We start from the raw sequence: 111,796 nt of genomic DNA, 5'->3' as shown, positions 1-111,796 counted from the left end.
TACTGGTTTAAATTTAATTCACTATAACTGCATTAGACCTCTTGCGAAAATATTCATCCCATCGCATTAACCAGTCCTGCAATCAGATTTGCCCTTAACCCGAACCGTTTCCGCCTGTTGCGGTAAGGCAGCGACAATATTTTGAATATCTTCAGTTTCCTGTTGATGTGCTCGATGACGGTTCTGAGTTTGCCTAACCGCCTGTTCGCCTCTTTATCCTGTTTGTCCGGCGGATGACGTTTGGATTTCTTTTTCGGGGTCTGTAATCCGGTTTTGGCCAATCCTTGATAACCCTTATCCGCAATGACTATTTTGTAGGGATAAAGCTCTGCAAGGTGCCTCTTGGCTAAACGCATGTCATGCCGGGCACCCATCCCCGTCCGGATGCTGATGATTTTTTCCGTTTCCCTGCCGTATATGACCCGGATTTTAACCGTGTGCCGCCTTTTCTTGCCGCTGTAATACTGCCGCTGTTTTTTTGGGACGTTCAATCGGGCTTTCGGTAACGTCAATGATGACCGTTTGGTCGCCCGGATTCTTGTGCTTTGGCAGGGAGAAGCGTTTGCAACGGATGAGGGCGTCCTCGGTTTTACGGATGGTGCGGCAGACATTGCTTTCGGAAAGGCCGTAGATGGCGGCCAATTCGAGTTGGGTATGGTAATGACGCAGATAGCTTAGGGTAAGCAGCAGTTGGTCTGCCAAACCGAGCGTATGCGGCCTGCCTGACTTGACCTTCCGGCTTTCTGCTTCTGTGGTGACTTGCAGCATTTCGTGAAAAAGGACGGGCGTTACACCTGTGAGCCGTTTGAATTCGCTATCGCTTCTTTGGATGAGGTTTTCGTATTTCATTTGGGAATTGTAAATCTTCAGGATACTTTCGCAAGAGGTCTATTGAAGCTTTGCTTTCAGGTAGCCTTTTGGTTTTCTGCAATGGAGGGGCAATACCGTCGCACTCTTTTTAGCGCATATAGTGGATTAACAAAAATCAGGACAAGGCGGCGAGCCGCAGACAGTACACACGTTACGGCAAGGCGAGACAACGCCGTACTGGTTTTTGTTAATTCACTCATAGTAGGCCGGCTGAAAGCCGCGCGGCTTAAACTTTCCCAACAGTATTTCGGGTTATAATCCGCCTTATGCAAAATTCCCTCTCTCTCTTTTTCAACGGCGAAGCCGCCACCGAAGCCTTCGGCCAGCGCATCGCGCCCGATTTGGCCGCACCGCTGGTGGTGTGGCTGGAAGGCGATTTGGGTGCGGGCAAAACCACGCTGGTGCGCGCTATTTTGCGTCGGCTGGGGCATACGGGTGCAGTGAAAAGCCCCACTTATGCCATTGTGGAAAGCTACCGGCCAAACGGCCTGGCGGTAAACCATTTTGATTTATACCGTTTCGCCGCGCCGGAAGAGTGGGAAGATGCCGGGCTGGGCGAATTGTTTGCCGAGCCCGCCCTCCATTTCATTGAATGGCCGCAACGCGCTGCAGGCTTTGTGCCCGCAGCCGATTTGCACATCGCGCTGCAAAACAGCGGCAGCGGCCGTGTCTGTACTCTTTCCGCCGATTCTGAAAACGGCAAGCAACTCATCGAATTATGGCAAAACTTACCCGCCGAATTTTCCTAAGCAGTGGCGCCGGCCTGCTGCTTCTGAGCATTGTGCCCACGGGCGAAGCGCACGGTACGCCGCAGTTTGTGGCCGTGCGCATTTGGCCGGCCTCTTCCTACACCCGCGCCACGCTCGAATCCACCCGCTCCCTTCATCATAAATATTTCCTGCTGGACAACCCGCGCCGCCTGGTGGTGGACATTCAGGGCGCGAGCCTCGACAGCGTGGTGCAGAGCCTGCCGCAGAAGCTCAGCCGCAGCGATCCGTATGTGGCCGGCATCCGCGTGGGGCAGTTCAACCCCGACACCATCCGCGTGGTGATGGATTTGAAAACCGCCGTGAACCCGCAAGTGTTCTCGCTCGCGCCGGTGGCCAATTTCAAACACCGCCTGGTAATCGACCTCTATCCTACTCAGGCCGTGGCGCTGGCGCAGGAAGCCAACGACCCGCTGATGGCGCTCCTGCAAGACTACACCAATGGCCGCATCCGCCAAGACGGCACCGCCACCGAGCAGGCGCAAACCACCAGCGTGCCGCCGGTGCAAAACCATGCCGGCGGCAACCGGCGCGGCAACCGGCGCGGCAACCGCAAGCTGGTGGTGATGCTCGACCCCGGCCACGGCGGCGAAGATTCCGGTGCAATCGGCCCCAGCGGCCTGCGCGAAAAAGACGTGGTACTCTCGATTGCGCGCGAAACCAAACGCGAAATGGAGCGGCTCGGCTATCAGGTGTACATGACGCGCAACGAAGACGTGTTCATCCCGCTGGGTGTGCGTGTGGCCAAGGCGCGCAGCCGCAAAGCCGATATTTTCATTTCGATTCATGCCGATGCCTTCACCACGCCGCAGCCGCGCGGCACCGGCGTGTATGCCTTAAGCCGCGGCAGAGCCACCAGCGCCGCCGCCCGTTGGCTGGCACAATCGCAAAATGCCTCCGACCAAATCGGCGGTATCCGCGTGAGCGGCAACCGGCAGGTGGACCACACGCTGTTTGACCTAGTGCAAACCGCCACCATCAACGACAGCCTGCGCCTGGGCAAATCGGTGCTCGACGAAATGGGCAAAATCAACCGCCTGCACAAAGGCCATGTGGATCAGGCCGGCTTTGCCGTGCTCAAAGCGCCGGATATTCCGTCGATTTTGGTGGAAACCGCCTTCATCTCCAATCCGGATGAAGAGCGGATGCTGTCCAGCAGCCAGTTCCGCCAAAAAGCCGCCCGCGCCATTACCGCTGGGGCGCAGCAATATTTGGCCACGGCCGTGGTGGCAAGACGTTAGCTGCTTGACCGGCAAGCATTAAAGGCTACCTGAAAGTTTTCAGGTAGCCTTTGCATTCGCGTCGGGTTGGCTGCCTGTGCTACACTTTATGCATTGTTTGTTTGCTTGGAAACCATGATGAAATTGAAATTTGCCCCCGCTTTAGCCGTTTTGTTTGTGTTGGCCGCATGCAGCAGCGAGCAGCCGATTGCGCCTGTGTCGGAGGCGCAGAAGGCGGTGCCGGAAGCATCGGCCTTGCCGGTGTCGGAAACCGGGTTCAGCCAAAATGCCGAAGTGCAGCGTTTTATCCGGCAGCAGGCCGGGTTGGGCGTGATGGGCGAAGGCCAGTTGCAGCAGTTTTTCGCGCAATCGGTGTATAAGGACAATATTATCAACATCATGAACCGCCCCGGCACGTCGCGCCCGTGGTATGAGTTCCGCAGCGGCAATGCCGGTGCGGGCAAAATCAACGGCGGCCGCCGCTTCTACCAGCAATACCGCCAAGTGCTCGACCAAGTGGCGAGCGAGTACGGCGTGCCGGCGGAAGTGTTGGTGGCGATTGTGGGCATCGAAACGAACTACGGCAGCAATATGGGCAGCTTCCGCCTGGCCGATTCGCTGCCCACGCTGGCGTTCGGCTACCCGCGCCGTGGCGAGTTTTTCCAGCAGGAGCTGCATGAATTCCTGCTGATGGCCAAAGAAGAAGGACGCGATCCGTTCAGCTTCACCGGCAGCTATGCCGGGGCGATGGGGATGCCGCAGTTTATGCCGTCGAGCTACCGCAAATGGGCGGTGGATTACGATGGCGACGGCCAACGCAACATCTGGGGCAGCGTGCCGGATGTGGCGGCGTCGGTGGCCAACTATCTGAAGGCGCACGGCTGGCGGCGCGGTGGCAAGGTGATGGTGCCGGTGTCGATGGTGCCCACGCCGGAATTGCTGGCGCTGATTGATGAAAAAACCGCGCTGAATAAAACCGTGGGCGAGCTGCGGCAGATGGGGGTAACGCCGCTGGAGGAAGTGGCCGACCACGAAAAAGCCGTGCTGTTCCGCCTGGAAACCGCGCCCGGCCAGTATGACTACTATATCGGCCTCAACAATTTCTTCGCCGTTTGGCAATACAACCACAGCCGCCTGTATGTGAGCGCGGTGCGCGAAATCGCCAACGGCGTGGGCGGCGGCAAGCTGTAAGCCCCGTTGCAATAGAGGCTACCTGAAAAGCAATCAACTGTTTTCAGGTAGCCTTTTCCGTTACAATACGCCACTCAAAAATTCAGCTAAGAAAGCACACACCATGCCTAAAGTAACCGTCTTGCCGCACAGCGAATTGTGTCCCGAAGGCAAAATCATCGAAAACGCCCCCGAAGGCGAAAGCATTTGCAGCCTGTTGCTCGACAACGGCATCGAAATCGAGCACGCCTGTGAGCAATCCTGCGCCTGCACCACCTGCCACGTGATCGTGCGCCAAGGCTTTGACAGCCTGGAAGAACCGAGCGAAATCGAAGAAGACCTGCTCGACCAAGCCTGGGGCTTGGAAGCCGAATCGCGCCTGAGCTGCCAGGCCAAAGTAGGCAGCGAAGACCTCGTGGTGGAAATTCCCAAATACACCATCAACCACGCCCGCGAACACTGATTTCAGGTAGCCTCATCATGAAATGGACCGACACCCAACGCATCGCCGAAGAACTCTTCGACCGTCATCCCGACATCGACCCGAAAACCGTCCGCTTCACCCAGCTGCGTCAGCTCATCCTCGATTTGCCCGAGTTTGACGACGACCCGCAGCGTTGCGGCGAGCGCATCCTCGAAGCCGTGCAGCAGGCTTGGATAGACGAAGCCGAATAAGCAGATTTCAATTTTGTTGCAACACATACTTTCAGGTAGCCTCACTATCGGTGCAGGCTACCTGAAAAATTCATTCCGAAAGCAAACGCCATGAAAATCGCCACTTGGAACGTAAACTCCCTCAAAGTGCGCCTGCCGCACGTGAGCGACTGGCTGATTCAGCACCAGCCCGACGTGCTCTGCCTGCAAGAGCTCAAGCTGGATCAAGACCAGTTTCCGCTTTCCGCCTTCGAAATGCTCGGCTACCGCGCCGTGTGGAGCGGGCAGAAAACCTACAACGGCGTGGCCATCCTGAGCAAAGAAGAAGCGCAAAATGTGCACACCGGCCTGCCCGCCCTGCCCAACGACCCGCAACGGCGCGTGATTGCCGCCACCATCGGCGGCGTGCGCGTGGTGGACGTATATTGCGTGAACGGCGAAGCCGTGGGCAGCGAAAAATTTGCCTATAAACAGCAATGGTTTGCCGCGCTGGCCGAATTTATCCGCAGCGAATTGGCGCAGCATCCGGAATTGGTGCTGCTTGGCGATTTCAACATCGCCCCCGCCGATTTGGATGTGTACGACCCGGAAAAATGGCAGGGCAAAATCCTCTGCTCCGCTGAAGAACGCGCCTGGTTTCAAACCCTGCTCGACCTCGGCCTCACCGACAGCCTGCGCCGCCTGCACCCCGACGAACCGCTCTACACCTGGTGGGACTACCGCATGAATATGTTCCGCCGCAAACTCGGCCTGCGCATCGACCACATCCTCGCCAGCCAAGCCCTGCTGCCGCGCCTTGCCGCCGCCGGCGTAGACACCGCCCCGCGCGCGCTGGAACGCCCCAGCGACCACGCGCCGGTGTGGGCGGAGTTTGAATAGCACATCGTTGCCGCAATGAAAAGGCTACCTGAAAAATTTCAGGTAGCCTTTTTGTATCGTAATCAGAGTGGGCAGGGCTTACGATTGCATCGTCCAAGCCACGCTGCCGCCGGCGCGCATGGGGACGAGTTGCCCGCCGTTGCCGATGGGGAAGCTGTTCGGCACGGTTTGCGCTTGTTTCAACAGGGTGATGGTGTCGGTGTTTTCGGGCAGGCCGTAGAAGCGGGCGCCGTTTTTCGAGGCGAAGGCTTCGAGTTTATCGAGCGCGCCGATTTGCTCGAAGGCTTCGGCGTAGAGCTCGATGGCGGTGGCGGCGCTGAACATGCCGGCGCAGCCGCAGGCGTTTTCTTTGGCGTGTTGCGGGTGCGGCGCGGAGTCGGTGCCGAGGAAGAATTTGTGCGATTGCGCGCCGGATACGGCTTCGAGCAGGGCTTGGCGGTGGCTTTCGCGTTTGAGCACGGGCAGGCAGTAGTGGTGCGGGTGCACGCCGCCGACCAAAAGGTCGTTGCGGTTGAGCAGCAGGTGCTGCGGGGTAACGCTGGCGGCGAGATTTTCGCCGCTTTGGCACACGAGGCGGGCGGCTTCGGCGGTGGTGATGTGTTCGAATACGGTTTTGAGGCCGGGCACTTTATTCAGCACGGGCAGGAGGATACGCTCGATGAATGCGGCTTCGCGGTCGAAGATGTCGATGGCGGGGGCGGTTACTTCGCCGTGCACCAGAAAGCGCAGATCTTGGGCGGCAATTTCTTCGAGCACGGGCAGAAGTTTGAACAGGTCGGTTACGCCGCTGTCTGAGTTGGTGGTGGCGCCGGCGGGGTAGAGTTTGAAGGCGACGATGCCGGCAGCTTTGGCTTCCCGCACCAGGGCGGGGGTGGCGTGGTCGGTGAGATAGAGCGTCATCAACGGTTGGAAGCGGCTGCCGGCGGGCAGGGCGGCGAGGATGCGTTCGCGGTAGGCCAAGGCATCGGCCACGCTAATCACCGGTGGCTTGAGGTTGGGCATGATCACGGCACGACCCATCTGGCGGGCGGTGTGCGGCAAAACGTGGCGCAGGGTGTCGCCGTCGCGCAGGTGCAGGTGCATATCGTCGGGGCGGAGGAGGGTGAGGGTTTGCATGGCGGACTTTCTTGGTTGGATAGATAGTGTTTTCAGGTAGCCTTGGGATGCTGGGTGGATAAGGCTACCTGAAACTGTGTTCCAAGGTTGGTTAAAACGATATTGCGGTAAAGCCGGGCTATTTGTGTTGGATCACCAAAACGAACACGCCGTTATCCGTGCCGGAAGCGAGCAGTTGGTGGCCGGTTTGGCGGCAGAAGGCGGCAAAGTCGTCGGGGGCGCCGGGGTCGGTGGCGCGCACGGAAAGTATCTGCCCTGCTTCCAAAGTGGCCAGTGCTTTTTTGGCGCGGAGAATGGGCAGGGGGCATTTGAGGCCGGTGAGGTCGAGCTCTAGGGTAGGGGGCATGGCGGTGGTTTCTGTGTGATTGGTGGGAGTGGATTATAACGCGGGTTGGGCTTGGGGTGAGCATGAGAACTACCTGGAGTTTCAGTGCTGCAGAAACTCTCAGAACTTGTTTTAACTTCGTTGAAGCTGATACTTTCAGGTAGCCTTTTGTTTAGCCGGGCTGCCTTATTCTGCTTCCCGGCTGGTGAGGCCGTAGAGCAGGAGTTGCAATATATCCTGCGGCAGTCGTTGCAGGGCGGGGGTGTAGAGTTCGGCGAGGCTGGGATGGCGCATGAGGCTGTCCATTTGGCGGATGAAGAGGTCGATGAGTTCGGGCGGCAGGCTGTGGTGGATGAGTTTGCGCTGTTGCAGGGTGTGAAAAAAGCTGCGCATAAACTGATATTTCTCTTCTTCCATGCTGCGGAAAAAGCGTTCCAACTCCAAATCGGCCACATTGGCGATGTCGTCGAGCACGGGCACGGAATAGAGTTCGGCCATGGATTCGCGTTGGATGGAGAATAGGGCAGCAGCGGCCTCTTCCAGGCTGCATTGCTGCGCCAACAGGCCTTCGAGTCGGCTGCGCACCTGTTCTTTCTGTTCGGCAAACAGTTCCTGCACCAGCGCGTTTTTGCCGGAGTAGTATTTGTAGAAGGTTACGCGGCTGGTGTGGGCGGCGGTGCAAATGGCTTCTACGGAAACGGCAGCAAAGCCTTGGGTGTAAAACAGATTTTTCGCTGTTTCGCGCAGTGCCTGCCGTTTTTTGCTGTGGGGCATGTGGGAATACCTTTCTTTTGGCAAGCATTCGATAATCGCTTGCATTATCTTTTGTTGCTTTCTATAATTTACAGTATATGTATGTTTAATGTAAATCTGTAAATTTTTATTGTACTCGCCGAGCCGAACCAACAAAGGAGAAACCGCAGTGAAACTCAATGCCTGCCTGCTTGCCCTGCTGGCCGCCGCCCCGTATTTCGCCCACGCCGAAGAAACCGATGCCGCCGCGCAACTGCCCGATATTGTGGTTACCGGCGAGCGCGGCAGCCGCACCGTATTCCAAACCGGCACGTCGCACAATGTGTTCACCGCGCCGGATATCGACCGCAGCGGCCACAAACTTTCTGCCACCGACCTGCTCAAGCAAACCGTCAACACCGTGGATTTGGGCAGCGGCAACGATTTGCCCACCGTGCGCGGCGTGGACGGCTCCGGCCCGGCGGTGGGCGCGGTGGCCTTCTTCGCCGGTACGCGGCCGCGTTTGAATTTGTCGATAGACGGCCGCTCCGCCACTTACAACGAATACGCCTTCGGCACGCAATCGCTGTGGGATATGCGGCAGGTGGAAGTCTTGCGCGGGCCGCAGAGCCTGGTGCGCGGGCAGAACGCTGTGGCCGGCGCCATCGTGATGCGCTCCAACGACCCGACTCAGGAATGGGAAGGCGCGGTGCGCTTGGGTGCGGGCAACCAGAAAACCCGCAACGGTGCGCTGATGGTATCCGGCCCGATTGTGAAAAACAACCTCGCCTTCCGCCTGAGCGCCGAGCGCCAGCAGCGCGAAAGCTACGAGCCCTTCGTGCATTACGACCCCGCCGGCAACCCGCGCCGCGTGGAAAACACCAATATCCGCTTCAAGCTGCTCTTCACGCCCGAGGCCTATCCCAACTTCCTCAGCCGCTTCACCTTCAACTACATCAAATCGCGCGCCCCGCAAAACGAAATCATGGGCAACACCGCCAGCGCCCGTTTCCTGCCGCAGAAGCCCGTATTTGAAACCGGCTCCCGCTCCGGCATTTGGGACGTTTCCTGGCAGGTTAGCGACAGCTTCAAGCTCGAAAACAAGCTGGTGTACGCACGTTACGACAACGACCGCATCCACCTGCCCATGTCCGTGCACCCGCAAGGCGTGCCCGCCACCCTGCGCGGCCACGAAGTGCAGTGGGAGCCCGTATTGCACTACCGTCCCGAAGGCGGCAGCGTGAAAGGCCTGGCCGGGCTGTATTTCTTCCGCAGCAGCCAAGACGAAACCGTAGACATCCGCAGCGTGGGCGGGCGCAACAAGTTCAACGACGCCAACCGCGTATATGCCGCCTTTGCCGAAGCCGATTGGCAGTTCGCCCCGCAATGGAACCTCACGCTTGCCGGCCGCCTTGAGCGCGAAGAACACCAACGCCACGGCGGCGGTGCCAGCCTGCGCCTGGATTTGGACAAAGGCCAAACCGTATTCCTGCCCAAAATCGACCTTTCCTACCACCCGGGCGAACACTTCACCGCCGGCCTCAAACTCGCGCGCGGCTACAACCCCGGCGGCGCAGGCATCACCTTCGGCCGCCCCGTGCTCACCTACACCTACCAGCCCGAATACATCAACAACATCGAGCTCTACACCCGCTGGCGCACGCCCGACCGGCGGATCGAGCTGAGCGGCAACCTTTTTGCCAACCGCTATAAAGACATGCAGCTCCCCTTCTACCTCGGGCCCAACTCCGTGGTGATCCGCAACGCCAACAGCGTGCAAACCTACGGCGCGGAAATGCAGGTCGGCTGGCAGGCGCTTGACAGCCTGCGCCTTACCGCCGGGCTCGGCCTTCTGCACACCGACATCCGCCACTATCCCGGCAGCGGCATCGAAGGCAACCGCTTAGGCCGCGCCCCGCGCTACACCGCCACCTTGGGCGTGGCCTGGAAGCACCCCTCCGGCTGGGAGGCCGGCGGCGATGCCCGCTTCAGCGGCGGCTACTACTCCGCCGCCAACAACGCCGAAGTCGGGCGCATCAAACGCTACGGCCAGCTCAACCTCTACGCCGCCTACAACTTCAAATACGGCCGCGTATCGATGTATGCCGACAACGTGTTCAACAGCCGCCGCCCGATCTTCGTGTCCACCAACGACCGCCACGACTCACTCTACCAACGCCCCCGCGCCATCGGCGTGAGTACCGAATGGCGGTTTTAGGCAAAACGGAGGCTACCTGAAAACACAGCTTCAACGAAGTTAAAACGCAGCCCACGAATGAGGCCGTTTCTGCGGAACTAAAGCGCGAACCTCAACGGAGCGAACGCGGTCGAATAATTTTCAGGTAGCCTATTCGCGGCACGATCAGGCTACCTGAAAAACCGTAAGGGCAGGTTTTATCCCTGCACGCCGCCCTGCTTCCTTTCCAGGTAGCCCGCCTGCAGCACGCTGGCGCCGCTCGCCTTTCCCGTGTGATAGGGCGGATAGGCAGGCCGCAGGAGGGCACTTTGCCGCGCTTCCCTTTTCAGGTAGCCCATGCGGCATAAGGCGGTAAAGGCTACCTGAAAAAGCAGAGTTGGTTGTAACTCCGCGAAAGTTTACGTTTTCAGGTAGCCTTACCCCAACACGGCTGCAAAGGCATCGAGGCTACCTGAAACCGCCAAATCCACACCAAAAAGGAATCCACCATGTTTACCCCCGTCAAAACCCTGCCCCAAGGCACCATTTTCTACACCGACCTGGTCGGCGTTTCCCTGTTTGCCGCCTGGCTCGATGCATTCGAAGTGCTGCTGCAAAGCCACCCGCGCCTGGCCACCGTGTGCGCCACGATGCGCCTGCAAAAGGAAGAAGCCCAGATTGTGGCCGACCGCAAGCTCTATCTTGATTGGATACGCGCCCACCGCCCGCTGCTGGACGAACGCTGCGCCGCCATGCTGCTGATCGAGCCCGATGCCGAACAGCTGGATGTGATGCGGCAGCAGTCGGGCAAAATGGCGCCCACGCTCGGCGTGAACTATATTGTGGAAGCCGACTACGCCACCGCCATCCGCAGCGCCGAAGCCGCGCTGGCCGCCTTTAGGCCGGAAAAAGCCTGAGGAGGCCGCCCGTGGCACACGATTCATCCCGCCCGAACCGGCGCGACTGGCTGCTGCTCGCCACCGCCGGCACCTACAAATTCACCCTCATCGGCTTTTACCTGGTGGCGCTGATGACCATCCTTAAAAGCGGCGGCTTCAACCTGAAGCAGCTGGGTTGGATTTACCTGATCGGCAGCGTGGAGAGCGGCAAAATCCTGTTTTCCACCCTGATCGAACGCTACCGCATCGGCCGCTGCGGGCGCTTTCGCGGCTGGATGCTGGTGTCGCTCGGCGGCATCGGCCTTGCCCTGCTGGTGTTGCTCGCCATCAACCCGCTGCACAGCTTCCCGCCGCTGGCCGCCGCCTGCCTGCTGTTGTGCGCCTGCGGCACGCTCTACGGCTGCGCCGTGCTCGGCTTGAGCTGCGTTTTGCTGCCCTACCGCGAGCGCGGCTTCGGCGGCGTGATTCAAACCGTTGCCGCCCGCGCCGGAAAGATGGTTGGCGGCGCGCTGGTGCTGCTGGTGTTCCGCCGCTTGGGCTGGCAGGCCGCCGTGGGGCTGGTGCTGCTGTTCAACGTTTTGCTGCTGCTGCAAGTGTGGTTTTACCGCGAGCCGGAGGCAGATGCGCCGCCCGCCGCCGGGTTCGGCACGCTGTTTGCCCGCATGCTCGGCTTCTGGCGGCTGCCCGGACGCGGCCTGCGTTGGCTGCTGCTTTTGGCCGCCGCCGCCACGCCCTATGCCTGGATTGCCGCCACCTTCGTGCCCAAACTGGGCGATTTGGGCTTCAGCCCCGCGCAAACCGGCACGATTCTGGCCGTGGCCATCCCGCTCGCCTGCATGACGGTTACGCCGCTGGCGGGCTATCTGGCGCGCAAGCAGTCGCGGCGGCGCATCGTAACCGCGCTGTGCGCGCTGCAACTGCCGCTGGTGGCTTCGTTTGCCTGGATAGACCGTGCCGCCGCGCTGCACCATTGGCTGCCGCCGCTGCAAATCGTGGCGCTGAGCCTGAGCTATACCCTGCTGCTGCCCGTGATGCTGGCGCTGATGATGGACAAATCCGAGCCCGCCACCGCCGCGCTGGATAGCAGCCTGCAATTCTCCGTGCTGCTGGCCGGCACCTACGCCGCGGGCTTCGCCGGCCTGCGCCTGGCCGAACGGTGGGGCTATCCTGCTTCTTATAGCGTGGCGGCAGTCTTGGCGCTGCTGGTGTGCATCGCCTTCGCCTTCAGTGGGCAGCTGTTTGAATACGGTTCGGAAAGATATAGCGGATTAAAATCGCAATGATACGGCGTTGCCAACGCCATTATGTACTACCCGTACACGGCGGGCGTTGCCGCCTTGTCTCATTTTTATTTTAATCCGCTATAGTTCGGCGGCTGATTGGCAGGAAAGAGGCTACCTGAAAATTTCAGGTAGCCTTTTTAATACTGGAACGGCTTAGCGCAAAGCCTGCCACACTTTCAGCGCGTCGGCGGTAGCTTTCACGTCGTGCACGCGCAGGATGGCGGCGCCGCGTTCGGCGGCATAGAGGGCGGCAGCCACGCTGCCGTGGATGCGTTGGGCGGGTTCGGCCTCGCCGGTGATTTCGCCGATCATGCGTTTGCGCGATACGCCGATGAGCAGGGGAAGGCCGGTTTGTGCCTGCAGATCGGGCAGGTGGCGCATGAGTTGGATGTTGTGCTGGAGGTTTTTGCCGAAGCCGATGCCGGGGTCGAGCACGATGCGCTCGGCGCGGATACCGGCGGCTTGGCAGGCTTGGGCTCGGGCTTTCAGGTAGCCTGCCACTTCGCTTACCACATCTTGGTATTGCGGGTTGTTTTGCATGGTTTCGGGCAGCCCCTGCATGTGCATCAGGCAGATGCCGGTGTCGGGGTGGGCGGCGAGCAATTCGACGGCACCGCCGTCTGCCAGGGCGGATACGTCGTTGATGATGTCGGAGAGGCCGTCGCCGAGCAGGCGTTGCATGATGGCGCTGCGGCGGGTGTCCACGCTGAGGGGAACGTTCCATTTGGCGATTTCGCTCACGATGGGTTGCAGCCGCGCCCATTCTTCTTCGGGGGAAACGTGGGCGGCGCCGGGGCGGGTGGATTCGCCGCCGATGTCGAGAATGTGCGCGCCTTCGGCCAGCAGGCGTTCGGCATGGCCAAGGGCGGCGTGGGCGCTGCGGGAATAAGTGCCGCCGTCGGAGAAGGAATCTGGGGTGAGGTTGACGATGCCCATGATTTTGGGCACGGATAAGTCGATGCGGAAACGCCCGGCTTGCCAGATGGGTTGTGTCATGCGAGGCTACCTTAAAAAGAGGGAAAATGGGATTATAAGCCTGCGTGGTGCAAAGGTCTTCTTTGCTGCGCTAGGGCAGGGATAGGAGGAGTGGCGGATGGGGAGTGGAAAGAGCCGGGAAAACGGTTATGTCGTGTAAAAGATAGGCTGTCTGGGCAGTGTTTGACGGTGGCAAACGTATGGGCATTTCTGGCTTTATAGGATAAAAAACAAGCATATTATGATGCCGAGGTGGCTATGCCCGAAATTGTCATGCATCAAATACATACAATTATGTCGGTGTTAATATTTACTTTGAAAAGCAAAAGGCATATACTGCGATTCAGCGTTGGGCAAGGTGGAAAAGCTTTTTCAGCCAGCTGCCTAGTTCAACTCACTAATAGAAGCAGGCGATATTGCTTGGATAATAAAGTCTGCCAAACCTTCCTGAGTTACAAAGTAGAGAGTATGAATTGGTTTCGGGAAGCTTAAATTATTTGTTTTTATTTTGTTTTTGTGGAGATCTTGTCGAAAATGAATTACGATAAAACCGTAGCGGAAATGTTGAACGTGGATGGCGCTCTGGCTGCCGCAGTAGTGGATTATTCTAGCGGCATGTTGTTGGCCGGCGGCGGTAGCCCCTCAATCGATTTGGAAATTGCTGCCGCAGGTAACACCGAGGTGATGCGTGCCAAAAACAAAACCATGCAGATGCTTGGTTTGAAAGACGAAATTGAAGATATCTTGATGACTTTGGGCACCCAATACCACCTGCTGCGCCCGCTGCCCCGTCATGACGGCCTGTTCCTGTACTCTGTGCTGGACAGAAGCAAAGCCAACTTGGCTCTGGCTCGCCGTTCTCTGATTAACGCCGAACGCAACTTGGGCTAATTGCTATATTCGAAACCGGCTGTCTGATAGATTAGACAGCCGGTTTTTATTGTTTGCTACACCTGGTATGGTGCGGGAAAAATACAACAATCCTCCTGCCTTTTCTGCCGTGCACTTGCCGCAGTAGGTATCCGGCCGCTACTATGCGCGGGTTTTCATTACTTATAGTGGATTAACAAAAATCAGGACAAGGCGGCGAGCCGCAGACAGTACACACGTTACGGCAAGGCGAGCCAACGCTGTACTGGTTTTTGTTAATTCACTATATTCACCACTGCAAAGAAAGGAGCTGGCTATGCCGTACACTTCAATCCTCCGTTCAACTCTTTGCAGCTCAGAAGCCTAAGGCCATTCCCTTTTTCTGTGCCGCCCGCTTCGGGCTGCTTTCTCACTATTTTGCAAACTGCATTTGATGCGCTGCTTTGCTGCGCCTGCCGTTTGCATTCTGTGGATAAATTTATTTGCCGTTTCAAGCTATTGCTGCCGTGTTTACGCGGGTAGGGCAGGGCTGTGCGCAAACGAAATTATCCGCCGCAAGAAAGTACATTATGGGCACACAAAATCCCCAAATCATTTCTGAAAACATTGTTTTAATAGCTGATTCAAACACCTGGATTGAGGGCAACGCCATCCAACAACTCCAAACCACTGCCCGCCTGCCGCAGATGCGCCGGGTGGCCGGTATGCCCGATTTGCACGCCGGGCGCGGTTATCCCGTCGGCGCGGCATTTTTCAGCTTCGGCCGTTTTTATCCTGCGCTCATCGGCAATGATATCGGCTGTGGCATGGCGCTGTGGCAAACCGATTTGGCCGCATACAAAGCCAAACCCGCCAGGCTGGCCAAACAGCTTGGCAGCATCGATGCGCCGCTGGATGAAAGCTGGCAGGCACGGATTAACGAAGTCTTGCCGCGGCATCCTTTTCAGGCAGCCTTAGGCAGTATTGGCGGCGGCAACCATTTTGCCGAACTGCAAACTGTGGATACCGTTTACCGCCCCGAGAGGCTACCTGAAAACTTCGATACCGATTGCCTACAGCTGCTCGTGCACAGCGGCTCGCGTGGGCTTGGCCAGCAGGTTTTGCGCCGCCATGTGGACGCGCACGGCCACCAAGGGCTACATGAAAACAGCCCCGAAGCCGCCGCCTACCTGGCCGAACACAACGACGCGCTGGCTTTTGCCCGCGCCAACCGGCTGCTGATTGCCGAGCGCATGCTGGAGCGTTGGCACGCCGAAGGCCGCTGCCTGCTCGATGTGCACCACAACTTCCTGCAACAGGCCGAAATCGGCGGCGAAACCGGCTGGCTGCACCGCAAAGGTGCCACTCCGTCCGACTGCGGTTTGGTGCTGATTCCCGGCTCGCGCGGCGATTATAGCTATCTGGTCGAACCGGCTGCCGATTGCAGCATCGCCCTCAATTCGCTCGCCCACGGCGCCGGCCGCAAATGGCAGCGCGGCGAATGCAAAGGCCGCCTGTCGCACAAATACAGTGCCGATAGCCTGCGCCGCACCGCCTTCGGCAGCATCGTGGTGTGTGCCGACAAAGCCTTGATTTTTGAAGAAGCCCCGCAGGCCTACAAAAATATCGACAGCATCATCGAAGTCATGCGGCAGGCCGGCCTGATCGAGCCGATAGCCCGCCTCAAGCCGGTGCTCACTTATAAAACCAGCGGCGGCTGTGGGGAGTGATGCTATGAAAATCATCAGTAAATTTAAAGACTTTTATGATCATAAAGTGGCCAAATACGGTATCGACCCCGTGCTGGTGTTCGATCGCCGCCAGAGCCCCGAAGCCGAAATCCTGCGCAGCCTGCCTAAGCCGCCGACCGAGTGGAAGAAGGAGTACGGTGCCTGCGCTGTGGTGTCCGAGCTGTATATCGGCAACCTGCGCGTGTTTCTGTTTGCTGCTGAGAAGCAGGTGTACAGCTCATACGACATCGATACCGTGTATCTGCAACACCGCCGCCACCGCTTTTCCCTGAGTATGGTGCGCTTTCTCGACGGCAGCGAATACTGCCTGCCGCAATGCCATAACTACTATTGGCCGGGGTATCGCCACTTCCAAACGCCCGACTTCAGCCCCCGCCGCTGCAGCCGCCGCCATCCTATAATCGCAAATACCGCCATACGCCGCTGCTACTCACCTATTACGCCGACCCAAACCGGCCCACCCGGCTCGACAGCCGCCAAGATTTTGCCGAAAACCCGCAGCTCTCCGGCCTCGGCGTGTATATCGACCCCGATATCGTGTGGCAGTATCTTTGCGAATACCTCTCACAGCTCAAAAGCGAGGCCGAAACCAGCCCGGCCGTGCCAGACCAAGACAAAATCGGCAACAAAGGCTTCGATGCCAAGCATTCGTTCCGACCGAAAATGAAAAGGAAATGATGTCGTGAAAATAATCAGCAAATTTAAAGACTTTTACGATCACAAAGTAGCCAAATACGGCATCGACCCCGTGCTGGTGTTCGACCGCCGCCAGAGCCCGGATGCCGAAATCCCGTACGGCCTGCCCAAGCCGCCTGCCGAGTGGGAGCAGGAATACGGCGCATGCGCGGCCATGTCGGCGCTGTATGTGGGCAGGTTGCGCGTGTATTTGTTCAACACGGGCGAGTGTGTTTACACTTCGTTCGATGTGGCCGAAGTGATTCGCCGCCCGCCGCATCCCGGCCGGGATATTTACCCTAAAATCCGTTTTCACGACGGCGGCGAATATTGCCTGCCGCAATACGGAGACTACTTATTGAGTGCAAACCAGAAATTCCAAGCCGAAACCGTAGCCTCACGGGAGGAACTGCCCGCCGCGCCGCTGCTGCTGGAGTGCGAAACCGGATTGCGCAGCTGGCGGGAAGGCAGGTTTGCCTATTACGCCAACCCCCAGCTCTCCGTACTCGGCATCTACATCGACCCCGATATCGTGTGGCAGCACCTGTGCGAATACCTCTCGCAGCTCAAAAACGAGACCGAAACCAGCCCGGCTGTGCCCGATCAAGACAAAATCGGCAATAAAGGCTTCGATGCCAAGCATTCGTTCCGGCCGAAAATGAAAAGGAAATAACCCATGATTTATCTGCAAATTTCCACTGCCCAAGGCCCGGCCGAATGCCAGATGTTTGCCCGTTTCGCCCTGCAAAAAATCCTGCGCGAGGCTGAAACGGCAGGTGTGGAGGCCGAAATATTGGAAGAAACCCCGAGCAAACACGGCATTCTCTCCGCCGTGCTCAAGCTCTCCGGCAGCCGCGCCGAAAGCCTGGCCGCAAGCTGGCAGGGCACGCTGCAATGGGCCTGCCCCAGCCCGCTGCGGCCGCAGCACCCGCGCAAAAACTGGTATATCGGCGTGTTCAGGCTACCTGAAATTCCGGCGCTGCCGGAAAGCGAAGGCATCGAATTCCAAACCTGCCGCGCCGGCGGCAAAGGCGGGCAGCATGTGAACAAAACCGAATCCGCCGTGCGCGCCGTCCACCTCGCCAGCGGCATCGCCGTGCGCGTTGAGGGCGAGCGCAGCCAGCACGCCAACAAAAAACGCGCGCTGGAGCTGCTCGCGCTCAAGCTGGCCGAACACCACCAAACCGCCCTGCGCCGGCATGCCGCCGATGCGCACAAATTACTTTATCGAGTGGAGCGCGGCAACCCGAGGCGGGTGTTTAAAGGGGAAGGTTTCCGCGAACAGGCTTGATGGCGCGGGCAATGGGAAAGGCTACCTGAAATTTCAGGTAGCCTTTGGTGTGGAAATCAACAGCGTTGTTTACACTTTCGGCTTTTGCTTGAAGACCTGTTTGAGCAGCTATCCGGCATTGTCAAGAATGTCGATAGATACGGGAAACCTGCTCTGTTCCTGATAATGACGGATAGCTACCTAAGAATAATTCAAGCAAAAACAAAAGCTATCCGCCGTAGAGAAAGTGTAAACAACACGACGATTTCCTATATAATAATGCAACTAGAAGTAAAATCGTTCAAGAGTGGATTGCTAGAAAAAGGATTAGAGATCCAAATTTAATTGATAGAATTATGAGCGATACTAGTAAATTACAAGTATTTCCACCCGGCAGCTCGATGCCAAATTACACTATAAAAGCACCTGATAAACTGATTATTTATGAGAATTCTACAACAGTTGAATCAGCAACTAGTTTAAGCGATTTAATTAAACCAAAATCTGGATGTATAGCTCTAGCAACATGTACATCATATTATAAATAGGTATTAAATAATGTTTTATCCTGATTTAGAACCAGTTAGAAGTGAATTTTCAATTTATCCTAAAGTACTTAATATAGGTTGGCTAGATAATGGATATACTTACTATAAAGGTTTGATGAACACGTCTTTAGTCACTAAGTTAAAAGAAATAATACTTCTTGACTTGGATCAGATGCCGGATGATGAGTTTTGTGGAATTCAGCATCACCCTAAAAATATTATTGTGCATAGAATGCATATGATGGGGGAACCATTTAGATGCCCTTTTTGTAAATCTAAAGTTAGTTTACATGATGATAGCGGCAGGGAAATGATTCTTGGTAAAAATGAGGTAATTATTCCAAGTGTTAATAGAGATTATGTATTTTGCTTTCCTACTCTAGTGTATCATTATGTTACTAAACATAATTATCTTCCACCAGAGGTATTTTTAAAGGCCTTAGCTTATTTTAGTTTAGATAAACCTTATAATTATCTAGAAGATCCTAGTATATTTGATGTTAAAAAATTGATTTCTATGTAGAAAATCATAAAAGATAGTTCTTGTTATTTACTCGAGAAATTCTCTATATTTTCCTATCTTATTTTTAAAAAAAATACCCCTATTCGGCCATAATAGCATCGGGAAAGGCTATTTATAAATTTCAGTCGGTAGGTTGGGTTGGTAAACCCAACATTCCACTTTATTTGTTGGGTTACGCCTGCGGCTAACCCAACCTACTCTTGCTGATGCAGGTTTTAAGCCAGGAACTATTACAAATCGCCAAATTTACTTAGATAAGGATGGAAGAGTGTTAAGATATGAAGCAGGGGGATGGAAGCATGATTGATCTTAGTTATAAAGTAATCCCAGATTTATATGCAGAAATAGAGCCTAATATTGGTGCTGCTAATATTAGGCTAGGATTAAATTTTAGTTATTTTATAAAGAACATAGATTATATTAATGTAACAGATAATGATGTAACGGTGTGTAATATTGCACTAGATATTCCATATGAAAATTATGATACAAGCATGAAGGAAAATAAAATAATAAAAACTAAAAATATATGGTGTATATATCATAAGGACCCTTGGGAGTGGAATGGAGATTTAATTGACAATATATATGCGTACTGGAACAATTCAGTAATTTTAGAGTTTAATAAAAAGAAAATTGGTGACTATATATTGTCAAATATATGTTTACAAAATGAATACAAGGGTAAATATATGAATACACTAGCTGTTGGTGATAAAATGTCATTGCTTTTAGATGCCTATGATATTTTATTTTATGGAGATTTACATTATTTGGCAAAAAAAATAACTACAGATAAATTTGATGACTTGTATTGCTCTAATAATTTTGAATTAGATAGTATCAATAATTTATTATGGGAGAATAGAGAATTAATAATAGGTATAAATATACAAACAAATTATCGAGAAGCAGTTGATAGGAATAATTTTACAAGACAAATCGCTGAAAGTATAGAAGTATTCATAGATACTTAAATAGGTGAAAAATTAGGATAAAAATCTATTTCTATATGGATAACTAATTCTTTTCTATATCGCAGTGTACTTTTCAGGTGGCCTCCATGCTGAAGGAGACTGCCTGAAAATCACTCCCCTCTTAATCAGTCGGCCACTTCCTACGCTCTTTAACAACCCAAGCACAACAAGAGATTCAGAGGCTACCTGAAAAAATTTCAGGTAGCCTCTCCATTAAGCGAAGGCGACATCCGCATCGGCGGAGAACGCACCACCGCCCAGGCACTCGGCCCCTGCACCCGGTTAACCCAACCTACTCTTGCTGTGTTTACCTTTTTGTCCGGTTGATGTTTTTTTTAGGTAGCCTTTTTGCTTTACGGTTGCATGGTATTGTTTGGGGCGGCTTCGTCTAAATATTTGAGGCGTGTAGGGTGCGTGCCTGTGGCACGCACGCCGTTGCCAATTATTCCCAAACCGCGGTGCGCGTTTCGCACGCACCCTACGCCCGCAAATGAGCAGGCTACCTGAAATTCATTTTTCAGGTAGCCTTTTGCAAGCGTAGGTTGGGCTAGCCTCAGGCTAGCCCAACCTAATTTACTCATTAACTATACAGCTGATCGATTTTCCTATTACAAATGTATTTGAGGACATAGCTTCTTCAAAAGATTGCGGGGGATCTGCAAAATTGCCAAACTCTAAGCAAATTAATTCATCAAAAAAAAATTATATGTATTCCATTAGATATTACTTGTGCGGTTGTTTGAAGTGGCTCATGTACTCTGTATGTAACAACATCTTTAACAATAATTTCAACTTCTTTCCATACATTATTATATTTTCCCCACATATATTGCGAATAAACTAAAATAGAAAAATTCTTGCTTCCATCTTCTGTGTATTCAATTTTTATATTTCTAATTATAGAGTCCTCAAAATTACTAAAATCATTAAAAACAAAATTAATGTCCATATTAATATTCCTATCTATGTCCTATGGGGGTATGAGGGATTGCATTAGAGGGAAGCTTTTTCCATTCAGCTGGAACGTTATTAGTAAGTAGGTTGGGTTAGCTGCAAGCGTAACCCAACAAATTTAGCAACGGAAAGGCTACCTGAAAATTGTTTTAGCCCAGTAGGAATAAATCGCGGCCATGCTGTTTGAGCCAAGCAGTGGCAGTGGATCGGTGCGGGGTGTGTTGTTCGACTGCTGCCCAAAAGGCTGGGCTGTGGTTGAGATGGCCCAGGTGGCAGAGTTCGTGCACGCAAACGTAGTCGGCCACGTATTCGGGTGCGCCGATAAGCCGCCAGTTGAGGCGGATGTTGCGGCGGCGGCATACGCCCCAGAAGGTTTTGGCGCGGCTGAGGGCGGTGTGTTCGGGAATGAGCTGCAGGCGTTGGGCGTGTGCGGCGAGGCGGGGAAGGAGGTAGGCTTCGGCCAGAGGCTGGAGGTGTTGGCGCAGGCGGGCTTGCTGCTGCGGCCATTCGGCTGCGGGCAGATAGATGCGGCCGGGCTGGATTCGGATGGCGGCTTGGGCGTGGGATTGCAGTTGGTGCGGCTGGCCGTAGAGCCAGATATGGCCGGGGGCGGCAGCCGGGGCGGGGCTGCGCCGGAGCATTTGCTGCAGGGTAGTTTCGTTGTGTTGCAGCCAGCGGCGCAACTCGGGCAGGCTTAGCTGCGGCGGGATGCTGATCCGCAGGCTGTGTTCGCCGTGTGCCCGCAGGATGATGTTTTTCTTGGCACGGCGGCTGAGGTGGAGCTGGATGGTGTGGCCGTTGGCGAGGGTGTGGGTGAGGAGCGGCATGGCGGGTTTCAGGTAGGATTTGGGGGTTAGTGTAAGCGAATATGGTTTCAGGTAGCCTTAGGCTACCTGAAAATATTTATGCTGGTGCAACCACATCAGCCGACAGCTGGCAGGCCTATTTCCGATATTTGTGCCTAAAACTGCTGTTTAGTATGAATGCCAGCCCTGCGGTTTTAGTTTCAGGTAGCCTTTGAACACGCCAAAGGCTACCTGAAAGTTTAATTGGATTGGCCGGCGGCTTCCGGCTGGGCGGATACGGCTTCGGCGGCAACAGCTTGGTGCAAGGTGGTGAGCTTGCGGGTGAGGATGTTGAGGATGAGGCCGTAGGCAGGCAGGAAGAAGAGTGTGCCGATCACGAGTTTGAACAGGTAATCGACAAAGGCGATGTGCGGCCAGTTGGCGGCCATAAAGGCGTCGCTGCTGCCGGCGAAGGCGATGGAGAAGAAAAGCACGGTATCTACGGCGTTGCCGGCGAAGGTGGAGGCGGCGGGGGCGATCCACCAGGATTTCAGCCGGCGCAGGCGGTTGAACACGACAATATCGAGAATCTGGCCGACGGCATAGGCGGCAAAGCTGGCCAGGGCGATGCGGAACACGGGCATCACGAACACGGCAAGCGCGCTCCAGCCTGCCCACGCGCCTTCTTGAAACAGTACGGAAAAGGCATAAGAAACGAGCAAGGCGGGGAACATGACGAAGAAGATAATGCGCCGGGCGAGGCTTTGGCCGAAGATGCGCACGGTTAAATCAGTGGCGAGGAAGATAAAGGGGAAGCTGAGCGCGCCCCAGGTGGAATGTACTTCAAAGCCGTTGGGCAGGGTAACGCTGAAGGGAAACTGCACGAGATAGTTGCTGGCGGCAATCACGAAAATGTGGAAGAAAACGAGCCAGCGGAGGGCTTGCTGCTGTTGGGCGGGGGTGAAGCAGTAGTTTTGCATGAATGGTCCTTAGTTTTGGTTTAGATAAAAATCTGCGCGGGAGGGTTGCGAACCGCGCGGGGTTGGAAACTGGGTTTCAGGTAGCCTGTGGTGGGCTGGTATTGATTTCATCGTCTCTCTATTCGTCCTCTTCATAGTCTTCGTATTCATCGGGGGTAAGTGTGAGGAATACCCATATCATTCCTGTAATCAGCAGGTAGCCGGCCACGAAAGATAAGGCTAACGAGGCTAGCGAAATGCTTACAGAAATTTTCGACACAGGTATGGAGGTAAACATCAGCCAGGAAAATGCAACTGACAATATACTCAGTGCTGCTCCGATGGCCGCGATATAAAAGCCCCTATTGTCGGCTAGCCTTTCGTTCATCCGAGTTTTATCTATCACAACTGCTGCCACCACCAACATGATGATAGGATAAGCCCAACCGAAAAGCCCGCCGGCTGGCAGACCGGCCCAGATACCGATACCACCAAGCAGATTAATTGCCGGTGATGGGTTAGGTATCACCGTTTTGCCAAAAAACATGGCTAAACAAACTGTAAGCATGGATTTGTGCCACGTAGCGGTGGGTAGTCGGTCTGGATCGTTGTTGTCTTCCGACAGTGCAAACAGCAAACGGTTCAGACTAACGCCAAGCAGGGCAAATATTGCCAGTAGCATGGGGATGATAAGAATACCTATCCCTAAGACAATCTCACCAGCAGCTTCGGTATGTAGCCCGAATATCGTTAATCCGAAAAAAACGATGCAGCCAATCGGCAGCAAAGTGGACAGCGACAAACCCAACATTCCGCGCTTGCCTTCAGCACGCTGGGTGAGGTCGGTATACCATACCAATATCATTGCTATTAGCACCGACACCAATATAACTGCCAAAGTTTCGATAATCGGATTTATTCCGATAGCGACCATTATTGGGCTTAGCGACGCTAAGGGTTGCATAAACACATAGGCGAAGGCTAAGGTTAAAACGGTAGCACGGCAAAATGATAACAGGGTGTTCATTTCAGTACTCTACAAGTATGCTGTTGCAGGTAGCCTTTTGGTTAATGCAGCTGAGCTTAATCTTCGCCGCCTACTTCAAAGGAAAAGCTGAGGCCGGCAAACCATTGGCTGAAGTGGTCGGCAATTTTTTGGTAGAACAAATCGCTGTAAATCAGCCAAACGGATTGGTCGGGCAGGAGGAACAGGCGGCCTTCGTTATAGCTGCCGATGGTAAAGCCCTGCTGTATTTCTTCCGGCGATAATTGCGGCCCATCGCTGCGGGTTTCGATGGCTTTGAAGTAGAACTCGGGGTCGGAAAGGCGGGCGTAGTATGGCTGGCTGTTGCGCTCGGTTTCGCACAGCCGGGCAGGAGGGTAGAAATCTACGTCTTCGCCATCGGCAGTTTCGTATACTCGGATGCCACGTGCCTGGCCAATCATGGCGAGGTATTCGGCAGGCAGGGGCTGGCCGGCGTAGTGGGTGGGAAGGGTATGAGACATGATGTTTTCTATAAATTTTAGGAGGTAGCCCGCAGCTCACTGCATATCGTGCTTAAACAGCCGCTCGCGCGCCATTTGCTCGAACGGTGTGCCGGGGCGGCCATAGTTGGCAAACGGATGGATGGCGATGCCGCCGCGCGGGGTGAATTCGCCGAACACTTCAATATATTTCGGGTTCATCAGTTTGATGAGGTCTTTCATGATGATGTTGATGCAATCTTCGTGAAAGTCGCCGTGATTGCGGAAGCTGAAGAGGTAGAGCTTGAGCGATTTGCTTTCCACCATTTTGATGTCGGGGATATAGCGGATCAGGATGGTGGCGAAATCGGGCTGGCCGGTGAGCGGGCACAGGCTGGTGAATTCCGGGCAAACGAATTTGACGAAGTAGTCGTTGCCAGGGTGTTTGTTGTCGAACGCTTCGAGGATTTCGGGGGCGTAGGTTGTGGGATATTGCGTGCCGGTGTTGCCCAGCAGGGAGAGGCCGCTGAGCTCTTCTTTGTTGCGCATGGGAGTCCTTAGTTTTGGTAACGCGGGAGGGTTGCGAACCGCGGTTTGGAAAAAAGGAACGGATTATAAAGGATTTTTAGGCTACCTGAAAGCGCGGCTTCAACGAAGTTTCTGCAGAAAGTGAAGTGTCTGCCAAGCTAATTTCAGGTAGCCTTTGGCAGGTTCGTGCTAAATTTCTCCCGCGCGCAGGGCGGCGAGTACGGGGGCGGTTTTGGGGGAAAAGCCACGCCAGAGGCGGTAGGATTCAGCGGCTTGTTCCACCAGCATGCCCAAGCCGTCGGCGCTGCGCCCCGCGCCTGCTTCGGCAGCGAAGCGCATAAAGGCGGTGGGCTCTCGGCCATAGGCCATGTCGTAGGCGAGTTCGCATTGGGCAAACACGGCAGGGGCAATGGCGGGCACTTGGCCGCTCAGGCTGCCGGAGGTGGCGTTGATAATAATATCTAAACCGGCAGCAGGCAGTTGGCCCAACTCGGCTGCACAGATGCCGAAAATCGCAGCCAGCTCTTGCGCTTTGGCCGCGGTGCGGTTGGCAATGGTGAGGCTGGCGGGGCGGCATTCGAGCAGGGGCAGTATCACGCCGCGCGCTGCGCCGCCCGCGCCGATGATGAGGATGCGTTTGCCCGATAGGGCTACCTGAAAGTTGCGGCTGATATCGGCCACCAAGCCGAGGCCGTCGGTATTGTCGGCATGGATTTTGCCGTTAGTCTGGTTGATTAAGGTGTTGGCTGCGCCGGCGGCACGGGCGCGTTCGGAAAGGCTGTCTGCCCAGGCGCAGGCATCGGTTTTGAACGGCACGGTTACGTTTGCGCCCGCGCCGCCCGCAGCGAAAAAGGCAGCGGCGGCCTGGGCGAAGCAGCCCGGCTCGGCCAGCAATCGTTCATATTCGATAGTTATGCCCTCTTGGGTGGCAAACATTTGGTGGATGGCGGGCGAGCGGCTGTGGGCCACGGGGTTGCCGAAAACGGCGTAGCGGGGAGCAGGCATGGTGTGCGGCAGGGAATAGAAAGTGCTGAATTATAGCCAAATATATGCTGCAACGCTTGCAAACCTGCCCTGCCGCCCCATCTTGCCGTTTAACGGCCGAAGCAGGCAGCAGCAGCGGCGGCCGGCTGAATTTTTTGCAAACGGCGTATTTGCTGCTACAATCCGCATTCGTTTCTTTTAATTGATATTTAATAGGAGTTTTTCCACATGCAACCGCGCAATGTTTACGATTACACCGACGTGGGCGGCAGCGTTTCCGCGCAAAGCACCATTTTGCGTAAAACCTACGGCCTGCTCGGGCTCTCGTTCCTTCCGGCGGCTGCCGGCGCGTTTGTCGCCATGGCCACCGGCCTGAGCCTGTTCAGCTTCACAGGCAGCTATTGGGTTGGCGTGGGTATTTTCCTCGCCTTTTTCTACGGCATGTGCTTCCTGATCGAGAAAAACCGCTACAGCAATGTGGGCGCTGCCCTGCTGATGGTGCTCACTTTCGGCCTCGGCTTCTCGCTCGGCCCGATTCTGAACTACAGCCTGGCGCTTTCCAACGGCATTCAGCTCATCGGCATTGCCGCCGTGATGACTGCCGCCGTGTTCCTGAGCATGGCAGCCATGGCCAAATCGTCCACCTTCCAAACCAACAGCATCGCCCGCTTTGTTACCGTGGGTTTTGTGGTGGCCTTTATCGCTATGATAGCCAACCTTTTCCTGCATATTCCCGCGCTCTCGCTCACCGTATCCGCCCTGTTTGTGATCGTGAGCTCCGTGCTGATTATGTGGCAGGTGCGCGTGATCATCGAAGGCGGTGAAGACAGCCACATCAGCGCCGCGCTGACGCTGTTTGTTGCCATCTACAACATCTTCACCGGCCTCCTGCGCCTGCTGTTGGCATTTGCCGGCGAAGACTAAACCGCTTTAATTCATGTTTGAACAAAAGGCTACCTGAAAAATTTCAGGTAGCCTTTCTTTATGGCAAAACGATAGGGGCTTATGCCCGGCCTTCATCCAAGGGCTTGAGCATGATGCAGCGGCGCACGCTGTAATAGGCTTCCTGGCGCGGCCAAGGGAGAGCGGCCAGCTGTTGTTCTTCTTCGGCGGCATCGTCTTGATTGTCGATCATAAATTCCACGTTCATCGTTTCGTTGTCCGATTGGGCGTAGAAGAAGCGGATTAGATGATATTGCGCTTTAAGTTCTTGATTGCAGATGAGGGATTGCAGCGTGCTTTCCAACGCTTCAGGGATGATGCCGCCGATGGTTTCCGCATTGCCGCCGTCGGTATTTTCGCCCAGTTTTTTCGTTGTCCAGTCGCCCAAAATGGCTTGGAAACGGTTGCCGTTGCGGGCTGTCCAGATTTCGTGCGGGCAATGGTTTTCGCCGGGGTTGAATGCATCCAGCAAAACGTGCAGGCTGTTGGTGCAGAAGCTTTGCAGGTTGCGCGAGACGGCTTCTTCCAAATTCTCGCCGATGTCGCCGCAGCATTCGTAGAGTTCGCGCCCGTCGGGCAGGGTGATGCCGACATCGAAACGGCTCACCACCGCACCGTTGGCGTGTTCGCGCGGAAATGCCCAGGTTTCGAGCTGCACGGGCACAACGAAATCGGGCAGGATTTTGTCGCCCTGCGTTTGGCAGGCATAGCCGTGGGCTTGCAGGATTTCGGCAAGGGCTTCGTTGAGGTCTAGGGTGTCGAGTTCTTGAGGTTCCATGGGTTTGCTCCTGAGGCTACCTGAAAAAGCAGTAATCGTAGTTTTGTCGGATACTTGTATCCGACAAAACCTTTTATAAGTTAATTTGCTATAAAGTTTTCAGGTGGCCTTTATTTTATTCAAAATCAAAAATTTCTCGATGTTTCCGTAAAAATGGGATATGCCGTTTATCTAATTTTCGAAGTTTACTATCGGAAGGAATAGCCATTTGTTTTAATAATTCGCTATATTCTGGCTTATAAAGAAGCTTGCCATGATCATCAAAACTAATATAGCCCGCATCAAATAGGCGATCTAGGTGCGGAGATAATAATAGCCCGTTAAATTGCTGTACCTTGTCGTTTTCATTAGCAATTGACCAAGGAATAATATGAGAAGCAATTAAAAATTTTCCGCCGATAGGGTTTTTAAGTCCAAGAACAGCGCATTTATCTTCCCAATAATCTGTCAGCCCTTTCTTAAATTTAGCATGGCCGAGTCGAACTTTTGCAGTACGTAGAACATCCCAGCCTTTGGCAGAGTTACTATCGGTGATTTCATCTCCGATTTTTGGACTTCCCGATAAATCTAACGCAGTAAAAATAACGGAAATGGTTGACTCTCTCTCCCACTCGGTTTCGATAATTTGGCTAAGATGTGATGGCAGGTAAATTTCGCATCCGCTTGAAATGGAAAGATAATCATGAAAAGAAAATCCATTAAATTCAATCAGAAACTCTCTTTTTTCCCCATCTGTATAGTTGCTTTTAATTGGATTGGGAATTGTCCAAGTTTTAAAAGTTTCTTTGTTGCATTTATCCAGCCATGAATAATCCGATAAAGGAATCTGATTTTTTATTGCCATTTTTTTCTCCATCAATATCAAAAAAGTTAGGAAATACAGTTTTCAGGTAGCCTTATCATACATTAAAGCTATTTGAAAACTCAATGCCTGAAATGCCGCACACCCGTTACCACCATGGCAATGCCGTGTTCGTCGGCCGCATCAAAAACCTCCTGATCGCGCATCGAGCCTGCGGGGTGAATGATGGCTTTGATGCCTTGTTCGGCGATGACGTCCACGCCGTCGCGGAAGGGGAAGAAGGCGTCCGAAGCGGCGCATGCGCCGTGTAAGTCTAGGCCTGCGTCCTGCGCTTTGCGGGCGGCGATGCGGGTGCTGTCCACGCGGCTCATTTGGCCTGCGCCGATGCCGTAGGTTTGACCGCCTTTGCCGAACACGATAGCGTTGGATTTGACGTATTTGGCGACGTTCCAGACAAATAGCAAATCGTTCCATTCCTGCTCGGTCGGTTGGCGTTTGGAGACGACTTTCAGGCTGCCCCTGTCGATGCGGTGGATGTCGGGCGTTTGCACCAACAGTCCGCCGCCGACGCGTTTGAGTTCGAAGCGGTTCGCGCCTGCTTCCAGAGGCACTTCCAATACGCGCACGTTTTTCTTGGCAGCGGCGATTTCGAGGGCTTCGGCAGTGAACTTCGGCGCCATCAGGACTTCCATAAACTGGTTGTCGGTAATTTGTTTCACGGTTGCGCCGTCCACTTCGCGGTTGAAGGCGATGATGCCGCCGAACGCGCTGGTGGTGTCGGTGGCGTAGGCCAGTTTGTAGGCAGTCAATGTATCGGCTGCGACGGCGACGCCGCACGGATTGGCGTGTTTCACAATCACGCAGGCGGGTGTGTCGAAGGATTTGACGGCTTCCCATGCGGCATCGGCATCGGCGATGTTGTTATACGACAATTCTTTGCCTTGCAGTTGTTGGTAGGCGGCGAGGCTGCCTGCGGCGGGGTACACATCGCAGTAGAACGCGGCGCGTTGGTGCGGGTTTTCGCCGTAGCGCATGTCTTGCACTTTAATCCAGCTTTGGTTGAATTGTTGCGGGAATTCGCCGATTTCAGGCTGCCCGCTCAACGCGTCGTCTGAAAGCGAAGTCAGGTAGTTGGAAATCATGCCGTCGTATTGGGCGGTGTGGCTGAACGCTTTGCGCGACAGGTTGAAGCGGGTTTTGTCGCTCAACGCGCCGCCGTTGGCTTCCATTTCGGCGACGACGGCGGGGAAGTCGGCGGTGTCGGTAACGATGGCGACGTGTTTCCAGTTTTTCGCGGCGGAGCGCACCATGGTCGGGCCGCCGATGTCGATGTTTTCAATCGCGTCTTCCAGCGTGCAGCCGGGCTTGGCGATGGTGGCGGCGAAGGGGTAGAGGTTCACGCACACCAGGTCGATATTGCCGATGTCGTGCTCTTCCATGGTGGCAACGTGATCAAGCAAATCGCGCCGGCCGAGGATGCCGCCGTGGATTTTCGGATGCAGCGTTTTCACGCGGCCGTCGAGCATTTCGGGGAAGCCGGTGTAGTCGGACACTTCGATGACGGGAATGCCCGCATCGGCCAAGAGCTTCGCCGTGCCGCCGGTGGAGAGGATGGCCACGCCGAGCTTGTCGAGCGTGCGGGCAAATTCGACCGCGCCGGTTTTGTCGGAAAGGCTGATCAGGGCGCGTTTGATTTTGGGGAGCATGGGGATTCCTTGAGAGATGATGGGAAGGGAAGGGGCTACCTGAAAAACTTCGGCCTTCATTATAAAGGCATTGCAAAGGCTACCTGAAATTATAGTGAATTAACAAAAACCAGCACAGCGTTGGCCTGCCTTGCCGCAACGTGTGTACTGTCTGCGGCTCGCCGCCTTGCTCTGATTTTTGTTAATCCGCTATATCTTTGCCGCCGCGCACCACCGCCTGTGCCCCTGCCGCGAGCCAGCGCTCGGCATAGCGCGCCGCTATATCGGCATTGGCGCTCAGCAGCACCAGCGGCAGCGGCACGCCTGCGGCCAGTGCGGCACAGGCTTGTTCCGCCGCTGTTTCGTTATCTGCCGGCCACACGGCGGCTTCGGCTTGGGCGGTGGCAATGTCGTCGGCAGAGCGCACCAGCGGCCAGCGGCGCACATCGCCCGGCGTATCGGCGGCCAAATCGGCTAAGTTCACCAGCAGGCGGCTGCCCGGCGGCGGGTTGGCGGCATGAAGCGGCAGCACGAGGAAACCGTCTGCCGCGTGCAAACCCTCATTCAGGCTACCTGAAAACTGCGTGGGCAAAGCCAGCGCTGCCAGCAGCGCGGCATTGGCCGGCAGCATGGGCGACACATCATAACGCCCCGGCTGCTGCCAGCGCCATTGTTGGCCCTCGCGCGCCTGCAATTTGCCGCGCCAGCCGTCGGCCGGCACGCGGAAAAAACGCAGCCGCACATGGGCGTGTTCGTAACTGTGGGTTTTGGTGAGCCACGGCACGGCGCTGTGGATTTGGATGCCCAGTTCTTCGGCAAATTCGCGGCGCAATGCCGCCAACTCGCTCTCGCCCGCCTCCACCTTGCCGCCGGCAAATTCCCAATAGCCAGCATAAGCCTTGCCTTCGGGGCGCGAACTGAGCAGCACCTCGCCGCGATCGTTATACACAATGCCGGCCACCACTTGCAGCAGCGGGCGGGGGTCGGCCTCGGCCGGGGCGATGCGGGTGTGCCAGAGCCAGTCGATGCACTCCTGCAACAGGGCGGGCAGGCGGCTGATTTCGCAGGTGTATTCCTTGCGCAGCGGATGTTCCCAATCTTGGTTTTCCACCAGCATCACACCAAACTGCCCGCGCGGGCCGAAGCCATACCAGCCCGCATCGAGCAGGTATTGCCCGCCGCAAAAGCTGATTTGCAGCAGGTCTTCGCCTAAAAGCAGGTCGGCCGGGTTTTTATCGGCGTGTTCCAGCAGCCAGAAGAAATTGTCGTAGGTGATGGTTCCGTTACGGAGGTTGAGGGTTTGGGGCATGGTGTGGCGGATGGAGGGATAAACGCGGGCAGTTTACTGGAGCGGGCGGGCTGGGGCAACGGCGGTTTGGCGGTCGGCAGCCTCCGGGGCGGATAGGGCAGGGGCTGTTTGCCCTTAAAGGCTACCTGAAAATCGGAAGCAGCAGAGAAAGCAAGCATACGGTTCGCGCATATTGGTTTTCAGGTAGCCTTTGCCGTTGCGGAAGGAGGGCGAACCAGTGCTTAAGGGTTTCAGGCAGCCTGCGTTCAGCCGCCGATGCGCTCCAGCAGCAGCCGTTCGAGTTTGAGCTGGAAGGCGGTGTCGGCCAGCTGGGGGTGGCGGATTAGGAAGCTGTCTTCCACGCGTTCGTCGAAGGTGGCGATGGCGGCGTAGCTGAGGCTGATGTTGAGCCGGGCGAACACGTCGGCAATGTCGGCCAGCAGGAAGGCTCGGTTGGCGGCGATGATTTCCAGGGTGTAGGCGCCGGCGGTTTCTTCGGCGGAGAGGGTGATGCGCGGCGCAATGGGCAGATGGCGCAGGCGGCGGCTCAGCCGGTGGGGGGAGGGGCCGGGTTCGACGGCGCTTGGCGGGTGGTGCACGAATTGGTCTAAGGCTTGCTGCAAGCGGGTGCTGATACGCTCGATGTCGTCGGGCAGGCAGTTGGCGGGCAGTTGCAGCACGAAGGTGTCGAGGATGTATTGGTGGTCGGTAACGTAGGCGTGGGCGGCGAGGATGCCGAGCTGGTGGCGGCCGAACAGGCGGCACAGGCCGGCAAACAGGCGGTCGCGGTTGGGCATGAACACCATCACTTGCAGGCCGCCGGTGGCGCTCAGGGGGCGGATATGGGCTTGGGGCATTTCGGCGTTGGCGGCCAGCAGGGGCAGGTGCCACAGGATGATGTCGGCGCTGTGGCGCACGAAATAGGCCTGCCCGAGCTGCTGCCACAGCGCCCGGCTTTGCGCTTCGCCCACGCCCGCTTCGGCCAAGGCCTGGCGGGCTTTTTGCTGGCGGCGGCTCACGGCCATGTCGCGGCTGGTGGTTTGGCCGCCGAAGTATTGCAGGGCGGAGCGGAACAGGGTTTCGAGCAGGCTGGCTTTCCAGGCGTTCCAGATTTTTGGGTTGGTGCCGCGCATATCGGCCACAGTGAGCAAATAAAGCGCGGTGAGCCGCTCGGGCGTTTGCACGCGGCGGCAGAAGGCGGCCACCACGGCCGGGTCTTGGATGTCTTCTTTCTGCGCGGTGAGCGACATCAAAAGATGGTTGCCCACCAGCCACACGAGCAGGTCGGTTTCGTATTGGCTCAGGAAATGGTCGGCGGCGAAGCGGCGGGCGTCTTCCATGCCCAGCTCGGCATGGTCGCCGCCGCGCCCTTTGGCGATGTCGTGAAACAGGGCGGCCAAATACAGCACGGGTTTGCGCTCGAAAGCGTGCATCAGGGCGCTGGCAAAAGGCAGCTCGTGGCTGTGCGCTTCCAGAGCCAATCGGCGCATATTGCGCACCACCATCAGGATGTGGTCGTCCACGGGGTAAACGTGGAACAGGTCGTGCTGCAACAGGCCGACGATTTTGTTCCACTCGGGCAGGTAATGCGAAAGCGCGCCGTAGAGGTTGAGGAAGCGCAGCAGGTGGGTGAGCCCGCCGCCGTGGCGGAAGAAGCCCACGAAGCGGCGGCGGTTGGACGGATCGGCATAAAAGCGGGCATCGGTTTTCTGCACCGCCTGCCACCAGGCGCGCAGGGTTTCGGGGGCGAGGCCGGCGAGGTGGCTGTGTTGCTGCCACAGTTCCAGCACCTTGAAAATATGCTGCGGCTCGCGGCGGAATAAGGCTTTATCGCGCACGGCGATGAGGTTGTTTACTTGGAAATAGTGCTCATCCAAATCCAGCGCCACGCGCGGCAGCGGCGAGGAAATGCGCCCGCGCAGCATCGGCAGCAGGATGCCGCCCAGCTGCTTCACGGTTTTCACCGCGCGGTAGAGCGTGTGCATCAGCCGCTCGCTGCGCACTTGTTTGCTTTCATCGGTGTAGCCCAGCGCGTAGGCCACCTGCGGCTGCAAGTCGAAACGCAGCTGCTCCTGCGGCTTGCCAGCGGCCAGGTGCAGCTCGATGCGGATACGCGCCAGGCTGCGGTGGCTGCGGCGCAGCATGGCCGCTTCGGTGCGGGTGAGGATGCCTTGGCGGGCCAGGCGGTGCAGCTGCGGTGAAATGCCCTGCACCCGTGCCAGCCAAAGCATGGTGTGGATGTCGCGCAGGCCGCCGGGGCAGGTTTTCAGATTTGGCTCCAGGCTGCTGCCTGCTTGCGCTTTCAGGTGCCGCTGCTGCAATTCCAGCAGTTTGCCTTCGGCAAAGGCCGTTAGGTCGCGCTGCACGTCCAAATCACGGCGCAGGCGGGCAAACAATTCCTGGCTGCCGTGGAGCAGGCGGGCTTCCAAAAGCGAGGTGTCGCCGGTTAAGTCTTCCGCCGCCCCGGCGCACAGTTCGGCCACGCTGCCGGTTTTCAGCGAGGGGTTTAGCCCCATGTCCCACAGGGTTTGCAGCCAAGTTTCAATTTGCTGCTGTTGCGTTTCATTCAGGGCATCGGCTGCCACAATGCCCAAATCCACATCGGAATGCGGATACATCTCGCCGCGCCCGAAGCCGCCCAGCGCCAGCAGCGCCAGCTCCCCTGCCGGCTGCATCTGCCGCCACAGCGCGGTAACGGTGCGGGAGAGCAGGGCGGTGTGGTCGGCAAAAAAACGCTGCGGGCTGCGGTGGCGGCGGTAGTCGGCAACAATTTGCCGTTTGTGCTCGGCCAGCTCTTGCGCCAAAAGCTGCGGGGATTGCGGCATAGTGGGATTCCTCGGACGGGGTGGGGCGATGGTGGCCTTGGGGTGGAAAGGCTGCCCGAAGCGGGTTTCAGGTAGCCTGTATGGCGGTAGGGGCTGCTTGAAAACGGTATGACAGGCTGACAGGGGTTTAAGGCTTTTTCAGGTAGCCTCTTTGCCGCCTGATGCCTTGCTATGCGTATCCGCCCATTCAATCAATGCCCGGCGCAAGTCTTCTAAGCCCAGGCTTTGGGTAACGGAGAGGCGCACGGCGGCGATTCGGCCGCTTTTGCTGCGCAGGATGCCGGGCTGTTGCTGCTCGGCGGGCAGGAGGTCGATTTTGTTATACAGCAAGAGCTGCGGCACATCGGCCGCGCCGATTTCGGCCAGCACGCGATTAACATCTTCCATACGCTGCTCATAGTCGGGCTGGGAAACGTCGGCCACATGGAGCAATACGTCGGCTTGGGCGGTTTCCTCCAGCGTGGCGGAGAAGGCGGCCACCAGGCGGTGCGGCAGATCGCGCACGAAGCCGACGGTGTCGGTGAGGATGATGCTGTGCTCGCGGTCGAGATACAGGCGGCGGGCGGTGGTGTCGAGCGTGGCGAAAAGCTGGTCTTTGGCCAACACATCGGCTTTGGTGAGGCGGTTGAACAAACTGGATTTGCCGGTGTTGGTGTAGCCCACCAGGGCGAAAGTGGGCAGGCTGCCCTGCTGGCTGGCTTTGCGGCGGGTGGCGCGCTGACGGCGCACGTCGGCAAGGCGTTTTTTCAGGGTGGTGATTTTTTGGGCGATCAGGCGGCGGTCGGTTTCAAGCTGGGTTTCGCCCGGGCCTTTGAGGCCGATGCCGCCTTTTTGGCTTTGCAGGTGGCCGTAGCCGCGCACCAGGCGGCCGGAAAGGTGGGTGAGCTGCGCCAGCTCCACTTGCAGGCGGCCTTCCTGGCTTTGCGCGCGCTGGGCGAAAATGGCAAGGATGAGCCCCACGCGGTCGAGCACGCGGCATTGCAGCCTGGCTTCGAGGTTGCGCTCCTGCGTGGGCGTGAGCTCGTGGTTGAACACGGCCAATTCGATATTGTGCGCCCGCACTTCGGCCGCCAGCTCCTCGGCTTTGCCTGTACCCACAAACAAGGCGCCGCTGGGGCGGTCGCGGCGGGCGGTGGAAACGTGCACCAACTCCCCGCCGCCGGCACGCACCAGCTCGGCGGCTTCGTCCAACACGTTTTGAAAAGCGCGGGCGCGCTGCTCGTTGCTGCCGGAGAAACTGTCGGCCAGCATCACGCCCACCAGCAATACGCGCTCGGGGCGGCTGAGGGATTTGTCGGGCTGGAAAGGAGGGCGGCGCGGCATGGCATCAGGCGGAATGGATTGAAGATGCGGCATTATAGCGCATGGGCAGGCGGCTGCCCGAAAGCATAGTGAATTAACAAAAACCAGTACGGCGTTGCCTCGCCTTGCCGTACTATCTGTACTGTCTGCGGCTCGTCGCCTTGTCCTGGTTTTTGTTAATTCACTACAATTTTCAGGTAGCCTTTCGTTGATGAGGCTACCTGAAAATCTTGGCTTCGCAGAAACTGGGCTGCCTTCGGCAGTTTCGTTTCAGGTAGCCTTATTATTTGCTACAGCCCGGGCTTACTTACCCTTGCCCAGTTTCGGCAACACCGAGCCTTCACCCAGCGAGAGCAGGCCGCTGTCGGCGTAGATGCCGAGTTTGGCGCGGGTGTCGGTGATGTCGAGGTTGCGCATGGTGAGCTGGCCGATGCGGTCGAGCGGGGTGAACGCGGCGTTTTCCACTTTTTCCATGCTCAGGCGTTCCGGATGGTAGGTCAGGTTGGGCGACTCGGTATTCAGAATCGAATAGTCGTTGCCGCGACGCAGTTCCAGCGTGACTTCGCCGGTGATGGCTTTGGTCACCCAGCGTTGGGCGGTTTCGCGCAGCATCAGTGCTTGGCTGTCGAACCAGCGGCCTTGATACAGCAAACGGCCGAGGCGCAGGCCGTTGATGCGGTATTGCTCGATGGTGTCTTCGTTGTGGATGCCGGTGACCAAACGTTCGTAGGCGATGTGCAGCAGCGCCATACCCGGGGCTTCGTAGATGCCGCGCGATTTGGCTTCGATGATGCGGTTTTCGATTTGGTCGCTCATGCCCAAGCCGTGGCGGCCGCCGATGCGGTTGGCTTCGAGGAAGAGTTCCACTGCGTCGGCAAAGGTTTGGCCGTTTAATGCCACCGGCACGCCTTCTTCAAAGCGCACGCTGACTTCTTCGGGTTTGACTTCGACGCTTTCGTCCCAGAAGGCAACGCCCATAATGGGTTTGACGATTTTGATGCCGCTGTTCAGAAATTCCAAATCTTTGGCTTCGTGCGTTGCGCCGAGCATATTGGAATCGGTGGAATAGGCTTTTTCTACCGACATTTTGTATTGGAAGCCGTTGGCGATGAGGAATTGGCTCATTTCGTGGCGGCCGCCGAGTTCGTCGATAAATTGCTGGTCGAGCCAGGGTTTGTAGATTTTCAGCGCGGGATTGGTTAAGAGGCCGTAGCGGTAGAAACGCTCGATGTCGTTGCCTTTGTAGGTGCTGCCGTCGCCCCAGATGTTCACGTCGTCTTCCTTCATGGCGGAAACGAGCATGGTGCCGGTTACGGCGCGGCCGAGCGGGGTGGTGTTGAAATAGGGCACGCCGCCGGTAGACACATGGAACGCACCGCATTGGATGGCGGCGATGCCTTCGTGCGCCAACTGGGCGCGGCAGTCAATCAGGCGGGCGTTTTGCGCGCCGTATTCCATCGCTTTTTTGGGAATGGCGTTGTAGTCGTCTTCGTCGGGCTGGCCAAGGTTGGCGGTGTAGGCGTAAGGCAGTGCGCCTTTGAGCTTCATCCACAGGAGGGCGGCGGAGGTGTCGAGCCCGCCGGAAAAGGCAATGCCGACTTTTTGGCCGACGGGCAGGGTTTGCAGGATGGTGGCGTTGTTCTGGCTCATGATGCTCCTTTGTTTGGCAAGATGGTTGAAGGCTGGGATTGTGTGCCTAAACGCATGAACTTGTCCAGCCGGATACGGGCTACCTGAAAGCGTGGATTCAACGAAGTTATAGTGGATTAAAATCGCAATGATACGGCGTTGGCTCGCCTTGACGTACTACCTGTACGCCTTGCGGCTCGCCGCCTTGTCCTGATTTAAATTTAATCCACTATATTTTAATCCACTATAAAGCCAGCCCGGTTTACGCGCACGGCGCTTTCAGGTAGCCTGTGCGCCTTTTGTGTTATCTAAGGAGCGGGCAAATGAGCCGACAAAATCCGCCGCTGCGGAAAATGATGGTTTGGTATGTGCTGTGTTCGGGGTTTTTCTGCGGGCTGCTCTACGGCGTGCTGGCGCTGCTGTGGAAGGCTGGCTGGCAGTCGCCGCAGGCCATGCTGCTGCGCCTGGTGGGGCTTAAAGGGCTGAGTATCGTGCTGATCTCGGCTGTCCACGGCCTGTGGCTGCTCGCACTGCCTGCCCTGCTCACCGGCGCGCTGGCACAGCGGCTGGGCTGGCAAAACAATCTGCAAGGGTGGGCGGTGTCGGCTTTGGTGTGGACGCTGCTGACGGCGGTTTTGTATGCCCTGCCGCAGCTGGCGGGCGTGAATGTGCTGCCGGAATTCAACCGGTTGGTTGCCGCCATTTTGGGCGAGGCAATGCCTTTCCCCGCCGAGGCCATCAATCAGCTGATGGCCGCGCCGCCGTGGTATGTGCTGCCCGCACTGTTTGCGGTTGGCGGCTGGCTCACGGCCATGCTGGTGCTGCCCTACGAACCGGACGAAACTTGGGGCGACCGCACGGGCGAACGCAGCGAACAGTGGTGAGGGAAACCGAGGCTACCTGAAAATGCAGGCCAAGCTGTTTTAACTTCGTTGAGGCTCCTGCTTTCAGGTAGCCTCATCGATTTGACGCAAGCCGCTTTCCCTCTACCCCGTATCTTGTATAATCCCGCCCCATTCCAACTCAATTCAAAAAGGATATGCCGTGAACCGTTTCTACCCCCACCCGCTGATTGCGCGGGAAGGCTGGCCGTTTATTTTGGGAGGGCTGCTGCTGAGCGTGCTGGTGAGCCTCTGCTGCGGCTGGTGGTCGCTGCCGTTTTGGGTGTTCACCGTGTTTGCGGTGCAGTTTTTCCGCGATCCGGCGCGCGATATCCCGGCCGATCCGGAAGCCGTGCTCTGCCCGGCCGACGGGCGCATTGTGGTGGTGGAGCGTGCCGAAGACCCGTTTCGCAAAGTGCCCGCGCTGAAAATCAGCGTGTTTATGAACGTGTTCAACGTGCATTCGCAGCGCGCGCCGGTTGACGGCACGGTAACGCAGGTGGACTACTTCCCCGGCCAATTCGTCAATGCCGCGCTGGATAAGGCCAGCACGGAAAACGAACGCAATGCGGTGTTCGCCACCACCAAAAGCGGGCGCGAGCTGACCTTTGTGCAAGTGGCCGGTTTGGTGGCGCGGCGTATTTTGTGCTACGTGCGGCCGGGCGAGAAAATCACGCGCGGCCAACGCTACGGCTTTATCCGTTTCGGCTCGCGGGTGGATGTGTATCTGCCCACCGATGCCGTGCCGCTGGTGGCCATCGGCGAAAAAGTGCGTGCCAGCGAAACTGTTTTGGCTCGTTTGCCGCTGGAAGCCAATGGCGAACAAGCCGTTATCGAAGCAGCTTCGGCCTTGGTGCGGGAAGCAGCGGAAGAGGTGCTGCCGGAGTAAGCGGGCCCGGCCTTTCAAGATAAGGCTACCTGAAAATATAGTGGATTCAATTTAAACCAGTACGGCGTTGGCCCGCCTTGCCGTACTATCTGCGGCTCGTTGCCTTGTCCTGATTTTTGTTAATCCACTATAGGCATACCGGCCTTCCGGCATCCGTATCCGGCCAGCAAAAAAGGCTACCTGAATTTTCAGGTAGCCTTTTGCCTGTTTGGGCAAACCGTTGGAGATTAATTTGCCAGTTTCACCACGCCGTTCATCACGCCGGCATGGCCGGGGAAGGAGCAGAAGAATTTGTAGTTGGTACCGGCAGCCAGTTTGGCCACGGGGAAGGTAACGGAGGCTTCTTCGCCGCCGCCGATGAGTTTGGTGTGGGCAATCACGCGCTCATCGCCGGGTTTCACATAATCGTTGTCCGGGCCTGCGCCTACGCCGTCGTTGTTCACGCCGTTCACGTCGCCTTCGGCGGTGATCACGATGTTATGCCCCATCGCGGTTTTGGGCATGCTGCCGGTGTGTTTGAGGGTAACGGTGAAGTCGGTGCAGCCTTTGGGCACGCTGATTTCGGCGGTGTTGTACTGCATGCTGTCGCCGGTTTCCACCAGCTGTGAGCAGCCTTCGGCAGCTGCGGCGGGAGCAGAGGCGGCTTCAGAGGCCGGTGCGGCTTGGGAAGCGGCAGAGGCGGCCGAAGCAGCGTGGTCGTGATGGGCTTCGGAAGCGGGTGCGCTGGGGGCGGGTTCGCCGCCGCAGGCGGCCAGCGCCAGAGCAGCGGCGGCAATCAGGGGGAGATACAGTTTCATAACTTGGTCCTTATCAAAACACGGGGAAATACTGCGTGGGCGATTATAGCGAACTGCCCTGTCTTTTGATACTGCCGATACGGTGCTGTTTTATCCGGCGGCAGAAAATGCTGCTGGATCAAAAACTATCCGGCTTTCAGGTAGCCTGAAAGCCGGATATGGGTATGGCGGTTTTTAACCGGCCTGCGGCGCCGTATGCTCTTCTGTTACCGCGCCGCTGTTTTGATACAGGGTAAACAGGGGCACGCCTTCGTTGCGAACGCGCTCGCCGCCGGGCAGGTCGGTGAACTCAAGAATAGCGGCGGCTTCCACCACGTTCCCGCCAAGCTTGCGGATGAGCTTGATGCCGGCGTGCATGGTGCCGCCGGTGGCCACAAGGTCGTCCACCAGCAACACGCGGGCGTTGTCTTTAATGGCGTCGGTATGGATTTCCACGGTGGCTTCGCCGTATTCTAGCGCGTAGCTTTCGGAAAGGGTGGTGAAGGGCAGCTTGCCTTTTTTGCGGATGGGCACAAAGCCCACATTAAGCTGATAGGCCAGCGCGGCGCCGATGATGAAGCCGCGCGCGTCCAGCCCGGCCACCACATCGATGTCTTGCGTCATATAGCGGTAGGTGAGCAAATCCACCAACAGGCGGAAGTATTCCGGGCTTTGCAGCACGGGGGTGATGTCGTGAAACAGCACGCCTTCCTGCGGCCAGTTGGGGATTTTGCGGATTTTCTGCGCCAGCATTTCAACGGTCATGACTTCGGGATGGAACAGCATAGCGGGTATCTTTCAGGTAGCCTGTGCGAAACGCGAATCTTACCATTTCTCCAAATAAAATTGCACCTGCATCAAACTCCCTGCATTAACCAGACCCTTCTTGTCGGATTTTTGGTTACAATCAAGTTTCATACCGCAAAAAAGAGGAAACCATGGAGACCGGCTATTCAGACACGCATATAACCGGCCAGCAAGAATGTTTGGCCTGGTTGAAAGACTATGCCGCACAGCAAAACGAAGCCGACCGCGCACTCTTGCAGCAGGCGCTCGCGCTGGCCGAGGCGTACTACCCCGCCGACGCGCAAACCTACGCCGGCGAGCCGCTGCTGCCGCACACCGTGGGCGCGGCGCAAATGGTGGCGCAGCTCGATTTGCTGCCCGAAGCCGTGGCCGCCACCATATTGTCGGGCATGTCCAAGCAGGGCGGGGATTGGCAGCTTCAGGTAGCCGGGCAATGCGGCCAAACCGTATGCAGCCTGGTGCAGGGTATCGACCAAGTGCAGAAGCTCACCCACTTTGCCCGCGTGGACGGCTTGGCCACGCCTGAAGAGCGTGCCGCGCAGGCCGAAACCATGCGCAAAATGCTGTTGGCTATGGTGTCCGATATCCGCGTGGTGCTGATCAAGCTCGCCCTGCGCACCCGCACCATGCAATACCTCGGCGGCTGCCCCGACAGCCCGGAAAAACGCAGCATTGCCAAAGAAACGCTGGATATTTTCGCCCCGCTGGCCAACCGCTTGGGCGTGTGGCAGCTCAAATGGCAGCTCGAAGACCTCGGCTTCCGCCACCAAAACCCCGAAGAATACCGCCGCATCGCCCACCTGCTCGACGAAAAACGCCCCGAGCGGCAGCACTATATCGACCACTTCCTCGGCATCCTCAAAGCCGAGCTGACCAAATACGGCATCCGTGATTACGACGTGGCCGGCCGCCCCAAACACATCTACTCCATCTACCGCAAGATGGTGAAGAAAAAGCTCGATTTCGAAGGGCTCTACGATATCCGTGCCGTGCGCGTGCTGGTGAACAGCGTGCCCGAGTGCTACACCGTGCTGGGCATCGTGCACAGCCTGTGGCAGCCCATCCCCGGTGAATTCGACGACTACATCGCCAACCCTAAAGGCAACGGCTACAAAAGCCTGCACACCGTGATTGTCGGCCCGGAAGACAAAGGCATCGAGGTGCAAATCCGCACCAAAGAAATGCACCAATTCAACGAATTCGGCGTGGCCGCGCACTGGCGTTATAAAGAAGGCGGCAAAGGCGATTCCGCGTATGAGCAGAAAATCGCCTGGCTGCGCCAGCTCTTGGATTGGCGCGAAAACATGGCCGAAAGCGGCAAAGCCGACCTCGCCGCCGCCTTCCAAACCGAGCTGTTTAACGATACGATTTATGTGCTCACCCCGCACGGCAAAGTGCTCTCCCTGCCCGTGGGCGCCACCCCCATCGACTTCGCCTACGCCCTGCACAGCAGCCTGGGCGACCGCTGCCGCGGCGCGAAGGTAGACGGCCAAATCGTGCCGCTTTCCACCCCGCTGGAGAACGGCCAGCGCGTGGAAATCATCGCCGCCAAAGAGGGCGAACCATCGGTAAACTGGCTGTATGAAGGCTGGGTGAAAAGCAGCAAGGCCGCCGCCAAAATCCGCGCCCACATCCGCCGCCAAAACGCCGAAAGCGTGCGCGAACAAGGCCGGCTGCAGCTGGAAAAAACCCTGCTCAAAGTCCAGCCCAAGCCCAATATGCAGGCTTTGGCCGAAAAACTCGGCTTCAAAAAACCGGACGAGCTCTACACCGCCGTGGCACACGGCGAAATCATGCCCCGCGCCGTGCAGAAAGCCTGCGGCCTGCTGGCCGAACCGCCTGCCGCGCCGGTGAGCACCGAGAGCATCGTCAAACAGTCGCGCATCAAAGAAACCGGCGGCAAAGGCGGCATTTTGGTGGATGGCGAATCCGGCCTGCTCACCACTTTGGCCAAATGCTGCAAACCCGCCCCGCCCGACGAAATCGCCGGCTTCGTAACGCGCGGGCGCGGCATTTCCATCCACCGCATCGGCTGCGCCTCTTTCCAGAAGCTCGCTGCCGACGCGGCTGAAAAAGTTGTGCCGGCCTGCTGGGCGGGCGTGCCTGCCGGGCAGGTGTTTGCCGTGGATATCGAAGTATCCGCCCAAGACCGCAACGGCCTGCTGCGCGATATTTCCGAAGCGCTGGCGCGGCACAAACTCAACGTTACCGCCGTGCAAACCCAATCGCGCAACCTGCAGGCCAGCCTGCGCTTCACGCTGGAAGTGCAGCAGGTGGACGACCTGCCGCACGTGCTCGCCAGCCTCGCCAACGTGAAAGGCGTAATCGGCGTGAGCAGGCTGTAGGCAGGCGGTTTGATAAGGATAAGGCTACCTGAAAACGCAATCGAGTGTTTTCAGGTAGCCTTTTATAGTAGATGAACAAAAATCAGGACAAGGCGGCGAGCCGCAGACAGTACACACGTTACGGCAAGGCGAGGCAACGCCGTACTGGTTTTTGTTAATTCACTATATTGCCGTTTCTGCCCGTATGGAGAGTTTGGCGCAGGAGGGCGGGCTGTTGCCAAAAGAGGTGTTGCTTTAAGGCATATAGGCAAGCTAACTGAATTTTTATACGAAGCGGTGAACCGCAGGCGGCAGGCCGGGCGATAACCGGCACGGGCAGCTTGTAGGCGCAAGCCCGGTGCGGGCAAAAGGCTACCTGAAAATAACCAAGCGTTTTCAGGTAGCCTCTGCTATCGTGTTTTTATAGTGGATGAACAAAAATCAGGGCAAAGCGAGCCAACACCGTACTGGTTTTTGTTAGTTCACTATATGGTGCGGCTAGTACGGCGAGCTGTATGAAGGGAAGCATTCAGCGAAGGGTTTCTTCCCGCCCTTTGCCCGTTAAAACCGTACCGGCAAGGTAGTCGTAGAGGAATTGGCGGGAAGGATGGATGAGGGCGAAGCCGATGGGCAGTATCCACCACGCCAGTGCCATGCCGGCTACGGTTTGGGGCGGCAGGGGGGTGAGTTGGCGCAGGATGCCGAAGGAGGCGAGCGGCAGCAGCAGAAGCAGCACGGTGGCCCAGATGAAGCGTAGGCGCAGTTGGCGCAGGCTGGGGCGGCTGCCGGCGGGGGTTTGCAGCTGCAGCCGCCACACTTTCATCGGCAGGGTTTGCCCGCGCGGGCTGTGCCAGCAGAGGCGGAAATAGCCCCACCACACGGCGAGGATAATCAGCGCCACGGCGGTTTCGGCCAGCAGCGGCACAGTATGCAGCGCCATATTGGCGGCGGCGGCGGGGATAAAGGCCACGCAGGTGACGGCGGCCAGCAGCAGGGCTTCGTAGCACAGGGCGGCGAAACGGCGGCGGAAAGAGGCGGGGGCGGGCGTGCTCATGCGAAGTGTTGTTGGCAAAAAGAATGAAGGGTTTGGCTGTGTTGCCGGAGGCTACCTGAAAACGGGTCGATTACCAAATCGGCGGGCAGTTTGCGCAGCCAGGTGAGCTGGCGCTTGGCAAGCTGGCGGGTGGCGGCAATACCCTGGGCAATGAAAGTATTACGGTCGGTTTCGCCTTGCAGGTGCGCCCAGGCTTGGCGGTAACCCACGCAGCGCACGGCGGGGTAGTCGGGATTGAGCTCGGGATATTGTGCTTGCAGTCGGCGCACTTCTTCGAGGAAGCCTTGCTCCAGCATGGCGTGGAAGCGTTGTTCGATATTGCGGTGCAACCGTTCGCGTTGCGCCGGAATCAGGGCGATGCTGCGCAGGGAGAGCGTCGGCGCGGCGTTGGGCTGTTCGGCAAAGTGTTGGCTGAGCGGCCGGCCGGTGAGCAGCCACACTTCCAATGCACGTTCGATGCGCTGGCTGTCGCCTGGCTTGAGCCGGGCGGCGGTGGCGGGGTCGGCCTGTTGCAGCTGGGTATAGAGATGAGGCAGGCCGTGCTGCTGTTTTTGCTCTTGCAGTTGGCGGCGGATTTCAGGATTGGCGGCGGGCAGGCTGTTGAGGCCGTTAACGAGGGCGTGGTAATACATCATGGTGCCGCCCACAATCAGCGGCAGGCGGCCGCGCGCATGGATTTCACGGCACAGGCGCAGGCAATCATCCAAAAAGTCGGCCACGCTGTAGCTTTGCGGCGGGTTGATGATGTCGATGAGGTGGTGCGGCACGGCGGCACGTTCGGCCGGAGTGGGCTTGGCGGTGCCGATGTCCATACCGCGGTAAATCAGCGCGGAATCGAGGCTGACGATTTCCAGCGGCAGCTTTTCGGCCAAGGCAAGCGCGAGCACGGTTTTGCCGGCGGCGGTGGGGCCGAGCAGGGCGAGTGCCGGCGGTGGAGTGGATTGCGGCATGGGGCTACCCGAAAAAGAAATCAATATTCCGGCTTTATGTTTCAGGTAGCCTGTGGCCACACAAAAGGCTACCTGAAACATAAAGCCACACGGCGCGGCATTCTATCAGCCGCATGATAAAAAACAAAATATGGATGCCCGCACACCGCTGCGGCGTCGGCTTATCCGCTTCCGCCTTTCAGGCTACCTGAAAATCAGGTAGAGTTCGGCCTACCACCAATTCCCCCATCTTCCCCATGAAACACAGCCAATTTCACCGCATCGGCATCGTCACCCGCCCCAATACCCCGCAATTGGGCGAAACCCTGGGCAAACTGGTGGCCTTCTTTTTAGAAAACAGCATCGAAGTGCTGTTAGACGAAGAATGCGGCAACGATTTGTCTGCCAACCCGCTGGCCGAAAACTGCCGACGGGTAGCCAAAGAAGACATGGGCGCTTGCTGCGATTTGGTGCTGGTGCTCGGCGGAGACGGCACATTTTTATCCGTAGCCCGCCGGCTTGCCCCTTACCGCATCCCCATCATGGGCGTGCATTTGGGGCATTTAGGCTTCCTCACCCAAGTGCCGCGCCAAAACATGATTGCCGACATTTCGCGCATGCTCGCCGGCCAATACCTGCCCGAAGAGCGCATCATGCTCGAATGCACCGTGCAGCGTCACGACGAATCCGACTGCACCGAGCTGGCCCTCAACGAAGTCGTCATCAGCCGCGGCGGCTTGGGGCAGATGATTGAATTCGAAGTATTTATCAACCAAGAATTCGTCTATACCCAACGTTCCGACGGGCTGATTGTATCCACCCCCACCGGTTCCACCGCCTACGCCCTGGCTGCCGGCGGGCCGATTCTGCAATCCACCCTGCGTGCCCTCACCCTCGTGCCGATCTGCCCGCAATCCATGACCAACCGCCCCATCGTGGTGCCCGACAGCTGCGAAATCGAAATCCTCATCACCAAAGCCGACAATGCCCGCGTGCATTGCGACGGCCAATCCCATATTGACCTGCACAGCATGAACCGGCTCACCATCCGCCGCTACCGCAACACCCTGCGCGTGCTGCACCCCACCGATTACCAATACTACAAAACCCTGCGCCAGAAACTGCATTGGGGCGAACAGCTGGTTTAGCGGACAGAGGCTACCTGAAACCGGTTTTATAGTGAATTAACAAAAACCAGTACAGCGTTGTCTCGCCTTGCCGTAACGTGTGTACTGTCTGCGGCTCGCCGCCTTGTCCTGATTTTTGTTAATCCACTATAATCGCCGTGTGGCTAGCACAAACAAAACCAGCCGGGCATGAGCCCGGCTTTTGGTTTTTCAGGTAGCCATACAAGCAGCTAGGCTACCTGAAAACTGCATAACAAGATTTAGGTAGGGATTATACAGCTTTCCCCTCTTTCGCTTCCGATAAAGCAACAGCAAAGGTAGCGTAGAATTTTTCTGTACCTTCCACCAGTTTTTGCCCTAACTCCTCACACAACGATTGGAAGGCAGCAGTTTCTGCCGCGTGGACGGGTTCGACGAACGGGCGGGCGTAGGCGCGGCCTTGTTCGGTCAGGGTCAGGATTTTGCGGCAGCGGTTGCCGTCGTCCTGCACGATGCTGAGTATGCCCTTGTCCATCAGTTCGTTGCACTGGGTGGAGACGGTTTGTTTGGCAAAGCCCCAAAAGGCGCAGATGTCGCTTTGGGTGCAGTGTTCGCGGTAGTACACGAAATACAGGATGGCGAATACGGTGTAGTTGAGGCCTTTGCTTTTTGCCCAGTTTTCATACTGATCATAAATGCCGGTCAGCAAGCTGCCGCGTTGGTCGATGCCTTGGGACGGGTCGAATCGGCTGTTTGCGTTTTCCATGATGTTCCTTGTTTTTGGGATATGTCGTCATTGTAGCACTGGGTTTATTGTCCTGTTGATTAACAGTCCTAAATGGGACTAAATTGGATTTCTTGCTTTTTAGACGACCTATACGCTTTTTTGGGAGACTCTATGAAACATATCGTTCGAACCGGAGTGTTATTTTCTTTATCCATGTGCCTACTGCACGCGCCATCCGCGTATGCGGAGGATTTTCGGCAGGAGCCGCAGAAAACGGAATTTTCGGTCGGTGTGGCGGGTGGTTATGCCGACAGCGGCTATCGGGGCAAATCCGCCGACTGGACGGTTGCACCGCTGGTTCAGCTTGAAACGAAGCGGTTTTACATACGCGGACTGTCGGCCGGCGTGAAACTCTACACTTCCGCCGACCAGTCGCAGAAAGTGCTGCTGGGGGGCGACCTACCTGCGCGATTACGGCTTGAAACCGGGCGATTCGGACGATGCGCGCCTGAAGCGGCTCGACCGCCGCAAAAACGCGGTGATGGCGGATATTTCCTACAACCTGTACAGCCCCTACGGCAATCTGGAAACGCATGTGTCGCATGATGTTTCGGGTACGAACAAGGGAATGCAGGCGCAGGTGCAATACAGCTATTTCTAGCAACCCACGCCTAAATTACTCGTCAAACCCGCCGTCGGCGTGTCTTATTCGAACAAAAAATTCAACCGCTACTACTACGGCATCAACGCCGACGAAGCCCGCCGCAGCGGCTTGAACGCCTATCAGCCCAAGTCTTCCGTCAATCCTTATATCGGTTTGGAAACGCAATACAGCTTCACGCCGAAATTCAGCGCGTTTACCGGCGTACTGGCCGAAGCGCTGCCTTCTACCGTGAAAAACAGCCAGATGAACGACGGCAAATACCGCGTCGAAGGCACGGCGGGGTTGATGTGTCGCTTCTGAATATTTCCGCATAGGTCGTCTGAAAGGCATAAATTCCCGACCTACGGCCTTGTTGCCGTTGTTCCCGACCAAATGGGGATAGCGGTGGTTGAAAGGTCCTATTTTATAGTTAGAATCAACCATAAGCAGATCCGCCCATGATGTCCGTTACCCTTTTCCGTTAGTCTCATCTATTCAATTTCCAGCAACACCAAATACAGCATATTGAACGCGAATGGTTGGGTTACGGTCATTCTCTGCTGGCTCAGCCGAACGGAGCGCGGTTTTTCGGGGAACAAGGGCTTGCATGCTCGAAGTGACGAAGCCACAAGTTGCGGGCTCGCCCGAAAAACCGCGCGGAGTGAGGGAAGTTTGGCGGAGCCAAACCTATGCCCGCAGTCGCCTTTCTTTGCTTCCTTTCTTTGGCGAAGCAAAGAAAGGAAGTGCCCCGCGCCGGCATAAGGCGCAAAGGCGAACAGGATATCAGTATAGATGGTGCCTGACCTTTTATAAGCTACTAAAAATTTAACCTGAGCAGATGAGTAAAATTATGAGGCTACCTGAAAATATAGTGAATTAACAAAAACCAGTACAGAGTTGGCTCGCCTTGCCGTAACGTGTGTACTGTCTGCGGCTCGCTGCCTTGTCCTGATTTTTGTTAATCCACTATAGAACCGACATAAGGTGGCCTCACGGCATTTTGCTCAAAACAGTTTAAAACTGGTCAAAAAATAGGCAGTTTTGGGCAGATTTTGGGTAATTTTGGATAAAGAAGCGGGAGAAAATGGGCAGTCGTCGGCTGGCTGGCATGGTGGGGCCAAGGCCGGACAAAGAAAAACACCAGCACGGGGGCTGGTGTCGTGGGTAGTGGTTTTCAGGTAGCCTCAAACGGATTAAGCAGCCTTACCCCGCTGCCTTGGAAATCAGCGGTATTACGCGTTACCAACACCAGCCCGTATTGTTTGGCGGTAGCGGCTATCCACGCATCATTTTCCGGGGCGGGGTCTGGAGTATGCAGGGCGGCACAAACAGCGGCGGTGCGCTCGTCTATCGGCAGAATGCGGCCGGCAAATAGCCCGTCATGATGGCGCTATACCACGCCCGCAATACCTGCCCTTGTGCAGGGTCTTTGCGCTCCATGCGCAATATGCCACGCTCAAGTTCCATTACAACAATAGCGCTGGTGTAGAAGGCGCCGCTATCGGTGGCGGCAAGCCAAGCGGTAAAACCCTTGTTTGCCGTACCGTGTCGGATTTTCCGCATTTCGCTAATGGCATTGGTATCCAGCAGATACACGGCTAATCCTCCGTGAAATTCACTGGTTGGCGTTGCGCTTTGCTGCGCGGGGGAATTTCCAGCTCTATATCGGCGGCGGTATCGGGATAATTCAGGCTTTGCAGTGCCTCTAGTGCGCTCCGACGGCCTCCGGTTAGTTTCTGATAGTCGGCATAGCTCAACAGCACATGTGCCGGCCTGCCCCTGTTGGTAATCACAGCAGGGCTTTTTTCTGCCTCTTGCTGGGCGCGGTAGGTATGCTGATTAAACTCCCGGCTGGTCATAATGGCGGGCATGATATTTCCCTCCTGTAGCTTTTCTTGCTGTGATGTTACTACTATAGACCTCTTGCGAAAGTATCCTGAAGATTTACAATTCCCAAATGAAATACGAAAACCTCATCCAAAGAAGCGACAGGGAATTCAAACGGCTCACAGGTGTAACGCCCGTCCTTTTTCACGAAATGCTGCAAGTCACCACAGAAGCAGAAAGCCGGAAGGTCAAGTCGGGCAGGCCGCATACGCTCGGTTTGGCAGACCAACTGCTGCTTACCCTAAGCTATCTGCGTCATTACCATACCCAACTCGAATTGGCCGCCATCTACGGCCTTTCCGAAAGTAATGTCTGCCGCACCATCCGTAAAACCGAGGACGCCCTCATCCGTTGCAAACGCTTCTCCCTGCCAAAGCACAAGAATCCGGGCGACCAAACGGTCATCATTGACGTTACCGAAAGCCCGATTGAACGTCCCAAAAAAACAGCGGCAGTATTACAGCGGCAAGAAAAGGCGGCACACGGTTAAAATCCGGGTCATATACGGCAGGGAAACGGAAAAAATCATCAGCATCCGGACGGGGATGGGTGCCCGGCATGACATGCGTTTAGCCAAGAGGCACCTTGCAGAGCTTTATCCCTACAAAATAGTCATTGCGGATAAGGGTTATCAAGGATTGGCCAAAACCGGATTACAGACCCCGAAAAAGAAATCCAAACGTCATCCGCCGGACAAACAGGATAAAGAGGCGAACAGGCGGTTAGGCAAACTCAGAACCGTCATCGAGCACATCAACAGGAAACTGAAGATATTCAAAATATTGTCGCTGCCTTACCGCAACAGGCGGAAACGGTTCGGGTTAAGGGCAAATCTGATTGCAGGACTGGTTAATGCGATGGGATGAATATTTTCGCAAGAGGTCTAATATAAATGGGGAGTCTATTAAATAATTAAAAATGTTTCATTCCTGTATAGAAAATCGGGCTAAATAGCAGAAATGGCTTGGCATAAATAGGAAATAAACGATATGATACCTAGGTTTAGAGATTTTAATCCGTTGCACGACAGCAGCTGTACAGGCTGGAATTTTGCTTGCCTGGCTCTGTATTTTTCTATTTATTCAGAAGGTTAGTTGTGCATTACTTTAGGTTGTAAGGGGGATTTGATGTTTTGTAAGCAGTATAAAATGAAGCTGATTGCGGCTTCACTGGGTTTGGCAGCCTCTGTTGGCGCCCATGCCGCTTTGGGCGGCCTGCAGGTTCAGTCGCGCTTGAACGAGCCGTTTTCTGCCACAGTGGTGGTAACGGGCGACGAGGCGCGTGCTTTGGCTTCGGCCAAGCCAACCATCAACGGTGCCGACCTGCAAGCCACGGTGTCGCGCCGCAGCGGCGACCGTGCCGTTATTCGCCTGCACTCCAGAACACCGATTAAAGAACCGGTGATGACTTTCTGGCTGGGTGTAGGGAATCAAAACCACCAATATACTGCCATGCTGGATCCCCGTGATTACCATGCTTCCGGCAGCGCCCGTTCACGCCACGAACGCCGTGCTGAAGCTGAGCCTGGCCGTCGCCATTCTGCTGAATCTAGACGGCACCGCCGCGCTGCCGACCGACGCGAAGCACCGGTACAGATTAGTGGGGAAAGCTATCAAATTAAAGATGGCGAATTGCTGGTGGATATTGCGCAACGCGTTAAACCGGTCGGTATGACTTTGCGTCAAACCATCAACGCCTTGGTGGCTGCCAACCCGCGTGCTTTCCGCAATGGCAACCCCGATTTGATGTATCGAGGCGCTACTCTTACCATCCCTGACGGCGATACCCTGCGCCGTTTGGCACACAATCCGCCGCGCCGCTTAAGCACCCGTGCACAGGAAGAACGCCCGGCAGCAGATACTGCTCCGACACGCCAACAGCCGCAGGTAGAAGCCCAACCGACTCCGCCGGTTACGCCGCCTGCGCCCCCCGCACCGCCTGTTGAGCCGACGCAACCACAGCCACAACAACCTCAACAACAAGCACAACCGCAGCAGCCCGCCCAGCCACCGGTTCAGCAGCCGCCCCAAGGACAACAACCTGCTGTTCCGCCTATGGCTAGCGACGCGGTTCCCGAAACGCCGGCTTCTGCCGCCCTGCCCGATATGGGTGTCAGCCAGCCTGAGCAGGCTTCCGATATGATGGCGTCCGAGCCGGTTGTGGAAACACCTCCGGTTGAGGTTGCCCCGCCGGTGGTGGAAACTCCTCCGATGGAAGAAGAGGGCATGGACATCACCCAGATGGTACTCTATGGTGGTGGCGGCCTGTTGGCATTGGGTGGCTTGGCTTATCTCTTGATGAACCGCCGCCGTAAAGGTGCCGCTCCTGCCCGTGGTGACGACCATGAGGATGATGACGACGGCCTCTATTTTGAAAATGTGACCGATCATTCCGATAGCCTCTCCGCCACTCCAGCTGCTCCCGCTGCCGCAGCACCGGTTAGCCAGTCGGCTGCCCCTGCCGCAGCACAACCTGCAACGGTGAGCGAGCAGGATTTGGGCTTGGATTTGAGCTACTTGGACGAACAGCAGCAACTGGGTAGCACACCCAGTACTGAAGCAGCCGCCCGGCAGGCCGAAGCCGATGACTGGAGCTGGTTGGAAGAATCCGAACAACCTGCTGCTGCCTCGGATGACGACTGGCTGAACTTTGCTGCTGAAGAGCCTGCCCCGGCTCAAGCTCCCGTACAGCCGGTGCCTGAGCCGCAGGCTGCGCCGGTTGCCCCCGAGGAGCTGGATTGGGTATTGGACGAGACTCCGGCCACCCAAACCTTCCAAGCGGAAGCCCCAGCTGCCGTTGAAGTGGCAGAACCTGCCAAACCGGCCGCACCGGAAATGGACAACACCATTGCCTTCGATGTATCGAGCTTGGATACTGAAAGCGTAAGCAGCGTGGCCAAAGAAGCCGCCGCTCCTGCCGCCGCATCGAATGTGATGGATTTTAATTTGGACTTTGACAGCACCCCGGCTGCCCCGGCACAAGCCGCTCCGGCGGAAGTCAGCCAGCCGGCTCCGGCAGCGCGTACCGAACCGGTTAGTGCCGCCCCGCTGCCGAAAGAGGCGCTGGAAGCCAAATTGGAATTGGCTAAAATGTATCTGGAAATCGACGATGCCAACACCGCCCGCCAGACTCTGATGGAACTGATTAACGAATCAGAAGGCAGCAGCATTCAGGCTGAGGCGCAGCAGTTGTTGAACGACATCGGCCGGTAATCCGGCCAGCCACAGCAACCCGGGCAGTTCCGCCCGGGTTTTTCTATACGGTGCAGCTTTTGCCGGTGTTGTTTCCGTTTTCAGGTAGCCTTCTCAAGCAATATCGTGGATACCTGAAAAGAGTAGGCTGACTTCGGCTCACAGTGATCAGTCAGATGGCAGGCGTAAAACTGCTGTACACAGCACTCCGCTGGCGTAAGCATGCCAATCAGCCCAGTGATACCGTTATCTGATTTTCAGGTAGCCTTTCCCGATATGCAGGCTACCTGAAAACATGGCTGCAGCGAAGCTATAGTGAATTATAGTGGATGAACAAAAATCAGGACAAGGCGGCGAGCCGCAGACAGTACAAATTAGTACGGCAAGGCGAGCCAACGCTGTACTGGTTTTTGTTAATTCACTATACAATTAAACATGCTGCTGCGTTGGCTTGCTTTGCCATACTATCTACTATTTGCGGCTTGCCACTCTGACCCATTCTTAGGTTTTAAGCCACTAAAAAATCAAATAATTTGAAAAACATGAATCCATCTCCCATCAAACGCCGTGCCTTATTCGTCAGTTACGACGGCAGCCGTTTTTTCGGCTGGCAGAAGCAGGTAGACGGCATTGCCACCGTGCAAAGCGCCTTGGAAGCTGCGTTGAGCGAATTGGCGCAGGAACGCATTAGCGTGGTGACGGCTGGGCGTACCGATACCGGCGTGCATGCCACTGCGCAGGTGGTGCATTTCGATTCTGCTGCGCAGCGGCCGGATCAGGCCTGGGTGCGCGGCGTGAACGCGCTATTGCCCGAGGGTGTGGCCGTGTGGCGGGTGCAGGATGTGGCACCGGAGTTTCATGCCCGTTTCGATGCTTGCGGGCGGCGGTATCGTTATCTGTTGCAGTCGGCGCCGGTGCGCTCGCCGTTGTTGGTGGGGCGTGCCGGGTGGACGCATTATGTCTTGGATATGGATGCCATGCGCCAGGCTGCCGCGCTTTTGGTGGGCGAGCACGATTTTTCCAGCTTCCGCGCCGCCGAATGCCAGGCCAAATCGCCGGTGAAAACCCTGTATCGTGTGGCTTTGTGCGGCACGCCGGAATTGATGGCGGTAGATTTCCACGGCAATGCGTTTTTGCACCACATGGTGCGCAACCTGATGGGCGCGCTGGTGTATGTGGGCTGCGGTAAGTTGAGTGTGGACGGTTTTGCCGGGCTGCTGGCCGCCCGCAGCCGCAAGCTCGCGCCGCCCACTTTTATGCCAGACGGGCTGTATCTTACCGGCATCGACTACCCGCCGCAGTTCGGTGTGGCCACGCTGCCGCCGCCCGCCTGGCTGTTTCCCGATTGGTAAGGAAAATCAGATGGTTTTAACTTTAATGTTTCGTGAGTATTGCAGCCTGTGCCACCAGATGCGCGCTGCTCTGCAGCCGTATCAGGCAGCGTATGGTTTTGAGTTGCAGGTGTTTGATGTGGATGAAGATCCTGAACTGGAAGCGCGGTATAACGAGCTGGTGCCGGTGCTGCTGCATGAGGGCGAAGAAATCTGCCATTGGCATTTGGATGAAGCCAAATTGTTGGCGGTGCTGCAAAATGCAAAGGCTACCTGAAAAATATTGCCCGCCTATAGCTGAAAGGAAACCCGATGCCTAAAATCAAAATCTGCGGCCTCACCCGGCCGCAAGACGCGCAGGCCGCTACCGAATTGGGTGCGGATGCGGTCGGCTTGGTGTTTTATGCCAAAAGCAAACGTTGCGTAGATATTGCGCAGGCCGCCGAAATTGCCGCCGCCCTGCCGCCGCAGGTGGTTAAAGTGGCGCTGTTTGTGAACGAATCGGCCGAGCAGATCCGCCGGATTCTGGGCGCAGTACCGATTGATATTGTGCAGTTCCACGGCGACGAGGTGCCCGAATTTTGCCGCCAGTTCGGCAAGCCCTATTGGAAAGCCGTGCGGGTGCGTTCGGCGCAGGATATTGCCGAAGCGGCCGGTCGCTATGCCGATGCTGCCGCCCTGCTACTGGATGCGCATATTGAAGGCCAATATGGCGGCACGGGGCAGGTGTTCGACTGGCGCTTGCTGCCCGAAACCATGCCGCTGCCGTGGATTTTGTCGGGCGGGCTGAACCTGGGTAATGTAGCCGCCGCCGTGCGGCAAACCGGCGCGGCTTGGCTGGATGTGTCCAGCGGAGTGGAGCAGGCACCCGGCATTAAGAGCCATGATTTGATGGCAGATTTTATCCAGAAGGCGCGTGGGTAGATTGGCCGGAAAAGGGAAGGCTACCTGAAAACTCCAGTTTTGTTTTCAGGTGGTCTTTTCTTTTCAGGCAACCTATAGGTGGCTGATTTGCATCCTGTCTTTAGCAGGATTATGATGATGTGTATAGTGAATTAACAAAAATCAGGACAAGGCGGCGAGCCGCAGACAGTACAGATAGTACGACAAGGCGAGGCAACGCTGTACTGGTTTAAATTTAATTCACTATAAAACATATTTCAGAACTCCACAGGAGTAACCGCGTGCATAAACCCTCCCTGTTTCCCGAGCAGCAGCTTGCCAAGCCCCAAACTTTTGTCGGCAAGCTGAAAGGCTACCTGAAACGCCACTGGCGCGGTTTGCGCTGGACGGCTTTATTTGTGCTGGTGGCTTATGGTTTGGCCAGCTGTATGGTAACGCGAACGTTGGCCATAATAGGCGTGGAATATATCACGGGGTACTCGCCTACTTATACCGATTTTCCGCTGGGGCAGAATAAACGACTGAATTTGGAAGTGCGCAGCTATGTTAAGCATCCGTATTGCATCGGCATGCGGACAGAGTTTATTGATGGTAAAACCAAATCGTACGGCCCTAATCTGGAAAGAGGGCCAAGCGATAGAGACCCATGGGAATACGGCAAACAAGAAGTTTTCCGAGGGCATAGCCTAGAAGGCATGGCTATAGGCGGGTTAGCCCCCGAAACCTTCTACCGCCAATATTACACTTTCCAAGTTATCGCCTACCGCCAAGGTTGGTTTGGTGAAAAGGTCTTTTTCCGTAAAAACTACACCAATCTCAACATAATGGGGAAAGTCTTTTATTCCTATGGCAGCAACACGGATAACCCTAGAAACCCTGCTTATCAGGACGGGGTGGACTGCTTCGACTTGCCCTATGGCAAATATCGTTTTGAGTTTGTGGACAACAGCCCTCCGATTCCTGAGTTTAAAGAGGTCATGACTGCGGTAGATATTCACCCATATATCAATTTGAAATAAACCTGCCGTAATAGAACCAAAGGCTACCTGAAATTTCAGGTAGCCTTTCTAGTAAGTCTGCTGCTGGTGTTCAATTGAAATGCTGAGATGGCAATACTGCCGTTTGGTTTCCCATCTTATGTTTCAGGTAGCCCCCGCGTGGCAGGCTGCCTGAAATGTTGTAGGGGCAGTTGTTATAGTGAATTAAATTTAAACCAGTACAGCGTTGGCTCGCCTTGCCGTAACGTGTGTACTATCTGCGGCTCGCCGCCTTGTCCTGATTTAAATTTAATTCACTATATATCCGTTTGTGAGCATATTGAAAGGCTAGCTGAACCCAACAAACGAGTTGCAGCTAGCCTTTTCCTATGCCCGGGCTGAGGGGCGCAGGATTTTCTCGGCGGCTTCCACGCCCCAGTAAACGGCTTCTTCCATCACGGAGTAGCTGCTCAGGTCGCTGTGGGCGAAGGTGAGGCGGGAATGGTGTTGGCGCAGTTGGAGCAGGGATGGCCGGTTCAGGTAGCCGGGGGTGGGGGAGCTCATGCCGTGGCCGCGGATGCCGATGTCTACGGAGGCAACGTGTTGCCAGAAGCGGCTGCCGTAGATTGGGACGAGGTCTTGGGCGGCGTGGGCGAGCAGTTCTTCTTCGCCTGCTTTGAGCAGCCAGCGGCGGGTGTTTTGCGGGCTGTCGTGGTTGAGGGCGGTGTAGGCGGTGAAGATGGTGTGTTCGGGTTTGGCGGTGCGGATGAGCTGGTTGATGGACACGACGTAGCCAAGGCCTTGCGTGCCGTGTACTACGTTGTCCCACGCCAATTCGCTGCGCTGCGCTTCGCGGGGGAAGCCGTTGAGTACGAAATTGCTCACCAGCCAGGGGGCGTAGGCGGGCAGGTCGGGCGAGAAGCCGTAGCGTTGGGGCTGGGCGATGATGCGGGCGGCAATCATCAGGGGCATGGCGCAGATAACGTTTTGGGCACGAATGAGGGCGGTGTGGCCGCTTTGGTTGTGGCGCAGGATAACGGCAACGTCTTCATCTGTTTCGCTGATTTGCAGGGTGGAGGCGTTGACGGCGGTGGGCTGGGCAAAGGTGAGTTCGGCGGTTTCAGGTAGCCTGTCGATATTTTGCAGGCGGATGTGGCGGCGGATGGCTTCGGAAAGGTGGGCGAGGCCTTCGGGCCAGGTGAGCACGGCTTCGTTGGTGTGGCCGCGGGCGGCGAAGTAGTGCAGGCCGGCGAAGGCGGATACTTGGGCGATGCCTTGGCCGTAGTCGTCGCGGCAGCAGTAGTCGAGATACCAGAGCAGGCTGGGGGAGCGGTAGTTTTCTTTTTCGAGCCAGGCGGCGAAGGTGGTTTGGTCGAGGCGACGCCATGCTTCGTCGGCGGAGGAATGGGCGATGGGGATGGCGAAGATTTTGCGCCCGTCGCGGCCGCGTGCGCGGCGCAGGGTTTCGATGAGGGCGTGGAAGCGGCGGCTGTCGGCATCTTCTTGCGGCAGCAGGGAATCTTGCCAGCAGTTTTGGTAATACAGGCGCTCGGCGGGGGCGTAAACCAAATCGGTTTCGCGATACAGGGGCTCGGGCCGGTCGATGCCGTCGAGCAGGATGCCGAGGTCGGATAAGAGTTGGCGCACATACACGCTTTCCTGCGAGGGCAGGGCTAAATAGTGCGCGCCGGAGGGGGCGGAAAGGCTACCTGAAACATAGGCGGCATTGTTGCCGTTGCGCTCGATGCCTTCGGCGAGGAGGAAGTTGCGGTGGCCGTGTTTGGCCAAATACCAGGCGGCGGAGAGGGCGGCGGCGCCGCTGCCGAGAATGAGGGTGTGGCAGCGGTGTTCGGATTGGGGGGCGAGGGAAACTTGGCCGTTGCGCAGCTCGTGGCCGAAGGGCAGGCCGATGCGGCGGATGTGCACGGGGGGCAGGCGGTGGAGGTATTGATGGCCTAGGTGGGAGGCGGCGGCTGCGGCGGTGAGGGCGGCGGCGCTGCCGAGCAGTTGGCGGCGGGTGAGTTTCATGTTTCAGGTAGCCTTGGGGAGGGAGGCCGGTGGCGGGCAGAAGTCTGATGGTTTATATGTTTTCAGGTAGCCTTTATCCATTAGGGCTACCTGAAAAACAAGATGCGGTGCAATGCTATTCGGCAGATTGATTTTGCCGTTTGCTGCGTTCGGCTTGCTGCTCTCGGCGCATTTCCTGCAGCTTGGCGTGGAAAAATTGGCGACGGCGGCGTTTGCGCTGCCAGAAGTAGAACAACACCAGTGCGCCGATGCCGATGATTGCGTAGAGGATGTGCTGGAACTGGTGGGCTTTCATGAGCAGCCAGTCTTTGTTTGCGGCGCCGTAGTGGCCGAGATACACCCAGGCGGGCACGGAAATCAGGGAGGCGAGGCCGTCCATAATCAGCCAGCGCCAAAACGAAATCCGGCCGCTCATGCCGGCGGTAATGAAGATGGGGGTGCGCAGGCCGGGCAGGAAACGCGCCACGAATAATACCCAGCTGCCGTGTTTGTCGAACTTTTCCTGCACTTGCAGGTAACGTTGCGGCGGCATCAGGCGGTTGACGAAGCGGGCTTTGAGGATGCGGTCGCCGTAGAAGTGGCCGAGCAGGAACATCATGCCGTCGCCGGTGAGCACGCCGATCATGCCCACCACCACCATGATGTGCGCGTTGCTGTGGCCGAGGCCGGAAATCACGCCGCCTGCAATCAGTGTGATGTCTTCGGGGATGGGGATGCCGAAACCGCAGGCAACCAGCACCACGAATACGGCGGCGTAGCCGTATTGGGTGAACAGGGCTTCTAGAATATCCAGCATGGTTGTGGGTGTTCCTGTGAGTTGCTGTTATTTTTGACGGATGCTGGCGGCAATGCGTTCGGCGCAGTGCTGGGCAAGCTTGGTGTCGCGCGCTTCCACCATCACGCGCACCACGGGCTCGGTGCCGGAGGCGCGCAATACCACGCGGCCGTGCCCGGCCAGTTCGGCTTCCACGGCCTGCAGCTCGGCGGCGGAGGCAGTTTGCCAATCCTGCCCTTTGCTGATGCGCACGTTAATCATGGTTTGCGGGAAGGGCAGCCAATCTACGGCGGCGGCCAAATCCTGATCCAGCGTTTGCAGCGCGGCCAGCACTTGCAGGGCGGCAATGGTGCCGTCGCCGGTGTTGTGTTTGTCGAGGCAGAGGATGTGGCCGCTGGCTTCGCCGCCCAGCTGCCAGCCGCGTTGGTGCAGTTGTTCCAGTACATAGCGGTCGCCCACTTTGGCGCGGCAGAATTCGATCTTGAGCTGCGCCAAGGCCAGCTCCATCGCCATATTGGTCATCACCGTGCCCACTACGCCGCCAACCAGCGAACCGGCTTTATGGCGGGCGCGGGCAATCACATAAATCAGCGAATCGCCGTCGTACACTTTGCCTTGTTTGTCCACCATCATCAGGCGGTCGCCGTCACCATCGAGCGCAATGCCGTAGTCGGCCTCGTTTTGCAGCACGGCGGCTTGCAGGGTTTTGGTGTAGGTGGCGCCGCATTTGTGGTTGATATTGAAACCGTTGGGCTGGTTGCCGATTTCGATTACGTCTGCGCCCAGCTCGTGGAATACTTTGGGCGCCACGTGATAACCGGCGCCGTTGGCGGTGTCCACCACCAGCTTCAGCCCGCGTAAGTCCATATTGGCGGGGAAGGTGGATTTGCAAAATTCGATGTAGCGGTCGTCTGCGCCGCTCACGCGTTTGGCACGGCCGAGGTGGTCGGAGGAAACGGTGTGCATTTCCTGATCCAGCTGCTGTTCGATTTCCTGTTCGATTTCATCGGAAAGCTTCATGCCGTCTTCGGTGAAAAATTTGATGCCGTTATCGGCATAGTGGTTGTGCGAGGCGGAAATCATCACGCCGGCAGAAAGGCGCAGCGCGCGGGTAAGATAGGCCACGCCCGGGGTGGGCAGCGGGCCGGTTTGGATAACATTCACGCCGGCAGCGGTAAAACCGGCCACCAGCGCGGTTTCCAGCATATAGCCGGAGATGCGGGTGTCTTTGCCGATGAGCACGGTAGGCTTGATTTCATCGTCGCGCCGGGTGAGCACCTGGCCTGCGGCATAGGCTAGTTTTAATACGAAATCGGGCGTAATCGGAAATTTGCCCACTTCGCCGCGCACGCCGTCCGTGCCGAAATATTTTTTTGCCATCGTGAAATCCTTTGTAGTAGCCGCTTGCAGGCCGAATGGGCGAATTGTAAAGCAGCGCTCATTCTTATGCCAGCATTGCGGCGGTTAAATCGGGCAAACCTGCGGCGGAAAAGGCATTTGGATGGCGGCAAAGTATTCGGCAATGAAGTTTATATCCAGCCCAAAGGCTACCTGAAAAATTAGAGCGGCGCAGAAACTCGCGCTACATTTTGATTCGTTAAAGTTTTGCTTTCAGGTAGCCTTTGCCTGAATGGTGCATGTGTTACAGCGAAGCAGGCTAAGGTGGGATTATTGCCCGTTTGGAACGGCTATATAGTGGATTAACAAAAATCAGGACAAGGCGGCGAGCCGCAGACAGTACACACGTTACGGCAAGGCGAGCCAATGCCGTACTGGTTTTTGTTAATTCACTATATGTATAGATTATGCCAGCGATGGCCGCTATAATCAGGCCTTTCAAACCGTTCAAGCACAGAAGGAAAAACCATGGCAGACTTCAATAAAATTCTCGACGCCGGCGATGTAGACGGCGGCATCATCAACGTGGTAGTGGAAATTCCGCAAGGCTCCAACCAGAAAATCGAATGGAATCGCAAAATCGGCGCAATGAAACTCGACCGCATCGAACCGCAGATTTTCGCCAAACCCACCAACTACGGCTTCATCCCGCAAACTCTCGATGAAGACGGCGACGAACTCGACGCCCTGATTATTACCGATCTGCCGCTGCCCACCGGCATCTACATGGAAGCTAGAGTGATCGGCGTGATGAAATTTGTAGATGACGGCGAAGTGGACGACAAAGTAGTGGTGGTGCCTGCCGACGACCGCCACAACGGTAATGCCATCAAGACGTTGGCCGATTTGCCGCCGCAGCTGATCAAGCAAATCGAATTCCACTTCAATCACTACAAAGACCTGAAAAAACCTGGCAGCACCAAAGTCGGCCACTGGGGGGACATTGAAGAAGCCAAAGCCGTTATCCGCGAATCGCAAGCCCGTTGGGAAGCGCAGTAACCTTGTGCTAGAGGCTGGCTGAAAAGGCTACCTGAAAAGTAGAAACCCGTTTGTTCTGAATAAGAGAACAGCGGGTTTTGGTTTTTCAGGTAGCCTGATTGGGGCTGGAGTCCGGCCGGTGTCGGCTTAAGGTTTGTTGTGTTCTTCCAATTCGTGCTCAAAGCAGCCGTGGCGCAGGAAGTGGGCGGTTTGCCGGGCGACGGTAGGGTCGGTGAGCATGGCGGAGTGGTTGACGGGTAGGACGAGGTAGTCGCGGCAGTTGCCGGGGCGGGTTTCGGAGAGGAGGACGGTGCCGTCGCCTTCGCCTTGCAAACCGACGATTTGGCCGACGCCCAGGTGGCGGTTGCCGGCGATGCAGCCGAGTTCGAGCTGGGGCGGCCAGGGTGGGAGGTTGCCGTCTAGGCCGTTTTGGTAGGCGCCGCCGAGGAGGGCGGGGGCGTAGCGGTGCAGCCGGTTGGCGGTTTCGCTGCCGAGATGCGGGGTGGCGAGGGTAACGCTGCGGCCGCGTACCAGTTCGGGGTAGTCGGCGGCGAAACGGCGCAACACGAGGCCGCCGAGGCTGTGGCAGATGAAGTGCAGCGGTTCTTGGTGTTGTTGGTAGTGGCGGCGGACGGCTTCGGCGAGGCGGCGGCTGTGCTGGGGCAGGGTTTGGGCGATGCTGTAGTAGCCGAAGCAGCGGCTGTGGATATGGTGGCGGCGCAGTTGCCAGGCGAGCGGGAGCATCACCCAGGCGTGCATATGGATGCCGTGCAGCAGGAGGGCGCGCAGCGGGGTTCGGGGCTGGCTCATGGTGTTAGCGGCTGCCGTCGGCAAGCAGCCATTGCTGGGCTTCGGCGGCATCGTTGAAATATTTGGGGTGCTGGCGGGTGAGCAGGCTGGAAATGTGGGCGGAGAGGCGTATCCAGAGGTCGTTGGTGACGATAGCGATGCGGCCGAAGTCGTTGTCGTGGTTGTTGAGGAAACGCAGTTGTTCGGCGGCCATGTCGATGGTGTAGTCGCGCAACAGGGATAAGTCGAGGAGGAGGTCGGGGCGGTGTACGCGTTGGAGGCACTCGAGGATGGCGGCTTCGAGGGTTTTGAAGTCTTCGAGGGTGAATTCGTTGTAGAGGGCAACGTTGAGGCCGTAGTTTTGCTGGCGGATGGAAATCATGGCAGAACTCCTGTTGAGATGGGTTTCCCGCAAGGGGGTGGGAGTGATACCGGCACGCTGTGGGCGCCTGCTGATTATAGTGAAATTGTCGGCAAACTGCTATGGCGCGGGTTTGTGTTGCCGCAAGGAATGCGCTGTATGCGGGCGGCAAAAAGGCTACCTGAAAATCCACTTGGTTTGTTTTCAGGTAGCCTTTTATAGCAAGCCAACTTAATTTTCGCTACAGCGTTGGGTCGCCTTGCCGTACTTCTGTATTGCTTGCGGCTCACCACCTTGTATCGAAAAGTCAATTTGGCTTGCTATAGATTAAGCCGATGGTTATTTGATGTCGCTGCGGCTGGACAATACTTGGTCGATGAGGCCGTATGCTTGGGCTTCTTCAGCCGACATAAAGTTGTCGCGGTCGGTATCGCGTTCGAGTTCGTCCAGCGTGCGGCCGCAGTGTTCGGCCAGCAGGCGGTTGAGCGTGGCTTTCAGTTTGAGCAGCTCTTTAGCGTGGATTTCTATATCGGAAGCCTGGCCGCCCAAGCCGCCGCTGATGAGCGGCTGGTGAATCATCACTCGGCTGTTGGGCAGGGCGAAGCGTTTGCCTTTGGCGCCGGCGGAAAGCAGGAACGCACCCATGCTGGCGGCTTGGCCGAGGCACAGGGTGGATACGTCGGGCTTGATGAAATTCATGGTGTCGTAGATCGACATGCCGGCGGTAACGGAGCCGCCGGGGCTGTTGATGTAGAGGAAAATATCTTTATCGGGGTTTTCGCTTTCCAAAAACAGCAGCTGCGCCACCACCAGGTTGGCCGTTTGGTCGTTTACCGGCCCCACCAGGAAGATGATGCGCTCTTTCAAGAGGCGGGAATAAATATCGAAGGCGCGCTCGCCCCGGCCGCTCTGTTCGATAACGGTGGGTACCAGATAGTTGTTTTCGATTGTGGGGTTCATGGGTTTCCTCGCGTTTGTAAGGGATGATTCGGGCAAAAAGCACCTCGGCGAATACGGCCTTGGTGCTTTGTTTGCAACGGGTTTCAGGTAGCCTGAATTACTGCTGGCCCATCACTTCGTCGAAGCTCAGTTTTTTCTCGTTCACCTTGGCCTGGCCGAGCACATAATCCACCACGTTGGCTTCCACGGCCATGGAAATCGGGCCTTTCAGGCGGCTGCGGTCGGCAAAGTACCAATCCACCACTTCCTGCGGATCTTCGTAGCTTTCGGAGAAGGTTTGCACCACGGCTTTAACCTGGTCGTCGGTCGGCTGCAGGTTGTGCTTGCCCACCAGGTCGGCCAAAATCAGACCCAGTGCCACGCGGCGTTCGGCCTGCTCGGTAAACAGGCTGTCGGACAAATCCACGTCTTCCGGCTTCATGCCTTGGTTCACCAGGTTTTGGCGGGCGCTTTCGGCCATGCGGGCGGTTTCTTCGCGCACCAGGGTTTTCGGCAGTTCGACGGGGGTAACGTCCAGCAGGGCTTTCATCACGTTGTCTTTGGTTTGCGCTTCCACGCGGCGGGTTACTTCGCGTTCGATGTTTTTCTTCACTTCTTCGCGCATTTTGGCCACATCGCCGTCTTGGATGCCCAAGGCTTTGGCGAATTGTTCGTCCACTTCCGGCAGAACGGGCTCGGCCACGTTGCGCAGGGTGATGGCGAATACGGCGGTTTTGCCGGCCACTTCTTTGCCGTGGTAGTCGGCAGGGAAGTTGACGCTCACGTCTTTGGTTTCGCCTTCTTTCATGCCTTGGATGCCGGCTTCAAACTCGGGCAGCATCTGGCCTTGGCCGAGGATGAAGGGGTAGTTTTGTGCGGAGCCGCCTTCGAAGGGGATGCCGTCGATGGTGCCGGCAAAGTCGATGATTACGCGGTCGCCGTCTTTGGCTTCGCGTTCCACGCGGTTGAAGCGGGTACGCTGACGGCGCAGGATGTCGATGGTTTTTTCCACTTCCGCTTCGCCCACTTCGCATACCACTTTTTCGATTTCCTGGTCGGCCAGGCTGCCCACGGTGATTTCGGGGAACACTTCGAAACGGGCGTTTACTTTGAATACTTTTTCGTCGTCTTGCGCTTCAACGGCATCAAAAGCGAGCAGGCCGGCGAGGCGGATGTCTTCGGAATCCACGATTTCGCCGAATTTGCGGCGCAGGCTGTCGTTTAAAACCTCGTCGCGGATGCCCGCGCCATACATGGATTCGATCATGCGCAGCGGGGCTTTGCCGGGGCGGAAGCCGTCCACGCGGGCACGTTTTTGAGTGGCCTGCAGGCGTTTTTGTACGGCTGCTTCGATGTCGGCCCAGGGCAGTTCCAGTTGCAGGCTGCGTTCGAGACCTTCCAGTTTTTCAATAGTTACGCTCATTCGTAAGACCTTGTTTTGGTGTTCATCAAACCGGCAGGCGGCTGCCTGCCCGGAAAAGTTTGCACTTTGGCCGGCGTGTTTTTCCGCACCGACCGTAAACGAAAGGCGCAAGTGTATCATAACTTGATGGCGCAGGCAGTATTCGGCTGAGGAATTTATGCGGCAAAACGGGTTTCAGGTAGCCTTTTAGCGAGGGCGTGAGGCTGGTGGGAAATGGGAGGGTGCTACAGGCAGGCTACCTGAAAACAGGGTTTGGGTTTCAGGTAGCCTTTATTTTGCCATGGCAGCCTAGGCGTTCAGCTAACCTGCCCAGACTGCCGCAGGGCGGCGATGCGTTCGCGGGCGTTGGGGTGGCTGTCGTACCAGCGGGCATACCAGCGATCATTTACCAGGCTGGCGGCATTGCTGCGGTAGAGTTTGATCAGTGCGGAAATCAGGTCTTCAGCATGGGTGTGCGCGGCGGCGAAACGGTCGGCTTCAAATTCGTTGCGGCGTGAGGAAAAGCTGCCCAACGGGGCGAAGGGGAAGGAGAGCACGGGCAGCACCAGCATCATCAACAGCAGCGCCATGGCGTGGCTGGGATAGGCCACGCCCAAACCGTGATACACGGCGGCAAAGTGGATGATTTGCCCGAGCGCAAACAGCACCAAGAGCGCGAGCAGGAAGCGTACGGCGATTTGCTTCACGATGTGACGGTGTTTGAAATGCCCCAGTTCGTGCGCCAACACGGCTTCCACTTCTTGCGGTTGCATACCTTTGAGCAGGGTGTCGAAAAACACGATGCGCTTGTTTTGGCCGAGGCCGGTGAAATAGGCATTGGCGTGGCCGCTGCGTTTGCTGCCGTCCATCACGAAAATGCCGTTGCTGGCAAAGCCGGTGCGCGTGAGCAGATTGGTGATGCGCTGTTGCAAGTCTTCATCGGCCAGCGGTTCGAAGCGGTTGAACAGCGGGGCAATCCATTTTGGAAACGCCCACAGCATCAGCAGCGAAAAACCTAGCCACAACAGCCACACCCACAGCCACCACGCATTTCCGGCTGCGCCCATTAGATAAATCACGGCATACAGAAGCGGAATGCCGATGGCCGCGCCCAGCAGCAGGCCTTTGATTTGGTCGGCAAAGAAAGTACCCAAAGTCATGTTGTTGAAGCCGAATGCGGCTTCCAGCCGGAAGCTGCGGTAGAGTGCAAATGGCAGGGACAACAAGCTGCTAGCCAGCGAAAACAACACTATCAATAGCACGCCTTGGTTCAGCGGCGAGGTGGCAAGGCGGTTGGCTGTTTCTGACAGCAGATTCAGCCCGCCGCCGAGGGTAAACATCAGCAGCAGCAAGGTTTCATACAGAATATGCCAACGCGAAAACCGCTGTTTGGCCAGCGCGTAGTCGGCGGCTTTTTGGTGTTCTTCCAGCGAAACCACGTCTTTGAAATCGCGCGGCACGCGATCTCGGTGCAGCAGCACGGCGCGGCTCTGGCGCAGAGAGAGCAGTAGTTGCAGCAGGGTGGAAAAGGCGGTGAAACCGAGAAAGAGGTAAAACACGGTGGCGGACATGGGTTGCTCCGAATAAAAAACGGGCGGCAGTATAGTGCGATTTGGGGCGCTGGGCTATGGCGCCGGTTTGGTTTGCTGCAGCGGATAGGGAATATGCAGTTGGTGTTGATTTGGAGGCAAGTGTTTGTTTGGCCGATTCATATTTGAATGCGCCAAGCAGCGGGAGATTTATGCGGTGAAGTGGGCAAAAAAAGCGGCGCATATTGAAAAATATGCGCCAAATCTACAAAGGAGAAATAGAGGAGAAACTTGTTAAGCAGTCATCCCTGACTACCTAACGGAGCGAATTATAGGGCCATTTGAAAGGGAAGGCAAGGCTAATGCTATGATTTAACCTGCTTTTTCCTGATTGTAAGTAAATGTGAATGCGAAAAGCTAGCGGTATGAAACTAAAATAAAAATTAAATATACTGATTTGCTCGGAATTCAGGCTGGATATGGGTTTGAGAGGGGTGTTGGCATTTTATGGCTGTTTGTGCACTAAATCATGCAATAAATTTTCAGGTAGCCTGTTTGGATAAAAAGGCTACCTGAAAAATAAGCGTGCGGTTTAGAAACCGTCCCAATCGTTTAGCAGTACGCCCAAGCCGATGCTGTTGTGTTTGTGGTTGTAGTCGAGCAGGCTTTCGCCGTAGCCGTGGAAGGCCTGCACATAGCCTTTGAGCCGGCCGGCGATGGGGAAGGTGTAGTTTAGCTGCAGCCCGCCTTTGCCGCTGGCGGGGTTGTAGCGGGCGAGGGCGCCGAGGCTTTGGCGGTCGTTGAAGCGGTAGTAGAGGTGCAAATCGCCGTAGCCCATGTAGCGGTTGATGTCGGAGTTGTCGTCGTCGCTGCTTTTTTCGGGGATGCGCCACCACAGGCGCGGCACCACGGTGAGTTTGCCCCATTCCATGCCGACCATGGCATAGATGCGGTTCCAGGAGCGGGAGAGTGGGTCGCTTTGGCCGTTAGATTGGTGTGCGGCACCGATGCCGAGCATCCGCAGGCTGCCGTCGCCGGGCAGGTCGGCTTTCACCGGTTGGGTGAGGAAGATTTCGGGCTCGTAGTCGGTGTTGCGGAAGGGGGAAGACATGGAGCCTTTATATACCTGCCAGTGGGAAACTTGGGTGTAGCCGAACCAGAGGTCGGCATTGGTGCCGAACAGGTCTTGCAGCAGCTTGGTTTTGAAGGAAACCTGCATTTTGGTTTCCACATGGCTTTGGCGTTGCTGCTCGGGGATGGCGGAAGTGTGTTCGGGGGAGGAGGGGTTGCGGTTGGGCGAGCTGTTGTACCAGCCGGGCAGGAGGTAGATCGGGCGGTGCGCACGCACGCTGAGGATGCCGGATTCGTGGTTGACGTCTAAATCGTAGGCGAGGCTGAGCGGGCTGAAGGCTTGCGGCTGGGTGGGGGCGGCAGGGGCTTCGGTGAGCACCACTTTGGGCGTGCTCCTGGCCTGGCTCTGCTCGATGCTTTGCTGGATATCGATGGCGGCCTTGCTGTTGGCGGGGATAGATAAGGGCTGGGTGGGCGGCAGTTGTGCACCCATGCTGCGGTCGTAGCAGGCGAGGCGGGCGGCAGGATCGCTGATTTGGGTGCAGGCCAGGGCGCCGGCTGGGGCTTGGGTTTGGGCGGCGCTGTGGGCGGAAACCAACAGGGCGGCAGCGATGAGGGGAAGGCGGGATGTTTGCATGATGGTTGGGGGTGTGAAACGTAAGCTTTGGAGTAAGGCTACCTGAAAAATAGTGTGGCTTTCAGGTAGCCTTCTTGTTGCCGATTCAAGGCTACCTGAAAACCTGCGTCAGATTTCGCCCATGCGGTAAAACAAATCGGCCAGGGCGGCCAGGCGCAGGGTGTCGCAGCCCCAGCGTTCGGATTGGAGGCGGCGCATCCACAAAATGGGGTGCATGCTGCGGCGCAAAGTGCGGATTATAGCGGGATTTTGCCTTTGCAGGCAGGCTTTGCAATGTTCGGCTGCCTGGTCGAGCAGCCCGCCGCGCAGGAGGATGTCGGCGGTGGATTGCAGGTAGCACAGCCAGTCGCGGCCTTGGCACTGCTGCAGGCTGAGCACGGTGGCGGGGTTGTCTTCGAAGTCGATGAAGCCGATGCCGCCGGTTTCGGTCAGCACCATATTGCGGGCGAAGGCTTGGCTGAGGAATTGGTTTTGCCGGTGTACGGCTTCGATGGCATGCAGGCCTTGCAGCCAGCCGTCGAGGCTGCCGGCTTCGGTTTGCTTTTCGATGGCGATGAGCAGGGTTTGCTCGCCCACATGGCTCATCAATAGGGCATTGTCCTGCACGGCCAATAACTTGGGCGCGGGAATGCCGGCTTCGGCCAGCTCGCGCAGGCGGCCGGCCTCAATGGCGATGCCGGCTTCGCCGCCGGGGTTGGGCACCGGGGTGAGCACGCCCAAGCGGCACACTTTGGCCAGGCCGTTGAGCAGGCTGTATCGCCAGGCGGCTTGGCGCGGGGCGGCTTTGCGCAACCATACGGTTTCGCCGTTGTCTAAACGGTGGCGGGCGATGGTTTCGGTTTGGGCGGCAGCGAGGACGGCCAGCTGGGCGGCGTAGTTCATGGCAGTGCGGAGAAAGGAAAGCGGCATTATATAGCGAAACGGTTTGGGCGCACTGTTTTCAGGTAGCCTCTTTCGGAAAGCGACTATAAAATACCTGCTCGATATTGATTCATCCGATTGCCCGCCATGCCCAAACACATCGTTTCCAGCGAAACGCCGCTATTTTCAGGTAGCCTGCCGCCGCAGAATGCGCTGCGGCGCAGCCTGTCGGCGCGGCTGCTCACGGCGATTTTGCTGTGGGCAGGCGGCTTGCTGCTGTTTGTGTCGATGACGGTGGTGGCCACCTGGCGGCTGGAAGAGCGGGCGGACGCCATCCGCCAGGCCGGTCGGCTGAACGACCAAGTCCACCGCCTCACCCTAGCCGCCGTCCAAAATCCCGGCGCGCCGCTGCCCACACGGCAGATGGCAGACACGCTCAAGGGGCTGGACAGCAGCCAGCATGCCGTGTGCTGCACCTGGTGGGACGAACCGGCCTCGCGCCAGCTCGAACAGGTGCGCCGCGACACCGAAGCCCTGCTGCAAACCGCCACGAAACCGGACACCGCCGCGCTGTTGGAACAGGCCGAACGCCTGCACACCGGCATCGACAGCTATGCCCGGCTGCTGGAAGAACAAAACACCCGCAGTATCGGCTGGCTGCGCAGCGGGCGCATCGGGCTGATGCTGCTGATCCTGCTTTCCGCCGCCGTCAGCTTCCGCCTGTTGCGGCAAGTGGTGCTGCGCCCGCTGGGCACGCTGTACCAAGCCATGAATCAAATCACCCACGGCCGTTTGGGCACGCGCATCGCCGGCCCGAATTCCGGCGACGAATTCGAAGCCGTGGCCGACGGCTTCAACCGCATGGCCGACAACTTGCAGGAAATGTATGCCCACCTGGAAGACAAAGTCGCCGAGAAAACCGCCGCCCTCTCGCGCCAGAAAAGCGAATGGGAAATGCTGTATTACGTTACCTCCTACCTGCACAAACAAAGCTTCAGCAGCGAAGTGGAGCAAGCCTTTCTGGAGCGGATGCTGCGCCTTTCCCACAGCGGGGGCGGCGGCATTTTCTGGCAGGTGGAAAAAGGCTTTGCCGCCGCCTGCACCCTCGGCCTGCCGGACGGTTTGGCCGAACGCCTGCCGCACACCCACACTGCCGAGCAGGAAAGCGAAGCGGGCAATATGGTGTGGATGCAGGGCGAAGAGGGCGCTTTGGTGGCGCTGGTGCCCATTTATGCCCTGGGCGGTTTCCAAGGCTGGCTGGCGCTGTCTAAGCCGACCGTGCCGCTGCTTTCCGCGCAAAACGCCGGCCTGATGCGCTTATTGTGCACCCAGCTGGGCATCGCCCGCGAAAACGCCGCCATGACCCTGCTCAAACAGCAAAACGCCGTGCTCGAAGAGCGCAGCCGCATTGCCCGCAGCCTGCACGACAGCCTGGCGCAGTCGCTGTCGTTCATCAATATGCGCTTTCAGATGCTCAGCAAAAACAAACTGCTGCCGGATGACAAATCCGTGCGCGACAACATCGAGATGATTCGCGACGGCATCCAATATTGTTACGAAGACGTGCGCGAACTGCTCGACCATTTCCGCGCCAAACCGCAATACGGCAATTTTGCCGAAACCGTGCGCAGTGTAATCGAGCGCAGCCGCAAGCAAGCCGGCATTCCCGTGGTGCTGCACATTAACGGCGGCGACTGTCCGCTCAACAGCGAGCAGCAAACACAGGCGCTGTTTATTTTGCAGGAAGCCCTGTCCAACATCCGCAAACACGCCGCCGCGCAGCAGGCCGAAGTGCTGCTGGAAAACGGCGAGGGCTTCACCATGACCGTGCGCGACGACGGGCAGGGCTTCAATCCGGAAAGCCGCGCCGAAGCCGAGCCCGGCCGGCATATCGGCCTGAGCGTGATGCACGAGCGTGCGGAAAAAATCGGCGCGGAAATCAGCATCCGCTCCCGGCCCGGCAGCGGCACCGAAGTGCGCCTGCATATTCCCGGCGATTTCAGGTAGCCTTCCGCCGCCGCGCCTGGTTTGTCTGCACGGCAGGGAAGGCGCGGAACAAACTATTCGTGCCATAAAGCTCCGTGTTTGATTTACCGCAAGTTTCATATACCCAACACCATTTTCAGGTAGCCCCATGACTGACCCCAACATCCGCATCCTCTTGGTAGACGACCACCCCCTGTTCCGGCGCGGGCTCAGTTTTCTGCTCGCGCAGGAATACGGTTTTGAAATTGTTGCCGAAGCCACCGACGGCCTCGAAGGCGTGAAGCTTGCCCGCTTCCACCGACCCGATTTGGTGCTGCTCGACGTGGAAATGCCCGTGATGAACGGCCCGGAAGCCCTGGCTCAAATGCTGGATTTCCAGCCCGGGCTGCCGGTGTTGATGCTCACCATTTCAGAAGATGCCGATAACCTGAAAAAGTGCCTCGAGCTGGGCGCGTGCGGCTATATTTTGAAAAATGCTGACACCGATTTCCTGGTGGGCGCCATCCGTCAGGCCGTGGCCGGGCAGCAAACCGTGTCGCCCGAAATGAACAGCACCGGCCAGAGCGCGCCGCCCGAACACTCTGCCATTCTCGATTCCCTCACCCAGCGCGAGCGCGATGTGTTGCGCTACGTGGCCGGCGGCATCAGCAACAAAATGATTGCCCGGCGGATGTTTTTATCTGAAAACACAGTGAAGGCGCATATGCAGAATATCTTCCGCAAACTCAACATCGACAACCGCGTGCGCGCCGCCGTGTATGCCCGCGAACTGGGCTTGGATAAGGAAGAGGAGTGATGCGGTTGGCGGTTTCAGCGCTAGCCTTTGGGTGAGGCTACCTGAAAACCGCAAGGCGGAAGGCTGGCAACGATTGCTGTTGCCAATGGCTGGCTGGAGTGGGATTCCGGCATTCGGCCTACAGTGAGCTACTAAGTGGTTTGTCACTGGAAAAGGCTACCTGAAAAATGTTTCAGGTAGCCTTTTTGGCGTGTGGCTTGGGTTGGGCTGAAAGCTGCAATGCAACGTTTACAGTGGTGTTGGCATGGGCTGATGCATGCGGCTAACCCGCTACGGGTGTTTTCAGGTAGCCTCTTCAGCCTCTTTCATGCCCGCCGCACACTTTGCAGGCGGGGTTTTTCGGAATAGCGAAGTGCTGCCATTGGCCGCTGAGTGCGTTGTAGCAGCGCAAAACGCCGTTTTCGGCAGGCAGGCCGAGCAGGATTTTCAGCGCTTCGGCGGCTTGGGTGGTGCCGATGATGCCCACCAGCGGGGCGAATACGCCGAACAGGGCGCAGGCACCGTCGTTGTCTTGCTCGCGGTCGAACAGGCAGGCATAGCAGGGCTGGCCGGGCAGGTCGGGGCGGTAGGTGGCGATTTGGCCGTCGAAGCGGGTGGCGGCGCCGGAAACCAGCGGGGTGCGGGTGGCGCAGGCGGCGGCGTTGAGGGATTGGCGGGCGGAGAAGTTGTCGCTGCAATCGAGCGCGGCCCGGCATTGGGGCAGCAGGCGCAGCAGGGCGGCTTCATCCAGTTTGCCGTGGGTTTCGATTTGGCAGGCGGGGTTGAGCTGTTTCAGGTAGCCTGCCATGGCTTCGGTTTTGAGACGGCCGATATCGGCTTCGCGGTAGGCGGTTTGGCGCTGAAGGTTGGTTTCGTCGATGCGGTCGTGGTCGGCAATAATCAGCCGCCCCACGCCGACGGCGGCCAGATAGGGCAGGGCGGCACTACCCAGCCCGCCGCAGCCGAGCACCAACACGCAAGCATCCAGCAGCTTTTGCTGGCCTTCGGTGCCGATTTCGTCGAGCAGGATGTGGCGGCTGTAGCGCAGCAGTTGGCGGTCGTCCATGGCGGGAATCCGGTGGTGGGAAAGGCGGAGATTATAGCGAAACGGCGGGGAGGTCGATACAATGCGGCTTTCCGTTGGAACGAGAACGAAATGGGCGTGATTCACGATTTGCCCTCGCTGCAACAGACCTTCCGCCGCAAACAGAAGCTGAAGTTCCTCTATTTCTGGGGGCATACGCCCAAGCAGACGGGTGTGGCGGATCAGGCGGTGTTCAGCCAGTGGTATCCCGCGCCGTTCGAGCTGGCGGGCGAGCGTTATGCCACGGCCGAACATTATATGATGACGGAGAAAGCCCGCCTGTTTGGTGCGGAAGCCGTCCGCCGCCAAATCTTGGCTTCGGGTTCGCCTGGCCATGCTAAGGCGCTGGGTAGGCAGATCGAGGGCTTTCGGGAAGATGAATGGAATGTGCGGCGGTGCGAAATCGTGCGCCGTGGCAATTTGGCGAAGTTCGGCCAGCATCCGGCTTTGCGCGCCTTCCTGCTGCAAAGCGGCAGCCGTGTTTTGGCGGAGGCCAGCCCGGCGGACAAGATTTGGGGCATCGGCCTGACGGCAGACGACCCGCGCGCGGCCAATCCGCTGCAATGGCAGGGGCTGAACCTGTTGGGGTTCGCGCTGATGGCGGTGCGTGAGGAGTTGCGCGGGAAGGGCGGCTGAGGTTTTCGATAGATGGGGGGCGTGTGTGCTTTAGACGGGAAGGTTTGTGGCCGCTTTTGGGTTTGCCAATCCGACCGTTAGTTACTGGTGGCTGCAATGCAAAGGCTACCTGAAAGCGGGTTTGCTGGTTTCTGCGAAGCCGAAAATATTTCAGGTAGCCTTTGCCGCGGGCGGCCTGCCGGGGCAAATGGCGTATCCAATCAAATTGCCGCAGCCGACTATGCCCGGCTTATGTGGGGCAGGCAGCCGTGCCCGGGCGCGGGCTGGCGGTTTGCCGGGAAATCCTCTATACTGCGTGCACTCCTGTTTTGCGGGTATCGTCTAATGGTAAGGCACCGGCTTCCCAAGCCGACTATGCGGGTTCGATTCCCGTTACCCGCTCCAATTTCTTTCCCATGCCGTTTTTCCGGCATGGGATTTTTATTGGTTGATTTGTTAAGGAATGTTTGCAGACGGGTATATGGAATGAGGAACGGGTAGTTTTGCCGGGCGAGGTGCGCAGGATAGGGAATGATTACGGAGAGTTGAAAAATTATTGTTTATATACATTGCATTAGATTGTATAAAGGCTACCTGAAAATAAAATCCGTTTTATTTGTGTGATAAAGTTTGGTAAACTCAGCGCCATTTTTTGCATACATAAGTTTACTTTGGAGACCATAATGAGCTTCTTTGCTCAACATGCGCAGTTTTTTATCCAGTTTGCCGTGGTGCTGTTGTGCATCTTGGCCGGCGCCCAGGTGGGCGGCATCGGCTTGGGCGTGTTCGGCGGCATAGGTTTGGCAATATTGTCGTTCGGTTTCGGCCTGGAGCCCACCAGCCCGCCGATTGATGTGATGCTGATGATTATGGCGGTGGTGTCGGCGGCGGCGGCGATGCAGGCGGCCGGCGGTTTGGACTATATGATTAAAATCGCCACCCGCGTGCTGCATAAAAACCCGAAATACATCACCTTTATCGCGCCGATGGTTACCTACACCTTCACCGTTTTGGCCGGCACGGGGCATGTGGCCTATTCCGTGCTGCCGGTGATTGCGGAAGTGAGCCGCAAAAACGGCATCCGCCCGGAGCGACCGCTCACCATGGCGGTGATTGCTTCGCAGTTTGCCATTGTGGCCAGCCCGATTGCGGCGGCAGTGGTGGCTTGCGTGAGCTATCTCGAGCCACAGCATATTACGATGGCAGACGTGCTTAAAGTGAGCGTGCCCTCCACCATCATCGGCATCGGCATTGCCTGCGTGCTGGTGAACCGGATGGGCAAAGAGCTGAAAGACGACCCGGAATACCAACGCCGCCTGCAAGACCCGGCCTACAGCAAGCTGTATGATACGGAAACCGTGGCCGCCGATGCGCAAGTGAGCGGCAAGGCTAAGGTTTCGGTGGGGATTTTCCTGTTTGCCGCCATTTTGGTGGTGTTGCTCGGCGCGATGCCCTCGCTGCGCCCGGTGTTTAACGATAAGCCGATGGGGATGGCGCATACCATTGAAATCGTGATGCTTTCCGCTGCCGCGCTGATTATCCTCACCTGCAAACCGGACGGCAATGCGATTACGCAGGGCTCGGTGTTCCATGCCGGTATGCGCGCGGTGATTGCTGTGTTTGGCGTGGCCTGGCTGGGCGATACGCTGATGCACGGGCATTTGGACGAAGTGCAGCAGGCAGTGTCCGGCTTGGTGCAGAGCGCACCGTGGGCGTTTGCCTTTGCGCTGTTTGTGCTTTCCGTGTTGGTGAACAGCCAGGGCGCCACCGTGGCGACGCTGTTCCCGGTGGCCATTTCGCTGGGCGTGCCCGCACCGATTATCATCGGTACATTCGTGGCAGTGAACGGCTATTTCTTCATTCCGAACTACGGCCCGATTATTGCCGCTATCGATTTCGACAGCACGGGCACGACGAAAATCGGCAAATATATTTTTAACCACAGCTTTATGCTGCCCGGCCTGCTGAGCATGGGCTTCAGCTTGGCTTTTGGATTGCTGTTCTCCAAGATGTTCTTCGGCTGAACGGTTTGATTGGAATATACGCGCCCGGGCTTTGGTTCGGGCGTTTTGTTTTGGGAAAGGCTGCCTGAAAGGTTATAGTGAATTAAATTTAAACCAGTACAGCGTTGGCTCGCCTTGCCGTACTATTTGTACTGTCTGCGGCTCGCCGCCTTGTCCTGATTTAAATTTAATCCACTATAATTGCCCAAGCACTCAAGCCGTTTGTTTTGATTTCGTTGGGATTACTGCTTTCAGGTAGCCTTTGCGTGGCATGTCGGAGCGACAGATATTCCGAGGCAAAGGCGTTACCGGCTCTTCATCCATGAAATGCCGGCTTCCCGACTGTAAATTTTTCGATAAGAGCGCCATTAAAACCGATAACGCAGGTTCAATAGCACTTCGTTTTGCCGATAGCGGTAGTAGTCTGCATTGCTGCGGTTTACGGTGTGCCTGAAGCGCAGCTCGGGGTAAATGCCGTGCCACTGCCAGCGCGGGAAGCCCAGCGCGGCGACGGCGGCGTATTGCCTGTCTTCGCGCCGTTTGCCGTTGCTGACGAAGCTGGCCGCGCCGTAGCGGCTGCGGCGGTGCATCAGCAGCAGGTTGGCGTAGGCGGTTTGGCCGAACATTTTGTAAAGGCCGAGCCGGGCGGCGTATTCGCGGCTGGAGGCGGCGGCTTCGGTATAGGCTTTGCGGGCAGTGTCGAGGTTGGCAAACAGCCCCCAACTCCGCCCTGCCGCCCATTCGGCGCCGAGTCCGGCTTCGTATTGGCTGTAGTCGGCGAAATAGCGGCGGTTTTCCCCGCTGTAATGATGGCGTTTGGCACCGCCGCGCAGGCTGATCTGCCAGCGCGGCGACAGGGTGCGCGCCCATTCGGCATCGATGCCCCAGGCGCGGTAGTGGGTGTGTTTGTTACGGAAGTCGTGCTCGAAATAGGGCAGCAGGGTGAAATGGTTACGGATGTCGGCGTAGTCGTAGCCGGCGTAGAGGGCGGCGGTGTGGTAGCTGTAGTCGGGGGAAACGGTTTGCTGCGGGTCTTCGCGCCGGTAGCGGGTGCCGTAGGCCAGCCCGCGCAGGTGCAGGCCGTGGTGGCCGGTAAGCGGGAGGGTACGCAGGGCGGTGGCGCTGTATTGCCACAGGCCGGATGCTATCGGCTGCGGCAGTACGCGCTCCATCAGGCAGATGCCGGCAATTTGCCACACGCACAGGCGGCTGCCGTTTCCTTGGTTGATGTTATTGTTGTAGCCGTAACCGAGGCTAAGTTGGCCGTGCCAGCTGCGGCGTCTGCCCAGTTCGTTTTGATATTGGCCGACTAAGGCGCGGGTTTCTTCAGGCAGCCCGATATCGACAGCACGGCGGAATTCGGCGGCGGCCTCGCGGTTTTGGTTGTCTTCGGTATAGACGCGGGCGAGTTCGAGGCTGATGCGGGCATTGCCGGGTTCGGCGGCAGCGGCGCGTTTGAACCGGACAGCGGCCAGGCGGTAGTCGCCCCGGGCGCGTGCCTGCAGGCCGGCGGCCAAGTCGGGCAGCGAGGGTTTGTGCTGCGGCAGTGTGGCGTAGCGGGCGGCGAATTGTTCGGCCTTGTGCCATTGTCGTGCGTTGATGGCGTGGTAAATCGCGCTTTCCAGCTCTTCGGCCGTGTCTCCGACGGAATAAACCTGTCCGCCTATATTGATGTAGCCGCTGTCGTCCTCTACGGCGGCGGCATCCTGCCCGCCCAGCCAGCTGCTTTCACGGTATTGCCGGGTTTGGCGGCTGCCCTCGTCGAGCAGGCGGCGTTCGTCGTCGGTGTCGTCGGCACGGGCGAAGGAGGGCAGCAGCAGGCAGAGGGCGAGGCTGAGGGGTTTGTTCATGGGCCTGGGCTTCCGGGAATGGTTTTTCAGGTAGCCTGCGGTGTTTGTTTGACGATTGGGATAAAGGCTACCTGAAAATGGTTTGGGTGTCGGCATAAGGGCGGCCTGAAGCGTTTCAGACCGTCTTTGTCTGCTATAAAACCAATGTGTGCGGCTTGCCGTGGCTGCGGCTATTGTTTGCGGCCGCCGAAGGCTACGTCTTTGTCAACACCTGCACGGTCAACAATACCGGCCAAGGCTTCCGCGCCGCTGCCGTAGAAGCGGCCGCTGATGTGTTCGTTAGCCTTGCCGTTGTCAAATATGCCGCGAGAATTAATATTGGTGTCGGCAAAGTCAATGCTATCCGAACCGCGCGTCAGATTGCCAATCAAAGAACCTTTACTGCCGCCGTAATTGGCAGTTAATGTGCCGGTGTAGAAGTCGTTCTGACCCGGTGTGTGTTTGTTCACACCCAACACATTGTATTGTGCATTAACCAAATTCGGCATATTGGTGGTTGGGTTGTCGCCCACATACCAAACGGTGCGGCGGCTGTCGCCCATATTCAGGTCGGTGCTGTTTTGCGGCGGGTTGCCGGCGCGCGGCGCCCATTCGCCGAAGAACACGTTGCCGTCGCTGCCGTTCATACCCGGCACCTTGGCGATGACCAGGCCGCCGAATTTGGGTGCGGCAGGAATGGCCGGGTTGGCCATCTGGCGCACGCTGTGCACTTCGGTGTTGTTGTGGCGGTTTTCATACCACACCTGACCCAGTTTGGGGTTGTAGAACCAGCCGATAACCGGGGCGACATCGCGCAGGGTCAGATATTGCGGATTTCGAGTGCCATTAACGTTGGCATAGGGGTCAGTACCGTTAATTGGTATCGGTGTCTTATTGCGGTCATTATATTTGGCGCGGATATGTTGTACCGGACCTTTTTCCAGATTGATACTGGTTGACCAGTGGTTGCCGCTGGTGAAGCGCAAACCGGCCTCGCCGGCTCCGAAAGGCAGTGCCTCCGACATACCGGGGTCTACATTATCCAGCTCGGAAGAACCGCCGTATTCTCGGATACCGGGTGCTGCCACAGCCACACCGAAAACGCCGCACAGCAATACGGCCAACAGGGTTTGATTACGCATAGACATAATTGTCTCCTTATAAAAAGTGATTAAACGAGAAGCCCCGTTTTGTTGCCGCCCGAAGGCGGAAAAAACGGTAAAAACCATTGCCCCAAAAGGCGGGGGTGGTTGGGTTTGTGTTGTTCCGTGATGCGTCTGTATCGTTATCTTTCTGCCGGCCTGTTTTCGGCCGGTGTGCCGGTCAGGCTACCTGAAAATTCCGGCTGTATAGCAAACGGTGTTTTTCAGGTAGCCTTGATGGCTAGAATTTGGCGGTGAGGCCGAAGGTAACCGTTCTGCCCGGCCCGGGGGCGGGCACGTTGGACATCGGGTCGAGATAGTAGCGGTTGGTCAGGTTGGTGATACCGAGATTCACACCCAAGTTTTTATGCAGCTGATAGCGGCCATAGACATCCCAAGTTAAAGATGGGCGCCAATGGTAAGGCTTGCCGCTGGTGTTGAAAATATAGCCCAATTCTTTTTGTAACAGGGCGTCGTATTGCTTGGTATTGACGCTGCTATGGTAGATGCCGCGTAGGCCGAGTTCAAGCCGTTCGCCCAGCAGGCGCACACCGGCATCCAGATTAATCGAATATTTCGGCTGCAAGGCCTGATAGCCGCGCGTGCTGCCGTAGCCGCCTTCGATGCAGACCGGCACGCCTTTGTAGCCGTAGGGGTCGAAATCAAAAGCCATATCGCGGTCGCACATCTGCTGTTTCAGGCGGTAGGTGGCGCCGAGGGAGGCGAAGAAACGGCCGGTATCGATACGGCTCTGCCATTCCAGCCCGGCGGTGTCTTTGCGGTCGTATTGGGTGGTGCGGAAATAATCGGTGGTTTCGATTACGTTTTCAATCCGGTTGCGGTAGTAGGTGAGGCGGATATCGCCGGCGCGCAACTTGCTCCAATAGGGGGCGAAATCAAAGCTGTAGCCGATTTCCCAGCTGCGGCTGCGTTCGGGTTTGAAGCGGAAAGTCGGCGCTGTCGGCTTGCCGACATAAGCCACATCATTATAAAAACTGCCAACCTCATACACACTGGGGAAGCGGGTCATCTGTGCGTAGCGTGCGAACAAGCGGCTGTTGTCGGTTAAATCGTAGCTGACGGCAATGGTCGGCGCCCAGGCATGCGCCCGTATCGGTTTGGGCATTGCCCAGTATTGCTCTTCGGTGTATCTGCGGGTCACTATGCCTTGGCCCAAGCCCGGGACTAGTGTGCCTTCACCGCTATCGCTTAATTTACGCCGAAGCATGGCACAGCCCGGGATGTCTTTCTCGCAACCGTAATAACCTGAGGCATAGGGAGAGCGGTCTCCGTGCAGCCAATAACGGTTGTAGCTGCCGTTTAATCCCTGCGGGTTGTCTGTTTTTTCTTCAAACATACCGGAATGATAGTGTTGTTCCCATACGCGGCTGTCCAGCTTGCCGTTGACATAAGGAACAAAAACCGGGCGCATCCGATATAGGGGAGAGTTGTGGTTGGAAGGCAAAGGCAATTGCCAATCGTAATAGTAGGCATACCCATTGCTATCGATACGACGGTAGCTGTCTGTATAGTATTCATCGCTGCCGTCATCGTATTTCGGCAGATTATATTTGGCACCGTGCACCCGCTCTGCCTGCTCGGCGGCGGCAATGGCGGCGGCATCGCCGGATAGACGGGCCTGACGGCGCTGTTCGGCCACCGCATCCCAGTCGCGCTGTTCCTGATCGCTTACCAATTCCATATAAGGTAGATAGGCCCCCGCCCTATATATGCTGTTCCCTCCTGGCCCGCCCGATAGCGCGGATCGCGCCGTGCGCGGCCTTCGGCCAGGGCGGTATCGAAGCCCCTGAAATTGTGGTAGCGGATGCCGGCGGAGATTTTCAGGCGGTCGGTGGCCTGCCAGTCGAACACCAGGTTCGTCCCCCATTCGCGCCGCTCGCCGCCGCGCGGGCCGGCCAGCTTGGTCATGCCGGTGGCCATGCCGGCCAGGTTGAACAGGTCTTTTGAATTGACGATTTCCACTTCTTCCTCCAGCTTTTCTTTCTGATAGTCGGCGGACAGGGTCATGCTCAGGCGCGGATGCGGGCGGAAGCGGTTACTGATATCGAATCCGGTGCGGCTGACGCTGGTTTTCTGCTCGGCGCCGGAGAGTACGCGGAACCGCCCGTTGTCGTTGGGCAGCAGCCGCATCACTTCTTCTTTGCTCATGCCGCTGATGCCGAAATCGTCCAGCAGCTCGTTGCAGTCGGCGTAGGAGTCGGCTTGCTCGGGCGGCAGCTGGCCGCGCCGGTTGCACCAATGCCAGGCATCGTAATACAGATCGCGCCCGGCGACAGACAATTCCATGCCGCCGCTCTGGTGGCGGGTGCTGTCGGTTTTGATGCGCCACAAATTGGTTTGCAGATCGAGCCAGCGGCTGCCTTCGGGCTTCCAGCCCCAGCCGAGTTTGTAGGTGTCGGTGCGGATGGTGGAATCGATGCTCTGCACCTGCGGCGACAGTGCTTTGGGGCGGCTGCTCGGGTTGTGTTCCTCCATATTCATCACATAGGTGGTGTGGAAGGGGTTGATTTCGCCGAAGCGCACGTCGGTGCGCATATACTGCCAGCCGAGGTTGTGGCTGTCGGGCAGGTGCCAGTTGTTTTTCAACAGCAGGGTTTTGGTTTCGGTGTTGCTGTTGATCACTTCCACGCCGGGGTGGTAGATGCGCGCCATATTCGGAATAAAGGTGGCGGAGTTTTTGCAGTTGAAATCGCTGCCGCCTTGGTCGTAGCAGCGTTGCAGGTCGTATACCGGATTATTCAGGTAGCCTTCCGCCCCCTTGGTGCCGGCAAAGTAGTTGCCTTTGTTGCGGTAGCTGTAGGCGGCTAGGCCGTCTGAAAGTTCGGTTTTGAAGGCGGCGGCGGCCATATAACTGCGGTCGCCGCCGAAGCGCCAATTGTCGCGGCCGCTTTTGTGTGCGGGTGGGGCGAGGCCGTCGGCCACCAGTGCCTGCGGGCTTTGCTGGCCGGTCAGCGGGTCGGAACCGCCGCCCGCGCCGTCGGCGGTGGCGCCGAAGGGCAGGGTGCGGTAGTCTTCCCAGCCCAGCCATTGGTTGAGGTCGTTGGCCGGGCGGCGGCTGTTGTTGGAAAACTCGCTTTTGAATTGGAAGCCCCAGCGTTCGCCTTCGGGCACGATGTCTTGGGCTTCGATGGTGCGGATGGTTACCGCGCCGCCGACGCCGGATTTCACGCCGCGTGTGAGCGCCGGGCTTTTTTCCACGGCGATGCTGCGGAACAGGGCGGGGTCGAGGTAGTTGCGGTCGCCCACGCCGTAGTTGTTCATCCATACGTCTACGGTTTGTTCGGTGCCGTCTACGGTAACGGGGATGCGGCCCTTGCCGGTGATGCCGCGTATGTTGGGCGTAATCGCGCCGCCGGCGGTACGGGTGTTCATGTTGTACACGCCGTTCAGGCCTTTGAGCACGTCGCCGGCAGCATTGACTTGGAAACGCTCGAGATATTCGCGCCCGACGTAAACATTGGACACGTTCTTGCGGTATACGTCGTCGGCGCCGCGCTGGTCGGGACGGCGGCCTCGGATTTCGATGGTTTCGAGTTCTACGGTAGGCGGCGTACTGTCATTCTTGGCAACGGCAGAATCGGCTACAGCCTGCATATGGGCAAAGGCACTGGTCAGCAGCACGACCAACAGCTTAGGGCAAAAAGATTGGGTTGTCATGATTGTCATATATAAGGGAAGAGAAGCGGAAGGAAGATTAAATTCCCTATTGTTTATAGGGAATTATCTAGATGATGCGGTACGCAGACAATAACAGAAATAGGAACTGTTTTCAATAATGTAGCCAATCGTTGTTGCCTGCCGGTTGCTGCTGTGCTTGGCTGTTTTCAGGTAGCCCTTGTGTGGCATACCGGAACGACAGATGGCATGGGGGGATTGAGCCGCTATCTCTTAATAATGTTTGTTGCAAGCCATTCTTGTGCAGGCTACCTGAAGGTTAAGCATAATACAGTTTGCCTTGGCATTATGGCCAACCGGGAAAAAGGCTCTTGGATTCGGATTTCAAGTGCAACACTCGGATAAGCGGCAATCGGCGTGTGTGGGCCGGATTTCATCATCTGGCCCACACACGCCGATTTTTGTTTTCAGGTAGCCTCTTTAGAAGGCCGTCTGAAACGGCCGATGTTTACTTATCCAGCCGCTTCAATTGCTTGGCGGCATATTTGTTGCCTGCCTCGGCGGCACGGCGGTAGTAGCGGACGGCTTTTTTCAGACGGCCTGCATCTTCATAGAGAACGCCGAGATTGGATAAGGCAAGGATACTGCCCGCGCGGGCGGCGAGTTTGTACCATTTTTTCGCTAGGCTTTTGCTGCGGCGCACGCCTTTGCCGTTGTAGTAGAGGAAGCCCATGTTGTTGCAGGCGGTGGCATCTGCCTGCAGGGCGGCGCGGGCGTACCATTTGCGGGCTTTGGCATGGTTTTCGGGCAGGCCGAGGCCTTTTTCGTACAGGTAGCCGAGGGTGCGTTGGGCATCGGCGTGGCCGTTTTTGGCGGTGCGGCGGTAGAGCCGGCAGGCGGCCTGGATGTCTTTTTTGCCGCCCAGGCCTTTTTCATATAGATAACCGAGGCGGTAGGCGGCATTGGGGGCGTCGCTGCTGCGTTGGGCGGCGGCGCGTGCATACCATTTGCGGGCGCGGCGGTAGTCGGGCTTTTCTGCAAATTCGTATAGGCAGCCGAGGGCTTCCTGTGCTTCGGCGTGGCCGAGTTTGGCGGCACGGCGGTAATATTTTTCGGCTTTTGCGGGGTTTGGTTTGACACCGTAACCGTACTGGCGGGCGCGGCCGAGGCCGAACCAGCTGTCGGGACAGCCTTTTTTGGCGAGTTGGCGGTATGTGCGGTAGGCGGCGCGGGCTTCGGCCGGGTCGGCGGTTAAGGAGGCGTAAAAGAGGTATTCGAGCAGGGCGGCGCGGTAGAGGGATTTAGGATTCATGGTTTCTGCCTTTCTGGGGGTTTTAGACGGCTGCTGTGCAGAACCGTTTAAAAAATGTATTTGGCTTGCAGTGCGCTTTTTGAATGGTTTTCTAGGAAGTTTTCTCGGTATCGGCTGAGCGTGCTGCGGTTGATGGCAGAGTATTGCTCGCCGCTTGTGCCGTCGTTTTCCCATTGGCAAATCGGGCAAACAGCGTAATCAACCGGAGGGCTGAGGGAATAAAACGAGCAGCAGGAGCAGGATGATAAGGCTTGTTTTTCATTGCCGGTTACTTGAAATTCGTTTTGAGTATGCCGTTTTAATTCTGCAGCCAGGTATTTGTTGTTGAAGATTTGATATTGGTCTGCCAAACCGATAAGGACGATGGGGCGGAAAAAATCTGTGTATTCGCTTAGATTTTCGGCTTCATGGTTGGCTAGAAAGGATTTTAATTCGTGGCCAATGCTAAAATCTTCAAACGAACACCAATAATCCACAACTAGGCTGGGCTTTTGTTCGCTGGAGAGTTGGCTCATTTCGTATTCAGCCAGCAGGCGCCGGGCTTGTTCGCGGTCTATTAGCATGCGGGAAATCACTTTTGAGTGTGTTGGTACCGGATGACAACGCTACTTATCTTTTCATTTCATTGGTAATGATGTTTTCAGGTAGCCCCAAAGTAAAGGCTACCTGAAAACGTTTGGGCGGCATATGCCTGGGTTTGACTGAAATATTGCGCTGATACCGTCTGGTTTCGCTGCCGCACTATTTTCAGGTAGCCTGATCGGCCAGTACGGCGGCGATGAGCTCTTGGGCGCCGTTGTCGGCCAGTTTTTTGGCGACGGCACGGCCGAGGGCGTCGGCGTATTCATGCGGGGCTTGGGCTTCTTCGCGCAGGATGACGGAGCCGTCGGGATGGCCGACCAAGCCGTGCAGGGTGAGCAAGCCGTCTTGCTCGGTGCAGTAGGCGGCCAGCGGCACTTGGCAGCTGCCGCCCAGCGCGCGGGCGAGGGCGCGTTCGGCGGTAACGCAGGCGGCGGTTTGGGCGTGGTTCAGCGGGGCGAGCAGGGGCAGCAGTTCGCTGCGGTGCGCGGCAATTTCGATACCGAGCGCGCCTTGGCCGGCGGCGGGCAGGCTGTCAGCGGGGGAGAGGGTGTGGCGGATACGCTGGGTGAGACCGAGGCGCTTGAGGCCGGCTTCGGCCAGGATGATGGCGGCGTAGTCGCCCCGATCGAGTTTGGCAAGGCGGGTTTGCACGTTGCCGCGCAAAGGGGCTACCTGAAGCTGCGGGAAACGGGCGCGCAGCTGGGCTTCGCGGCGCATGCTGGACGTGCCGACAATGGTGCCGGCGGGCAGGTCTTCAAGCCGCCGGTAGTCGTTGGAAACGAAGGCGTCAAACGGGCTTTCGCGTTCGCAGACGGCGGCCAAGGCAAAGCCTCCGGGCAATACCATCGGCACGTCTTTGATGGAGTGCACGGCAAGGTCGGCGCGACCGTCGGATAGAGCTTGTTCGAGCTCTTTCACAAACAGGCCTTTGCCGCCGATTTTGGAGAGGGTTTTATCGAGGATACGGTCGCCTTGGGTGGTGAGGCCGAGGATGGATACTTCGCAGTCGGGGTAGAGCGCGCGCAGGCGGGATTGGATGTGTTCGGCCTGCCACATGGCGAGGGCGCTTTCGCGGCTGGCGATAACGAGTTTTTGCGGAATCATTTCAATTAGGAAAACGGAATGGCAAACGGCGGGCAGTCTATCATGAAACGGCGGCGTGTTTGTGGGCGTTTTGCGCTGCCCGCTATATAATCCGTCTATCGTACAACCACTTCGGGCTACCTGAAAAATGAAACGCCATCCCCTGCTGATTCCGCTGTCGCAAGACCATCACCATTCGCTGGCCATGTGTGCCCGCATCCTGCGCGACCCTGCCGCCGACCACCGTGCCGATTTTGCCAAGCAGAAAGATGATTTGCTGGCGCATTTTGCCGATGAGGAAACGCTGTTTGCGCCATGGTGGGACAAATTGGCGCAGCCGGAAATGCAGCGGCGTTTCGAGGATGAACATGCGCTGTTGCGACGAATGCTGGCTGCGCCCGAGTTTGACAATCCCGATTGGATGAAGGTTTTTGCCGAAACCCTGCGCGGCCATGCGCGTTTTGAAGAGCGCGAGCTGTTTCAGGCGTTTCAGGAAATCTTTGGGGAAGAGGGAGAGGCTACCTGAAAATATTGTGCGGCTTGCCCAATAGAATTTCAGGTAGCCTTTTGGTGGTTATATCATTTGAAAAACAAAGGCAAACAGTCGATATGGCTGTTTGCCCTTTATTGTGCACCGATATGCTCCTAGGCTGCCGGTTGGTCGTGCAGAGTGGCTGCGTAGAAGGTGTTTTCCAGCAGGGTGGCAATGGTCATCGGGCCTACGCCGCCGGGGACAGGAGTAATCATGGAAGCGCGTTCTTTGGCGGCTTCAAAATCCACATCACCACAGAGCGTACCGTCTGCCAACCGGTTGATGCCCACATCCACCACCACGGCGCCGGGTTTAATCCAGCTGCCCTGAATCAGCTTGGGCTTACCCACGCCCACCACCACTACATCGGCTTCAGAAACTTCGTCTTCCAAACTCGCAGTAAAGCGGTGGCATATGGTAACCGTGGCACCGGCCAGCAGCATTTCCAGCGCCTGCGGGCGGCCGACAATATTGGATGCGCCCACGATCACGGCTTTCTTGCCGCGCAGCTCCACGCCGTAAGTTTCCAATAAGGTCATCACGCCCTTGGGGGTGCATGGGCGCATCAGCGGCATTTTCACGACCAGGCGGCCAACGTTATAGGGGTGGAAGCCGTCCACGTCTTTATTAGGCTGGATACGCTCGATAACTGATTGGCTGTTAATGTGTGCCGGCAAGGGCAGCTGCACCAAAATACCGTCCACATCGGGAGCGGCATTGAGTTCGTCAATCAGTTGCAGCAGTTCTTCTTCGCTAGTAGAAGCCGGCAATTCGTAGGAACGGGAGTCGAAATTAGCCTTTTCACAGGCAATTTTTTTGTTGTTCACATACACAACACTGGCAGGATCGCTACCAACCAGCAAAACAGCCAAACACGGGGGGCGCAAGCCTTGTTTGCGCCGCTCGACCACTTTGTCGGCAAGTTTCAGCAGACGTTCGTTAGCAACGGCTTTACCATCGAGAATCTGGGCTGTCATAGGCTGTTCCTTTTCTGTCGGGTTGGGTGGAGAAGTAAACTGGACGGGCTGGATGGCTGCCTCGGGTAAAAATTAAATCATGTATTAATCTTTTATGCAGCAACATATGCTACAGCCGACTATTTTGCTGAGATTTCAACGCTTGTTGGCTTGGCAATTATAGCATGTTGTTCATAACACTTTTAGGTTGGAAGAGGCTTTGGCCATGTTAAGCTTCTTATGCATATATGCACTGATGATTTGTAAGCAGGTCTTCAATTAACATGCTGTTATTTAGCATGAAACCATACAAATAAATCAAAACTGATATTTAATTTTGCATTACTTGCTTGACAGGGTAAAAGCAGTATGAGTAGAATTCGCCTTTCTTATCGGGGCGTAGCGCAGTCTGGTTAGCGCATCTGCTTTGGGAGCAGAGGGTCGTGAGTTCGAATCCCACCGCCCCGACCAAAGTTCTCCGAAAAATTGTGAACGACAGGATAGGTAGAGCGCCCGTAGCTCAACCGGATAGAGCACCCGCCTTCTAAGCGGGCGGTTACAGGTTCGATTCCTGTCGGGCGCGCCATAAAGTTTTATGGTGGCTGTAGCTCAGTTGGTAGAGCCCCGGATTGTGATTCCGGTTGTCGTGGGTTCGAGCCCCATCAGCCACCCCAAATTGAAACCCGTATGCCTCGGCATACGGGTTTTTTATATCCCAAACTCACTTCCAAGTTATTGAATCTTCTTTTTCAGGTAGCCTGTGTTCACTGTGTGAAATATTGCACACATACCAAGCTACAATCACCACACTCTACTCAGCAAATGCTTGCTTACGTTGTATTTTGCCGATATAATGCCGCGTTTTTCACCCCTTGCCCGCTGTTTCCGCATGACGGCGGGCTGTATTTAGCCATAAGGAGATAACATGCGTCATTACGAGATTGTATTCATCGTTCATCCCGACCAGAGCGAGCAAGTGCCCGCCATGGTTGAACGCTACAAAACCTTGATTACCGAGTCTGGCGGCCACATTCACCGCTTGGAAGACTGGGGTCGCCGCCAGTTGGCTTATCCCATCAACAAGCTGCACAAAGCACACTACGTGCTGATGAATATCGAATGCACCCCGGCTGCCATCGAAGAGTTGGAAACCGGTTTCCGCTTCAACGACGCCGTATTGCGCCACCTGACCATCAAAATGGACGAAGCCGTTACTGAGGCTTCTCCCATGATGAAGGAAGAAAAATCCAAAAACCTGCTGAACGGCCAGCCTCAGGAAGAAGCTGCCGCCGAAGCCTAAGCGTGAGATTTTGAACAATACTGTAAGCCTTACCGCCCGCATCAAAGATGCCGACACCTTGCGCTACACCCCGGCCGGCACAGCCGTATTGGGATTGATGTTAGAGCATGAATCGTGGCAAACCGAAGCAGGCGAACCCTATTTGGCCCGGTTTGAACTCCAGGCGAAATTAATCGGCGAACAGGCAAAACTCTGGCAACACAAAGCAGGCAGTATGGTGGATATATCCGGATTTCTTGCAGCTTACAGCCAAAAATACCGCCGCCCCATATTGCATATACAGACAATTATTGAAAATAAAGGTTGAATGAGATGGCTCGTCAAACATTTAAACGTAGAAAATTCTGCCGTTTTACTGCAGAAGGCATCAAACAAGTAGATTACAAGTCAGTTGATTTACTGAAAGATTTCATTTCTGAAAACGGCAAAATCATCCCCGCCCGCATTACCGGCACCAAAGCTCACTATCAGCGCCAGCTGTCTGTGGCCGTAAAACGCGCCCGTTTCCTGGCTCTGCTGCCCTACACCGACCAACACAAATAATTAACGGAGAATTTATATTATGCAAATCATTCTGTTAGAAAAAATTGGCGGCTTGGGTAATCTGGGCGATGTAGTAACCGTAAAAAACGGCTATGCCCGCAACTTCCTGATTCCGCAAGGTAAAGCCAAACGCGCAACCGAAGCTGCCCTGGCCGATTTCGAAGCCCGCCGTGCAGAGCTCGAAGCCCGTCAGGCTGAAATCCTGGCCGATGCACAGGCCCGTCAAGCCAAATTGGAAGGCCAAACCATCACCATCGCCCAAAAAGCCGGCGTGGACGGCCGTCTGTTTGGCTCTGTAACCAACGCCGACATCGCCGAAGCCATCCGTGCATTTGGTGTGGAAGCTGCTAAAGCCAACGTACGCCTGCCCAATGGCCCGTTCAAAGCAGTTGGCGAATACGCAATCGAAATTGCCCTGCATACCGATGCCGTGGCCAATATTACTGTGGTTGTTGTACCGACCGCAGAATAAGTCTGCATTGTTGTCTGCAGCATCAAAAAGGCTACCTGAATATTTCAGGTAGCCTTTATTTTATGGCTGAGGGATGAAGAAATTTTATAGTGAATTAACAAAAACCAGTACAGCATTGGCTCGCCTTGCCGTAACGTGTGTACTGCCTGCGGCTCGCCGCCTTGTACTGATTTTTGTTAATCCACTATAATTCGCTACAGCGGTTATGTTCATAAGAAGCTATCCGGTGAGATGGCAATGGAATATGGTGGGGAGCTTAGCGAGACGTTGATTTCTTCATGATTTCTTTCTCTGATGCTATTGCCCTCTGCCGTATTTCTATGCTGCCTATGATTGCAGTTGACTCTCGATGTCTATTGGGTAAGGCTAGAGTTGATGCAATAAGCAGGCTACCTGAAAACGAAGCGCGGCGCAGTGTCTGCAACGCTAAAATTTTCAGGTAGCCTTTTCTCTATCCTACGGTTTAGGCAGCGTTTAAATCAAAGCCGCTATGGCGGAGTAGGGCGTCGATGCTGGGGGCGCGGCCGCGGAAGGCTTGGAAAGATTCGGCGGCGCTGCGCGAGCCGCCCACGGCGAGGATTTCCTGCCAGAAGCGGCGGCCGCATTCGGCCACATTGCCGCTTTCTTCAAATGCGGCGTAGGCGTCGGCGCTGAGCACTTCGGCCCAGGCATAGCTGTAGTAGCCGGCCGAGTAGCCGCCGGCGAAGATGTGGCCGAAACTGTTGGCGAAACGGTTGTAGGCGTGCGGCTGCACTACGGCCACTTCGCGGCGCACGCTGTCTAACACTTGAGCCCAGCCGGAAAGACGGGCGGGATCGGTTTCGCTGTAAATCAGCATGTCGAACAAGGCGAATTCCATTTGGCGCACGAGGAACATGCCGCGCTGGAAGTTTTTGGCGGCGAGCATCTTGTCGAACAATTCCTGCGGCAGCGGTGCGCCGTTGTCTTCATGCTCGGACATGCCGCGCAGTACATCGTATTCCCACACGAAGTTTTCCATAAACTGGCTGGGTAGCTCTACGGCATCCCATTCCACGCCGTTGATGCCGCTCACGCCCAGTTCGTCCACTTGGGTGAGCAGGTGGTGCAGGCCGTGGCCGGTTTCGTGGAAAAGGGTGAGGATTTCATCATGGGAGAGGCGGGCTTCTTTGCCGGCTGCGGGCGGGGTGAAGTTGCACACCAGATAGGCTGTGGGGCTTTGCAGCTGGCCGTTGGGCAGGCGGCGGCGGCCTTTATAGTCGTTCATCCATGCGCCGCCGCGTTTGCCTTCTCGGGCGTACAAATCCATATACACGCCGCCGATGTGCGCGCCGTTTTGCGAGAGCTCGAAATAGCGCACGTCGGGATGCCATACGGGTACGGTTTTTTCAGTGAAATCCACGCCGTAGAGCCGTTTGATTTGGGCGAACAGGCCAAGGAGCACTTTGCCCACGGGGAAATATTTTTTCACTTCGGTTTCGCTGAACGAATATTTGGCCTGGCGCAGTTTTTCGGAGGCGTAGGCCAAATCCCAGGGTTGCGGGTTTTCAATGGCGAGGGTGTCGCGGGCGAAGGCCTGCACGGCGGCAAAGTCCTGCTCGGCGAAGGGTTTGGCACGTTTGGCCAAATCGCGTAGGAAATCCAGCACTTGCGCGGGCGAATCGGCCATTTTGGTGGCCAGCGAAAGCTCGGCGAAGTTGGCATAGCCCAGCAGTTTGGCTTCCTGCAGGGTGATTTCGAGGTGGCGGGTGATGTTGGGGCTGTTGTCGAAACGGCCTTCGTTGGAAAGCTCGCTGGCGCGGGTAACGTAGGCGCGGTATACCTCTTCGCGCAGTTCGCGGTTGTCGGCGTATTGCATCACGGCGAGGTAGTGCGGCATTTGCAGGCCGATTTTGTAGCCGCTTTTGCCTTCGGCCTGCGCGGCGGCGGCAAACATGGCCATGGCGTCTTCAGGTAGCCCGGAGAGCGGCTCGGCATTGTCGAAATAGAGGGCAAAGGCATCGGTGGCATCGAGCACGTTTTGTGAGAATTTGGCGGCCAGCTGGGCGCCTTCGGTTTGCAGGGCGGCGAATTCGGCCTGTTTTTCGGGCGGCAGCTCGGCGCCGCTGAGCACGAAATCGCGCAGGTCGTGGTTGAGCTTGGTTTGCTGTGCCGGGCTTAGGGCGGCGAATTCGGGGGAGCTTTTGATGGTTTTGAAGCGCTGGTAGAGCTCGATGTCTTGGCCGATTTCGGTGAAGAATACGGTGATTTCCGGCATTAGCTCGTTATACACGGCGCGCAGTTCGGGGGTGTCGGCCACGGAATTGAGGTGCGATACCACGCCCCAGATGCGGCCGACGCGCTCGGTGATGTCGGTGAGTTTTTCCACGGTATTGGCCCAGGTGGCCTCGCTTTGAGCCTTGACGGCAGCAATGCCGGCCCTGGCTTCGGCAAGGGCGGATTCGAGGGCAGGGCGGATGTGGGCGGTTTGGATTTGGTCGAAACGCGGCTCTTCGCCGAGTTGGAGCAGGGGATTCACGGGTTGTCCTTTGATGATGGGGGGATGATACGGGTAAATAGGGGCAGGGCGGGTTTTCACAAGGGCAGGGGCAGTGTTAATTGGTGTTTTCAGGTAGCCTGGGTTTGAGGCAGCTTGAGGCTACCTGAAAATAAGTATAGTGAATTAACAAAAACCAGTACAGCGTTGTCTCGCCTTGCCGTACTATAGTCAATTAAAATCAAAATAGGACAGTAGCGCATCGTCAAATCGGGCGTAATCAGACAATACGGTTCGCAGATACCGCTTAATATTCGCCCACACCTTCTCAATCGGGTTGGGCTCAGGTGAATAAGGTGCAAGAGGCAATACCTTATGTCCCAATTTTTCCGCCATTTCCCGTAAGACACCCATACGGTGAAATCGTGCATTATCTAAAATAATCACCGATTTTTGAGTCAATGCGGGCAGCAGGCATTGCTGAAACCACGCTTCAAAAAAGACTCCGGTCATCGTATTTTGATAAACCATCGGAGCAATCAGCCGGTTGCCGACTTGTGCGGACACCAGAGATAAGCGTTGGTATCTTTTTCCACTTATCTGCGCTTTCACTATTTGCCCTTTCAGGCTGCGGGCATAGGGACGGAACAGGTAGCGGTCAAATCCTGTTTCATCCAAATAAACACGTTGGTAGTCGGAAAATTCGGCCAGCTGTGTCAAATAATGCGTTACTGTGGCCGGGTCTTGTTCTTTGTAAGCGGTGGTCTTTTTTTGCGCGTCATCCCCATCTGTTTGAGCGCATAGCAAACGGCGGCTGCCGTACAATCAAAATGTTTGGCGATTTCATGCAGATAGGCATCCTGGTGTTGCCCAACATATTGAGCCGGTTTTTGCCTATCCAATTTGACGGCGTTTAGACCGGTAACTTGATGTTTTAGGCTGCCTGTTTGTTTTTTAAGGCGAATCCACAGGTAAAGCGTGTTTCTTGACAAGTGAAACGTTGCTGCGGTTCGGCTGATGTTTTTGCATTGTTCGTAATAGTTTAAGGGGCTGACGTAGATTAGCAGTTATGCTAGGCTACGAGGATGAAGATAACCAATTGTAAATTAAGCAAGAGAGTTCAAAAGAAACTGCTTGAATTTTTTGTGCTCCAAGTTATCGCTCGTTCCGCTGCCGATATTTTAGACATTCAGCCCAACTCCGCCATTCTGTTCTACCGTAAAATCCGTATGGTCATCAGCCATTATTTAGCCTTGGCTGCCGATGAGGTTTTCGAGGGGCCTGTCGAGTTGGACGAAAGCTATTTCGGCGGACGGCGTAAAGGCAGACGTGGTCGCAGTGCGGCAGGAAAAGTGGTTGTCTTTGGCATCCTGAAACGCAACGGACGGGTCTATACCGTTGTGGTGGATAATGCCAAGTCTGAAACGTTACTCCCTGTCATTAAAAAGAAAATCATGCCGGACAGTATTGTTTATACCGATAGTCTGGGCAGCTACGACAAGTTGGATGTGAGCGGCTTTATCCATTACCGCATCAACCATTCCAAGGAATTTGCAGACCGCCAGAACCACATCAACGGCATTGAGAATTTTTGGAATCAGGCAAAACGCGTCTTGCGCAAATACAACGGAATCAACCGCAAATCTTTCCCGCTGTTCTTGAAAGAATGCGAATTTCGGTTTAACTTCGGCACACCGTCCCGGCAGCTTCAAACCCTGCGGGATTGGTGTGGAATTTAGAGCTAATCTACGTCAGCCCCTAGTTTAAAGCTTTGTTTCTTAAGTCCGCAGAATATGCCATGGTTAGACCTTCAAAGTTAAGTATTGTACTATTTTGTTTTTAATTGACTATAGTACGGCAAGGCGAGCCAACGCTGTACTGGTTCTTGTTGATTCACTATAAATCATCGGCAATCATGGAGCTAACCGTTTACCTCAACTTCTCCCTCGCTGCTCAATCTTCCGTTGCCAAGCGGCAAACTATCCATAAAATCCAGCAAAGTTTGCAGCCGTATCATGGTGAGGCAATGACAGAAGAGGGTGGGTTTGTCGTGAAATTGAATGCGCCAAATTGGCCGCAGGGCGTGTTTCATCTGTTGGATTTCGCCCAACAGTTGGGGCGGCATTGGGTGGTGGGCGGCAATATTCGGCACGGGTTGGACGCATTTAGCAGCGAGATATGCATCACAGGCGTGGCGGCTGCAAGCATGATGTGTGAGAATCCGTTTGGTGCGACCCGGATGCCGCTGCAGTATGAAGCATGATGGATTGCGGAGTTGCCGCAATTTTGAGCATATTATTTTGTTTTGTATGATGTTATGAGCAATCCCGCTCTGCGTGTCGACCGCCTGGGCTCAGGCTGGATGGTGGTTTCCGCCGCCCTGTTTGCCCTGATGGGCGCGTTTGCCAAAGCCGCCGGCAGCCGTTTCGGCTTCAGCTTCAACGAGCTGGTGTTTTGGCGCATGTTGTTCGGCCTTTTCGCCATCGGCCTGCCCGAATGGTGGCGCGGGCACGCCTTTCGTACGCCCTATCTGAAATCGCACCTCAACCGCAGCATCACCGGCTCGGTGGCGCTCCTGCTCTCGTTCTTCGCGCTCACCCGCTTGCCGCTGGCCACCGCCATCACGCTCAATTACACCTCTTCGCTGTTTTTGGCCTTGCTCTCTTTCATCTTCCTTAAGGAAAGAATTGCCCCGCTGATGCTGGCCGCGCTCTTGATGGGTTTTGGCGGCATCATTATCCTGCTCCAGCCCACCATTGCCGCCGAGCAGCAGCTTGCCGGCCTCATCGGCCTGATTTCCGGCGTGTGTTCCGGCTGGGCATATTTGCAGGTGCGTGAACTCTCGCAGTTGGGCGAACCCAGCTGGCGCGTGGTGTTCTACTTCTGCTGCGTGGCCACCGCCATGTCGGGCACATTGGCCTGCATCAACGGCTGGCAGCTGCCCACCGCCCAATCGCTGCCCTATCTGCTCGGCCTGGGTGCCGCCGGTACGCTCGGCCAGCTGGCGATGACCCGTGCCTACCAAGTGGGGCGCAAGCTCACCGTGGCTTCGCTGGCCTACCTCACCGTGGTGTTTTCCACCCTGCTGGGCATTTTCTGGCTGGGCGACAGCACCAGCTGGCACGAAATCATCGGTATGTTGGTGATTGTAGGCGCCGGTGTATTGGGCAGCTTTGCCAAGGGCAAATAGGGGGCTTAAAGGCTACCTGAAAGCAAGGCGAACAATTTATCCACTGTATTTAAAGGAGAGAATTATGATCAACAGCATGACCGGTTTTGCCAACGGCAGTGCCGAACATGGCAGCAAACGCCTGTATATCGAACTGCGCGCGGTCAACCACCGCTATCTCGACATCCAATTCAAAATGCCCGAAGACCTGCGCCACCTCGAAGGCGCATTGCGCGAAGCCGTATCCGCCCACGCCGCGCGCGGCAAAATCGAATGCCGCATCCAGCTGCACCACGGCGATCAGACCGGCGGCGAGCAAGAATTGCGGCTGAACAAAAAATTGGTTGCCCGGCTGGCTAAAATCAACAAGAAAATCTGTGAGAGACATCCCGATATTCAACGTTTGGGTGTAGCCGACATCCTCGCTTTCCCCGGCGTGCTGGCTGCTCCGGTGGAAGAAACCGGCGATTTAGACGAAGCCGTGCTGCAGCTCATCAACGAAGTGCTGCTTGCCTTCAACCAAGCCCGCAGCCGCGAGGGCGAGCAGTTGCAGCAACACCTGCTGCAGCGTTTGCAACAAATGGAGCAAATTCTGGACGCTTTGGCCGCCGCTTTCCCGCAGCTGCTGCAACAGCATATGGACAAAGTGCGCCAGCGGTTGCGCGAAGCGGTGGGCGACGTGGAAAACGACCGCCTGCAGCAAGAGTTTGCCCTGTTTATGCAGAAGGCAGATGTGGATGAAGAATTCAGCCGCCTGCGCACCCACATCGCCGAAGTGCGCCGCATCGTGAGTAGCCAGCCCAAAGGCAGCATCGGCAAGCGCCTGGATTTCCTGATGCAGGAACTCAACCGCGAAGCCAATACGCTGGGCAGCAAATCCATTGCCGCCGAATGCACCCAGGCTTCGGTGGAACTGAAAGTGCTCATCGAGCAGATGCGCGAGCAAGTGCAGAATATCGAGTGATGTCCTGAAGAATGGGAAAAGGCTACCTGAAAGTTTCAGGTAGCCTTTTGTTTGGCTGAGGATGGCGATATGGCAATATTTCAGTTTTCTACAGAGAGGCCGGTATGCTTTTGCAGCAATTCGGTAAATCGGCGGCATTCTTCATCGTTGGCGAAGGCGCTGTGGGGGACGGCATATAAATAGATGGGGCCGATACGGATAACGAGGTGGCGGTGCAGGTTGGAGAGGCGGGTGATGGCGGGGTAGCGGATAAGGGTTTGGGTTTGGCCGTTTTCCGAAACGTGCAGCAGGCCGTCGGATTGGAGGGTGATGGTGTTGCGCCCTTCGATTAAAACGTTCATGGCTTCAAACAATTTGGAATAAATGCGGTCGATGCATTTGGGGCGCACAATCAGGGAATAGGTGGAAACGAGGAAGGCGTAGGCAATCATGGGCAGGCAGGCAGGCGGCGGCAAGGCTGGCAAACATGGGGTCGTCGGAAAGGCCGTAGGCTTCAAGCGATTGTTTCAGGCTGTAGCAGAACCAAGCCGTAACCGGGAAAAATGGCAGCAGGAGGATAAGGTCGCCCAATCCTACCAGGTTAGGAAGTTTGCTGGTTTTGACGATTTCTTTGGTAATCAGGGCGCAGACGGCTTTGTAGGAAGGGTCGTGTTGGTTGAAGAGGTAGCTGACTTGCATGGGGGACTCCGGGGATTAGATTGGCGGGATATGAGGCTCTTGGTTTTCAGGTAGCCTTCGAGACTACCTGAAAATATTTCGGCTAGTGGCTGCAGCCGCAGTTGTGGCCGTGTTCGTGCCCGTGGTGTTTATGCCCGGGCGCGGGCTGGTTCTCGCCGCCGTGTTCGTTTTGGAAGAATTGGTGCGCTTGGCGGGCGGCTTGGCTGCCGAGGTCTTCAATCATGAGGGAAACGTATTCGGGGAAGAGGTAGCGGCCGCTGAGTTTGGCGCGGGCGGCGTCGGTTTCGGGGTCGAGGCTGGGGATGGGGGTGGAGAGGTCGACTTGGCCGTCCCATTCGATGGTGAAGCGTTTGTCGGCAAAGCGGATGGGGGTGATCTCGGCTTCTTTGTGGCGGTGCATCAGGCACAGGGCACGGCGGCTGAATACGTCGTATAGCCAGGCGTCGCCTTGGTCGGTGTTGAACAGGAGGTAGGCGCTGGGGGTGGCGGTTTCAAAGCCGGTGGCGGTTACGTAGTCTTGGCCGGCACGAGTGTGCTCGACCACGGTGTGGCATTCTTCGGTGAGCGGGGTGCGGCCGAAGCGTTCGCCGGCCTGGTGGCAGATTTCGGCGTGGCGCCAGCTTTGGTATTTGGCCTCTTGGGCGGCGCGGTTGAGCAGCTCGGCGATTTTGCCGCCTTGTTTGTTTTGGCGTTTTTTAGCCTGCTGGCGGAGGTGTTCGAGGGTGTCGGCGGTGGTGTGGATGTATTTCATGCGGGGTCTCTTTTTAATTTGATGTGAGGCTACCTGAAAATGTTTCAGGTAGCCTTTCGGGTTTATTGGACTATGCCGGAGGCTTCGTTGGCGGCCGGGGTTGCGGAGGCGTCGGCGGGGTTTTTCAGCCAGGCGGCGGTGTCTTTGGCGAGGGTGTCGGTTACGCGTTCGAGCACGGAGCAGGAGCTTTTAAACATGCCGCCCATGCCGCCGAGGGAGCGGCGGGAGAGTTCGGTGGTGGCGGTTTGTTGGCCGTTTTCGTAGCGGGTGAGGCGGATGTGCATGGATTTGTAGTGGCCGGTGAAGGCGCTGCCGTAGCTGCGGGCGTCGGTAATCTGCACGTCGAGGCGGTTGGGCTGCCCGGCGAGGCTGTCGGCGCCGGTGGCCTGCAGTTCGATGCCGCCGGCTTTGGCTTGCTCGATGATTTTGCGGCTGAGGTTGGTGCCTAAATCGGTGCATTCTTGGCGGATGCGGTCGGCCACTTTGGCTTCGGGGGCGTAGGGGATGGTGTCGGCGATAAAGCTTTGGGCGTAGGTTTGGCCGGCGATGAGGAGGGCGGCGATGGCGGTGAGGCGGCGGAGCATGGGGTGTCCTTTCTGTGGTGGTTGATTTGGGAAGTGGGAAATTTTAACGGTTGGGTAGCAGGTTTGGAATGGGGAGGGGAAAGGCTACTTGAAATTTTCAGGTAGCCTTTCCACCCTAAATAATTGATAGCGAGTTACTGAGGAGTATTGAAATTTCTAATGACTTTATATGTAATGCTCTGATTGTTTGCATCAATAATCTCTATCAGAGCACCTTTATAACCAATAGTTTTTGATTCGGTTAGGTCGTATTCTACGTCATTTGAAAAATCTGAACGTGCCATATTGTGGATAAATTCTCTATATCCAATTTTAACTCGATTGCCAATTTTCCCACTATAAATGAGGGTTTGTTGAAAGCTCCTGTCAGAAGGGACAACAATCTGTTTGATTGATGGTGGGGTAGTTATTTCAGAAGTAGGGCAAGATACTAAATTTAAGATAGTTATCAGGCAAACATCTTTATTGGGTTTCAGTAGTATAGAGACCACAGGATCAGCTAGGGCACGTACAATAACTTGTTGTCCTTCTATACTGCTGATTAAAAAATTTTGTCCTGCAGAGCTATCCCCTGTTTTTCGGTAGTTACCTGGTGGAATAGAGTATGCAAAATTAATTCTTGTTGCGGTACTAAATGATAGTACATCTGCTTTCGTGATAATGCCCTGTCTTAGCATTTCATCGCCAATATTTACGGTATTTTGGCTACCAATTGGTGGCAAGCTAATATTTTCAACATTAGGGGTATAGTTATACGAGGGAGCAGCACAAGCGCATAGCATAAGGCTGGTGCAAATCAATAGCATATTATTTTTTAACATAAAATATCTCCTAAAATTCAATCTAGTGTCGCAAGCGTCCAGATGCGTCTGTTTCAGGGATGATTCAATTTTACGCATCAATATTTTGCGCAATCAGGGCGTTGGTTTCGATGAACTCACGGCGGGGTTCGACTTCGTCGCCCATGAGGGTAACGAATACTTTGTCGGCGGCAATGGCGTCTTCGATGCGCACTTTCAGGAGGCGGCGCACTTCCGGGTCCATGGTGGTTTCCCACAGCTGTTCGGCGTTCATCTCGCCCAGCCCTTTGTAGCGCTGGATGGCCATGCCTTTTTGCGCACCGGCGAGCAGGATGTCGATGGCCTGCTCGAAGCTGTTTACGGTTTGCGGCTCGGCTTCGCCTTTGTGGAGCAGGGCGCCGGGCTCAACCAGGCCTTGGAGCTGTTCGGCGGTGCGGCTGATGGTTTGGTAGGCTTTGCTGTCGATGAATTTCTGGTCGAGATAGGAAACCATCACGTTGCCGTGCAGCTGGCGGGTGATTTTGATGAAATGGCCGCCTTCGTGGCCGTCTAGGCGTTCCAGAGCCACTTCTTCTTTGGCCAGCAGGGGGGTGAGGGCGGCAATGGCGGCATCGGTGCTTTCGGCGCTTTCGAGCGAAATGGGGGCGGTGTCGAGCAGGGCGCGCAGCACGAGGCCGTCGATGATGCGGCTTTCCTGTTCGATGGTGCTGCGGGCGCGGAGGAACTGCTTGGCGGCGCGTTCCAGCTCGGCGCCTTCCAGCGTGCGGCCGCCGGAAACGATTTTGGCTTTGTCTACAGCGAGGCCGAGCAGGAATTCGTCTTTTTCCGTGTCGTCTTTCAGGTAGCGTTCCTGTTTGCCGTATTTGGCTTTATAAAGCGGGGGTTGGGCGATGTAGATGTAGCCGCGTTCCACCAGTTCGGGCATTTGGCGGTAGAAGAAGGTTAGGAGCAGGGTGCGGATATGCGCACCGTCCACGTCGGCATCGGTCATGATGATGATGCGGTGGTAGCGTAGTTTTTCCAGATTGAATTCTTCTTTGCCGATGGACGTGCCCAGCGCGGTAATCAGCGTGGCCACTTCTTGGCTGGCGAGCATTTTTTCGAAGCGGGCTTTTTCCACGTTGAGGATTTTGCCTTTCAGCGGCAGGATGGCTTGGAATTTACGGTCGCGGCCTTGTTTGGCCGAGCCGCCGGCGGAATCGCCCTCCACCAGATAAAGCTCGGATAATGCAGGATCTTTTTCCTGGCAGTCGGCCAGTTTGCCAGGCAGGCCGAGGCCGTCCATCACGCCTTTGCGGCGGGTGATTTCGCGCGCTTTGCGGGCGGCTTCGCGGGCGCGGGCGGCATCCACGATTTTGCTACAAATGATTTTGGCGTCTTGCGGGTTTTCTTCCAAGAATTCGTGCAGCGCCTGACTGAGCACTTCGTTCACCACGGGGGCGATTTCGCTGGAAACCAGTTTGTCTTTGGTCTGCGATGAGAATTTCGGGTCGGGCAGCTTCACGGACAGCACGCACACCAAGCCTTCGCGCATATCGTCGCCGCTGGTATCCACCTTGGCTTTCTTGGCGATTTCGTTGGCTTCGATGTATTGGTTGATGGTGCGCGTCATCGCGGCGCGCAGGGCGGTGAGGTGGGTGCCGCCGTCGCGCTGCGGGATGTTGTTGGTGAAGCATTGCACGGATTCTTGGTAGCTGTCGTTCCACTGCATGGCGCACTCTACGGTCATGCCGTCTTTTTCGCCGATGGTGTAGAAGATTTTTTCGTGCAGGGGCTTTTTGTTGCCGGTGGTGTAGCGGACGAAACCGGCCACGCCGCCGGATTCGGCGAAGTTTTCGTGTTTGCCGTCGCGTTTGTCGAACAGTTCGATTTTCACGCCGTTGTTTAAAAAGGACAGTTCGCGGATGCGTTTGGCCAGGGTTTCAAATTTATATTGCACCACGCCGAAGGTTTCTTCGCTGGCCATGAATTGCACGCGCGTACCGTGTTTGTCGGGCGGGCAGTCGGCCACGGCTTTGAGCGGGGCAACGGTTTCGCCGCGTTTGAATTCCACGAAGTGCTCTTTGCCTTCGCGCCAAATGGTGAGTTTCAGCCAGTCGGACAGCGCATTCACCACGCTCACGCCCACGCCGTGCAGACCGCCGGAGACTTTATAGCTGTTGTTGTCGAATTTGCCGCCCGCGTGCAGGATGGTCATGATGACTTCGGCGGCGGAGCGGCCTTCTTTGGGGTGGATGCCGGTGGGGATGCCGCGCCCGTTGTCTTCGATGGTGATGGATTCGTCGGCGTTGATGCACACGGTGATGTTGTCGCAATGGCCGGCCAGCGCTTCGTCAATGGCGTTATCCAGCACTTCGAACACCATGTGGTGCAGGCCGGAGCCGTCCTGTGTGTCGCCGATGTACATGCCGGGGCGTTTGCGCACGGCCTCCAATCCTTCGAGGACTTGGATGCTGTCTGCGCCGTATTCTTGTTGGGTGGATTCTGTCATGGTTGTTTTGCTGTGATGAGAATGAGTTGAGGCTACCTGAAAACGTGGTTTCAACGAAATTGCAACGGGTTATCCGTTTATCTTTGCCCAAGGTTGCCCTTGATACAGGATGCAGTTTTGATCTTTCATGGCGATGGCGTTCAGATGCAGCAGGCAGTCGTATAGGCATTTGGCTTCGACTTGCGTTAAGCCGTCTGCCAGTTCTTCGCGTACGTCGATACAAACGGGGGTAGAGAGCAGGCGCCTCGCCCATTTGCTTGGCGGAGTGTAGATTTTTTTGTCGGCAGCTTGTTTTAGGGCTGCCTGTAAGTCGTTCACAAGCTGCTGAAAAGATGCAACGATGATACGGCTGTTGCTGAATGTGCCGCGATGTTCCACCACGATGCCGTTGTGGCGAATAGAGATGCGGTTGAAACGGATTTCTACGGTAATCATTAGGGTGTGTGCTAAAACGGAGGGCTTCAGGCTACCTGAAACCTAACGCGCGATTATAACACATCTGCCCAGGCCGTTTTTGCCTGAAAAAGAACAGGCTTCCGTTTAGGAAGCCCGGTTTTCATTTGATTGAAGCAGATAATTTCAGGCAGCCTGTTCTGCCTTTTCGCGGCGCATGGTTTGGATGCCGTGATACAGCATCACGATGATGCTCGCCCAAATCAAACTGTGGCTCACCATGGCCACCCAATCTAAATGTTCGCCCAGCACAAACACCGAAAGCAGAAACAGCAGCGCCGGCTCCAGATAGCTCAGCATACCGAACAGCACCACCGGTAAAAGCTCGTTGGCCGTGAGGTTAACCTGCATCGATACCGCGCCGTTGAGCCCCAAGAGCACGGCAAACAACAGCAGAATCGGTTTGGCCTCGATCATGGCCGGGCTGGGCGAATACATCACCAGATACCCAACCACAAAAGGCAGCGCCAAAATCAAATCCAGCAAGAGCCCGAGCAGCGGCGGTACGCCCTGCCAGCGGCGCATGATGTAATAAATCGGGAAGGTGGCGAACACGGCAATGGTTACCCAGGAAAACGTGCCGCTGTTCCAGATTTCCAGCGCCACCGCCGCCGAAGCCAGCAGCACGGCAACCAGCTGCAGCCGATCGAGCCGCTCGCGGAACACCATCACCCCGCCCAACATCATCGCAAGCGGAAACAGGAAGTAGCCCATCGATACATCCACGCCCTTGCCGTTTACCGGCGCCCACATATAAAGCCAAATCTGCCCGATCATAATCGGCGCGGGCAGCAGCACCAGCGCCCAGCGGCGCACATTGCCGCCGATTTCGTGCAGGAATTTGGCCGCATCGTGTTTGGCCGACGTGAGCAGCATCATGGAGAGCGCACAGGCAAACGTGCCCACAATGCGCCAGGCAAACACATCCGTGCCGCTCATCGGCCGCATCCACGGGCCGAACATAAACAGCGAGCCGAACAGAATATTGGAGACCACGGCCGCAATAATCCCCTTGGCCATTTTCGACATATACAGCCTTTCGGAATTAAAGATAGTTAACATTATAAACGTCTTCTCGCCGCTTGGCACGTTTTGGCAGCATTTGCCCAAATGGCCGTAAGAGAAAGAAAAATATGGCAATGACTGGTCTGTCTGTGCTGTGGATAAAGGCTACCTGAAAAATTCCGGCAATGGTTTGTGTGAAGTTGGGTTAATCAAGATGAAAAAGATTTGAGTTGAGTGATTAAGACGATTTTTCAGGTAGCCTCTTGCGCACTCAAAGGCTACCTGAAAAATATCGCGGCGCTTCAGGTAGCCTCTCTTGTTGATTAAACATTGTCCAGTTTGTCTTTCTCTTGTACTCTGCTGCCTCCCTGCAATCTTGTTTAAGGAAGTTGAGATGTCTGTTTATGCTAAAGTCCTTCTACCGCTGCTGCTGGCAGCCTTGTGTGCCTGCCGTGTGGATGTAGGCCGCCATGATGGCGAGGCTGCCAGCCAGGCCGCTGCCGCTGCCGCTGCGCCTGTTTTGCAAAGCGTGGAAGTGGGCAAAACCACGGTGGATCAGATACGGGCGTTGTATTCCGATGCGGTGAAGATGGAGGATGGCGAGATCATTTTCGGCAACCGGAGGCTCGGCAGCGAATCCGGTGCGGTGGAAGTGTATCAGAGCAATGTTCAGAACGGCTTTCCGTTGCGCATATTTGCGTTCGACGGCGAGAGCAAGCTGCTGCAAATGATGATTTTGGCGCGCACGGATAATGAAGTGGCAACCTTGGTGAAAGATTTGGAAGCTGCCGGGTTTGCACCCTATCCGCACCTGAGCGCGGAGGAATTTGCCATGCTCAACAGCGGCATGTTTATTACGGCCGAAGAGCGGGAAAAGTTTTTGGCCGAAAACGGTATACAGCAGTTTAAGCGCGGTAGCCTGCTGGCTTTTGCGATGACTAAGAGTGTCAACAACGGCAAGGCCGGAATCGTTATCATGAACCTCGCCTACGAGCCGGAACACCGCGCCAAATGGCAGCGGCAGGAGGCCGCCAAACAGCAGGCGGGGCAGCAATAGCCTGCCGCGATTGGGTTTCATGCAAACTCTTTATGGTGAATTCAATTTAAACCAGTACAGCGTTGCCTCGCCTTGCCTTATTATCTGTACTGTCTGCGGCTCGCAGGCTTGTCCTGATTTTTGTTAATCCACTATTTGCGTGTTCAGGTAGCCTTCTTGTGTGAAAGGGGCTACCTGAAAAACAGTGGGGCGGCATTTGTGCTGAGTTGCGCGGGGGCGGCCTGAAAATCGGTTTTCAGGTAGCCTAAACCGTGCAAACGGTCTAAACTTCCCGCTTTGTTTATTTCCAACCCGAATTTTCATGCCCGAATTGCCCGAAGTTGAAACCACCCGCCGCGGCATCCAGCCCTATATGCAGGGCAAAACCGTGGCCGGGGTGGTGGTGCGCCAGCCGAAATTGCGCTGGCCGGTGCCGCCGGATTTGGCGCGGCAGCTGGTCGGCAGCCGCATCGTGCATATCCGCCGCCGCGCCAAGTATTTGCTGTTTGAATTTGCCCACGGTGTGATGCTGCTGCATTTGGGCATGTCCGGCAGCCTGCGCGTGTATCCCGACGGCAGCGCGCCGCCGCCGGAAAAGCACGACCACCTCGACATCATTACCGACGACCAAACCGTGCTGCGCCTGCGCGACCCGCGCCGCTTCGGCGCGGTGCTGTGGTTTGCCGGGCCGGCGGAGCAGCACCCGCTGTTGCAGCATCTGGGCCCCGAGCCGCTGCAGGACGAATTTACCGCAGGCTACCTGAAAACCGCGTTCTCGCGCCGCAAAAGCGCCGTCAAAACTGCGCTGATGGATAACAAAATCGTGGTGGGCGTGGGCAATATTTATGCCAACGAGGCGCTGTTTGCCGCCGGCATCCTGCCCACCCGCCGCGCTGACCGCGTATCCGCCGAAGAGTGCCGCCGCCTAGTGGCGGAAATCCGCAGCGTGTTGCAGCGTGCCTTGAAGGCAGGCGGCAGCAGCCTGCGCGATTTTCTACACAGCGACGGGCAAAGCGGCTATTTCCAGCAGCAATATCAGGTATATGGCCGCGAGGGCGAACCCTGCCGCCAGTGCGGCACGCCGATTGCGCGGCAGACCATCGGCCAGCGCAGCAGTTTCTACTGCCCGCAATGCCAGCGTTGAGACCGTTTCCGGCAGCCTTTGGTTTTTCAGGTAGCCTTTATAAGATCCGACCAATAAACGAAACAAACACATGAACACACCATCCACCTCCGTCTTCACCCGCCTCTTCCGCATCCTGCACCTGCTGTTTTGGTTTTTCCTCACCGCCTATCGCCTGTTCCGCCTGCGCGAATACAACCGGCACAGCAAAGACGTGATGCAGAGCTTGGCGCGCAGTATGTTGAAAGTATTGCACATCCGTATCGAAGCCAATCCGAACAACCCGCCTTTCCCGCCCGTGTTCCTCGGCGCGGCGAACCACGTTTCCTGGCTCGACCCGATGATTCTGATGGCCATGTATCCCACCGTATTCATCGCCAAGCGCGAAATCCGCTCCTGGCCGGTGGTGGGCGCGGTGGTGGCGCGTACCGGCGCGGTGTTCATCAACCGCAACAGCCGCAGCGACGTAGCGCCGGTAAACGAGGCCATCGTGCGCTCGCTCACGGCCGGGCACAGCGTGTCGTTCTTTCCCGAAGCCAAAGCCTCGGACGGCGTGGCGCTGCTGCCGTTTAAAGCCGCGCTGTTCCAATCCGCGCTAGACAGCGGCCTGCCAGCCGTGGCCGTGGCGCTGCGCTATTGCGACCTCGCCGGCCGCCGCACCACCGCTCCCGCTTATGCCGGCAATACCAGCCTCCTCACCGCGCTGTGGCGCATCGTCTCCATGCCCGAAATCATCGTCCGCGCCGACTGCTCCGAGCCGTTCACCCTGAATGCCGAAGAAGCTGCCGATGACTCTGCCCGCTTTTTGCTCAAAGATAAGGCGGAAGCTTTTGTTGGCGCGATCGTGAACGGAGAGGATAAGGGCTGATTGCTGCTTACTGTTACAAGAATGAAAAAAGGCTACCTGAAAAGTTTCAGGTAGCCTTTTTAGGCAGCTGAAAAGCACATGTGTACAAAATGTACGTTCTAACTATACGGGCTGCGCCGGCCAATATGGCTGCTTTATGCTTGATTCGCCAGTTCGATAATTTTCTGGAAGGTTCTGCCGTTGCGTATTGTCAGGCTTTTGTAGAAGGCAGACCCTATCAGTTTTTTATGGTAGTTCGAGCGCAGGTAGTCGGCTTGGTTGTGATTGCTGTAAAAGAAGGAGGTTTCGCCAAAATGCAAATGCTCTTTTTCATCTACCCACGAAAGTGTTTCGGCTTTGATTTGCTCTCGGTCTGCTTCCGGCAGATAAAAGAGAGCATTGCGCCGATAGGAGGTTTCATCTTGCCACCAGTCCGGCAGTTTGTCTGCTTCTTGTTGCAAAATATCGGCGCGGATTAGGGCAAAAGGCAGAGGAAAGTCGTAGGTGTTGTTGAAATGGGCGGTTAGCAGTTCTCTAATTTTCTGTTCCGGCGCTTGGCTGTTGAAGAAAAGATTGCCGCTGTTGATATAGGAAACGGGGTGTTCAAAACCCATTTCGGCTAAGCTGTAGAAACCAGTAGCGTTGTTTACAGTATTTCAGGAGAATACCGACATGAACATGTACAAAAACACCAGCCCGCTGCTACCAAGTCAGCCGCGTCACCATCTACCGTGCACTTAAAGCTGCAAGGGGCAGACTGCTCAAACCCCAAACCAGTACCAACAACCGTTTCAAACAAGAAAAGTATGGAATGAAACGTTTGGCCAAGGTAGAACGTAGTATTCAAGAAAAACTGAAAACGCAGGCAAACGCTACAACAAATCCTATCCCGGCGAAATGGTGCACGTCGATACCAAACGGCTGCCACTACTCAAAGGGCAGGAAACCACCGATAAGCGGGATTATCTGTTTGTCGCCATCGACGATTTCTCAAGAGAACTGCAGACCAACTGTAAAGCCGAGAGGGTAATCCGGACAATTATGGAAATGTGGCATGAAAAGCAGAGTTTCGACAGCTCGGAACACCGGCAAAAGGAGCTGTGCCGATTTGTGAACTTCTATAACACGGTGAAGCCGCACGGTAGTCTGGACGGCGATACGCCGTTCGAGGTGTTGCAGGCTTCATTCCCAACCTGTGGTGTAAACAACGTGGTTGATTTCTACAGCTTCGATGTTGCAAAACAGTTTCAGCAAAGATACCCAAATATTGATATTAAAATATTTGATAACTCTAGTCAGCTTATTATTCCTAAAAGATAGGACAGGACATGGAAGAACGTAGAAATTATATAGAGCTAAAGCAGGATTACATGTTAATCGCTTTTGATGCATGTGCTAGCAAATTCCATCTTGGCAAAGTAGATAAATGGGTGGATAACGAAACGGAATATGGTTATGTTGATTATAATTTTGAATGCTGCTTTAGATTGCCAATTGATCATTTAATGTGGTACGTTATTTCTATAATAGTACATGCAGGAAGAAATTATACATGTCACAAGATAAGGTTAAGAGAAATAAAGGAGATTCTAAGAAAGAATAATATTAACAATCTCATTTCTGATTTCGATGAGGAAGAGAGAGAGGAATTTATGAGAGATCTCAACCTGGTTTTACAAAACCAAAAGTTAGCGTAGCCTGCGTGCAGAGTGTGTGGTAACGCGACGATTTCCTACAGATAAGGCTACCTGAAAACCCTGTTTCAGGTAGCCTTTTTGTTCTCAAAGTTATGATATCAAACATTTCCCTCTGCCGATTTGGCCTTGCGCCGGCCAAAGTAGAGGAAGCCGATCAGGCCGCAGGCGATCATGGGGAGGCTGAGCCACTGGCCCATGGAAAAGTTTAAATAGAGCAGGCCGAGGAATTCGTCGGGCTCGCGGGCGAATTCGGCGATGAAGCGGGCGGTGCCGTAGCCGATCAGAAACAGGCTGGCCACCTGGCCGGTGGGGCGCGGTTTTTTGGAAAACCACCACAGCAGCACAAACAGCAAAATGCCTTCCAGGGCAAATTGGTAGAGCTGGGAGGGGTGGCGCGGCAGCATGCCGTATTGCTGGAAAATCGCGCCCCACAGCTGCGGCTGCTCGGCGGCCAGTTTTAAGTCTTCGCTGTGCGCGTGGGGAAAGCCCATGGCCCAGAAGGCGTCCGGCCGGGTGACGCGCCCCCAGAGCTCGCCGTTTACAAAGTTGCCGCCCAGGCGCACGGCGGCAAAGCCTAAGGGCGTGAGCGGGGCGATGGAATCGGCCAGCTTAACCGGGTTGATTTTGTGTTTGCGGGCAAACAGGAGGGTGGCGGTTACCACGCCGAGGAAGCCGCCGTGAAACGACATGCCGCCCTGCCATACTTTGAAAATTTCCAGCGGATTGGCCAAATAGTAGGCGTGCTGGTAAAACAGCACATAGCCCAGCCGTCCGCCCACAATCACGCCGATGATGCCCCAGGTGAGGAAGTCGTCTAGGGTTTGCGTGGTGAACACGCTGTTGCCTTGGCGGATGCGCCGCCGCCCGAGCCACATAAACAGGGCAAAGCCGACGAGATAGCTGACGGCATACCAGCGGATGGCGAGCGGGCCGAGCTGGAGCATAACGGGATTGAAAGCGGGATGGATCAACATAGGGAAAATGCGGCTGAAACAAAAGGGCGCATTATAACGCATCTGGCCATTGGCCGATAACGGGCAGAGGCGTAAAGAAAGCACGGTTTGGGTTGGGTTTTGCCGGGTTGTGTTGCGGTTTTGTTGGGAAGGATGGGTTTCAGGTAGCCTTGATGGGGGAAGGCTACCTGAAAGTTGAAGCGCGGCTTTAACTTGCGGCGGGGATTGGGTATGATAGCCCGCTTTGAAACCGCCAGCGGAGGCTGTGATGGCTGTATTGAAATTCACCAAAATGCACGGTTTGGGCAACGATTTTATGGTTATCGACGGCATCAGCCAGCATTTTGATCCGGCGACCGCGCCGATTGCCGAATGGGCAGACCGCCACCGGGGCATCGGTTTCGACCAGCTGTTGCTGGTGGAAGCGCCGCCGCTGCCCGAAGCCGAGTTCGGCTACCGCATTTTCAATGCAGACGGCAGCGAGGTGGAGCAGTGCGGCAACGGCGCGCGCTGTTTCGCCCGTTTTGTGCACGAAAAAGGCCTGAGCCGAAACCGCCGCATCAAGGTGGCTACGGCCAAAGGGCTGATTGTGTTGAATTTGCAGGGAAACGGCCTGGTTACGGTGGATATGGGCGAGCCGCGTTTGGCGGCAACGGATATTCCGTTTGCGCCCGCGCCGGGAGAGGCATCCGATGCCTTGTGGCACGAGATTGATTTGGATGGCGCAAGTGCGCGGTTTTCCTGTGTGAATATGGGCAATCCGCACGCCGTGCTGGTGGTGGACGATGTACGCCGTGCGCCGGTGGCTGAATGGAGTGCGCGCCTGGAGCGGCATCCGCAGTTTCCCGAGCGGGTGAACGTGGGCTTTATGCAGGTGCTGGATGCGCACCATATCCGGCTGCGCGTGTTTGAACGCGGCACGGGCGAAACCCAGGCCTGCGGCACGGGCGCGTGTGCGGCGGCGGTGGCCGGCATGCGGGCGGGGCTTTTGGCGCGGCAGGGCGCGGTGTGCGTGAGCCTGCCGGGCGGCGATTTGCAGATTGAGTGGGCGGCGGATAACCATGTGTTGATGTCAGGGCCGGCGGCCACGGTGTTTGAAGGAACGGTAACTTACTGATGAACGAAAAGAAAATATTGGCTTATTTGCAGGAGCACCCGGAATTTCTGTTGAACCATGCCGCCGATTTGGGCGTGCGCCCGGCCGAGGGGCGGGTGCAGTCGTTTGCGCAGGCGCAATGGCTGGCGCAGCAGAAAAAGGCGGCCAAAATGGCCGGGCAGTTGGCGCAAATCATGCAGGATGCCGACAGCAACCACCAAACGCTGAGCCGGATGCTCGGCTTTGTGCGCCGCCTGCTGGCGGCCAATACGCTGCTGCAGGTGCTGCGTGCGGCGGAGGCAGGCTGGCAGGAAGATTTCGCGCTGCCGTCCGGCCGGGTGTGGCTGTTGGCCGAGCCGCCGAAAAAAGGCGCGGTTTCCGGCAGCTACAGGCTACCTGAAAACCATGCCGCCCATGCTGCCTTGTCTGCCCTGAAAGAACCGCTGTGCAGCAACCGTATTGCGCCCGCATTGATGAAGGCGCTGCCGCAGGAGGGCAGGGGGCTGGAGAGCTTTCTACTGCTGCCCTGGCGCGTGAACGGGCAAACCGTGGCGGCGATGGTGGCGGGCGATGCCGATGAAACGCGCTTTACGCCGGATTTGCCGCTGGATTGGATGCGCGAGTTGGCTGCCTGCGCGGCGGCGGCGCTGGCCAGAGCCGGCGGGTGGCAATGATGGCCTGGCAGAGCCCGACTTTGTGGGCGCTATCGGTGTATATCGCCGTGTTTCTGACTTTGGCGTTCCAGCGGCAGCAGTTTTCCTGGCTGTGGGGCAGCGTGATGCTGTGGCTGGGCTTCGGCATCCTCAGCGCGCGGATTATGCCCGGCGTGCTGGGGATTACCCATGTGGCCAATCTCTATCCGGTGTACGGCTATTTTGCGCTGGGCAGCCTGTTTCTGTTTGCCAACGGCTGGCGCTACGATGCGCGGCAGATGGGCTGGCGGCTGGGCGGCGGCGGGGTGTTTCTGGCCTATTTTGCCGTGGCCGGCGCGGTGCAGCATATTACGTTTTTGTTTTTGCTCTTGCTGGCGGGCTGGCAGTATCCGCAAGGGATGTCTGCCCCGCTGCTTACCGGCCTTGTCACGCTGTATTTCCTCAAACCGCTGCTGTGGATCGCCGGGCAGGCGCTGCTGATGCTGCTGATGTGGTTGCACCGGCGTTATTTGAGCCGCGATGATGTGCTGCTGTTCAGCCCCTTGCAGCTTCAGGGCGTGTTGCTGATCAGTTTGCTTTTTCAGGTAGCCTGTTTGTTGGCTGGCGAAAAAATCCTGCTGATTGCCCTGCTGCGCGCGCTGTGGATGCTGTTTTATGGGTAGGGATAGGGCAAGATTTTGCCAAAGTGATTTAATTTGACGCGCTATGCGAAAAACAAAAACCAGGCTAAGTGATTGCTTAGTCTGGTTTTATTTTGGTGGGTCGTGAGCGGCTCGAACGCTCGACCTACGGATTAAGAGTCCGCTGCTCTACCAACTGAGCTAACGACCCATGTGACGTTGTGTATTGTAAAAATGCTCTAACAGACTGTCAAGCATGGTTGGCATGGTGAAAGAGGAAAGGCTACCTGAAAACTGATTTTCAGGTAGCCTTTTGACGCATAGACAGGCCTGCCTACACCACCAACCAAGCATTTTTATGCTGATATAGTGAATTAAATTTAAACCAGTACAGCGTTGTCTCGCCTTGCCGTAACGTGTGTACTGTCTGCGGCTCGCCGCCTTGTCCTGATTTAAATTTAATCCACTATACATCAAATAGTCGTCGATTTCCTCGTCTTCATATACCAGGCGGGATTCTTTGTCAGGATTGGGTGGAATACGTTCGTCTTGGCGCACGAATTCCAGCAAATGGGTTTGGCCGTCTTTTTGCAGTAAACGTAGGTGTCGGATACTTGGGCTATTTATGCCCAAATTTCAGATTCGAGAATTTGGCCTACAACTGCTGCCCGAAACTGAAAACCATGTGCGTTTCGCATATATTCTGCCCATGTGGGTTGCGCTTGTTTATAAAAGTAATTTACTGATTTCTAAATTTAATACAATAATGGATATGTAGAAAAATAAGGAATATACATATGGTATGAATGAACATTAATATACATGTAGAAATGATTAATGATAAACTCATTTCATTATTAGTATAATACAAAAAGATAAGTAATGATAAGATATATAACAGGTATATACTTTTTGTTCCAGATAATCCTCTCGTTCGGGTTTGTTCCCATTCTAATGGGAATAAATCATTAAAGAAGTTTCTTTTGCTTTGATTGTCTAGTTTTGAAAACTCTACAATAAAGATATAATATTGTAATATTGAAATGCCGATAGGTATAAGCAATATTAGGCTTTTATATATAAATAATGAGATAATTAATTTTCTATAAAAAGATATTAATATGGTAAAAATAGGAAATATTGCCATATAGGACTTGACTTGAATAGTAATGCATTTATCTAGATTATATCTATAAAATAACCCTGCTAGGTTAGCCATTTCCATTGCTCCTAAAATTTTATGCATCTTATTCAGTAAATAGCAAGCAAGCGTTAGATTCAAAAGCCCGACCGACGACTGCCGCGACTCGATACCGTGTATGTATAGCTAACATATTTTGAAATAGATACATTTGTAGGGTGGGCTTCAGCCCACCATTGTAAAGCATATAAGGATTGATGGGTGGAGACCCATCCTATCCGTGTATCAACTCTTTCGTATGCTGGGTATAGAAATCATTATAGTCAATTAAAAACAGAATAGTTCAATACTCAACTTTGAAGGCCTAATCATGGCATACTCTGCGGACTGAAGAAACAAAGCTTTAAACTATAGTAGATTAACAAAAATCAGGACAAGGTGGCGAGCCGCAGACAGTACACACGTTACGGCAAGGCGAGACAGCGCTGTACTGGTTCAAATTTAATTCACTATATATGCGCTTTCAGGCTACCTGAAAAAAGGTGGGCAACCAATGCCCACCTTTTTGCTGCGGATAGTTTAATTTCGTTGAGGCTGATGCTTTCAGGTAGCCTCAACCGGCTTAGGCGTAATCCCGCTCTTCGCCTTTGCCATCCACATTCCCGGCGCAGCGGACGCACAGGGTGGGGTGGGCGGCAACGCTGCCTACGCTGTCCACATAGTGCCAGCAGCGTTCGCATTTGGCCTCAGTGCTGGGGCGGACTTCGGCGGTGAGCTCGCCGCCTTTTTGCAGCTCGATTTTGGAAACGAGCATGGCGAAGCGCAGTTCGCTGCCGAGTGCTTTCAGGTAGCCGTATTGCGGTTCGGGCGCGGTGAGGACGACTTCGGCCTGCAAGGACGAGCCGACGGTTTTGTCGGCACGCAGCGGCTCGATGGCGGCGTTTACAACGGCGCGGGCTTCGCGGATGTGCGTCCATTTTTCCGTGAGTGCGGCTTCGCCGGCGGCGGGGATGGGCGGGAAGTCGTGCAGGGTGTGGTAGAGCACGCTGTCTTCTTCGCCGCCGCCGATGATGTCCCACGCTTCTTCGGCAGTGAAGCAGAGGATGGGCGACATCAAAAGCACGAGGCTGCGGGTGATGTGGTAGAGCGCGGTTTGCGCGCTGCGGCGGGCGTGGCCGTCTTTTTTGGTGGTGTAGAGACGGTCTTTCAGGATGTCCAGATAGAACGCACCGAGGTCTTCGGAGCAGAACTGTACGATGTCCTGCACGGCGAAGTGGAAGGCGTAGCGCGGGTAGTGGCTACCTGAAACTTTCTCCTGCAACTGGCGCGCCAGCACGAGGGCGTAGCGGTCGATTTCCACCATGTCGGCCTGCGGCACGGCGTCTTCAATCGGGTTGAAGTCTTTGAGGTTGGCAAACAGGAAGCTGAGCGTGTTGCGGATGCGGCGGTAGCTTTCGGTTACGCGTTTGAGGATTTCTTTGGAAATCGCCAGTTCGCCGCTGTAATCGGTGGCGGCGGCCCACAGGCGCAGGATGTCGGCGCCGAATTCGTTATACACCTCCTGCGGGGCGACCACGTTGCCGATGGATTTGGACATTTTGCGCCCGTTCTGATCGACCACGAAGCCGTGGGTGAGCAGTTGTTTGTAGGGCG

111 protein-coding genes, 5 tRNA genes and 2 pseudogenes (1 of these 118 only partly in view) are annotated in these 111,796 nt (G+C 56.2%); 56 read left to right on the top strand and 62 right to left on the bottom strand.

Annotation, left to right across the window (positions count from 1 at the left end):
• Positions 1–53: 53 nt before the first annotated feature.
• A protein-coding gene (locus ELB75_RS10555; protein WP_126982325.1) for an IS5 family transposase occupies positions 54–849 on the bottom strand; the annotation gives its coding sequence in 2 pieces (ribosomal slippage) (positions 54–482 and positions 484–849; 795 coding nt in all).
• Between the two features lie 287 nt (positions 850–1,136).
• Between ELB75_RS10555 and tsaE the strand changes: the two genes are divergently transcribed.
• The 6 genes from tsaE (at position 1,137) to xth (ending at position 5,560) form a co-directional block, all read left to right on the top strand.
• Positions 1,137–1,619, top strand: a complete 483-nt coding sequence (gene tsaE / locus ELB75_RS10550) for a tRNA (adenosine(37)-N6)-threonylcarbamoyltransferase complex ATPase subunit type 1 TsaE (RefSeq protein ID WP_126983868.1) — start codon at positions 1,137–1,139, stop codon at positions 1,617–1,619.
• Positions 1,589–2,878: an N-acetylmuramoyl-L-alanine amidase gene (locus ELB75_RS10545; protein ID WP_126983867.1), complete on the top strand. Its 1,290-nt coding sequence runs from the start codon at positions 1,589–1,591 to the stop codon at positions 2,876–2,878. Before tsaE ends, ELB75_RS10545 begins: the two co-directional genes overlap by 31 nt.
• Positions 2,879–2,992: 114 nt before the next feature.
• Positions 2,993–4,048: a lytic murein transglycosylase B gene (gene mltB, locus ELB75_RS10540; protein ID WP_126983866.1), complete on the top strand. Its 1,056-nt coding sequence runs from the start codon at positions 2,993–2,995 to the stop codon at positions 4,046–4,048.
• 103 nt (positions 4,049–4,151) lie between these two features.
• Positions 4,152–4,490 carry an ISC system 2Fe-2S type ferredoxin gene (gene fdx, locus ELB75_RS10535; RefSeq protein ID WP_126983865.1) on the top strand — a complete coding sequence of 113 codons (339 nt, stop codon included), beginning with the start codon at positions 4,152–4,154 and terminating at the stop codon, positions 4,488–4,490.
• 17 nt (positions 4,491–4,507) lie between these two features.
• Positions 4,508–4,702 carry a Fe-S cluster assembly protein IscX gene (iscX, locus tag ELB75_RS10530; RefSeq protein WP_003822048.1) on the top strand — a complete coding sequence of 65 codons (195 nt, stop codon included), beginning with the start codon at positions 4,508–4,510 and terminating at the stop codon, positions 4,700–4,702.
• Between the two features lie 90 nt (positions 4,703–4,792).
• Positions 4,793–5,560 carry an exodeoxyribonuclease III gene (gene xth / locus ELB75_RS10525; RefSeq protein ID WP_126983864.1) on the top strand — a complete coding sequence of 256 codons (768 nt, stop codon included), beginning with the start codon at positions 4,793–4,795 and terminating at the stop codon, positions 5,558–5,560.
• Positions 5,561–5,638: 78 nt separating this feature from the next.
• Here xth and pyrC read toward each other — a convergent pair whose 3' ends face one another.
• From pyrC to ELB75_RS10510, 3 genes are all read right to left on the bottom strand, one after another.
• Positions 5,639–6,676, bottom strand: coding sequence for a dihydroorotase (gene pyrC / locus ELB75_RS10520; protein WP_126983863.1), 1,038 nt, complete (start codon positions 6,674–6,676; stop codon positions 5,639–5,641).
• A 118-nt stretch (positions 6,677–6,794) separates the two neighbouring features.
• The gene (locus tag ELB75_RS10515) at positions 6,795–7,022 is read right to left on the bottom strand and encodes a sulfurtransferase TusA family protein (protein ID WP_126983862.1); all 228 of its coding nucleotides are present in this window, start codon (positions 7,020–7,022) and stop codon (positions 6,795–6,797) included.
• 165 nt (positions 7,023–7,187) lie between these two features.
• Complete coding sequence (locus tag ELB75_RS10510; RefSeq protein ID WP_126983861.1) at positions 7,188–7,775, bottom strand: TetR/AcrR family transcriptional regulator; 588 nt, start codon at positions 7,773–7,775, stop codon at positions 7,188–7,190.
• A 148-nt stretch (positions 7,776–7,923) separates the two neighbouring features.
• Here ELB75_RS10510 and ELB75_RS10505 point away from each other — a divergent pair, with 148 nt between their 5' ends.
• From ELB75_RS10505 to ELB75_RS10495, 3 genes are all read left to right on the top strand, one after another.
• On the top strand, positions 7,924–9,951 hold the full coding sequence (locus ELB75_RS10505) for a TonB-dependent receptor (RefSeq protein ID WP_126983860.1): 2,028 nt from the start codon (positions 7,924–7,926) through the stop codon (positions 9,949–9,951).
• 467 nt (positions 9,952–10,418) lie between these two features.
• Positions 10,419–10,826, top strand: a complete 408-nt coding sequence (locus ELB75_RS10500) for an extensin (protein ID WP_126983859.1) — start codon at positions 10,419–10,421, stop codon at positions 10,824–10,826.
• A gap of 11 nt (positions 10,827–10,837) precedes the next feature.
• On the top strand, positions 10,838–12,091 hold the full coding sequence (locus tag ELB75_RS10495) for an MFS transporter (RefSeq protein WP_241236075.1): 1,254 nt from the start codon (positions 10,838–10,840) through the stop codon (positions 12,089–12,091).
• 153 nt (positions 12,092–12,244) lie between these two features.
• Here ELB75_RS10495 and folP read toward each other — a convergent pair whose 3' ends face one another.
• Complete coding sequence (folP, locus tag ELB75_RS10490) at positions 12,245–13,087, bottom strand: dihydropteroate synthase (RefSeq protein WP_126983858.1); 843 nt, start codon at positions 13,085–13,087, stop codon at positions 12,245–12,247.
• A gap of 513 nt (positions 13,088–13,600) precedes the next feature.
• On the opposite strand from folP, the gene ELB75_RS10485 reads away from it, so the two are divergent.
• The 7 genes from ELB75_RS10485 to ELB75_RS10455 all read left to right on the top strand — a co-directional run bounded on the left by ELB75_RS10485 (position 13,601) and on the right by ELB75_RS10455 (position 19,659).
• On the top strand, positions 13,601–13,957 hold the full coding sequence (locus tag ELB75_RS10485) for a hypothetical protein (RefSeq protein ID WP_067530464.1): 357 nt from the start codon (positions 13,601–13,603) through the stop codon (positions 13,955–13,957).
• 548 nt (positions 13,958–14,505) lie between these two features.
• Positions 14,506–15,645: an RNA ligase RtcB family protein gene (locus ELB75_RS10480; RefSeq protein WP_126983857.1), complete on the top strand. Its 1,140-nt coding sequence runs from the start codon at positions 14,506–14,508 to the stop codon at positions 15,643–15,645.
• 4 nt (positions 15,646–15,649) lie between these two features.
• The gene (locus tag ELB75_RS10475) at positions 15,650–16,333 is read left to right on the top strand and encodes a hypothetical protein (protein WP_241236074.1); all 684 of its coding nucleotides are present in this window, start codon (positions 15,650–15,652) and stop codon (positions 16,331–16,333) included.
• A gap of 15 nt (positions 16,334–16,348) precedes the next feature.
• On the top strand, positions 16,349–17,014 hold the full coding sequence (locus ELB75_RS10470) for a hypothetical protein (RefSeq protein ID WP_126983856.1): 666 nt from the start codon (positions 16,349–16,351) through the stop codon (positions 17,012–17,014).
• Positions 17,015–17,017: 3 nt separating this feature from the next.
• Positions 17,018–17,632 carry a peptide chain release factor H gene (prfH, locus tag ELB75_RS10465; RefSeq protein WP_126983855.1) on the top strand — a complete coding sequence of 205 codons (615 nt, stop codon included), beginning with the start codon at positions 17,018–17,020 and terminating at the stop codon, positions 17,630–17,632.
• 537 nt (positions 17,633–18,169) lie between these two features.
• Positions 18,170–18,682 (top strand): DUF7919 family protein, encoded by a 513-nt coding sequence (locus ELB75_RS10460; RefSeq protein ID WP_126983854.1) that lies wholly within the window; start codon positions 18,170–18,172, stop codon positions 18,680–18,682.
• A gap of 278 nt (positions 18,683–18,960) precedes the next feature.
• The gene (locus ELB75_RS10455; RefSeq protein ID WP_126983853.1) at positions 18,961–19,659 is read left to right on the top strand and encodes a hypothetical protein; all 699 of its coding nucleotides are present in this window, start codon (positions 18,961–18,963) and stop codon (positions 19,657–19,659) included.
• 691 nt (positions 19,660–20,350) lie between these two features.
• Here ELB75_RS10455 and ELB75_RS10450 read toward each other — a convergent pair.
• From ELB75_RS10450 to aroE, 7 genes are all read right to left on the bottom strand, one after another.
• Complete coding sequence (locus ELB75_RS10450; RefSeq protein WP_126983852.1) at positions 20,351–20,608, bottom strand: hypothetical protein; 258 nt, start codon at positions 20,606–20,608, stop codon at positions 20,351–20,353.
• Between the two features lie 154 nt (positions 20,609–20,762).
• The gene (locus tag ELB75_RS10445) at positions 20,763–21,440 is read right to left on the bottom strand and encodes a M48 family metallopeptidase (protein WP_126983851.1); all 678 of its coding nucleotides are present in this window, start codon (positions 21,438–21,440) and stop codon (positions 20,763–20,765) included.
• A 218-nt stretch (positions 21,441–21,658) separates the two neighbouring features.
• Positions 21,659–22,378: a 7-cyano-7-deazaguanine/7-aminomethyl-7-deazaguanine transporter gene (locus ELB75_RS10440; RefSeq protein WP_126983850.1), complete on the bottom strand. Its 720-nt coding sequence runs from the start codon at positions 22,376–22,378 to the stop codon at positions 21,659–21,661.
• 118 nt (positions 22,379–22,496) lie between these two features.
• The gene (locus tag ELB75_RS10435) at positions 22,497–23,384 is read right to left on the bottom strand and encodes a hypothetical protein (RefSeq protein WP_126983849.1); all 888 of its coding nucleotides are present in this window, start codon (positions 23,382–23,384) and stop codon (positions 22,497–22,499) included.
• Positions 23,385–23,440: 56 nt separating this feature from the next.
• Positions 23,441–23,863: a hypothetical protein gene (locus tag ELB75_RS10430; RefSeq protein ID WP_126983848.1), complete on the bottom strand. Its 423-nt coding sequence runs from the start codon at positions 23,861–23,863 to the stop codon at positions 23,441–23,443.
• Between the two features lie 36 nt (positions 23,864–23,899).
• On the bottom strand, positions 23,900–24,370 hold the full coding sequence (queF, locus tag ELB75_RS10425) for a preQ(1) synthase (RefSeq protein WP_126983847.1): 471 nt from the start codon (positions 24,368–24,370) through the stop codon (positions 23,900–23,902).
• A gap of 168 nt (positions 24,371–24,538) precedes the next feature.
• Entirely contained in the window at positions 24,539–25,354 is an 816-nt protein-coding gene (gene aroE / locus ELB75_RS10420; RefSeq protein WP_126983846.1) for a shikimate dehydrogenase, read from the bottom strand.
• A 207-nt stretch (positions 25,355–25,561) separates the two neighbouring features.
• Between aroE and ELB75_RS10415 the strand changes: the two genes are divergently transcribed.
• The gene (locus tag ELB75_RS10415) at positions 25,562–26,257 is read left to right on the top strand and encodes a Bax inhibitor-1 family protein (RefSeq protein WP_126983845.1); all 696 of its coding nucleotides are present in this window, start codon (positions 25,562–25,564) and stop codon (positions 26,255–26,257) included.
• A 79-nt stretch (positions 26,258–26,336) separates the two neighbouring features.
• On the opposite strand, the gene ELB75_RS10410 is transcribed toward ELB75_RS10415, so the two are convergent.
• The 8 genes and pseudogenes from ELB75_RS10410 to ELB75_RS12735 form a co-directional block, all read right to left on the bottom strand.
• Positions 26,337–27,053 carry a DUF6348 family protein gene (locus ELB75_RS10410; protein ID WP_126983844.1) on the bottom strand — a complete coding sequence of 239 codons (717 nt, stop codon included), beginning with the start codon at positions 27,051–27,053 and terminating at the stop codon, positions 26,337–26,339.
• Positions 27,054–27,168: 115 nt separating this feature from the next.
• Complete coding sequence (locus tag ELB75_RS10405) at positions 27,169–27,897, bottom strand: HNH endonuclease (protein ID WP_164726887.1); 729 nt, start codon at positions 27,895–27,897, stop codon at positions 27,169–27,171.
• An 80-nt stretch (positions 27,898–27,977) separates the two neighbouring features.
• Positions 27,978–29,561 carry a bifunctional phosphoribosylaminoimidazolecarboxamide formyltransferase/IMP cyclohydrolase gene (purH, locus tag ELB75_RS10400; RefSeq protein ID WP_126983842.1) on the bottom strand — a complete coding sequence of 528 codons (1,584 nt, stop codon included), beginning with the start codon at positions 29,559–29,561 and terminating at the stop codon, positions 27,978–27,980.
• Between the two features lie 181 nt (positions 29,562–29,742).
• On the bottom strand, positions 29,743–30,849 hold the full coding sequence (locus ELB75_RS10395) for an NUDIX domain-containing protein (protein WP_346962719.1): 1,107 nt from the start codon (positions 30,847–30,849) through the stop codon (positions 29,743–29,745).
• A gap of 245 nt (positions 30,850–31,094) precedes the next feature.
• A complete protein-coding gene (gene glnD, locus ELB75_RS10390) occupies positions 31,095–33,653 on the bottom strand; it encodes a [protein-PII] uridylyltransferase (protein ID WP_206501452.1) in 2,559 nt (852 codons plus the stop codon).
• Positions 33,654–33,791: 138 nt separating this feature from the next.
• Positions 33,792–34,976, bottom strand: coding sequence for a GTPase HflX (gene hflX / locus ELB75_RS10385; protein ID WP_126984289.1), 1,185 nt, complete (start codon positions 34,974–34,976; stop codon positions 33,792–33,794).
• Positions 34,977–35,258: 282 nt separating this feature from the next.
• Entirely contained in the window at positions 35,259–36,605 is a 1,347-nt protein-coding gene (gene argG, locus ELB75_RS10380; RefSeq protein ID WP_126983841.1) for an argininosuccinate synthase, read from the bottom strand.
• Between the two features lie 109 nt (positions 36,606–36,714).
• Positions 36,715–36,830, bottom strand: a pseudogene (locus ELB75_RS12735) (IS5/IS1182 family transposase); the annotation flags it as partial.
• 77 nt (positions 36,831–36,907) lie between these two features.
• Here ELB75_RS12735 and ELB75_RS10375 point away from each other — a divergent pair.
• Positions 36,908–37,468, top strand: coding sequence for a hypothetical protein (locus ELB75_RS10375; RefSeq protein ID WP_126983840.1), 561 nt, complete (start codon positions 36,908–36,910; stop codon positions 37,466–37,468).
• A 160-nt stretch (positions 37,469–37,628) separates the two neighbouring features.
• Positions 37,629–38,354 carry a phosphatidylserine decarboxylase gene (locus ELB75_RS10370; protein WP_126983839.1) on the top strand — a complete coding sequence of 242 codons (726 nt, stop codon included), beginning with the start codon at positions 37,629–37,631 and terminating at the stop codon, positions 38,352–38,354.
• 227 nt (positions 38,355–38,581) lie between these two features.
• On the opposite strand, the gene azu is transcribed toward ELB75_RS10370, so the two are convergent.
• Together azu and ELB75_RS10360 are read right to left on the bottom strand one after the other, a co-directional pair.
• On the bottom strand, positions 38,582–39,151 hold the full coding sequence (gene azu, locus ELB75_RS10365; RefSeq protein WP_126983838.1) for an azurin: 570 nt from the start codon (positions 39,149–39,151) through the stop codon (positions 38,582–38,584).
• Between the two features lie 174 nt (positions 39,152–39,325).
• Positions 39,326–39,916, bottom strand: coding sequence for an adenine phosphoribosyltransferase (locus ELB75_RS10360; protein ID WP_126983837.1), 591 nt, complete (start codon positions 39,914–39,916; stop codon positions 39,326–39,328).
• A 152-nt stretch (positions 39,917–40,068) separates the two neighbouring features.
• On the opposite strand from ELB75_RS10360, the gene ELB75_RS10355 reads away from it, so the two are divergent.
• A complete protein-coding gene (locus ELB75_RS10355) occupies positions 40,069–42,282 on the top strand; it encodes a RelA/SpoT family protein (protein ID WP_126983836.1) in 2,214 nt (737 codons plus the stop codon).
• A 508-nt stretch (positions 42,283–42,790) separates the two neighbouring features.
• Here the strand turns inward: ELB75_RS10355 and ELB75_RS10350 are convergent.
• Both ELB75_RS10350 and miaA read right to left on the bottom strand, forming a co-directional pair.
• A complete protein-coding gene (locus ELB75_RS10350) occupies positions 42,791–43,315 on the bottom strand; it encodes an RDD family protein (RefSeq protein ID WP_126983835.1) in 525 nt (174 codons plus the stop codon).
• Complete coding sequence (miaA, locus tag ELB75_RS10345) at positions 43,312–44,265, bottom strand: tRNA (adenosine(37)-N6)-dimethylallyltransferase MiaA (RefSeq protein WP_126983834.1); 954 nt, start codon at positions 44,263–44,265, stop codon at positions 43,312–43,314. Before miaA ends, ELB75_RS10350 begins: the two co-directional genes overlap by 4 nt.
• Positions 44,266–44,501: 236 nt before the next feature.
• On the opposite strand from miaA, the gene ELB75_RS10340 reads away from it, so the two are divergent.
• Positions 44,502–45,392, top strand: a complete 891-nt coding sequence (locus ELB75_RS10340) for an NAD(+) kinase (RefSeq protein ID WP_126983833.1) — start codon at positions 44,502–44,504, stop codon at positions 45,390–45,392.
• A 250-nt stretch (positions 45,393–45,642) separates the two neighbouring features.
• Here ELB75_RS10340 and ELB75_RS10335 read toward each other — a convergent pair whose 3' ends face one another.
• Positions 45,643–46,116, bottom strand: coding sequence for a MarR family winged helix-turn-helix transcriptional regulator (locus ELB75_RS10335; RefSeq protein ID WP_126983832.1), 474 nt, complete (start codon positions 46,114–46,116; stop codon positions 45,643–45,645).
• 132 nt (positions 46,117–46,248) lie between these two features.
• Here ELB75_RS10335 and ELB75_RS10330 point away from each other — a divergent pair, with 132 nt between their 5' ends.
• Both ELB75_RS10330 and ELB75_RS10320 read left to right on the top strand, forming a co-directional pair.
• On the top strand, positions 46,249–46,683 hold the full coding sequence (locus ELB75_RS10330; protein ID WP_164726885.1) for a MipA/OmpV family protein: 435 nt from the start codon (positions 46,249–46,251) through the stop codon (positions 46,681–46,683).
• 94 nt (positions 46,684–46,777) lie between these two features.
• The gene (locus ELB75_RS10320; RefSeq protein ID WP_126983830.1) at positions 46,778–47,041 is read left to right on the top strand and encodes a MipA/OmpV family protein; all 264 of its coding nucleotides are present in this window, start codon (positions 46,778–46,780) and stop codon (positions 47,039–47,041) included.
• An 853-nt stretch (positions 47,042–47,894) separates the two neighbouring features.
• Here ELB75_RS10320 and ELB75_RS12935 read toward each other — a convergent pair.
• Genes ELB75_RS12935 through ELB75_RS10310 form a run of 3 tightly spaced genes read right to left on the bottom strand, consistent with a single transcriptional unit; the run spans position 47,895 to position 48,591 of the window.
• Positions 47,895–48,038, bottom strand: a complete 144-nt coding sequence (locus ELB75_RS12935; RefSeq protein ID WP_241236134.1) for a PIN domain-containing protein — start codon at positions 48,036–48,038, stop codon at positions 47,895–47,897.
• A 29-nt stretch (positions 48,039–48,067) separates the two neighbouring features.
• On the bottom strand, positions 48,068–48,316 hold the full coding sequence (locus ELB75_RS12930; protein ID WP_241236073.1) for a PIN domain-containing protein: 249 nt from the start codon (positions 48,314–48,316) through the stop codon (positions 48,068–48,070).
• Positions 48,317–48,318: 2 nt separating this feature from the next.
• Entirely contained in the window at positions 48,319–48,591 is a 273-nt protein-coding gene (locus tag ELB75_RS10310) for a type II toxin-antitoxin system prevent-host-death family antitoxin (RefSeq protein WP_126983829.1), read from the bottom strand.
• Between the two features lie 86 nt (positions 48,592–48,677).
• Between ELB75_RS10310 and ELB75_RS10305 the strand changes: the two genes are divergently transcribed.
• From ELB75_RS10305 to ELB75_RS10280, 6 genes are all read left to right on the top strand, one after another.
• A protein-coding gene (locus tag ELB75_RS10305) for an IS5 family transposase (protein ID WP_126982866.1) occupies positions 48,678–49,473 on the top strand; the annotation gives its coding sequence in 2 pieces (ribosomal slippage) (positions 48,678–49,043 and positions 49,045–49,473; 795 coding nt in all).
• A 282-nt stretch (positions 49,474–49,755) separates the two neighbouring features.
• Positions 49,756–51,819: a FimV/HubP family polar landmark protein gene (locus tag ELB75_RS10300; protein WP_164726883.1), complete on the top strand. Its 2,064-nt coding sequence runs from the start codon at positions 49,756–49,758 to the stop codon at positions 51,817–51,819.
• Between the two features lie 521 nt (positions 51,820–52,340).
• Entirely contained in the window at positions 52,341–53,150 is an 810-nt protein-coding gene (gene truA / locus ELB75_RS10295) for a tRNA pseudouridine(38-40) synthase TruA (RefSeq protein ID WP_126983827.1), read from the top strand.
• 10 nt (positions 53,151–53,160) lie between these two features.
• Complete coding sequence (locus tag ELB75_RS10290; protein ID WP_070630943.1) at positions 53,161–53,406, top strand: glutaredoxin family protein; 246 nt, start codon at positions 53,161–53,163, stop codon at positions 53,404–53,406.
• Positions 53,407–53,441: 35 nt separating this feature from the next.
• Complete coding sequence (locus tag ELB75_RS10285) at positions 53,442–54,053, top strand: phosphoribosylanthranilate isomerase (RefSeq protein ID WP_126983826.1); 612 nt, start codon at positions 53,442–53,444, stop codon at positions 54,051–54,053.
• Positions 54,054–54,313: 260 nt separating this feature from the next.
• Positions 54,314–55,051 carry a hypothetical protein gene (locus ELB75_RS10280; protein ID WP_126983825.1) on the top strand — a complete coding sequence of 246 codons (738 nt, stop codon included), beginning with the start codon at positions 54,314–54,316 and terminating at the stop codon, positions 55,049–55,051.
• Positions 55,052–55,396: 345 nt separating this feature from the next.
• Here the strand turns inward: ELB75_RS10280 and ELB75_RS10270 are convergent, their stop codons facing one another.
• From ELB75_RS10270 to glmM, 3 genes are all read right to left on the bottom strand, one after another.
• On the bottom strand, positions 55,397–57,037 hold the full coding sequence (locus tag ELB75_RS10270) for an FAD-dependent oxidoreductase (protein WP_126983823.1): 1,641 nt from the start codon (positions 57,035–57,037) through the stop codon (positions 55,397–55,399).
• A gap of 115 nt (positions 57,038–57,152) precedes the next feature.
• Positions 57,153–57,833 (bottom strand): DedA family protein, encoded by a 681-nt coding sequence (locus ELB75_RS10265; RefSeq protein ID WP_126983822.1) that lies wholly within the window; start codon positions 57,831–57,833, stop codon positions 57,153–57,155.
• Positions 57,834–57,860: 27 nt separating this feature from the next.
• Positions 57,861–59,192 carry a phosphoglucosamine mutase gene (glmM, locus tag ELB75_RS10260; protein WP_126983821.1) on the bottom strand — a complete coding sequence of 444 codons (1,332 nt, stop codon included), beginning with the start codon at positions 59,190–59,192 and terminating at the stop codon, positions 57,861–57,863.
• A 486-nt stretch (positions 59,193–59,678) separates the two neighbouring features.
• Between glmM and ELB75_RS10255 the strand changes: the two genes are divergently transcribed.
• The gene (locus tag ELB75_RS10255; protein WP_126983820.1) at positions 59,679–60,209 is read left to right on the top strand and encodes an inorganic diphosphatase; all 531 of its coding nucleotides are present in this window, start codon (positions 59,679–59,681) and stop codon (positions 60,207–60,209) included.
• Between the two features lie 126 nt (positions 60,210–60,335).
• On the opposite strand, the gene ELB75_RS10250 is transcribed toward ELB75_RS10255, so the two are convergent.
• Both ELB75_RS10250 and ELB75_RS10245 read right to left on the bottom strand, forming a co-directional pair.
• Positions 60,336–60,998 (bottom strand): alpha/beta hydrolase, encoded by a 663-nt coding sequence (locus ELB75_RS10250; protein WP_126983819.1) that lies wholly within the window; start codon positions 60,996–60,998, stop codon positions 60,336–60,338.
• A gap of 4 nt (positions 60,999–61,002) precedes the next feature.
• Positions 61,003–61,359 carry a SpoIIAA family protein gene (locus ELB75_RS10245; protein WP_126983818.1) on the bottom strand — a complete coding sequence of 119 codons (357 nt, stop codon included), beginning with the start codon at positions 61,357–61,359 and terminating at the stop codon, positions 61,003–61,005.
• 18 nt (positions 61,360–61,377) lie between these two features.
• On the opposite strand from ELB75_RS10245, the gene ELB75_RS10240 reads away from it, so the two are divergent.
• Positions 61,378–61,560, top strand: coding sequence for a hypothetical protein (locus ELB75_RS10240; protein WP_126983817.1), 183 nt, complete (start codon positions 61,378–61,380; stop codon positions 61,558–61,560).
• Positions 61,561–61,677: 117 nt separating this feature from the next.
• Here the strand turns inward: ELB75_RS10240 and clpP are convergent, their stop codons facing one another.
• From clpP to ELB75_RS10215, 5 genes are all read right to left on the bottom strand, one after another.
• A complete protein-coding gene (gene clpP / locus ELB75_RS10235; protein WP_064089807.1) occupies positions 61,678–62,298 on the bottom strand; it encodes an ATP-dependent Clp endopeptidase proteolytic subunit ClpP in 621 nt (206 codons plus the stop codon).
• Positions 62,299–62,395: 97 nt separating this feature from the next.
• Entirely contained in the window at positions 62,396–63,700 is a 1,305-nt protein-coding gene (gene tig / locus ELB75_RS10230) for a trigger factor (RefSeq protein WP_126983816.1), read from the bottom strand.
• A 296-nt stretch (positions 63,701–63,996) separates the two neighbouring features.
• Positions 63,997–65,250 carry a M48 family metallopeptidase gene (locus tag ELB75_RS10225; protein WP_126983815.1) on the bottom strand — a complete coding sequence of 418 codons (1,254 nt, stop codon included), beginning with the start codon at positions 65,248–65,250 and terminating at the stop codon, positions 63,997–63,999.
• 550 nt (positions 65,251–65,800) lie between these two features.
• Complete coding sequence (locus tag ELB75_RS10220) at positions 65,801–66,916, bottom strand: phospholipase A (protein WP_126983814.1); 1,116 nt, start codon at positions 66,914–66,916, stop codon at positions 65,801–65,803.
• A 108-nt stretch (positions 66,917–67,024) separates the two neighbouring features.
• Positions 67,025–67,798 (bottom strand): BUD32 family EKC/KEOPS complex subunit, encoded by a 774-nt coding sequence (locus tag ELB75_RS10215; protein ID WP_164726881.1) that lies wholly within the window; start codon positions 67,796–67,798, stop codon positions 67,025–67,027.
• Positions 67,799–67,924: 126 nt separating this feature from the next.
• Between ELB75_RS10215 and ELB75_RS10210 the strand changes: the two genes are divergently transcribed.
• Together ELB75_RS10210 and ELB75_RS10205 are read left to right on the top strand one after the other, a co-directional pair.
• Positions 67,925–69,784, top strand: coding sequence for a histidine kinase (locus tag ELB75_RS10210; RefSeq protein WP_126983812.1), 1,860 nt, complete (start codon positions 67,925–67,927; stop codon positions 69,782–69,784).
• Positions 69,785–69,911: 127 nt separating this feature from the next.
• On the top strand, positions 69,912–70,559 hold the full coding sequence (locus ELB75_RS10205; protein WP_126983811.1) for a response regulator: 648 nt from the start codon (positions 69,912–69,914) through the stop codon (positions 70,557–70,559).
• Positions 70,560–70,854: 295 nt separating this feature from the next.
• On the opposite strand, the gene ELB75_RS10200 is transcribed toward ELB75_RS10205, so the two are convergent.
• Positions 70,855–71,604 carry a HesA/MoeB/ThiF family protein gene (locus ELB75_RS10200; protein WP_126984287.1) on the bottom strand — a complete coding sequence of 250 codons (750 nt, stop codon included), beginning with the start codon at positions 71,602–71,604 and terminating at the stop codon, positions 70,855–70,857.
• A 90-nt stretch (positions 71,605–71,694) separates the two neighbouring features.
• Here ELB75_RS10200 and ybiA point away from each other — a divergent pair, with 90 nt between their 5' ends.
• From ybiA to ELB75_RS10185, 3 genes are all read left to right on the top strand, one after another.
• Positions 71,695–72,258: a riboflavin biosynthesis intermediates N-glycosidase gene (ybiA, locus tag ELB75_RS10195; protein ID WP_126983810.1), complete on the top strand. Its 564-nt coding sequence runs from the start codon at positions 71,695–71,697 to the stop codon at positions 72,256–72,258.
• Positions 72,259–72,568: 310 nt separating this feature from the next.
• Positions 72,569–72,642: transfer RNA gene (locus tag ELB75_RS10190), tRNA-Gly, on the top strand.
• 278 nt (positions 72,643–72,920) lie between these two features.
• Entirely contained in the window at positions 72,921–74,261 is a 1,341-nt protein-coding gene (locus ELB75_RS10185) for an anaerobic C4-dicarboxylate transporter (protein WP_126983809.1), read from the top strand.
• A gap of 347 nt (positions 74,262–74,608) precedes the next feature.
• Here ELB75_RS10185 and ELB75_RS10180 read toward each other — a convergent pair whose 3' ends face one another.
• From ELB75_RS10180 to hemC, 7 genes are all read right to left on the bottom strand, one after another.
• On the bottom strand, positions 74,609–76,090 hold the full coding sequence (locus tag ELB75_RS10180; protein WP_126983808.1) for a surface lipoprotein assembly modifier: 1,482 nt from the start codon (positions 76,088–76,090) through the stop codon (positions 74,609–74,611).
• A gap of 170 nt (positions 76,091–76,260) precedes the next feature.
• Positions 76,261–77,217 carry a Slam-dependent surface lipoprotein gene (locus ELB75_RS10175; protein ID WP_126983807.1) on the bottom strand — a complete coding sequence of 319 codons (957 nt, stop codon included), beginning with the start codon at positions 77,215–77,217 and terminating at the stop codon, positions 76,261–76,263.
• A gap of 235 nt (positions 77,218–77,452) precedes the next feature.
• A complete protein-coding gene (locus tag ELB75_RS12920) occupies positions 77,453–78,913 on the bottom strand; it encodes a TonB-dependent receptor domain-containing protein (RefSeq protein ID WP_241236072.1) in 1,461 nt (486 codons plus the stop codon).
• Positions 78,901–80,889 (bottom strand): TonB-dependent receptor plug domain-containing protein, encoded by a 1,989-nt coding sequence (locus ELB75_RS12915; protein WP_241236071.1) that lies wholly within the window; start codon positions 80,887–80,889, stop codon positions 78,901–78,903. The genes ELB75_RS12920 and ELB75_RS12915 overlap by 13 nt, the downstream gene beginning before the upstream one ends.
• A 466-nt stretch (positions 80,890–81,355) precedes the next feature.
• Complete coding sequence (locus ELB75_RS10165) at positions 81,356–82,159, bottom strand: tetratricopeptide repeat protein (RefSeq protein WP_126983806.1); 804 nt, start codon at positions 82,157–82,159, stop codon at positions 81,356–81,358.
• Between the two features lie 47 nt (positions 82,160–82,206).
• Positions 82,207–82,674, bottom strand: coding sequence for a CPCC family cysteine-rich protein (locus tag ELB75_RS10160; protein WP_206501451.1), 468 nt, complete (start codon positions 82,672–82,674; stop codon positions 82,207–82,209).
• Between the two features lie 232 nt (positions 82,675–82,906).
• Positions 82,907–83,845 carry a hydroxymethylbilane synthase gene (hemC, locus tag ELB75_RS10155; RefSeq protein WP_126983804.1) on the bottom strand — a complete coding sequence of 313 codons (939 nt, stop codon included), beginning with the start codon at positions 83,843–83,845 and terminating at the stop codon, positions 82,907–82,909.
• A 127-nt stretch (positions 83,846–83,972) separates the two neighbouring features.
• Between hemC and ELB75_RS10150 the strand changes: the two genes are divergently transcribed.
• Complete coding sequence (locus ELB75_RS10150; protein ID WP_126983803.1) at positions 83,973–84,350, top strand: hemerythrin domain-containing protein; 378 nt, start codon at positions 83,973–83,975, stop codon at positions 84,348–84,350.
• A 119-nt stretch (positions 84,351–84,469) separates the two neighbouring features.
• Here the strand turns inward: ELB75_RS10150 and folD are convergent, their stop codons facing one another.
• A complete protein-coding gene (folD, locus tag ELB75_RS10145; protein WP_126983802.1) occupies positions 84,470–85,333 on the bottom strand; it encodes a bifunctional methylenetetrahydrofolate dehydrogenase/methenyltetrahydrofolate cyclohydrolase FolD in 864 nt (287 codons plus the stop codon).
• 372 nt (positions 85,334–85,705) lie between these two features.
• On the opposite strand from folD, the gene ELB75_RS10140 reads away from it, so the two are divergent.
• The 7 genes from ELB75_RS10140 to rplI all read left to right on the top strand — a co-directional run bounded on the left by ELB75_RS10140 (position 85,706) and on the right by rplI (position 87,627).
• Positions 85,706–85,783 (top strand) — tRNA-Pro (locus ELB75_RS10140).
• Between the two features lie 38 nt (positions 85,784–85,821).
• Positions 85,822–85,898 (top strand) — tRNA-Arg (locus ELB75_RS10135).
• A gap of 12 nt (positions 85,899–85,910) precedes the next feature.
• Positions 85,911–85,986, top strand: a tRNA-His gene (locus tag ELB75_RS10130).
• Between the two features lie 251 nt (positions 85,987–86,237).
• Complete coding sequence (rpsF, locus tag ELB75_RS10125) at positions 86,238–86,612, top strand: 30S ribosomal protein S6 (RefSeq protein WP_049259193.1); 375 nt, start codon at positions 86,238–86,240, stop codon at positions 86,610–86,612.
• A 58-nt stretch (positions 86,613–86,670) separates the two neighbouring features.
• Positions 86,671–86,919 (top strand): primosomal replication protein N, encoded by a 249-nt coding sequence (locus tag ELB75_RS10120; RefSeq protein WP_431306046.1) that lies wholly within the window; start codon positions 86,671–86,673, stop codon positions 86,917–86,919.
• Between the two features lie 5 nt (positions 86,920–86,924).
• Positions 86,925–87,155: a 30S ribosomal protein S18 gene (rpsR, locus tag ELB75_RS10115; protein WP_003822340.1), complete on the top strand. Its 231-nt coding sequence runs from the start codon at positions 86,925–86,927 to the stop codon at positions 87,153–87,155.
• Between the two features lie 19 nt (positions 87,156–87,174).
• On the top strand, positions 87,175–87,627 hold the full coding sequence (gene rplI / locus ELB75_RS10110; protein WP_126983801.1) for a 50S ribosomal protein L9: 453 nt from the start codon (positions 87,175–87,177) through the stop codon (positions 87,625–87,627).
• A 463-nt stretch (positions 87,628–88,090) separates the two neighbouring features.
• Here rplI and ELB75_RS10105 read toward each other — a convergent pair whose 3' ends face one another.
• Together ELB75_RS10105 and ELB75_RS10100 are read right to left on the bottom strand one after the other, a co-directional pair.
• Positions 88,091–90,124 carry a M3 family metallopeptidase gene (locus ELB75_RS10105; RefSeq protein WP_126983800.1) on the bottom strand — a complete coding sequence of 678 codons (2,034 nt, stop codon included), beginning with the start codon at positions 90,122–90,124 and terminating at the stop codon, positions 88,091–88,093.
• 189 nt (positions 90,125–90,313) lie between these two features.
• Positions 90,314–91,149, bottom strand: a protein-coding gene (locus tag ELB75_RS10100) for an IS630 family transposase (RefSeq protein ID WP_241236133.1) whose coding sequence is annotated in 2 segments (ribosomal slippage) — positions 90,314–90,846 and positions 90,846–91,149 — 837 coding nt in all. Because the reading frame shifts where the segments join, the coding sequence is not laid out codon by codon here.
• An 18-nt stretch (positions 91,150–91,167) separates the two neighbouring features.
• Between ELB75_RS10100 and ELB75_RS10095 the strand changes: the two genes are divergently transcribed.
• From ELB75_RS10095 to ELB75_RS10080, 4 genes are all read left to right on the top strand, one after another.
• Entirely contained in the window at positions 91,168–91,821 is a 654-nt protein-coding gene (locus ELB75_RS10095; RefSeq protein WP_126983799.1) for an IS1595 family transposase, read from the top strand.
• A 176-nt stretch (positions 91,822–91,997) separates the two neighbouring features.
• Entirely contained in the window at positions 91,998–92,345 is a 348-nt protein-coding gene (locus tag ELB75_RS10090) for a hypothetical protein (RefSeq protein ID WP_126983798.1), read from the top strand.
• 54 nt (positions 92,346–92,399) lie between these two features.
• A complete protein-coding gene (locus ELB75_RS10085) occupies positions 92,400–93,272 on the top strand; it encodes a DMT family transporter (RefSeq protein WP_164726879.1) in 873 nt (290 codons plus the stop codon).
• A 64-nt stretch (positions 93,273–93,336) separates the two neighbouring features.
• Positions 93,337–94,215 (top strand): YicC/YloC family endoribonuclease, encoded by an 879-nt coding sequence (locus tag ELB75_RS10080; RefSeq protein WP_126983797.1) that lies wholly within the window; start codon positions 93,337–93,339, stop codon positions 94,213–94,215.
• Positions 94,216–94,295: 80 nt separating this feature from the next.
• Here ELB75_RS10080 and ELB75_RS10075 read toward each other — a convergent pair whose 3' ends face one another.
• From ELB75_RS10075 to rarD, 8 genes are all read right to left on the bottom strand, one after another.
• Complete coding sequence (locus ELB75_RS10075; protein WP_164726877.1) at positions 94,296–94,646, bottom strand: YcxB family protein; 351 nt, start codon at positions 94,644–94,646, stop codon at positions 94,296–94,298.
• A complete protein-coding gene (locus tag ELB75_RS12540) occupies positions 94,561–94,893 on the bottom strand; it encodes a G protein-coupled receptor family protein (RefSeq protein WP_164726875.1) in 333 nt (110 codons plus the stop codon). Before ELB75_RS12540 ends, ELB75_RS10075 begins: the two co-directional genes overlap by 86 nt.
• Before the next feature lie 82 nt (positions 94,894–94,975).
• Complete coding sequence (locus tag ELB75_RS10070; protein ID WP_126983795.1) at positions 94,976–95,644, bottom strand: hypothetical protein; 669 nt, start codon at positions 95,642–95,644, stop codon at positions 94,976–94,978.
• A 62-nt stretch (positions 95,645–95,706) separates the two neighbouring features.
• Positions 95,707–96,228: a hypothetical protein gene (locus tag ELB75_RS10065; protein WP_126983794.1), complete on the bottom strand. Its 522-nt coding sequence runs from the start codon at positions 96,226–96,228 to the stop codon at positions 95,707–95,709.
• Between the two features lie 134 nt (positions 96,229–96,362).
• A complete protein-coding gene (locus ELB75_RS10060; protein ID WP_241236070.1) occupies positions 96,363–97,049 on the bottom strand; it encodes a hypothetical protein in 687 nt (228 codons plus the stop codon).
• A 70-nt stretch (positions 97,050–97,119) separates the two neighbouring features.
• Positions 97,120–99,519 (bottom strand): DNA topoisomerase (ATP-hydrolyzing) subunit B, encoded by a 2,400-nt coding sequence (gyrB, locus tag ELB75_RS10055; protein ID WP_126983793.1) that lies wholly within the window; start codon positions 99,517–99,519, stop codon positions 97,120–97,122.
• A 69-nt stretch (positions 99,520–99,588) separates the two neighbouring features.
• The gene (locus ELB75_RS10050; protein WP_126983792.1) at positions 99,589–99,954 is read right to left on the bottom strand and encodes a hypothetical protein; all 366 of its coding nucleotides are present in this window, start codon (positions 99,952–99,954) and stop codon (positions 99,589–99,591) included.
• Positions 99,955–100,098: 144 nt separating this feature from the next.
• Entirely contained in the window at positions 100,099–101,001 is a 903-nt protein-coding gene (gene rarD, locus ELB75_RS10045; RefSeq protein ID WP_164726873.1) for an EamA family transporter RarD, read from the bottom strand.
• Between the two features lie 370 nt (positions 101,002–101,371).
• Here rarD and ELB75_RS10040 point away from each other — a divergent pair, with 370 nt between their 5' ends.
• The 3 genes from ELB75_RS10040 (at position 101,372) to ELB75_RS10030 (ending at position 104,004) form a co-directional block, all read left to right on the top strand.
• Entirely contained in the window at positions 101,372–102,034 is a 663-nt protein-coding gene (locus tag ELB75_RS10040) for a hypothetical protein (protein ID WP_126983790.1), read from the top strand.
• A gap of 301 nt (positions 102,035–102,335) precedes the next feature.
• Entirely contained in the window at positions 102,336–103,157 is an 822-nt protein-coding gene (mutM, locus tag ELB75_RS10035; RefSeq protein WP_126983789.1) for a bifunctional DNA-formamidopyrimidine glycosylase/DNA-(apurinic or apyrimidinic site) lyase, read from the top strand.
• Positions 103,158–103,227: 70 nt separating this feature from the next.
• On the top strand, positions 103,228–104,004 hold the full coding sequence (locus ELB75_RS10030; RefSeq protein ID WP_126983788.1) for a 1-acyl-sn-glycerol-3-phosphate acyltransferase: 777 nt from the start codon (positions 103,228–103,230) through the stop codon (positions 104,002–104,004).
• Between the two features lie 134 nt (positions 104,005–104,138).
• Here the strand turns inward: ELB75_RS10030 and ELB75_RS10025 are convergent, their stop codons facing one another.
• Complete coding sequence (locus ELB75_RS10025; RefSeq protein ID WP_241236069.1) at positions 104,139–104,597, bottom strand: DUF1697 domain-containing protein; 459 nt, start codon at positions 104,595–104,597, stop codon at positions 104,139–104,141.
• A gap of 80 nt (positions 104,598–104,677) precedes the next feature.
• Here ELB75_RS10025 and ELB75_RS13140 point away from each other — a divergent pair.
• Both ELB75_RS13140 and ELB75_RS10015 read left to right on the top strand, forming a co-directional pair.
• Positions 104,678–105,207, top strand: a pseudogene (locus tag ELB75_RS13140) (integrase core domain-containing protein); the annotation flags it as partial.
• Positions 105,208–105,311: 104 nt separating this feature from the next.
• A complete protein-coding gene (locus ELB75_RS10015; protein ID WP_126983787.1) occupies positions 105,312–105,680 on the top strand; it encodes a hypothetical protein in 369 nt (122 codons plus the stop codon).
• Positions 105,681–105,778: 98 nt separating this feature from the next.
• Here the strand turns inward: ELB75_RS10015 and lgt are convergent, their stop codons facing one another.
• On the bottom strand, positions 105,779–106,654 hold the full coding sequence (gene lgt / locus ELB75_RS10010) for a prolipoprotein diacylglyceryl transferase (RefSeq protein WP_126983786.1): 876 nt from the start codon (positions 106,652–106,654) through the stop codon (positions 105,779–105,781).
• Between the two features lie 247 nt (positions 106,655–106,901).
• Here lgt and dapF point away from each other — a divergent pair, with 247 nt between their 5' ends.
• From dapF to ELB75_RS09995, 3 genes are read left to right on the top strand one after another with little or no spacing between them, the layout of a single operon-like run.
• Complete coding sequence (dapF, locus tag ELB75_RS10005; RefSeq protein WP_126983785.1) at positions 106,902–107,750, top strand: diaminopimelate epimerase; 849 nt, start codon at positions 106,902–106,904, stop codon at positions 107,748–107,750.
• Entirely contained in the window at positions 107,750–108,403 is a 654-nt protein-coding gene (locus ELB75_RS10000; RefSeq protein ID WP_126983784.1) for a DUF484 family protein, read from the top strand. Before dapF ends, ELB75_RS10000 begins: the two co-directional genes overlap by 1 nt.
• Positions 108,400–109,044 (top strand): hypothetical protein, encoded by a 645-nt coding sequence (locus tag ELB75_RS09995; protein ID WP_126983783.1) that lies wholly within the window; start codon positions 108,400–108,402, stop codon positions 109,042–109,044. The genes ELB75_RS10000 and ELB75_RS09995 overlap by 4 nt, the downstream gene beginning before the upstream one ends.
• A gap of 93 nt (positions 109,045–109,137) precedes the next feature.
• Here ELB75_RS09995 and ELB75_RS09990 read toward each other — a convergent pair.
• From ELB75_RS09990 to ileS, 3 genes are all read right to left on the bottom strand, one after another.
• Positions 109,138–109,213, bottom strand: a tRNA-Lys gene (locus ELB75_RS09990).
• Positions 109,204–109,560 (bottom strand): hypothetical protein, encoded by a 357-nt coding sequence (locus ELB75_RS12910; RefSeq protein WP_241236067.1) that lies wholly within the window; start codon positions 109,558–109,560, stop codon positions 109,204–109,206. Before ELB75_RS12910 ends, ELB75_RS09990 begins: the two co-directional genes overlap by 10 nt.
• Positions 109,561–110,765: 1,205 nt before the next feature.
• Positions 110,766–111,796, bottom strand: partial view of an isoleucine--tRNA ligase gene (gene ileS, locus ELB75_RS09980; protein WP_126984283.1) — the 3' portion only. The gene runs 1,756 nt beyond the window's last position; 1,031 of the gene's 2,787 nt are visible here — the last part of the coding sequence; its start codon lies beyond the right edge, outside the window; its stop codon occupies positions 110,766–110,768.

This window comes from Eikenella corrodens, assembly GCF_003990355.1.
Lineage (GTDB): Bacteria > Pseudomonadota > Gammaproteobacteria > Burkholderiales > Neisseriaceae > Eikenella > Eikenella corrodens_B.
This window is presented reverse-complemented; position numbering and strand designations above follow the sequence as displayed.

Coding starts and splice junctions, on each gene's coding strand:
- tsaE (WP_126983868.1), top strand. CDS start 1,137: ATGCAAAATTCCCTCTCTCTCTTTTTCAACGGCGAAGCCGCCACCGAA.
- ELB75_RS10545 (WP_126983867.1), top strand. CDS start 1,589: ATGGCAAAACTTACCCGCCGAATTTTCCTAAGCAGTGGCGCCGGCCTG.
- mltB (WP_126983866.1), top strand. CDS start 2,993: ATGATGAAATTGAAATTTGCCCCCGCTTTAGCCGTTTTGTTTGTGTTG.
- fdx (WP_126983865.1), top strand. CDS start 4,152: ATGCCTAAAGTAACCGTCTTGCCGCACAGCGAATTGTGTCCCGAAGGC.
- iscX (WP_003822048.1), top strand. CDS start 4,508: ATGAAATGGACCGACACCCAACGCATCGCCGAAGAACTCTTCGACCGT.
- xth (WP_126983864.1), top strand. CDS start 4,793: ATGAAAATCGCCACTTGGAACGTAAACTCCCTCAAAGTGCGCCTGCCG.
- pyrC (WP_126983863.1), bottom strand. CDS start 6,676: ATGCAAACCCTCACCCTCCTCCGCCCCGACGATATGCACCTGCACCTG.
- ELB75_RS10515 (WP_126983862.1), bottom strand. CDS start 7,022: ATGCCCCCTACCCTAGAGCTCGACCTCACCGGCCTCAAATGCCCCCTG.
- ELB75_RS10510 (WP_126983861.1), bottom strand. CDS start 7,775: ATGCCCCACAGCAAAAAACGGCAGGCACTGCGCGAAACAGCGAAAAAT.
- ELB75_RS10500 (WP_126983859.1), top strand. CDS start 10,419: ATGTTTACCCCCGTCAAAACCCTGCCCCAAGGCACCATTTTCTACACC.
- folP (WP_126983858.1), bottom strand. CDS start 13,087: ATGACACAACCCATCTGGCAAGCCGGGCGTTTCCGCATCGACTTATCC.
- ELB75_RS10485 (WP_067530464.1), top strand. CDS start 13,601: ATGAATTACGATAAAACCGTAGCGGAAATGTTGAACGTGGATGGCGCT.
- ELB75_RS10480 (WP_126983857.1), top strand. CDS start 14,506: ATGGGCACACAAAATCCCCAAATCATTTCTGAAAACATTGTTTTAATA.
- ELB75_RS10475 (WP_241236074.1), top strand. CDS start 15,650: ATGAAAATCATCAGTAAATTTAAAGACTTTTATGATCATAAAGTGGCC.
- prfH (WP_126983855.1), top strand. CDS start 17,018: ATGATTTATCTGCAAATTTCCACTGCCCAAGGCCCGGCCGAATGCCAG.
- ELB75_RS10460 (WP_126983854.1), top strand. CDS start 18,170: ATGTTTTATCCTGATTTAGAACCAGTTAGAAGTGAATTTTCAATTTAT.
- ELB75_RS10455 (WP_126983853.1), top strand. CDS start 18,961: ATGAAGCAGGGGGATGGAAGCATGATTGATCTTAGTTATAAAGTAATC.
- ELB75_RS10450 (WP_126983852.1), bottom strand. CDS start 20,608: ATGGACATTAATTTTGTTTTTAATGATTTTAGTAATTTTGAGGACTCT.
- ELB75_RS10445 (WP_126983851.1), bottom strand. CDS start 21,440: ATGCCGCTCCTCACCCACACCCTCGCCAACGGCCACACCATCCAGCTC.
- ELB75_RS10440 (WP_126983850.1), bottom strand. CDS start 22,378: ATGCAAAACTACTGCTTCACCCCCGCCCAACAGCAGCAAGCCCTCCGC.
- ELB75_RS10435 (WP_126983849.1), bottom strand. CDS start 23,384: ATGAACACCCTGTTATCATTTTGCCGTGCTACCGTTTTAACCTTAGCC.
- ELB75_RS10430 (WP_126983848.1), bottom strand. CDS start 23,863: ATGTCTCATACCCTTCCCACCCACTACGCCGGCCAGCCCCTGCCTGCC.
- queF (WP_126983847.1), bottom strand. CDS start 24,370: ATGCGCAACAAAGAAGAGCTCAGCGGCCTCTCCCTGCTGGGCAACACC.
- aroE (WP_126983846.1), bottom strand. CDS start 25,354: ATGCCTGCTCCCCGCTACGCCGTTTTCGGCAACCCCGTGGCCCACAGC.
- ELB75_RS10415 (WP_126983845.1), top strand. CDS start 25,562: ATGCAACCGCGCAATGTTTACGATTACACCGACGTGGGCGGCAGCGTT.
- ELB75_RS10410 (WP_126983844.1), bottom strand. CDS start 27,053: ATGGAACCTCAAGAACTCGACACCCTAGACCTCAACGAAGCCCTTGCC.
- ELB75_RS10405 (WP_164726887.1), bottom strand. CDS start 27,897: ATGGCAATAAAAAATCAGATTCCTTTATCGGATTATTCATGGCTGGAT.
- purH (WP_126983842.1), bottom strand. CDS start 29,561: ATGCTCCCCAAAATCAAACGCGCCCTGATCAGCCTTTCCGACAAAACC.
- ELB75_RS10395 (WP_346962719.1), bottom strand. CDS start 30,849: ATGCCCCAAACCCTCAACCTCCGTAACGGAACCATCACCTACGACAAT.
- glnD (WP_206501452.1), bottom strand. CDS start 33,653: ATGCCGCAATCCCCGCAGCTTTTGGCGCAAGAGCTGGCCGAGCACAAA.
- hflX (WP_126984289.1), bottom strand. CDS start 34,976: ATGCCGCGCCGCCCTCCTTTCCAGCCCGACAAATCCCTCAGCCGCCCC.
- argG (WP_126983841.1), bottom strand. CDS start 36,605: ATGAGCCAGAACAACGCCACCATCCTGCAAACCCTGCCCGTCGGCCAA.
- ELB75_RS10375 (WP_126983840.1), top strand. CDS start 36,908: ATGAGCCGACAAAATCCGCCGCTGCGGAAAATGATGGTTTGGTATGTG.
- azu (WP_126983838.1), bottom strand. CDS start 39,151: ATGAAACTGTATCTCCCCCTGATTGCCGCCGCTGCTCTGGCGCTGGCC.
- ELB75_RS10360 (WP_126983837.1), bottom strand. CDS start 39,916: ATGCTGTTCCATCCCGAAGTCATGACCGTTGAAATGCTGGCGCAGAAA.
- ELB75_RS10355 (WP_126983836.1), top strand. CDS start 40,069: ATGGAGACCGGCTATTCAGACACGCATATAACCGGCCAGCAAGAATGT.
- ELB75_RS10350 (WP_126983835.1), bottom strand. CDS start 43,315: ATGAGCACGCCCGCCCCCGCCTCTTTCCGCCGCCGTTTCGCCGCCCTG.
- miaA (WP_126983834.1), bottom strand. CDS start 44,265: ATGCCGCAATCCACTCCACCGCCGGCACTCGCCCTGCTCGGCCCCACC.
- ELB75_RS10340 (WP_126983833.1), top strand. CDS start 44,502: ATGAAACACAGCCAATTTCACCGCATCGGCATCGTCACCCGCCCCAAT.
- ELB75_RS10335 (WP_126983832.1), bottom strand. CDS start 46,116: ATGGAAAACGCAAACAGCCGATTCGACCCGTCCCAAGGCATCGACCAA.
- ELB75_RS10330 (WP_164726885.1), top strand. CDS start 46,249: ATGAAACATATCGTTCGAACCGGAGTGTTATTTTCTTTATCCATGTGC.
- ELB75_RS10310 (WP_126983829.1), bottom strand. CDS start 48,591: ATGCCCGCCATTATGACCAGCCGGGAGTTTAATCAGCATACCTACCGC.
- ELB75_RS10300 (WP_164726883.1), top strand. CDS start 49,756: ATGAAGCTGATTGCGGCTTCACTGGGTTTGGCAGCCTCTGTTGGCGCC.
- truA (WP_126983827.1), top strand. CDS start 52,341: ATGAATCCATCTCCCATCAAACGCCGTGCCTTATTCGTCAGTTACGAC.
- ELB75_RS10290 (WP_070630943.1), top strand. CDS start 53,161: ATGGTTTTAACTTTAATGTTTCGTGAGTATTGCAGCCTGTGCCACCAG.
- ELB75_RS10285 (WP_126983826.1), top strand. CDS start 53,442: ATGCCTAAAATCAAAATCTGCGGCCTCACCCGGCCGCAAGACGCGCAG.
- ELB75_RS10270 (WP_126983823.1), bottom strand. CDS start 57,037: ATGAAACTCACCCGCCGCCAACTGCTCGGCAGCGCCGCCGCCCTCACC.
- ELB75_RS10265 (WP_126983822.1), bottom strand. CDS start 57,833: ATGCTGGATATTCTAGAAGCCCTGTTCACCCAATACGGCTACGCCGCC.
- glmM (WP_126983821.1), bottom strand. CDS start 59,192: ATGGCAAAAAAATATTTCGGCACGGACGGCGTGCGCGGCGAAGTGGGC.
- ELB75_RS10255 (WP_126983820.1), top strand. CDS start 59,679: ATGGCAGACTTCAATAAAATTCTCGACGCCGGCGATGTAGACGGCGGC.
- ELB75_RS10250 (WP_126983819.1), bottom strand. CDS start 60,998: ATGAGCCAGCCCCGAACCCCGCTGCGCGCCCTCCTGCTGCACGGCATC.
- ELB75_RS10245 (WP_126983818.1), bottom strand. CDS start 61,359: ATGATTTCCATCCGCCAGCAAAACTACGGCCTCAACGTTGCCCTCTAC.
- ELB75_RS10240 (WP_126983817.1), top strand. CDS start 61,378: ATGGGTTTCCCGCAAGGGGGTGGGAGTGATACCGGCACGCTGTGGGCG.
- clpP (WP_064089807.1), bottom strand. CDS start 62,298: ATGAACCCCACAATCGAAAACAACTATCTGGTACCCACCGTTATCGAA.
- tig (WP_126983816.1), bottom strand. CDS start 63,700: ATGAGCGTAACTATTGAAAAACTGGAAGGTCTCGAACGCAGCCTGCAA.
- ELB75_RS10225 (WP_126983815.1), bottom strand. CDS start 65,250: ATGTCCGCCACCGTGTTTTACCTCTTTCTCGGTTTCACCGCCTTTTCC.
- ELB75_RS10220 (WP_126983814.1), bottom strand. CDS start 66,916: ATGCAAACATCCCGCCTTCCCCTCATCGCTGCCGCCCTGTTGGTTTCC.
- ELB75_RS10215 (WP_164726881.1), bottom strand. CDS start 67,798: ATGAACTACGCCGCCCAGCTGGCCGTCCTCGCTGCCGCCCAAACCGAA.
- ELB75_RS10210 (WP_126983812.1), top strand. CDS start 67,925: ATGCCCAAACACATCGTTTCCAGCGAAACGCCGCTATTTTCAGGTAGC.
- ELB75_RS10205 (WP_126983811.1), top strand. CDS start 69,912: ATGACTGACCCCAACATCCGCATCCTCTTGGTAGACGACCACCCCCTG.
- ELB75_RS10200 (WP_126984287.1), bottom strand. CDS start 71,604: ATGGACGACCGCCAACTGCTGCGCTACAGCCGCCACATCCTGCTCGAC.
- ybiA (WP_126983810.1), top strand. CDS start 71,695: ATGGGCGTGATTCACGATTTGCCCTCGCTGCAACAGACCTTCCGCCGC.
- ELB75_RS10185 (WP_126983809.1), top strand. CDS start 72,921: ATGAGCTTCTTTGCTCAACATGCGCAGTTTTTTATCCAGTTTGCCGTG.
- ELB75_RS10180 (WP_126983808.1), bottom strand. CDS start 76,090: ATGAACAAACCCCTCAGCCTCGCCCTCTGCCTGCTGCTGCCCTCCTTC.
- ELB75_RS10175 (WP_126983807.1), bottom strand. CDS start 77,217: ATGTCTATGCGTAATCAAACCCTGTTGGCCGTATTGCTGTGCGGCGTT.
- ELB75_RS12920 (WP_241236072.1), bottom strand. CDS start 78,913: ATGGAATTGGTAAGCGATCAGGAACAGCGCGACTGGGATGCGGTGGCC.
- ELB75_RS12915 (WP_241236071.1), bottom strand. CDS start 80,889: ATGACAACCCAATCTTTTTGCCCTAAGCTGTTGGTCGTGCTGCTGACC.
- ELB75_RS10165 (WP_126983806.1), bottom strand. CDS start 82,159: ATGAATCCTAAATCCCTCTACCGCGCCGCCCTGCTCGAATACCTCTTT.
- ELB75_RS10160 (WP_206501451.1), bottom strand. CDS start 82,674: ATGAGCCAACTCTCCAGCGAACAAAAGCCCAGCCTAGTTGTGGATTAT.
- hemC (WP_126983804.1), bottom strand. CDS start 83,845: ATGATTCCGCAAAAACTCGTTATCGCCAGCCGCGAAAGCGCCCTCGCC.
- ELB75_RS10150 (WP_126983803.1), top strand. CDS start 83,973: ATGAAACGCCATCCCCTGCTGATTCCGCTGTCGCAAGACCATCACCAT.
- folD (WP_126983802.1), bottom strand. CDS start 85,333: ATGACAGCCCAGATTCTCGATGGTAAAGCCGTTGCTAACGAACGTCTG.
- rpsF (WP_049259193.1), top strand. CDS start 86,238: ATGCGTCATTACGAGATTGTATTCATCGTTCATCCCGACCAGAGCGAG.
- rpsR (WP_003822340.1), top strand. CDS start 86,925: ATGGCTCGTCAAACATTTAAACGTAGAAAATTCTGCCGTTTTACTGCA.
- rplI (WP_126983801.1), top strand. CDS start 87,175: ATGCAAATCATTCTGTTAGAAAAAATTGGCGGCTTGGGTAATCTGGGC.
- ELB75_RS10095 (WP_126983799.1), top strand. CDS start 91,168: ATGAAGATAACCAATTGTAAATTAAGCAAGAGAGTTCAAAAGAAACTG.
- ELB75_RS10090 (WP_126983798.1), top strand. CDS start 91,998: ATGGAGCTAACCGTTTACCTCAACTTCTCCCTCGCTGCTCAATCTTCC.
- ELB75_RS10085 (WP_164726879.1), top strand. CDS start 92,400: ATGAGCAATCCCGCTCTGCGTGTCGACCGCCTGGGCTCAGGCTGGATG.
- ELB75_RS10080 (WP_126983797.1), top strand. CDS start 93,337: ATGATCAACAGCATGACCGGTTTTGCCAACGGCAGTGCCGAACATGGC.
- ELB75_RS10075 (WP_164726877.1), bottom strand. CDS start 94,646: ATGATTGCCTACGCCTTCCTCGTTTCCACCTATTCCCTGATTGTGCGC.
- ELB75_RS12540 (WP_164726875.1), bottom strand. CDS start 94,893: ATGCAAGTCAGCTACCTCTTCAACCAACACGACCCTTCCTACAAAGCC.
- ELB75_RS10070 (WP_126983795.1), bottom strand. CDS start 95,644: ATGAAATACATCCACACCACCGCCGACACCCTCGAACACCTCCGCCAG.
- ELB75_RS10065 (WP_126983794.1), bottom strand. CDS start 96,228: ATGCTCCGCCGCCTCACCGCCATCGCCGCCCTCCTCATCGCCGGCCAA.
- ELB75_RS10060 (WP_241236070.1), bottom strand. CDS start 97,049: ATGTTAAAAAATAATATGCTATTGATTTGCACCAGCCTTATGCTATGC.
- gyrB (WP_126983793.1), bottom strand. CDS start 99,519: ATGACAGAATCCACCCAACAAGAATACGGCGCAGACAGCATCCAAGTC.
- ELB75_RS10050 (WP_126983792.1), bottom strand. CDS start 99,954: ATGATTACCGTAGAAATCCGTTTCAACCGCATCTCTATTCGCCACAAC.
- rarD (WP_164726873.1), bottom strand. CDS start 101,001: ATGTCGAAAATGGCCAAGGGGATTATTGCGGCCGTGGTCTCCAATATT.
- ELB75_RS10040 (WP_126983790.1), top strand. CDS start 101,372: ATGTCTGTTTATGCTAAAGTCCTTCTACCGCTGCTGCTGGCAGCCTTG.
- mutM (WP_126983789.1), top strand. CDS start 102,336: ATGCCCGAATTGCCCGAAGTTGAAACCACCCGCCGCGGCATCCAGCCC.
- ELB75_RS10030 (WP_126983788.1), top strand. CDS start 103,228: ATGAACACACCATCCACCTCCGTCTTCACCCGCCTCTTCCGCATCCTG.
- ELB75_RS10025 (WP_241236069.1), bottom strand. CDS start 104,597: ATGGGTTTTGAACACCCCGTTTCCTATATCAACAGCGGCAATCTTTTC.
- ELB75_RS10015 (WP_126983787.1), top strand. CDS start 105,312: ATGGAAGAACGTAGAAATTATATAGAGCTAAAGCAGGATTACATGTTA.
- lgt (WP_126983786.1), bottom strand. CDS start 106,654: ATGTTGATCCATCCCGCTTTCAATCCCGTTATGCTCCAGCTCGGCCCG.
- dapF (WP_126983785.1), top strand. CDS start 106,902: ATGGCTGTATTGAAATTCACCAAAATGCACGGTTTGGGCAACGATTTT.
- ELB75_RS10000 (WP_126983784.1), top strand. CDS start 107,750: ATGAACGAAAAGAAAATATTGGCTTATTTGCAGGAGCACCCGGAATTT.
- ELB75_RS09995 (WP_126983783.1), top strand. CDS start 108,400: ATGATGGCCTGGCAGAGCCCGACTTTGTGGGCGCTATCGGTGTATATC.